The 113985-nt window shown below is 58.6% G+C and carries 111 protein-coding genes, 1 tRNA gene and 1 pseudogene (2 of these 113 cut by a window edge); 58 read left to right on the top strand and 55 right to left on the bottom strand.

Going from position 1 to position 113985, the window contains the following annotated elements:
• Window positions 1-1068: the 3' portion of an MATE family efflux transporter gene (locus tag QA635_RS38680; protein ID WP_283065110.1), read on the top strand. The gene continues 258 nt to the left of window position 1, outside the view; the window shows 1068 of its 1326 coding nt (coding positions 259-1326); the start codon falls outside the window, past its left edge; its stop codon occupies window positions 1066-1068.
• A 269-nt stretch (window positions 1069-1337) separates the two neighbouring features.
• Here QA635_RS38680 and QA635_RS38685 read toward each other — a convergent pair whose 3' ends face one another.
• Window positions 1338-2435 (bottom strand): quinone-dependent dihydroorotate dehydrogenase, encoded by a 1098-nt coding sequence (locus QA635_RS38685; protein WP_283065112.1) that lies wholly within the window; start codon window positions 2433-2435, stop codon window positions 1338-1340.
• Window positions 2432-2776, bottom strand: coding sequence for a DUF952 domain-containing protein (locus tag QA635_RS38690; RefSeq protein ID WP_028334591.1), 345 nt, complete (start codon window positions 2774-2776; stop codon window positions 2432-2434). Before QA635_RS38690 ends, QA635_RS38685 begins: the two co-directional genes overlap by 4 nt.
• 200 nt (window positions 2777-2976) lie before the next feature.
• Here QA635_RS38690 and QA635_RS38695 point away from each other — a divergent pair, with 200 nt between their 5' ends.
• Complete coding sequence (locus QA635_RS38695) at window positions 2977-3630, top strand: S24 family peptidase (RefSeq protein WP_016844853.1); 654 nt, start codon at window positions 2977-2979, stop codon at window positions 3628-3630.
• Between the two features lie 180 nt (window positions 3631-3810).
• Here the strand turns inward: QA635_RS38695 and QA635_RS38700 are convergent, their stop codons facing one another.
• Window positions 3811-4596, bottom strand: coding sequence for a class II aldolase/adducin family protein (locus QA635_RS38700; protein ID WP_283065116.1), 786 nt, complete (start codon window positions 4594-4596; stop codon window positions 3811-3813).
• A 259-nt stretch (window positions 4597-4855) separates the two neighbouring features.
• Between QA635_RS38700 and QA635_RS38705 the strand changes: the two genes are divergently transcribed.
• On the top strand, window positions 4856-5788 hold the full coding sequence (locus QA635_RS38705) for a 2-dehydropantoate 2-reductase (protein ID WP_283065118.1): 933 nt from the start codon (window positions 4856-4858) through the stop codon (window positions 5786-5788).
• Between the two features lie 12 nt (window positions 5789-5800).
• On the opposite strand, the gene QA635_RS38710 is transcribed toward QA635_RS38705, so the two are convergent.
• The 5 genes from QA635_RS38710 to QA635_RS38730 form a co-directional block, all read right to left on the bottom strand.
• Entirely contained in the window at window positions 5801-7441 is a 1641-nt protein-coding gene (locus QA635_RS38710; protein WP_283065120.1) for a lysine--tRNA ligase, read from the bottom strand.
• A gap of 182 nt (window positions 7442-7623) precedes the next feature.
• Window positions 7624-8655: a transporter substrate-binding domain-containing protein gene (locus tag QA635_RS38715; protein WP_283065121.1), complete on the bottom strand. Its 1032-nt coding sequence runs from the start codon at window positions 8653-8655 to the stop codon at window positions 7624-7626.
• A 91-nt stretch (window positions 8656-8746) separates the two neighbouring features.
• Entirely contained in the window at window positions 8747-9337 is a 591-nt protein-coding gene (locus QA635_RS38720) for an SCO family protein (protein ID WP_057016042.1), read from the bottom strand.
• A gap of 18 nt (window positions 9338-9355) precedes the next feature.
• Window positions 9356-9490, bottom strand: coding sequence for a hypothetical protein (locus QA635_RS38725; protein ID WP_276486903.1), 135 nt, complete (start codon window positions 9488-9490; stop codon window positions 9356-9358).
• 211 nt (window positions 9491-9701) lie between these two features.
• The gene (locus tag QA635_RS38730; RefSeq protein WP_057016040.1) at window positions 9702-10169 is read right to left on the bottom strand and encodes a hypothetical protein; all 468 of its coding nucleotides are present in this window, start codon (window positions 10167-10169) and stop codon (window positions 9702-9704) included.
• A 279-nt stretch (window positions 10170-10448) separates the two neighbouring features.
• Here QA635_RS38730 and QA635_RS38735 point away from each other — a divergent pair, with 279 nt between their 5' ends.
• Complete coding sequence (locus QA635_RS38735) at window positions 10449-12107, top strand: FAD-binding dehydrogenase (protein ID WP_283065125.1); 1659 nt, start codon at window positions 10449-10451, stop codon at window positions 12105-12107.
• An 84-nt stretch (window positions 12108-12191) separates the two neighbouring features.
• On the opposite strand, the gene QA635_RS38740 is transcribed toward QA635_RS38735, so the two are convergent.
• Entirely contained in the window at window positions 12192-12551 is a 360-nt protein-coding gene (locus tag QA635_RS38740; protein WP_038384505.1) for a hypothetical protein, read from the bottom strand.
• A gap of 247 nt (window positions 12552-12798) precedes the next feature.
• On the bottom strand, window positions 12799-13146 hold the full coding sequence (locus tag QA635_RS38745) for a winged helix-turn-helix transcriptional regulator (RefSeq protein WP_163153530.1): 348 nt from the start codon (window positions 13144-13146) through the stop codon (window positions 12799-12801).
• A gap of 105 nt (window positions 13147-13251) precedes the next feature.
• Here QA635_RS38745 and QA635_RS38750 point away from each other — a divergent pair, with 105 nt between their 5' ends.
• The 3 genes from QA635_RS38750 to QA635_RS38760 all read left to right on the top strand — a co-directional run bounded on the left by QA635_RS38750 (window position 13252) and on the right by QA635_RS38760 (window position 16235).
• Window positions 13252-14703, top strand: coding sequence for a CDGSH iron-sulfur domain-containing protein (locus tag QA635_RS38750; protein WP_283065129.1), 1452 nt, complete (start codon window positions 13252-13254; stop codon window positions 14701-14703).
• A gap of 79 nt (window positions 14704-14782) precedes the next feature.
• Window positions 14783-15706, top strand: coding sequence for a CE1 family esterase (locus QA635_RS38755; protein WP_283065131.1), 924 nt, complete (start codon window positions 14783-14785; stop codon window positions 15704-15706).
• Between the two features lie 178 nt (window positions 15707-15884).
• Complete coding sequence (locus QA635_RS38760) at window positions 15885-16235, top strand: RidA family protein (protein ID WP_283065133.1); 351 nt, start codon at window positions 15885-15887, stop codon at window positions 16233-16235.
• A gap of 76 nt (window positions 16236-16311) precedes the next feature.
• On the opposite strand, the gene QA635_RS38765 is transcribed toward QA635_RS38760, so the two are convergent.
• The gene (locus tag QA635_RS38765; protein WP_425249102.1) at window positions 16312-17376 is read right to left on the bottom strand and encodes an alpha/beta fold hydrolase; all 1065 of its coding nucleotides are present in this window, start codon (window positions 17374-17376) and stop codon (window positions 16312-16314) included.
• Between QA635_RS38765 and QA635_RS38770 the strand changes: the two genes are divergently transcribed.
• On the top strand, window positions 17363-17752 hold the full coding sequence (locus QA635_RS38770; protein WP_283065135.1) for a hypothetical protein: 390 nt from the start codon (window positions 17363-17365) through the stop codon (window positions 17750-17752). The two genes, QA635_RS38765 and QA635_RS38770, sit on opposite strands and share 14 nt — an antisense overlap.
• Here QA635_RS38770 and QA635_RS38775 read toward each other — a convergent pair.
• Window positions 17749-18813: an aromatic ring-hydroxylating dioxygenase subunit alpha gene (locus QA635_RS38775; RefSeq protein WP_283065137.1), complete on the bottom strand. Its 1065-nt coding sequence runs from the start codon at window positions 18811-18813 to the stop codon at window positions 17749-17751. The two genes, QA635_RS38770 and QA635_RS38775, sit on opposite strands and share 4 nt — an antisense overlap.
• Before the next feature lie 68 nt (window positions 18814-18881).
• On the opposite strand from QA635_RS38775, the gene QA635_RS38780 reads away from it, so the two are divergent.
• From QA635_RS38780 to QA635_RS38810, 7 genes are all read left to right on the top strand, one after another.
• Window positions 18882-19829 carry a LysR family transcriptional regulator gene (locus tag QA635_RS38780; protein WP_283065139.1) on the top strand — a complete coding sequence of 316 codons (948 nt, stop codon included), beginning with the start codon at window positions 18882-18884 and terminating at the stop codon, window positions 19827-19829.
• Between the two features lie 94 nt (window positions 19830-19923).
• A complete protein-coding gene (locus QA635_RS38785) occupies window positions 19924-20613 on the top strand; it encodes an RNA polymerase sigma factor (RefSeq protein ID WP_028339045.1) in 690 nt (229 codons plus the stop codon).
• A 95-nt stretch (window positions 20614-20708) separates the two neighbouring features.
• Window positions 20709-21230: a DUF4142 domain-containing protein gene (locus QA635_RS38790; RefSeq protein ID WP_225160937.1), complete on the top strand. Its 522-nt coding sequence runs from the start codon at window positions 20709-20711 to the stop codon at window positions 21228-21230.
• An 11-nt stretch (window positions 21231-21241) separates the two neighbouring features.
• The gene (locus QA635_RS38795; protein ID WP_283065142.1) at window positions 21242-21562 is read left to right on the top strand and encodes a cupredoxin domain-containing protein; all 321 of its coding nucleotides are present in this window, start codon (window positions 21242-21244) and stop codon (window positions 21560-21562) included.
• Between the two features lie 94 nt (window positions 21563-21656).
• Window positions 21657-22019, top strand: coding sequence for a nuclear transport factor 2 family protein (locus QA635_RS38800; protein ID WP_028339048.1), 363 nt, complete (start codon window positions 21657-21659; stop codon window positions 22017-22019).
• Between the two features lie 163 nt (window positions 22020-22182).
• Window positions 22183-22980: a helix-turn-helix transcriptional regulator gene (locus QA635_RS38805; protein WP_283065145.1), complete on the top strand. Its 798-nt coding sequence runs from the start codon at window positions 22183-22185 to the stop codon at window positions 22978-22980.
• 109 nt (window positions 22981-23089) lie between these two features.
• Window positions 23090-24259 (top strand): cytochrome P450, encoded by a 1170-nt coding sequence (locus QA635_RS38810; protein ID WP_283065147.1) that lies wholly within the window; start codon window positions 23090-23092, stop codon window positions 24257-24259.
• A 16-nt stretch (window positions 24260-24275) separates the two neighbouring features.
• Here QA635_RS38810 and QA635_RS38815 read toward each other — a convergent pair whose 3' ends face one another.
• The 3 genes from QA635_RS38815 to QA635_RS38825 form a co-directional block, all read right to left on the bottom strand.
• Window positions 24276-24587 carry a hypothetical protein gene (locus QA635_RS38815; protein WP_283065148.1) on the bottom strand — a complete coding sequence of 104 codons (312 nt, stop codon included), beginning with the start codon at window positions 24585-24587 and terminating at the stop codon, window positions 24276-24278.
• 294 nt (window positions 24588-24881) lie between these two features.
• Entirely contained in the window at window positions 24882-25811 is a 930-nt protein-coding gene (locus QA635_RS38820; RefSeq protein WP_283065150.1) for a dihydrodipicolinate synthase family protein, read from the bottom strand.
• Between the two features lie 36 nt (window positions 25812-25847).
• On the bottom strand, window positions 25848-27014 hold the full coding sequence (locus QA635_RS38825; RefSeq protein ID WP_283065151.1) for an NADH:flavin oxidoreductase/NADH oxidase: 1167 nt from the start codon (window positions 27012-27014) through the stop codon (window positions 25848-25850).
• 248 nt (window positions 27015-27262) lie between these two features.
• Here QA635_RS38825 and QA635_RS38830 point away from each other — a divergent pair, with 248 nt between their 5' ends.
• The gene (locus tag QA635_RS38830; protein ID WP_283065153.1) at window positions 27263-28282 is read left to right on the top strand and encodes an LLM class flavin-dependent oxidoreductase; all 1020 of its coding nucleotides are present in this window, start codon (window positions 27263-27265) and stop codon (window positions 28280-28282) included.
• Window positions 28283-28633: 351 nt separating this feature from the next.
• Here the strand turns inward: QA635_RS38830 and QA635_RS38835 are convergent, their stop codons facing one another.
• From QA635_RS38835 to QA635_RS38860, 6 genes are all read right to left on the bottom strand, one after another.
• The gene (locus tag QA635_RS38835; protein WP_194295406.1) at window positions 28634-28807 is read right to left on the bottom strand and encodes a hypothetical protein; all 174 of its coding nucleotides are present in this window, start codon (window positions 28805-28807) and stop codon (window positions 28634-28636) included.
• A gap of 41 nt (window positions 28808-28848) precedes the next feature.
• Window positions 28849-29055 carry a DUF3551 domain-containing protein gene (locus tag QA635_RS38840; RefSeq protein WP_283072081.1) on the bottom strand — a complete coding sequence of 69 codons (207 nt, stop codon included), beginning with the start codon at window positions 29053-29055 and terminating at the stop codon, window positions 28849-28851.
• Window positions 29056-29170: 115 nt separating this feature from the next.
• Window positions 29171-29244 (bottom strand) — tRNA-Gly (locus tag QA635_RS38845).
• A gap of 102 nt (window positions 29245-29346) precedes the next feature.
• Window positions 29347-29781, bottom strand: a complete 435-nt coding sequence (locus QA635_RS38850; protein ID WP_283065156.1) for a hypothetical protein — start codon at window positions 29779-29781, stop codon at window positions 29347-29349.
• A gap of 753 nt (window positions 29782-30534) precedes the next feature.
• The gene (locus tag QA635_RS38855) at window positions 30535-31035 is read right to left on the bottom strand and encodes a RidA family protein (RefSeq protein WP_283072082.1); all 501 of its coding nucleotides are present in this window, start codon (window positions 31033-31035) and stop codon (window positions 30535-30537) included.
• Between the two features lie 118 nt (window positions 31036-31153).
• The gene (locus tag QA635_RS38860; RefSeq protein WP_283065158.1) at window positions 31154-31999 is read right to left on the bottom strand and encodes a hypothetical protein; all 846 of its coding nucleotides are present in this window, start codon (window positions 31997-31999) and stop codon (window positions 31154-31156) included.
• A 466-nt stretch (window positions 32000-32465) separates the two neighbouring features.
• Between QA635_RS38860 and QA635_RS38865 the strand changes: the two genes are divergently transcribed.
• A complete protein-coding gene (locus tag QA635_RS38865) occupies window positions 32466-32711 on the top strand; it encodes a hypothetical protein (protein ID WP_283065160.1) in 246 nt (81 codons plus the stop codon).
• A gap of 126 nt (window positions 32712-32837) precedes the next feature.
• Here the strand turns inward: QA635_RS38865 and QA635_RS38870 are convergent, their stop codons facing one another.
• Window positions 32838-33968: a helix-turn-helix transcriptional regulator gene (locus tag QA635_RS38870; RefSeq protein ID WP_283065162.1), complete on the bottom strand. Its 1131-nt coding sequence runs from the start codon at window positions 33966-33968 to the stop codon at window positions 32838-32840.
• Window positions 33961-34248 carry a hypothetical protein gene (locus QA635_RS38875; RefSeq protein WP_283065164.1) on the bottom strand — a complete coding sequence of 96 codons (288 nt, stop codon included), beginning with the start codon at window positions 34246-34248 and terminating at the stop codon, window positions 33961-33963. Before QA635_RS38875 ends, QA635_RS38870 begins: the two co-directional genes overlap by 8 nt.
• A gap of 498 nt (window positions 34249-34746) precedes the next feature.
• Between QA635_RS38875 and QA635_RS38880 the strand changes: the two genes are divergently transcribed.
• From QA635_RS38880 to QA635_RS38890, 3 genes are all read left to right on the top strand, one after another.
• Window positions 34747-35028, top strand: a complete 282-nt coding sequence (locus QA635_RS38880) for a helix-turn-helix domain-containing protein (protein WP_283065166.1) — start codon at window positions 34747-34749, stop codon at window positions 35026-35028.
• Window positions 35029-35776: 748 nt separating this feature from the next.
• Window positions 35777-35974 carry a hypothetical protein gene (locus QA635_RS38885; protein ID WP_283065168.1) on the top strand — a complete coding sequence of 66 codons (198 nt, stop codon included), beginning with the start codon at window positions 35777-35779 and terminating at the stop codon, window positions 35972-35974.
• A gap of 749 nt (window positions 35975-36723) precedes the next feature.
• A complete protein-coding gene (locus tag QA635_RS38890; RefSeq protein ID WP_283065169.1) occupies window positions 36724-38487 on the top strand; it encodes a DNA methyltransferase in 1764 nt (587 codons plus the stop codon).
• A 265-nt stretch (window positions 38488-38752) separates the two neighbouring features.
• Here QA635_RS38890 and QA635_RS38895 read toward each other — a convergent pair whose 3' ends face one another.
• The 4 genes from QA635_RS38895 to QA635_RS38910 all read right to left on the bottom strand — a co-directional run bounded on the left by QA635_RS38895 (window position 38753) and on the right by QA635_RS38910 (window position 40976).
• A complete protein-coding gene (locus tag QA635_RS38895; protein ID WP_283065171.1) occupies window positions 38753-39760 on the bottom strand; it encodes a hypothetical protein in 1008 nt (335 codons plus the stop codon).
• 256 nt (window positions 39761-40016) lie between these two features.
• Window positions 40017-40235, bottom strand: coding sequence for a hypothetical protein (locus QA635_RS38900; protein ID WP_283065173.1), 219 nt, complete (start codon window positions 40233-40235; stop codon window positions 40017-40019).
• A gap of 218 nt (window positions 40236-40453) precedes the next feature.
• Window positions 40454-40804 carry a hypothetical protein gene (locus tag QA635_RS38905; RefSeq protein WP_283065175.1) on the bottom strand — a complete coding sequence of 117 codons (351 nt, stop codon included), beginning with the start codon at window positions 40802-40804 and terminating at the stop codon, window positions 40454-40456.
• Window positions 40785-40976: a hypothetical protein gene (locus QA635_RS38910; RefSeq protein WP_283065177.1), complete on the bottom strand. Its 192-nt coding sequence runs from the start codon at window positions 40974-40976 to the stop codon at window positions 40785-40787. The genes QA635_RS38905 and QA635_RS38910 overlap by 20 nt, the downstream gene beginning before the upstream one ends.
• Before the next feature lie 672 nt (window positions 40977-41648).
• Here QA635_RS38910 and QA635_RS38915 point away from each other — a divergent pair.
• Window positions 41649-41987, top strand: coding sequence for a hypothetical protein (locus QA635_RS38915; protein ID WP_283065178.1), 339 nt, complete (start codon window positions 41649-41651; stop codon window positions 41985-41987).
• Between the two features lie 27 nt (window positions 41988-42014).
• Here QA635_RS38915 and QA635_RS38920 read toward each other — a convergent pair whose 3' ends face one another.
• The 4 genes from QA635_RS38920 to QA635_RS38935 form a co-directional block, all read right to left on the bottom strand.
• Window positions 42015-42554, bottom strand: coding sequence for a hypothetical protein (locus tag QA635_RS38920; protein WP_283065179.1), 540 nt, complete (start codon window positions 42552-42554; stop codon window positions 42015-42017).
• 6 nt (window positions 42555-42560) lie between these two features.
• A complete protein-coding gene (locus QA635_RS38925) occupies window positions 42561-43190 on the bottom strand; it encodes a hypothetical protein (RefSeq protein WP_283065181.1) in 630 nt (209 codons plus the stop codon).
• Between the two features lie 243 nt (window positions 43191-43433).
• The gene (locus QA635_RS38930) at window positions 43434-44624 is read right to left on the bottom strand and encodes a type IV secretory system conjugative DNA transfer family protein (RefSeq protein ID WP_283065183.1); all 1191 of its coding nucleotides are present in this window, start codon (window positions 44622-44624) and stop codon (window positions 43434-43436) included.
• 94 nt (window positions 44625-44718) lie between these two features.
• Complete coding sequence (locus tag QA635_RS38935; RefSeq protein ID WP_283065185.1) at window positions 44719-45315, bottom strand: DNA-methyltransferase; 597 nt, start codon at window positions 45313-45315, stop codon at window positions 44719-44721.
• 461 nt (window positions 45316-45776) lie between these two features.
• On the opposite strand from QA635_RS38935, the gene QA635_RS38940 reads away from it, so the two are divergent.
• Together QA635_RS38940 and QA635_RS38945 are read left to right on the top strand one after the other, a co-directional pair.
• Window positions 45777-46019, top strand: coding sequence for a hypothetical protein (locus tag QA635_RS38940; RefSeq protein WP_283065187.1), 243 nt, complete (start codon window positions 45777-45779; stop codon window positions 46017-46019).
• 155 nt (window positions 46020-46174) lie between these two features.
• Window positions 46175-46492 (top strand): DUF3768 domain-containing protein, encoded by a 318-nt coding sequence (locus tag QA635_RS38945; RefSeq protein WP_283065188.1) that lies wholly within the window; start codon window positions 46175-46177, stop codon window positions 46490-46492.
• Between the two features lie 311 nt (window positions 46493-46803).
• Here the strand turns inward: QA635_RS38945 and QA635_RS38950 are convergent, their stop codons facing one another.
• From QA635_RS38950 to QA635_RS38965, 4 genes are all read right to left on the bottom strand, one after another.
• Entirely contained in the window at window positions 46804-47223 is a 420-nt protein-coding gene (locus tag QA635_RS38950; protein WP_283065189.1) for a ubiquitination-like system serine protease family protein, read from the bottom strand.
• Complete coding sequence (locus QA635_RS38955) at window positions 47201-48400, bottom strand: ThiF family adenylyltransferase (RefSeq protein WP_283065191.1); 1200 nt, start codon at window positions 48398-48400, stop codon at window positions 47201-47203. Before QA635_RS38955 ends, QA635_RS38950 begins: the two co-directional genes overlap by 23 nt.
• Window positions 48375-48629, bottom strand: a complete 255-nt coding sequence (locus tag QA635_RS38960) for a multiubiquitin domain-containing protein (RefSeq protein WP_283065193.1) — start codon at window positions 48627-48629, stop codon at window positions 48375-48377. Before QA635_RS38960 ends, QA635_RS38955 begins: the two co-directional genes overlap by 26 nt.
• Window positions 48630-48766: 137 nt before the next feature.
• Window positions 48767-49867 (bottom strand): helix-turn-helix transcriptional regulator, encoded by a 1101-nt coding sequence (locus QA635_RS38965; protein WP_283065194.1) that lies wholly within the window; start codon window positions 49865-49867, stop codon window positions 48767-48769.
• Between the two features lie 3501 nt (window positions 49868-53368).
• On the opposite strand from QA635_RS38965, the gene QA635_RS38970 reads away from it, so the two are divergent.
• The gene (locus QA635_RS38970; RefSeq protein ID WP_283065196.1) at window positions 53369-53839 is read left to right on the top strand and encodes a hypothetical protein; all 471 of its coding nucleotides are present in this window, start codon (window positions 53369-53371) and stop codon (window positions 53837-53839) included.
• 241 nt (window positions 53840-54080) lie between these two features.
• On the opposite strand, the gene QA635_RS38975 is transcribed toward QA635_RS38970, so the two are convergent.
• On the bottom strand, window positions 54081-54359 hold the full coding sequence (locus tag QA635_RS38975) for a DNA -binding domain-containing protein (RefSeq protein WP_283065197.1): 279 nt from the start codon (window positions 54357-54359) through the stop codon (window positions 54081-54083).
• 1448 nt (window positions 54360-55807) lie between these two features.
• On the opposite strand from QA635_RS38975, the gene QA635_RS38980 reads away from it, so the two are divergent.
• Together QA635_RS38980 and QA635_RS38985 are read left to right on the top strand one after the other, a co-directional pair.
• Complete coding sequence (locus tag QA635_RS38980; protein WP_283065199.1) at window positions 55808-56095, top strand: helix-turn-helix domain-containing protein; 288 nt, start codon at window positions 55808-55810, stop codon at window positions 56093-56095.
• Between the two features lie 17 nt (window positions 56096-56112).
• Window positions 56113-57240 carry a tyrosine-type recombinase/integrase gene (locus tag QA635_RS38985; protein WP_283065201.1) on the top strand — a complete coding sequence of 376 codons (1128 nt, stop codon included), beginning with the start codon at window positions 56113-56115 and terminating at the stop codon, window positions 57238-57240.
• A 356-nt stretch (window positions 57241-57596) separates the two neighbouring features.
• On the opposite strand, the gene QA635_RS41935 is transcribed toward QA635_RS38985, so the two are convergent.
• Complete coding sequence (locus QA635_RS41935) at window positions 57597-57851, bottom strand: helix-turn-helix domain-containing protein (RefSeq protein WP_425249103.1); 255 nt, start codon at window positions 57849-57851, stop codon at window positions 57597-57599.
• Window positions 57852-57868: 17 nt separating this feature from the next.
• Window positions 57869-58162, bottom strand: coding sequence for a helix-turn-helix domain-containing protein (locus QA635_RS38990; protein WP_283065203.1), 294 nt, complete (start codon window positions 58160-58162; stop codon window positions 57869-57871).
• Window positions 58163-58447: 285 nt separating this feature from the next.
• Here QA635_RS38990 and QA635_RS38995 point away from each other — a divergent pair, with 285 nt between their 5' ends.
• Window positions 58448-58867: a Fic family protein gene (locus tag QA635_RS38995; protein WP_283065204.1), complete on the top strand. Its 420-nt coding sequence runs from the start codon at window positions 58448-58450 to the stop codon at window positions 58865-58867.
• Window positions 58868-59373: 506 nt separating this feature from the next.
• On the opposite strand, the gene QA635_RS41940 is transcribed toward QA635_RS38995, so the two are convergent.
• From QA635_RS41940 to QA635_RS39010, 4 genes are all read right to left on the bottom strand, one after another.
• Window positions 59374-59574 carry a helix-turn-helix domain-containing protein gene (locus QA635_RS41940; protein WP_425249104.1) on the bottom strand — a complete coding sequence of 67 codons (201 nt, stop codon included), beginning with the start codon at window positions 59572-59574 and terminating at the stop codon, window positions 59374-59376.
• Window positions 59575-59767: 193 nt separating this feature from the next.
• Window positions 59768-60007: a hypothetical protein gene (locus tag QA635_RS39000; protein ID WP_283065205.1), complete on the bottom strand. Its 240-nt coding sequence runs from the start codon at window positions 60005-60007 to the stop codon at window positions 59768-59770.
• Between the two features lie 32 nt (window positions 60008-60039).
• Entirely contained in the window at window positions 60040-60972 is a 933-nt protein-coding gene (locus tag QA635_RS39005) for a hypothetical protein (protein ID WP_283065206.1), read from the bottom strand.
• Between the two features lie 263 nt (window positions 60973-61235).
• A complete protein-coding gene (locus tag QA635_RS39010) occupies window positions 61236-61367 on the bottom strand; it encodes a hypothetical protein (protein WP_283065207.1) in 132 nt (43 codons plus the stop codon).
• A gap of 222 nt (window positions 61368-61589) precedes the next feature.
• Between QA635_RS39010 and QA635_RS39015 the strand changes: the two genes are divergently transcribed.
• The 4 genes from QA635_RS39015 to QA635_RS39030 all read left to right on the top strand — a co-directional run bounded on the left by QA635_RS39015 (window position 61590) and on the right by QA635_RS39030 (window position 68643).
• On the top strand, window positions 61590-62957 hold the full coding sequence (locus QA635_RS39015) for a hypothetical protein (protein ID WP_283065208.1): 1368 nt from the start codon (window positions 61590-61592) through the stop codon (window positions 62955-62957).
• Between the two features lie 240 nt (window positions 62958-63197).
• Window positions 63198-63590, top strand: a complete 393-nt coding sequence (locus QA635_RS39020; protein WP_283065209.1) for a helix-turn-helix transcriptional regulator — start codon at window positions 63198-63200, stop codon at window positions 63588-63590.
• On the top strand, window positions 63587-64099 hold the full coding sequence (locus QA635_RS39025) for a hypothetical protein (protein WP_283065210.1): 513 nt from the start codon (window positions 63587-63589) through the stop codon (window positions 64097-64099). Before QA635_RS39020 ends, QA635_RS39025 begins: the two co-directional genes overlap by 4 nt.
• Window positions 64100-64674: 575 nt before the next feature.
• Window positions 64675-68643, top strand: coding sequence for an Ig-like domain-containing protein (locus QA635_RS39030; protein ID WP_283065211.1), 3969 nt, complete (start codon window positions 64675-64677; stop codon window positions 68641-68643).
• A gap of 331 nt (window positions 68644-68974) precedes the next feature.
• Here QA635_RS39030 and QA635_RS39035 read toward each other — a convergent pair.
• The 3 genes and pseudogenes from QA635_RS39035 to QA635_RS39045 form a co-directional block, all read right to left on the bottom strand.
• Window positions 68975-69244, bottom strand: a pseudogene (locus tag QA635_RS39035) (IS21 family transposase); the annotation flags it as partial.
• Window positions 69193-69576 (bottom strand): hypothetical protein, encoded by a 384-nt coding sequence (locus tag QA635_RS39040; protein ID WP_283065213.1) that lies wholly within the window; start codon window positions 69574-69576, stop codon window positions 69193-69195. The pseudogene QA635_RS39035 and the gene QA635_RS39040, both read right to left, overlap by 52 nt.
• A 188-nt stretch (window positions 69577-69764) precedes the next feature.
• Complete coding sequence (locus QA635_RS39045; protein ID WP_283065215.1) at window positions 69765-70199, bottom strand: hypothetical protein; 435 nt, start codon at window positions 70197-70199, stop codon at window positions 69765-69767.
• Window positions 70200-71219: 1020 nt separating this feature from the next.
• Between QA635_RS39045 and QA635_RS39050 the strand changes: the two genes are divergently transcribed.
• On the top strand, window positions 71220-71804 hold the full coding sequence (locus tag QA635_RS39050) for a LabA-like NYN domain-containing protein (RefSeq protein WP_283065217.1): 585 nt from the start codon (window positions 71220-71222) through the stop codon (window positions 71802-71804).
• Between the two features lie 3 nt (window positions 71805-71807).
• Window positions 71808-72446, top strand: coding sequence for a hypothetical protein (locus QA635_RS39055; protein WP_283065218.1), 639 nt, complete (start codon window positions 71808-71810; stop codon window positions 72444-72446).
• Between the two features lie 534 nt (window positions 72447-72980).
• Here the strand turns inward: QA635_RS39055 and QA635_RS39060 are convergent.
• A complete protein-coding gene (locus QA635_RS39060) occupies window positions 72981-73265 on the bottom strand; it encodes a DNA -binding domain-containing protein (protein WP_283065220.1) in 285 nt (94 codons plus the stop codon).
• Window positions 73266-73584: 319 nt separating this feature from the next.
• Here QA635_RS39060 and QA635_RS39065 point away from each other — a divergent pair, with 319 nt between their 5' ends.
• The 10 genes from QA635_RS39065 to QA635_RS39110 all read left to right on the top strand — a co-directional run bounded on the left by QA635_RS39065 (window position 73585) and on the right by QA635_RS39110 (window position 86576).
• Window positions 73585-74745 carry a glycosyltransferase gene (locus QA635_RS39065; protein WP_283065222.1) on the top strand — a complete coding sequence of 387 codons (1161 nt, stop codon included), beginning with the start codon at window positions 73585-73587 and terminating at the stop codon, window positions 74743-74745.
• The gene (locus QA635_RS39070) at window positions 74720-75721 is read left to right on the top strand and encodes an SDR family NAD(P)-dependent oxidoreductase (protein ID WP_283065224.1); all 1002 of its coding nucleotides are present in this window, start codon (window positions 74720-74722) and stop codon (window positions 75719-75721) included. Before QA635_RS39065 ends, QA635_RS39070 begins: the two co-directional genes overlap by 26 nt.
• Window positions 75722-75735: 14 nt before the next feature.
• Entirely contained in the window at window positions 75736-76458 is a 723-nt protein-coding gene (locus tag QA635_RS39075; protein ID WP_038381229.1) for a nucleotidyltransferase family protein, read from the top strand.
• On the top strand, window positions 76455-77384 hold the full coding sequence (locus tag QA635_RS39080) for an NAD-dependent epimerase/dehydratase family protein (protein WP_283065227.1): 930 nt from the start codon (window positions 76455-76457) through the stop codon (window positions 77382-77384). The genes QA635_RS39075 and QA635_RS39080 overlap by 4 nt, the downstream gene beginning before the upstream one ends.
• The gene (locus QA635_RS39085; protein ID WP_283065229.1) at window positions 77381-78232 is read left to right on the top strand and encodes a glycosyltransferase family 2 protein; all 852 of its coding nucleotides are present in this window, start codon (window positions 77381-77383) and stop codon (window positions 78230-78232) included. Before QA635_RS39080 ends, QA635_RS39085 begins: the two co-directional genes overlap by 4 nt.
• A gap of 7 nt (window positions 78233-78239) precedes the next feature.
• Window positions 78240-79196 (top strand): ABC transporter permease, encoded by a 957-nt coding sequence (locus QA635_RS39090; RefSeq protein WP_341850450.1) that lies wholly within the window; start codon window positions 78240-78242, stop codon window positions 79194-79196.
• 1 nt (window position 79197) lies between these two features.
• Window positions 79198-79980, top strand: coding sequence for an ABC transporter ATP-binding protein (locus QA635_RS39095; RefSeq protein ID WP_482151234.1), 783 nt, complete (start codon window positions 79198-79200; stop codon window positions 79978-79980).
• Window positions 79981-80116: 136 nt separating this feature from the next.
• Window positions 80117-84052, top strand: a complete 3936-nt coding sequence (locus tag QA635_RS39100; RefSeq protein ID WP_283065233.1) for a glycosyltransferase — start codon at window positions 80117-80119, stop codon at window positions 84050-84052.
• Window positions 84053-84221: 169 nt separating this feature from the next.
• Entirely contained in the window at window positions 84222-85475 is a 1254-nt protein-coding gene (locus tag QA635_RS39105; RefSeq protein ID WP_283065235.1) for an O-antigen ligase family protein, read from the top strand.
• 336 nt (window positions 85476-85811) lie between these two features.
• On the top strand, window positions 85812-86576 hold the full coding sequence (locus tag QA635_RS39110) for an FkbM family methyltransferase (protein ID WP_283065237.1): 765 nt from the start codon (window positions 85812-85814) through the stop codon (window positions 86574-86576).
• Between the two features lie 142 nt (window positions 86577-86718).
• Here the strand turns inward: QA635_RS39110 and QA635_RS39115 are convergent, their stop codons facing one another.
• Window positions 86719-87003, bottom strand: coding sequence for a DNA -binding domain-containing protein (locus tag QA635_RS39115; protein WP_283065239.1), 285 nt, complete (start codon window positions 87001-87003; stop codon window positions 86719-86721).
• 104 nt (window positions 87004-87107) lie between these two features.
• Window positions 87108-87557, bottom strand: a complete 450-nt coding sequence (locus QA635_RS41620; protein WP_341850411.1) for a hypothetical protein — start codon at window positions 87555-87557, stop codon at window positions 87108-87110.
• Window positions 87558-88541: 984 nt separating this feature from the next.
• Here QA635_RS41620 and QA635_RS39125 point away from each other — a divergent pair.
• The 8 genes from QA635_RS39125 to QA635_RS39160 all read left to right on the top strand — a co-directional run bounded on the left by QA635_RS39125 (window position 88542) and on the right by QA635_RS39160 (window position 96310).
• Window positions 88542-88874 carry a hypothetical protein gene (locus tag QA635_RS39125; RefSeq protein WP_283065241.1) on the top strand — a complete coding sequence of 111 codons (333 nt, stop codon included), beginning with the start codon at window positions 88542-88544 and terminating at the stop codon, window positions 88872-88874.
• 245 nt (window positions 88875-89119) lie between these two features.
• Window positions 89120-89620: a hypothetical protein gene (locus QA635_RS39130; protein ID WP_283065243.1), complete on the top strand. Its 501-nt coding sequence runs from the start codon at window positions 89120-89122 to the stop codon at window positions 89618-89620.
• A 309-nt stretch (window positions 89621-89929) separates the two neighbouring features.
• A complete protein-coding gene (locus QA635_RS39135) occupies window positions 89930-90766 on the top strand; it encodes a Crp/Fnr family transcriptional regulator (protein ID WP_283065245.1) in 837 nt (278 codons plus the stop codon).
• A gap of 48 nt (window positions 90767-90814) precedes the next feature.
• The gene (locus QA635_RS39140; protein WP_283065247.1) at window positions 90815-91594 is read left to right on the top strand and encodes a molybdate ABC transporter substrate-binding protein; all 780 of its coding nucleotides are present in this window, start codon (window positions 90815-90817) and stop codon (window positions 91592-91594) included.
• Between the two features lie 252 nt (window positions 91595-91846).
• Complete coding sequence (locus tag QA635_RS39145) at window positions 91847-92236, top strand: type II toxin-antitoxin system PemK/MazF family toxin (protein ID WP_283065249.1); 390 nt, start codon at window positions 91847-91849, stop codon at window positions 92234-92236.
• A 336-nt stretch (window positions 92237-92572) separates the two neighbouring features.
• Window positions 92573-93064: a hypothetical protein gene (locus QA635_RS39150; RefSeq protein ID WP_283065250.1), complete on the top strand. Its 492-nt coding sequence runs from the start codon at window positions 92573-92575 to the stop codon at window positions 93062-93064.
• A gap of 927 nt (window positions 93065-93991) precedes the next feature.
• On the top strand, window positions 93992-94912 hold the full coding sequence (locus QA635_RS39155) for a S1/P1 nuclease (protein ID WP_283065252.1): 921 nt from the start codon (window positions 93992-93994) through the stop codon (window positions 94910-94912).
• A 330-nt stretch (window positions 94913-95242) separates the two neighbouring features.
• Window positions 95243-96310, top strand: a complete 1068-nt coding sequence (locus QA635_RS39160; RefSeq protein ID WP_283065254.1) for a hypothetical protein — start codon at window positions 95243-95245, stop codon at window positions 96308-96310.
• Between the two features lie 295 nt (window positions 96311-96605).
• Here the strand turns inward: QA635_RS39160 and QA635_RS39165 are convergent, their stop codons facing one another.
• A complete protein-coding gene (locus QA635_RS39165) occupies window positions 96606-97346 on the bottom strand; it encodes a tyrosine-type recombinase/integrase (protein ID WP_283065256.1) in 741 nt (246 codons plus the stop codon).
• A gap of 1400 nt (window positions 97347-98746) precedes the next feature.
• On the opposite strand from QA635_RS39165, the gene QA635_RS39170 reads away from it, so the two are divergent.
• Complete coding sequence (locus QA635_RS39170) at window positions 98747-101686, top strand: Ig-like domain-containing protein (protein WP_283065258.1); 2940 nt, start codon at window positions 98747-98749, stop codon at window positions 101684-101686.
• Between the two features lie 171 nt (window positions 101687-101857).
• Entirely contained in the window at window positions 101858-102334 is a 477-nt protein-coding gene (locus QA635_RS39175) for an Lrp/AsnC family transcriptional regulator (RefSeq protein ID WP_283065260.1), read from the top strand.
• Window positions 102335-102396: 62 nt separating this feature from the next.
• Here QA635_RS39175 and QA635_RS39180 read toward each other — a convergent pair whose 3' ends face one another.
• A complete protein-coding gene (locus QA635_RS39180) occupies window positions 102397-103503 on the bottom strand; it encodes a replication-relaxation family protein (protein WP_341850451.1) in 1107 nt (368 codons plus the stop codon).
• Between the two features lie 39 nt (window positions 103504-103542).
• Between QA635_RS39180 and QA635_RS39185 the strand changes: the two genes are divergently transcribed.
• On the top strand, window positions 103543-103731 hold the full coding sequence (locus tag QA635_RS39185) for a hypothetical protein (protein ID WP_283072192.1): 189 nt from the start codon (window positions 103543-103545) through the stop codon (window positions 103729-103731).
• 28 nt (window positions 103732-103759) lie between these two features.
• On the opposite strand, the gene QA635_RS39190 is transcribed toward QA635_RS39185, so the two are convergent.
• The 4 genes from QA635_RS39190 to QA635_RS39205 all read right to left on the bottom strand — a co-directional run bounded on the left by QA635_RS39190 (window position 103760) and on the right by QA635_RS39205 (window position 111055).
• Window positions 103760-105712 carry a type IV secretory system conjugative DNA transfer family protein gene (locus QA635_RS39190; RefSeq protein WP_283065262.1) on the bottom strand — a complete coding sequence of 651 codons (1953 nt, stop codon included), beginning with the start codon at window positions 105710-105712 and terminating at the stop codon, window positions 103760-103762.
• Between the two features lie 157 nt (window positions 105713-105869).
• Window positions 105870-106952, bottom strand: a complete 1083-nt coding sequence (locus QA635_RS39195) for a hypothetical protein (RefSeq protein ID WP_283065264.1) — start codon at window positions 106950-106952, stop codon at window positions 105870-105872.
• 1161 nt (window positions 106953-108113) lie between these two features.
• Complete coding sequence (locus QA635_RS39200; RefSeq protein ID WP_283065266.1) at window positions 108114-109229, bottom strand: site-specific integrase; 1116 nt, start codon at window positions 109227-109229, stop codon at window positions 108114-108116.
• 278 nt (window positions 109230-109507) lie between these two features.
• On the bottom strand, window positions 109508-111055 hold the full coding sequence (locus tag QA635_RS39205; protein WP_283065268.1) for a glycosyltransferase family protein: 1548 nt from the start codon (window positions 111053-111055) through the stop codon (window positions 109508-109510).
• Window positions 111056-111214: 159 nt separating this feature from the next.
• Between QA635_RS39205 and QA635_RS39210 the strand changes: the two genes are divergently transcribed.
• From QA635_RS39210 to QA635_RS39225, 4 genes are all read left to right on the top strand, one after another.
• Window positions 111215-111793 carry a methylated-DNA--[protein]-cysteine S-methyltransferase gene (locus QA635_RS39210; protein ID WP_283072087.1) on the top strand — a complete coding sequence of 193 codons (579 nt, stop codon included), beginning with the start codon at window positions 111215-111217 and terminating at the stop codon, window positions 111791-111793.
• Window positions 111794-111802: 9 nt separating this feature from the next.
• Window positions 111803-112642 carry a helix-turn-helix domain-containing protein gene (locus QA635_RS39215; protein WP_283065270.1) on the top strand — a complete coding sequence of 280 codons (840 nt, stop codon included), beginning with the start codon at window positions 111803-111805 and terminating at the stop codon, window positions 112640-112642.
• A 55-nt stretch (window positions 112643-112697) separates the two neighbouring features.
• Window positions 112698-113057 carry a VOC family protein gene (locus QA635_RS39220; protein WP_283065272.1) on the top strand — a complete coding sequence of 120 codons (360 nt, stop codon included), beginning with the start codon at window positions 112698-112700 and terminating at the stop codon, window positions 113055-113057.
• 129 nt (window positions 113058-113186) lie between these two features.
• Entirely contained in the window at window positions 113187-113603 is a 417-nt protein-coding gene (locus QA635_RS39225) for an SRPBCC family protein (RefSeq protein ID WP_283065274.1), read from the top strand.
• Between the two features lie 179 nt (window positions 113604-113782).
• On the opposite strand, the gene QA635_RS39230 is transcribed toward QA635_RS39225, so the two are convergent.
• Window positions 113783-113985, bottom strand: partial view of an MATE family efflux transporter gene (locus tag QA635_RS39230; RefSeq protein WP_283065276.1) — the end only. 1240 nt of this gene lie beyond the right edge of the window; the window shows 203 of its 1443 coding nt (coding positions 1241-1443); its start codon lies off the right edge, out of view; it ends in the stop codon at window positions 113783-113785.

Genomic DNA, 113985 nt, shown 5'->3' on the forward strand with positions numbered 1-113985 from the left:
GAATATGCCGCGATCCTGGTGCGCGGCTTCATCGTCGCCGGCCTGATCGGCGCGGCGCTGATCGCGCTGCAGGTGCCGCTCGCCGCCGTCACATTCCAGCTGATGGGCGGCAGCGAGGGCGTCACGCGCGCGGCCAAAGCCTATTTCATGATCCGGATCTGGTCTGCGCCGCTGGCGCTCGCCAATTACGTCATCCTCGGCTGGCTGGTCGGCCAGGCCCGCGCCAATCTGGCGCTGGCGCTGCAGATCGTGATCAATTTGATCAACATGGCCGCGACCGTGCTGCTGGTGCAGGTCTACGGCGCCGGCATTGCCGGTGCCGCGATCGCCGCCGTGCTCGCCGAGACCGCCGGTTTCGCCGCCGGCATCGTGGTGGCGTGGCGGATCTCGCAAGGCGGCTTCGCCGTTCCCGCAGCCACGCTGTTCGACCGCGCCAAGCTGATGCGCATGCTGGCGGTCAATCGCGACATCATGGTCCGCACCGCGGCGCTGATCGTCGTGTTCCTGTTCTTCACCGCCAAGGGCGCGCGCGAAGGCGATGTGACGCTGGCGGCGAACTCGGTGCTGAACAATTTCCTGCTGGTCAGCGCCTTCTTCCTCGATGGTCTCGCTAACGCCGCCCAGCAGCTGTGCGGCCGCGCCTTCGGTGCACGCGATGCACGTGGCTTTTCCGATTCGACCCGGCTGGTGCTGCTGTGGGGCATCGGCTTTGCGCTGGTGGTGTCGGTGCTGTTCGCGCTGTTCGGACCGGCGCTGATCAATCTGATGACGACCAGTGACGACGTGCGCCGCTATGCGCGCGAGTTCCTGCCGTTCGTGATCCTGGCACCCCTGCCCGGCGTATTCGCATTCGGCTTTGACGGCATCTATGTCGGCGCGACCTGGGCGCGCGAGATGCGTAATCTGATGCTGGCCTCGCTCGCGATCTTCCTCGCCACCTGGTGGGCGCTCAGCTCGTTCGGCAACACCGGCCTGTGGATCGCGCTGCTCGGCTTCTACGTCGCACGCGGCGGCCTGCAGGGCCTGCGCTATCCGGCGCTGCTCAGGAAGACGTTCAAGACGGCGTAAGTCCGTAGCCCGGATGCAGCGAAGCGAAATCCGGGGTCTGCATCCGCGGGAAGTCCGTCCCGGATTTCGCTTCGCTTCATCCGGGCTACGAAGTTCTCTTCCCCTTCCCCCTGAAAGGGGGAAGGTCGGGATGGGGGTCAGCCGCAGGCGACGCAGCTCATGGAGAGAGCTGATCCCCACCCGCTTTGCTCTGGCGAGCAAAGCGACCTCCCCTTTTCAAGGGGAGGTTAAAGCGCAGCCGGATTTCGCTTCATCCGGGCTACGGGTACCTACCTCACCGGCCAGTCCTCGGCCGTAATCGTCGCAGCATCGGCGCCGACGATTTCCGACAGCGAGTCGCGGCCGGTGCGCAGCAGGGTCGAGGACAGATCGCGCTTGATGTCGTCGACGAGGCCGAGGCCCTTGTAGACCAGCGAGGAATAGAGCTGGATCAGGCTGGCCCCGGCGCGGATCTTGGTCAGTGCGGCGCCGCCGCTGTCGATGCCGCCGACGCCGATCAGCGGAAACGCGCCTTCGACGCGGACATAGGTCTCGGCCACCATCCGCGTCGACAGCCGGAACAGCGGACGGCCCGACAGGCCGCCCTGCTCCTTGGCGCGATTTTCCTCGCGCAAGGTCGAAGGCCGCGCCAGCGTGGTGTTGGCGACGATCATGCCGTCGACGCGCCGCGAGCGGGCGATGTGCACGACGTCGTCGAGCTCGGCCAGACTCAGATCCGGCGCGATCTTGAGCAGGACCGGCGAGTCACCGGCGTTCTTGCGCACGCGCTCGCGGGTGTCGATGACCCGCGCCAGCAGATCGTCGAGCGCCGCCGATTGCTGCAGATTGCGCAGGCCGGGCGTGTTCGGCGAGGAGACGTTGACGGTGAAATAGCTCGCGACCGGCGCAAAGGTCTCGATCAACTTCACGTAGTCGGCGGCGCGGTCGGGCGAATCCTTGTTGGCCCCGACATTGACCCCGACGATGCCGCCGGCGCTGGCGCGCGCGGCGAGCCGCCGCAGCACGACCTCCGCACCGTCATTGTTGAAGCCCATGCGGTTGATCACGGCCTCGTCGCGCTCCAGGCGAAACAGCCGCGGCCGCGGATTGCCGCCTTGCGGCTTCGGCGTCACCGAGCCGATCTCGACAAAGCCGAAGCCGAGCCGCAGCAGCGCGTCGGGCGCCTCCGCGCTCTTGTCGAACCCCGCCGCCATGCCGATCGGGTTTGGAAAGTTGAGTCCGAAGGCGCGCACCGCGAGCTTGGGATCATCCGGCCGCTGCCGGATCGGCGGCAGCAGCTTCAGGCCCTGGATCGCCATGCGATGGGCATCTTCGGGATCGAACCAACGCAGCAGCGGCAGCGAGAAGGCGTCGAAGGCACGGATCACGGCTTGAGCTCCGGAACGTCGTGGCCACCGTCGGAGCGCGCGCGAAGGTCGAGGATCTCGGTGACGGCGCCGAGGTCGAGCTCGCCATAGAGATGCGGGAACAGCTCGTCATTGCGCGATCGCTCCCAGCGCAGGGCATCGCCCAGCGCATCGGCATCGACCGCGACCAGGAACAGGCCGGTTTGCCCGTGGTAGTGCTTGCGCGCGGTCTCGGCCACCTGGGAGGCGGTGGAAAAATGGATGAAGCCGTCGCGTTTGTCGTCGGCACTGCCCCGGTACACGCCCTGCCGTTCGGCCTCGCGCCAGGCCGAAGCGGGGGTGATTTTGTAGATCATCGGCACGGGCCGGCCTTCCCTTTTGTCCTTGAGTCTCTTGGGGTTTTATCCGGATTTGAGGGGAAATGCCCCAGACGCCATCTGGCGAGCGAGGGACCGTATCGGCGGCGGCGGCGCAACTCAAGCGGTGCCGGGGCACATCGGCCGACAGATTTGCGAAAACGCCAAGTTTCAGGCAATAATTCCTACCATCCGGGATACCCTCGATGGCCAAACAGCCCAAAGCCACCCGACCGCTGACCCACGCGCAGGTCTGGGCCGCGCTCGACCGGCTCGCCGAACGCGCCGGCCTGTCGCCGTCCGGCCTTGCCAAGCAGTCCGGCCTCGACCCCACCACCTTCAACAAATCCAAGCGCGTGACCGGCGACGGGCGCGAGCGCTGGCCCTCGACCGAATCGCTCTCCAAGGCGCTGGCCGCGAGCAATGCCAGCATGGAGACCTTCGTGCAGTTGCTCGGCGATGGCGCGCGCGGCGGACAGTCGGTGCCGCTGATCGGCTTCGCGCAGGCCGGCGCCGGCGGCTATTTCGACGACAGCGGCTTTCCCGCCGGCAAGGGCTGGGACGAAGTGGCGCTACCGGCGACATCAGACGAACACGCCTATGCGCTGGAGATCGAGGGCGACTCGATGAAACCGGCCTATCGCGAAGGTGACATCATCGTGGTGTCACCCGCGACCGCGATCCGCCGCGGCGACCGCGTGGTGGTCCGCACGACCGGCGGCGAGGTGATGGTGAAAGAATTGAGACGCCGCACCGCCAAGATGCTGGAACTCGCGTCGCTCAACCCGGAGCACCCCGACCGCATGCTCGATGCCGAGGAAGTCGCGTGGATCGCGCGCGTGGTGTGGGCGAGCCAGTAATCGGCTAAACCAGTAGCCACATAACCGGTGTCGTCCCGGCGAAAGCCGGGACCCATAGCCACCGAAGATCATTGCTACACCACGCTGGGGCCGCAGCGCGCTTCCACAACGCGACCCTGTGGTAATGGGTCCCGGCTTTCGCCGGGACGACGGCGGAGGTTAGAGCGCCATCCAAGCCCATTACGTCGCGTAGTCCGGCTCCTTGCGATCCAGCATCCGCTTCAGCGCATCGAAATGCCGCTGCGCCGGGGACGGGCCGTTGTAGAGATGGTCGTCGCGGAAATCGCGTTTGGTCTTTTCCACCACATGCTGCGGCAATTGCTTGAGCGGCTGCTGGGTCCACATCGCGTAGATCTGCACCTGTGCGGCGCGCTCGATGTAATAGAGCCGGTCATAGGCATCGGCGACCGTCTCGCCGACGGTCGAGATGCCGTGATTGGCCATGAACAGGATGGTCTTGTTGCCGATCACCTTGGCGAGCCGCGCGCCTTCCTCGGGATCGAGCGCGGGGCCGGTGTAGAGATCGTCATAGGCAATCGCTTCCGACAGCCCGACCTCGGTCTGCCCGATCTCCTTGATGCGCGGATCCTCGAGCCGTGTCAGTGCGCTCGCATAGGGCATGTGGGTGTGGAACACGGCCTTGGCCTGCGGCAGCGCCTTGTGGATCGGCGCATGGATGCAAAAGCAGGAGCGCTCGACCTCACCCTCGCCGCGCTTCACCTCGGCATCGTCGATGCCGACCTCCATGAAGGAGGATGCTGTCACTTCCGACCAGTGCATGCCGAACGGGATCTGGTAGTAGCGGTCGGTGCGGCCGGGCACCACCAAGGTGAGATGGTTGAAAATACCTTCCGAAAAGCCGTGGATGTAGGCGAGCCGATGCGCCGCCGCGAGATCGACCCGCGCCTGCCATTCCTCGGCGCTCGAATTGTCCTGCAGCGATGTCGGTGAAACCCTGAACTGCATGCGCATGCTCCCATCTGTGCCGGCCTCTCGGCGGAGGCCGTGCTGATTTTATGGATGCGAGTGTAGCGCAATCCGGCGCCAGGCTCCGGTGAAATTGCCGATGGCCTGCTATCCGAATTTTGCGGGCTTGGCGTCATTATGTGATGATGCGCTGCGAAGACCGCGGATCGGCGGTTTCGTTGGCTGCGGCGGAAAGCCACATGAGCGGCCTGACTTTCCAGCCCAACGCAACACACTCCGCAAAGCCCAGAGTTACGCAATGACAGGACCATCCGACCGCAAGACCATCGCCATCGTCGGCCTCGGCAGCATCGGCGGTATCGTCACCGGCCTGCTGCGGGCGGTCGACAAGCATGACGTGATCGCCTGTGTCCGGCGGCCGCTCGATCGGCTCACGGTCGAGCGGGCGGAAGGCACGGTGGAAGTGCCGCTGCGCGCCCTCACCGATCCGGCAGCGGCTACGCCGGTCGACTGGGTGTTGTTGTCGACCAAGGCGCAGGACACGGAATCGAGCGCGCCCTGGCTGCAAAGGCTGTGCGGGTCGCGGACGCGCGTCGCGGTGCTGCAGAACGGCATCGGCCACGCCGAGCGGCTGGCGCCATTGGTCGGCGCCGCCACGGTCGTTCCGACCATCGTCTATTACAACGGCGAGCGGCTGGCGCCGGATCGCGTCCGTTTCCGCCGCGCCGGCGAGCATGAATTCGCGGTTGCCGATGACACAGACGGACGCGCGTTCGAAGCGCTGCTGGATGGCACGGCGATGCGCGTGCGGCGCTCCGCCGATTTCACCACGCTGGCGTGGCGCAAGCTTCTGCTCAATGCGGTCGCCAATCCGATCACCGCGCTCACCTTGCAGCGGCAGGCGGTGTTCCGCCGCGCGGACGTCAAGGCGCTGTGCCGCGCAATCCTCGAGGAGGCCGCGAATGTCGGCCGCGCCGACGGCGCCCGGCTCGCGCCCGACGAGGCCGAGCTGATGCTGGCGACGTTGTTGACCTATCCGCCAGACGCCGGCACCTCGATGTATTTCGATCGTGTCGCGGGACGCCCGTTCGAAGCCGACGCTCTCACCGGCGCGATCGTCGCGGCCGGCGAACGACACGGCGTGCCGACGCCGCTCAACGGCCTGCTGCTGACGCTGTTGCGCGCCACCAGCGACGGCCTGCGCGACGCGGCGCAGGCCGAGCGGCGATGAGCAGCGCGATCCCTACGACGATCGCGCCAGCGCGCCGTCGATCATGTTGACCGCGTTCTGCACGCCGTAGACCGCGACGAAGGAGCCGAAGCGCGGGCCCTTCTCCTGGCCGAGCAGCACCTGGTAGAGCATGTTGAACCAGTCGAGCGAGACGCCGGGACGGCCGTCCTTGCCCTTCTTGACCATGTCGAGGAACGGCTCGCGGCGGCCGATCTCATAGACCACGTTCTGGATGTCTTCCGCGCTCGCGTTCGCCGGCATGTTGGCGAGCGCATCGCGCAGATCCTGCAGCGCGGCGCGCTCTCCGTCGGTCGGCTCACGGAACTGCTTGGTCGGCGCCACGAAGTCGCGATAGTAGTTGATGGCGTAGCCGACCATCGCATCTAACTTCGGATGGGTCTGCGGCGTCACGCCCGGCCGGTAGCGGCCGATGAAGCCCCACAGCGTTTCGGCATTCTCCGCGTTCGACGACGACACCAGCGTCAGCAGCAGCTGGAAAGTGACCGGCATGTCGGCCTGCGGCGGCTTGCCGGAATGGATGTGCCAGACCGGATTCTGCAGCTGCTGCCGCGCTTCCTGCCGCGTGAAGCCGTCGAGGAATTGCTGGTAGTCGTCGACATTGCGCGGAATGACGTCGAAATAGAGCCGCTTCGCCGCCTTGGGCTCGCGATACATGAACAGCGACAGCGATTCCGGCGAGGCGTAGCGCAGCCACTCGTCGATGGTCAGGCCGTTGCCCTTCGACTTCGAGATCTTCTGGCCCTTCTCGTCGAGGAACAGTTCGTAGTTGAAACCTTCCGGCGGCGTGCCGCCGAGCGCCGAGCAGATCTTGCCCGACAGCTTCACCGAGTCGATCAGGTCCTTGCCGGCCATTTCATAGTCGACACCGAGCGCGTACCAGCGCATCGCCCAGTCGGGCTTCCATTGCAGCTTGCAGCGGCCGCCGGTGACGGGAACGGTGACGGCCTCCTTGGTGTCCGGATCCTTGTACGAGATCGTGCCGGCCTTGGCGTCGTGCGCCGTCACCGGCACGTAGAGCACGAGGCCGGTGCGTGGGCAGATCGGCAGGAACGGCGAGTAGCTCGCCGCGCGCTCCTCGCGCAGCGACGGCAGCATGATCGCCATCACCTTCTCGATCCGCTCCAGCATGCGCAGCAGCGCGGCATCGAAGCGGCCGGAGGTGTAGTACTCGGTCGAGCTCGCGAACTCGTAGTCGAAGCCGAACTGGTCGAGAAAGGCGCGCAGCCGCGCATTGTTGTGCTGGCCGAAGCTCGGATGGGTGCCGAACGGATCGGGCACCTTGGTCAGCGGCTTGCCGAGATGCTGCTCCAGCAGCTCCTTGTTCGGCACGTTGTCCGGCACCTTGCGCAGGCCGTCCATGTCGTCGGAGAAGGCGAGCAGGCGCGTCTTGATCTTGTCCTCGGTGAGCACGCGGAAGGCGTGGCGTACCATCGTGGTGCGCGCGACCTCGCCGAACGTGCCGATATGCGGCAGGCCCGACGGGCCGTAACCGGTCTCGAACAACACCTCGTCCTTGGGATTTTTCTTCAGCCGCGCCACAATCGCCTTCGCCTGCTCGAACGGCCAGGCGTTGGATTGTTCGGCGAGCGCCCGCAGGTCGCTCGGGCTGGCAGAAGGATCAATCACGGACATTCCTCAGGTTCTCTCCAAAAAGGCCGCGAAAACTAACGCTTTCGCGGCAAAATGCAAAACGACGGGAAGTTTGTCGTCATTCCGGGGCGATGCGCAGCATCGAACCCGGAATCTCGAGATTCCCCGGGGGTGCAATTGCACCCCTGAGGTCTGGCCCTACGGACCATCCCGGAATGAAGAACTCAGAACGGGCTGACCGAGAAATAGCGCAGCCACAGATCGGTGAAGCGGCCTTTTTCCCAGATCCGGAACAGCGCCCAGTTCAGCGACTGCCGGAGCAGGTCGTTGCCCTTGCGGACCGCGATGCCGACGCCCTCGCCGAAATAGCGGCTCTCGACAAAGGGGCCGCCGGCAAAGGCGCAGCATTCGGCGGAATCGGTGCCGTTGATCCAGAACGCGAGCGAGATCGCATCGCCGAAGATGAAGTCGACCTCGCCGCGGCGCAGCGCTGCGCGCAGCGTGTCGTTATCCGGATAGGAATGGATCTCGGCGTCGGTGAACATCGCCTTGAGGTAGGCCTCGTGCGAGGTACCGCCGATGACGCCGACCTTCTTGCCCTCGAGATATTCCGGGCGTATTTCCGGCATCGCGTTGTCACGGCGCGACACGAAGCGGGCCGGCGCGCGGTAATAGGGATCGGTGAAATCGACCTTGGCGCGCAGCTGCGGCGTCACGGCCATCGACGCGATGATGGCGTCGCCCCGGTTGGTCGCTAGCGCATCGATCAGGGTCTCGAAGCGGCGCATCTGGATGGTGCAGGTGACCTTGATCTCGTCGCAGAGCGCGCGCGCCAGGTCGACGTTGAAACCGGCCGGATTGCCGTCGGGACCGGTGAAATTGAACGGCGGATAGTCGGTCTCGGTCAGGAAGCGGATCACGGTGAGGCGCGACAGGTCCGGGCGGTCCGGCCGGCGCCGCGGGTCCCAGAAACCCGGCACCGCCTGCGGCGCGGCCTCGGCGGCGGCCTTGGGCGGCAAGGTCGGGGCCGGCGGGGCGGCGGCGGCCGGTGGTGTTGCGGGCGCGGTTTGCGCAGGGGCCGCCTTGGTGGGCGGAGCCGGAGCAGGAGCCGTCTTGGCTGCCGGCGCCTGTGCGGGGGGTGTCTGTGCAATTGCAGGGTGCGCCAAGGTCAGCAGCAAGGCAGCCGCCAGCATGCCCGCGGCCAGGCGATGCTGGCGCGAACGGACGGCAAAGGGCTGGACAGAGAGATTTGGCATAACCGGCAATTTCAGGAAATTGAACGGCTTATAGCCGAATCAGCGCCTGAAGCGAGCGCCGATTGGGTTAATTCTGAACCGGAAATGGCGATCAGAGGTACCGTTTGAGATCGGCCGCCGCCTCTTCCGGCGTCCGTTTCAGATTGAACGGCGCGACGAAATGACCGTCGCGGTCCATCAGATAGATCAGCGCGGTGTGGTCCATCGTGTAGTCGCCATCCTTCAGCGGCACTTTCTTGGCGTAGACACGATAGCTCGACAGCACCTTGGCGATCGCGGCGGGATCGCCGGTCAGGCCCTTGAGGTGCGGATCGAAGCTCGACAGGTAATCCTTCATCGCGGTGGCGGTGTCGCGTTCCGGATCGACCGAGACGAAATAAGCGTTCACGCGATCGGCGTCCTTGCCCATCGCCTTCAGGACCTCCGAGATCTCGAACAGCGAGGTCGGGCAGATGTCCGGGCAATGGGTGAATCCGAAGAAAATCAGGGTCGGCTTGCCCTGGAGGTTCTTGTCGGTAACGGTTTGGCCGGACTGGTCGGTGAGCTGGAACGCCCCGCCGATCGCGGCCGGCGCGGCAACGGTGCGCAAGCCGCCGATCGCCCACAGCATGAGGAACAGGCCGACCGCCAGACTGCCCGCGAAGGCAGCGAAGATCACCAATGGGCGCGTGGTCCGGGGCATGGTGCAAGGGCGTCCTTGTCAGAAGCAGGCGGAGATGCCGGCGGTGATCATTTCGAAAAACACCGCGGTCCCGTAGTGGAACCAGAGTGCGGCGGCGGCAAGCAGGGCCAATCCGCCGATGCCGGCCGCGCCCCACAGGATCGCAGACGCCACCCGGGTCTGTGGAGCCGTTACGAGCTCGGATCGGGTGGAGATCGGCTGAACCATAAGGCTGAGATAAGCCGGGTTCCGGCAGGCAGCAAGCGCAATGGCGGTCGCAGGCCGTCAAATGATGGCGAGCGATTCCGGTGCCGGCGCGTTCATGCCCCGGCGTCTGCCCAGGCCAATGGCCGACGAGGGTCTCAAACAGAGAAGCAGCCGGAGCTCAGTGCGCGGGCTTCGGCGCCGAGGCCTGGGCGTTAAGGTAGCACGGCTTGTACAGCGCCTGCAGTTGCTTGCCGCGCAGGAAGATCATGCGCCGGGTCAGGCCACCACGCCCCGAAATCCATCTGCGTACCGCCGGCGGATACATCAGGTACAGCATATGGGTGGCTTCAGGATTGGGGACCGGGCGGCCGTTATCGCCGTAGTCCCAGGCTGCGTGGAAGCCGAGGCTGGCGTGCGAGGTCACACAAATCCGGTCGTGAGGAACCTTGCCGAGCACGATGGTGCAGGCCGAGGCACACAGCCCGTCGATGATGACCGTCTCGCCCGAAGTCCGCAGGTCCTGATACCTGTCGACATAGACGCCGATCTTGCCGCCGCGATCGTCGGCGATCCTGACTACAGCTTGAGACACCCCCATTCCCGCCAGCAGGAGAACCGCAGCGAGCAACCCCGTCATCAACTTCATTTTGGCCAGCCCCAGTCGAAACCGAATCTGTTTGGTCTGTGATGCAAGACAATCGTGAGCGTGTTGTGCGCGCGGATTTTTGTCCAGACGAGCGAAGCCGGTCAAAACAAATTCAAATTGGGTGTTGCGCGCACGCTGCAGTGGGACTGGGGAAAGGTCCCAAACTGGAACAGCGCGGCGCACGTGCTTGGTGCTCCGCCGCCACAGGCAAGGTCCATTTGGCGTTGACCGCACGCAATGAGGCGGTCTTGAATCTCGGCGGGACGGGGGACCTAAAACATGGCTGACGATGCAGATGTGATCGTGATTGGTGCGGGGCTTGCCGGTCTCGTGGCCGCAACCGAGATCGCCGACGCAGGCAAGCGCGTCATCGTGCTCGACCAGGAAGGGGAACAAAGTATCGGCGGCCAGGCCTTCTGGTCGTTCGGTGGCCTGTTCCTGGTCGATTCGCCGGAGCAGCGCCGGCTCGGCATCAAGGATTCGGTCGAGCTCGCATTGCAGGACTGGATGGGCACCGCCGGTTTCGATCGCGAGGAGGATTACTGGCCGCGCAAATGGGCCGAGGCCTATGTCGCATTCGCGGCCGGCGAGAAGCGCGACTGGCTGCGCGCCATGGGCCATCGCATCTTCCCGGTGGTCGGCTGGGCCGAGCGCGGCGGTTACGACGCGATGGGCCATGGCAATTCGGTGCCGCGCTTCCACGTCACCTGGGGCACCGGCCCCGGCATCGTCGAGCCGTTCGAGCGCCGCGCGCGCGAGGCCGCGAAAAGCGGACGGCTGATATTCAAGTTCCGCCACCGCGTCGATGCGCTCAGCGTCACCAACGGTGCGGTCGACGGCGTCAGCGGCGCGATCCTGGAACCGAGCTCGGTCGAGCGTGGCAAGAGTTCCTCGCGCAACGTCGTCGGCGATTTTTCCTTCCGCGCACCAGCCGTGATCGTCGCGTCCGGCGGCATCGGCGGCAATCATGATCTGGTGCGGCAGAACTGGCCGAAGCGGCTCGGCGAGCCGCCCAAATTCATGATCTCCGGCGTGCCCGAACATGTCGACGGCCGCATGATCGGCATCACCGAGGCGGCGGGCGGCCGGCTGATCAACCGCGACCGCATGTGGCACTATGTCGAGGGCATCCGGAACTGGAACCCGATCTGGCCGCGTCACGGCATCCGGATCCTGCCGGGACCGTCGTCGCTGTGGTTCGACGCGACGGGCAAGCGGCTGCCGGCGCCGCTGTTCCCGGGCTCCGACACGCTCGGGCAACTGCATTACATCATGGGCACCGGCTACGATTATTCGTGGTTCATCCTGACCCAGAGCATCATCAAGAAGGAGTTCGCGCTGTCCGGCTCCGAGCAGAACCCCGACCTCACCGGCAAGAGCTGGCGCATGACGATCAAGCGCGCCACCAACAAGGGCGCGCCGGCGCCGGTGGAGGCGTTCAAGCAGCACGGCGCCGACTTCATCGTGCGCGACAATCTCGCCGATCTCGTCGATGCCATGAACAGGCTCGCGGGCAACGATCTGTTGCAGCTCGACGCCATCAAGGCGCAGATCGAGGCGCGCGACCGCGAGATCACCAACCCCTACGTCAAGGATGCGCAAGTGATGAACCTGCACAATGCGCGGCGCTATATCGGCGACAAATTGATCCGCACCGCGAAGCCGCACCGTATCCTCGATCCCGAGCACGGCCCGCTGATCGCGGTGAAGCTCAACATCCTCACCCGCAAGACGCTCGGCGGGTTCGAGACCGATCTCGATTCGCGCGTATTCGGTACGGATCAACAGATCATCCGCGGGCTCTACGCGGCCGGCGAAGCCGCCGGCTTCGGCGGCGGCGGCGTGCACGGCTATCGCTCGCTGGAGGGCACGTTCCTCGGCGGTTGCCTGTTCTCGGGCCGCAACGCGGGACGTGCGGCGGCGAAGGCGGTGAACTGAGGCGTGCTACTCCGAAATCCAGTCGTCGGCCCGCCGGCGGGAACCGGCGGGCTTTTCAGCAGAAGTTCCCCGAGCCTGTTGCGATCAGGCGGTCTTGGTGAAGAGCGTCAGGATGCCGTTGGTGAGATTCACCGCGACAACTTGTGCCGAGCTGAGGCCCTTCGCCTTCAGCGCGGATACTGCTTCTTCAGACGCGTCGATGGAACCGCGAAGGTTCCGCAGGTCGTCTTCGCTTGCCTTTGCGACGACAGCCTCGACCTTTGACCGGGCGTCGGGCTTGAGTTCCTTGATGTCCACGACCTGGATGCTCCGGATGGCGGTGGGCTGATCAGATTGAGCCTGCGGCATCGCCTTCGGTTGCGTTCCCTGCACCTGCGCCCAAGCAGGTGTTCCGAGCGAGAGCGCCGCAACGATGACGGACGCCGTAGAGATACGGATGCGCATGAGTATTCCTTGTGTTGACTACCCCCAACATCCCGCGACAACGGGCTTTCCTTGCTTAAGGTTCCGCCGGAAATCCGCTCTCTGGACTAGTGCTTATGCGACCGTCGCCGGGGGCGGGTCAAAATATCGAAAACAACCCCATGCAAAGTACCAAGTAGCGGGCGGTGGCCGGCGCTCGACCAAGCAACTTGACACGTCGGGCAACTCAGAGGCATTCTTCTAATATTCCGAAGTTGCACATCTTGCTCTAATCCGCCTCCGCGCTGAGGAAGCGGACGCCGAACGTGTCGGCGTTGGCCTCGCCCCAATCGTAGAGTGCCTGCAGCATCGGCTTCAGCATCTCGCCGCGCTTGGTCAGGCAATAGCGCGAGGAGCCGCCGCCGCGCTCCTGCTTGACGAAACCTGAGTTGCAGAGATCGCGCAGGCGCTCGGTCAACACCTTGTCGCTGAGCTGCGGGATGTCGTGGCGCAATTCGCCATAGCGCATCGGCCGGACCTTGAGCCGGCTCAGGATCACCGTCTTCCATTTGCCGCTGAGCTGATCGATCGAGAACTCGACCGGGCAACCATATTTGCGCTTGGTCTTGCGGATCATTGCAACTCTCCCGCGGCACTTTCCATCTGGTTCGTTGAGAGCCGCCATCGATCCATCTAAGCACGCATTGCACGGGTTGGGCGAGTTCAGGGATCATTGCAAGGCATGACAGACGACAATTCCGCCCAAGGTCCAAGCGACAAGCAACACCCGCGCAAGCGCATCGTCGTCAGACGCAACGGGCCTTACGAACCGGAGCCCGGCATTCCGGTCGTCGATCATCTCGGCGTGCCGATCGCAGCCGAGGCGCAAATGCGGCTCTGCCGCTGCGGACAATCGCAGACCAAGCCGTTCTGCGACGACAGCCACGTCGCGCGCGGCTTCACCGACGCCAGGGATCCGCGGCGCGCGCCGGACAGGCTCGACGTTTATGCGGGGCAGCAGGCGTTCGTGTTCGACAATCGCGGCACCTGCGCCCATTCCGGCTTCTGCACCGACCGGCTCACCTCGGTGTTTCATCTCGGCGAAGAGCCGTTCATTGCGCCGAGCGGCGCACGCTTGGACGATCTCATCAACGCGGTGCGCCGATGCCCGTCGGGCGCGCTCGGCATTGGTATCGGCGCCAAACGTGACGACAACCTGTCCGACGTCAGCCGGCCGCCGCAGATCGAAGTGTCGAAGGACGGGCCCTATCGCGTCACCGGCCATGTCGAGCTGATCGATGAGGATGGTGCATCGATCACGCGGAACGCGGGCGCGTCGCAGGAGCATGTCAGCCTGTGCCGCTGCGGCGCGTCGCTGAACAAGCCGCTTTGCAGCGGCATGCATTGGAACGTCGCGTTTCGCGATCCCGTTCCCGATCCGATGCGCGAGCCGACGCTGTTCGAATGGGCCGGCGGCTATCCGGCGCTGCTCGACATGACGCGCATCTTCTACAGCCGTTACGTGCCGGAAGATCCGCTGCTCGGCCCGCTGTTCGCCGAGATGTCGCCGGACCATCCCGAGCGGGTGGCGGCGTGGCTCAGCGAGGTGTTCGGCGGCCCACGCTTCTACACCGAGCGCTATGGCGGCTATCGGCGGATGGTGTCGCAGCATATCGGCAAGGAGATCCGGCCGGAGCAGCGCGCATTGTGGGCGACCTACATGGTGCAGAGCGCCGACGATGCCGGCTTGCCGAGCGATCCGGAATTCCGCGCCGCCTTCGTCGCCTATATCGAATGGGGCTCGCGGATCGCGGTGGAGAATTCCGGTGCCGGCGCGGCACCGCCGCCGAACATGCCGGTGCCGCGATGGTGGTGGGTCTGCAACGCGACGCCGGCCGCACGGCCGTCCACAACCGCGAGCGATACGCAGGCCGCAAACGACATCAGCGTGGCACTCCCCGGCCCCGGCGAGGCCGTGCAATTCGAACAACACATCCGACCGCTGTTCCGGCCGATGGACCGCAGTTCGATGCTGTTCGCCTTCGATCTCTGGAAGGAGGCGGATGTCGCCAGGCATTGCCGGCAGATACTGGCCCGCCTTGAGGCCGGCACCATGCCGTGCGACGGCGCATGGCCCACCGAACAGATCGCGCTGTTCACGCGCTGGGCAGATACATTGCAAGCGCCAGCCTGATCGTGAAGCCACGCTCCATACAGACAGGTTGAACCCGCCTCGCCGGCGTGCTGCAATCGTCGCAGCAGGGCGGGTTTCGATGCGACAGTGCCCAATCGGCTTGCTGGCTCTGGCTGGCGCACTTGCGTTGAGCGGTGTGCCGGCGGCTGCGGATTCGCTTGTCATCAACGCCACCACACGGACCTTCACGCTGCAAGCTCCGGCCGCCAGGCCCGCGCCGCTCGTGATCGTGCTGCACGGCAAGACCCAAAGCGGCGCCGACATGATTACGCGGACGTCGTGGCCACTGATCGCCAAGCGCGATGGCTTTGCGGTGGCCTTTCCCGATGGGTTGAACCGCGCCTGGGCCGACTCCCGGCCGGACGAGCGGCGCGCCGGCAATCCGCCGCCGGAAGGCACCGACGACGTCGCCTTCATCACCCAGCTGATTGCGAAGCTCGTGGGCGACGGCATCGCCGATCCCAGGCGCATCTATGTCACCGGCATCTCCAATGGCGGCGCAATGGCGATGACGCTGGCCTGCGAGCGCGCCGACCTGTTCGCGGCGGCGGCCAGTGTCGTCATGAACCTGACCGATGAATCCGCCCTCGCCTGCCGGCCACAGCGTCCGGTGCCGATGCTCCTGATGAACGGCACCGTCGATCCGCTGATCCCCTATCAAGGTGGACGCGGCACCAGCACTTTCGCGGTCGACGGATTCTGGTCCGCCGAGCGCACGCTGCAATTCTGGCGACGCATCAATGGCTGCGAGACCAGGGACGCCGCAACCACCGATCTGCCCGATCGCAATCCGTCCGATCGATCGACCGTCACGCGGATCGACTCGGCCTGCCCGCAGGGACGCGACGTCGTGCTTTACCGCGTCAATGGCGGCGGTCATCGCATGCCCGGCCACTTCCCTGACGCGCATTTCACAAAACTGGCGACCACCCTGCTCGGACCGCAGAACGGCGACATCGACGGCGCCGACACGATTTGGGCGTTCTTTGCGCGATTTCCGTGAACAGTGCTGCAAATTGTGCAGTGGCGGCGCTCGCCGCGACAGGCTAGAGGAGGTTTGGTTCTGATCAATCAGAACCAAACCTGTCGATCTCTTGTTCTGACGCGTTTTCCTCACGCGAACCGGTAGTCACGTCGCTTGAAAACGCTATAGACATGCCCGCCATTCAGTGGAGACCCAAATGAGCATTCAGCGTTTCGAAACCGGCCCGCGCATGAGCCAGGCCGTCGTGCACGGCAACACCGTCTATCTCGCCGGCGTCGTCGCCGGCAAGGCAGCGGGCGGCAGCGTCACCGACCAGACCAAGGACATCCTGTCGATCATCGACGGCCACCTCGCCAAGGCCGGCACCGACAAGTCGAAGCTGCTCAGTGCGACGATCTACATCACCGACATGAAAACGTTCCCGGAAATGAACACGGTGTGGGACGGCTGGGTCTCGCAGGGCAACACCCCGGCCCGCGCCACCGTCGAGGCCAAGCTGGCGGCGCCGCAGTACAATGTCGAGATCATGGTCGTCGCGGCGAAATAGACGCGACGCACGTCATCCGAAGGATACCGGATGCCCCGGATTGCAAGCGCAATTCGGGGCATTTTTCATCTTGCACTCACGCGCTGATCCGCGCTCGCTCGCCCGCAGCCTCACCGAGATCGGACTGCAGCCAGCGGGCAATCCGGCGCCATGAACCGGCGAGAGCCTTGCAGCCCATGAACAGTCCGAGGTGACCACACGGCTCGGTATGGCATTGCAGCCACGCGGGCGGCGTGGCCAAGAGCCGCGCTGTCGCAAATGCCTGGTCGGGCGGAACAACGATGTCGTTCTCTGCGGCGAGCAGGAAGACGGGCTGCTTCACGGCCGCGAGATCGATCTTGCAGCCAAGCGCGAGGAAGTCTCCAGCCGCGATCCGGTTCTGGCGAAAGATCCAGTCGGTCACTTCGAGGTAGTAGGCGCCCGGCAGATCGAGCGTCTCATCATTCCAGCGCGTGAAGCGATCGAGCAACGCCCGCGCATCCTCCGAATTGCGGTCGAGCCGCCTCTGCAGCGCGGCTTCCGCGTCACGCATGGTGAACGGGATGCTCCAGGCCTGCAGCATGTGCTTGCCGCTGATGATCCCATCCCCCTGACGGACCAGCGCCTCGAAGCCTTGCGGTGGAAGCGAGGCGACCATCCGGGAAAGCTCCGACGGCACCGAGACGTCGACCGGGCTGCCGGCAAGCACAAGCCGCCGTACCTTGCCCGGAAAGCGCGCCGCATAGAGCAACGACAGCCAGCCGCCCTGACAGAGACCTGCAAGGTCGACCGGCGGCCCGATCGTGTCGACGGCCACGTTGAGATCGGACAGAAAGGTGTCGATCGAGAAATATCGCATCTCCGGTGCCGCCGAGCGCCAATCCGTGAGATAGAGACGCGCAACGCCAGCCTTCTGCAACGCCTCCATCAGGCTGTGGCCGGGGGCAAGATCCGCAATCTGCGCGCGATGCAGCGCATAGGGCGCGCAGACCAAGAGCGGCCGGCCTTCGGCCGCTCTCGAGAAATCCAGCAGGCACATCGACGGCAGCTGAAGCGCGAGCGAATGGGCTGTCGTCCAGGGCAGCGCCGCCGCTTCGCCCGGCGAATCCGTGGGCTCGGGCGGACGCGTGGGGTACCACTGCGAGTAGATGTCCAGCGCCAATCGCGCGGCTTCAAACGGCCATAGCCAGGCGTCCTGCGCCCAGCGGGTGCTCGCACTTCGATCCGATGGATCCGTCTTTTCGGGCAAGCTCATTCACCGATTGATCGCTACCGGGATGGTCTGGCCAACGCGGGTCACCTTCACGCCGACAAATTCAGGCCCGGATCAGTTTACGCCAAACCGGCTGGAGCGGCAGCCACGCCGGGATGTCACGATCTCGCGACCCCGGCGCGGCTTGCTGCCAAGCAGCAAAAGCCGTCGTTTTAGCGGACTAAAGCGCGATGAGATTGCGTTGAATCATCATCGAGCTTTAGCTCCTTGTTTGAGCATGATCTTTTCGGAAAACCGCTTCACACTTTTCCGGATCATGCTCTAGGCGGCGCGTGCCGTGCCTTTCTCCGCCTCGAGCCTGCGCGCGAACAGCCAGCGGAAATAAGTCAGCGGCGCGTCCGCGCCGATCGCCAGCAATTGATAGTCCGGGTCGACGTCGAGCACCTTCTGCTGCGCCTCGATGAAATCCTTGTCCTCGTTGAAGGCCTCCTCGAGGCTGTGCCGCAGCGACAGCGCGATGTTCGGATTGTTGGTGTCGAAATCGTGCAGATAGTTCCAGAAGAAGTGCGTGGACGAGCGCGTCTCCGGCGTCATGAACTGCGCGTTGCGATATGACCGCGTGCCCGGAACCTGGACGCCCTTCTCGACGCCCTGTCCCGCCGGCGCGAACGTGGTGTCGAGCGTGAAGATGCCCGGCACGATCATGCGGCCGATATTGCGACGATCGACCTTGTCGTCGCGATTGGAGATCACCTTCTTGTGGTAGGGCGGTGCATCGGCGCCCATGTGCCAGCGCTCGACGCGGAAGCCGTCATCCAGTTTCTCGATCGCGACCGGCTTGGTCTTGTAGGCGTATTCCTCGGAGCCGCCGAGCGTGTTGGTGTGCACGAAGGCGAGATGCGCGAAGTCGCTGAGGTTATCGACGATCAGGAGCCAATTGGCCTTGTAGTGCATGTAACCGGGCAGGCCGCGCCACTTGGGATCCTCGAGCGGCGGATAGTCGAGGATCAGTTTCGGATCGGCCTTCTCGGGATCGCCGGTCCAGATGAAGATCAAATTGTAGCGCTCGACCACGGGATAGCTGCGCACGCCGAGCTTGGCAGGGATCGCGTCCTGGCCCGGGATCTGGATGCACTTGCCGTCGGCCGCGAACTTCATGCCGTGATACATGCACCTGATGTCGTCGCCCTCGACGCGCCCCATCGAGAGCGGCGCGGCGCGATGGCAGCAACGGTCGTCGAGCGCGACGACCTTTCCGCTGGCGCCGCGATAGATCACGATCGGCCGCTCCAGGATGGTGCGCGCCAATTTCTTGCCGTCGATCAGCTCGTGGTTCAGCGCCGCCACGTACCAGGCGTTGCGCAGGAAAATTCCGTCGTCAGCCATCTCACCCTCCCGATGCAAGATTTGGTTGCGACGAGGTTAGGTGATTGCGGTCACCGGGATAATCCGATTTGGCTGGACACACTGTACCGGTGGATGGACAATCGGCCATGGAGTGGCGCGACTGGGAGCTGTTTTGCGAGGTTGTCGAGCATGGCGGCTTCACCGCGGCCGCGCGCGTGCTCGGCCATCCCAAATCGAGCCTCAGTGCTGCGGTGCAGCGTCTCGAGGCCAATCTCGGACTGCGGCTGATCGAGCGCACCACCCGCCACCTGCGGCTGACCGATTCCGGCGAGACCATCTATCGCAAGGTGCGCCCGCTGTTCGCGGCGCTGCACGACACCCACAGCGAGGCGCTGGCGATGTCGAGCGCGGTCGCCGGCACCCTGCGCATCAAGGCGCCTTATGAATTCGGCGCGCATCATGCGGGGCCGGTCGCCTGCGCGGTGATGGGCCGCTATCCCGAGCTTTCGATCCGGATCGATGTCGAGCACGACATCGTTAGTCCGATCGCCGAGAACTACGACATCGTGTTTGCGATGCTGGAGGCGCCGCTGCCGTCGGCCGGCATCGTGATCCGCCGCGTCTTCACGCTCGAGCGCGGCCTGTTCGCGGCACCGGCACTGCTGGAGAAATTCGGCGAGCCGCGCACGCTGGATGATCTGAGAAAGCTGCCGCTGCTGACCGGCCCCAGCGATCCGCCATGGGCGATCACCGCCCCCGGCGGCGCGGTCGAGCATCTCGCGGTCGATCGCGCACGCCTGACCAGTTCGAATGCCCATGTCCGGCTGCAGGCCGCGCTCGCCGGCCACGGCGTGCTGCGGGTCACCGCCAGCTATACCCGCGCCGTCGTCGCGGCCGGCGAGTTGCGGCGGCTGCTGCCCGATCATGCCTGCGAGCCGCTCAACGTGCATGCGCTGTTGCCGGCGCGGCAATTTGTCCCGGCAAAGGCGCGCTGCTTCCTCGATGCGATGGAGGCGCATGCACGCGGCGATCCGGAGGCCTATATCAGGCCGTAGCGGTCTTTTTGGCCGATCACCATTTTCCCGGGAACCTGTACGGCCGGTTGGCATCCAATGGTATTATTCCGCCAACAGTGAGGGCGATCCCGCCATGCGCCAGGCCCATGTAACGTCCCTGCCGCCGACCAGCTCGGGCGATGCCGAGCTCGTGCAACGCGCGCTCGCCCGCGACGAGGCCGCAATCCGCGCCATCATGCAGGCGAACAATCGCCGGCTGTTCCGGCTGGCGCGCGGCATCCTGCGCAACGACCACGAGGCCGAGGACGTGGTTCAGGACGCCTATGTGCGCGCCTTTACCCATCTCGACCAGTTCCGCGGCGACTCCAGTCTTTCGACCTGGCTGTCGCGGATCGCAATGAACGAGGCGCTCGGCCGCCTGCGCCGCAGGCACAGCAGCGTCGAATGGTCCGATCTGCCGAAAGGTGCTCCTGAAGCCCAGATCATCCAGTTCCCCCTGTCGTCAACGGACGATCCGGAAAAATCCATGGCCCAGCGCGAAATCCAGCACGTCGTCGAGCACGCGATCGACGAGTTGCCCGAGGCGTTCCGCCTCGTCTTCATCACCCGCGTGATCGAGGGCATGAATGTCGAGGAGACCGCTGAAATTCTCGGCCTCAAGCCGGAAACCGTGAAGACCCGCCTGCACCGCGCCCGGACCATGCTGCGCGACAATGTCGAGCGGAAGATCGGCCCCGTCGTCATGGAGGCCTTCCCCTTCGCGGGCAAGCGCTGCGAGCGATTGACCGAGGCGGTTCTGAAACGGCTGCGCGCCACGGCCTGAATTTTTCGGGAACCTCTGCTCGTCCGCACCATCCAACTCCTGTGCAAGCAACGACGCGCCGCGCGCTACGCCCGGCTCAACAGGAGTGTCAAACCATGTTCGTTCGATTGGGTATCGCGGTCGCCGCGCTCAGCCTTCTCAACTGCGCTGCGCTGGCGCAGGGCGCAAAGCCGACCGATCCACAGATCGCACACATCGCCTATACGGCCGGTGTGATCGACATCAATGCCGCCAAGCAGGCGGAAGAGAAGGCTTCCAACAAGGAGGTCAAGGCGTTCGCCAAGGACATGGCGCGCGACCATGAGGCGGTGAACAAGCAGGCGCTCGACCTCGTCAAGAAATTGAAGGTGACGCCCGAGGACAACGACACCAGCAAGACGCTGTCGAAGCAGGCGGCCGACAAGCTTGCCGAACTCGGCAAGCTGAAGGGCGCCGCCTATGACAAGGCCTATATCGACAACGAGGTCGCCTACCACAAGGCCGTCAACACCGCGCTGGAGACGCAGCTGATCCCCTCGGCCAGCAACCCCGAGCTGAAGGGCCTGCTGCAGACCGGCCTGAAGATCTTCCAGGGCCACCAGCAGCATGCCGAACACGTCGCGGCCGGCCTGAAGTAAGGAGGCGCGCGATGTTGCCAGTACGCAGTCTCGCAACGCTGGCTTTGCTCGCGCTCGGCGCGATCGCCGTCCCGGCGCATGCGGCCACCATCCAGATCGTGATGGAAAATATGGTGATCTCGCCGGCCGAGGCGTCGGCCAAGGTCGGCGACACCATCGAATGGGTCAACAAGGACGTGCTGGCGCACACCGCCACCGCGAAGAACGGCGACTTCGACGTGACGATCGCGCCGAAGAAGACAATCAAGTCGGTCCTGACCAAGGCCGGCACGGTCGACTATTACTGCCGCTACCATCCCAACATGAAGGCGGTGCTGACCATCGCACCATAGCCCGCGCGATGACCTCAGAGGTAATCGATCGGCGCACGCAAACCTTCGATAGTCCGGACCGCCGCACAGTCCGGCACTATCGAAGGAGAGCACCATGACCGACCATGCCACCATCGCCCGCCGTTATATCGATCTCTGGAACGAGCGGACGCCGAGCCGGCGCCGCGAGATGCTGAGCGAGAACTGGACCGCCGATGCGCGCTATATCGATCCGCTGATGAGCGGCGACGGCCATGAGGGCGTCGACGCGCTGATCGCGGGCGTGCAGCAGAAGTTTCCGGACTTCCGCTTCAAGCTGATCGGGGAGCCGAACGGCTTCGGCGACCATGTCCGGTTCTCCTGGGGCCTTGGCCCTGACGGCGTCGACAGCCCGATCAAGGGCACCGACTTCGCCATGCTGAAGGACGGCCGGATCAGGAGCATCACCGGCTTCCTCGACCAGGTGCCGGGCGCCTGAGGCGCCGCTTCCACGCCGGCGAGGTCGCTGCCAGAGCGTTTTCGAGCGAAGTGGATCCCGGTTCGCGTCAAGAAAACGCGTCAAAACAAAGAATCCAGAGCCCCGTTCCGATTCCATCGGAACGGAAAAGGCTCTAGTCTTTCCGAAACACAGGGAGGACGCCATGAAGGCAGATTACGCCTTCAAGACTTCTGTCGTCAGCGACATCACGCCGGCGCTGCTGGCGATCGGCCGCGACAGCTTTCCGCAAGCCCTGATCGGCGCGCTGCGCCGCGTCGCCGGTGTCGGTCATTGCATGGTATTCTCGTTCACCGGCCCGCGAACCGCCGCGTGCCTGCTCGATGTCGGCAACATCCCGACCGGGCGCGACCTCGGGATCGCCTATTCCGAACATTTCCATCAGGCCGACCCGAATCGGGACGCGGTGTTCGAGGGGCGGACGCAGGCCGCGCCGATCGTGCTGCCGAACTTTGCCCGCCGGATGTACAGCGACGGTTACCGCAAGATCTTCTTCGACGACTCCGACATTGTCGACAAGTTCGCCTCCGCGATCTGGACCGGCGACACCTGCTTCTATGTCAACTTCTACCAGATCACCGCGCAAGGCCGCTTCAGCCGCGAGCAGATCGCGCGCCTGGCCGCGGTCGCGCCGGCGTTGACGGCGGCTGTGGCGCGGCATTTCCAGCGCGACCCGGCAGCGGATATTGATCCGATCGAGCGGTTGAAGACCCTGTTTGCAACCGCCGAGCCGCTCGCCAGGCTGACCGGGCGTGAGCAGGAGGTCTGCCTGCGCATCCTCTCCGGTCTCAGCTCGGAAGCGATCGCGGCCGAGCTCGGCATCGGGCTGCACTCCGCCCTCACCTATCGCAAACGTGCCTACGACAAGCTCGGCATCTCCTCGCAGAACGAGCTGTTCGCGATCGCGCTGCGCCTGATGGCCTCGGCGCGCCAGCTGAACTGAGCGCGCTCCACGCGGCGGCCTCCAGCTGTCCCCAGCGGTGGGGACAGACGGGCCGCGCCGCCCGGCCTATGCTCGGCTCGAAAACCTGAGGCCAAACCGAGATCACGTCGTGAGCACCGCGCCCCATTTCGACATCGACGTCCCCGCCTTCTGGCAGGATCCCTACCCGGCGCTGGCGCGCATGCGCAAGGAGGCGCCGATCGCCTTCGTGCCGCAACTCGGCAGCACGCTGCTGTGCAGCCGCGACGACATCTTCATCTCCGAGAAGCAGATCGACGTGTTCTCGTCGCACCAGCCCGAAGGGCTGATGAACAAACTGATGGGCCACAACATGATGCGCAAGGACGGCGATGCGCACATGAACGAGCGCAAGGCGATCTTTCCGGCGATCTCGCCCAAAACCGTCAGATCGCACTGGACGGCGCAGTTCGCAGCACACGCGACGCGCATCCTCGACGAACTGAAGCCGGACGGCGTGGTCGATTTCGTGCAGGCGTTCGCGCTGCCGTTCTCGGCCGAATGCCTGAAGTCGATCACCGGCCTCACCAATATGCGCTTCCAGGATATGAACGCGTGGTCGCAGGGCATGATCGACGGCATCGCCAATTATGTCGGCGATCCCGCGATCGAGGCGCGCTGCCATGCGGCGACCTCGGGCATCGATGCCGCGATCGACGACATGGTCCCCAGGCTGCGCAAGACGCCCGACCTCAGCCTGCTCGGCGTGATGCTGCAGACCGACATGCCGATGGAGAGCGTGCGCGCCAATATCAAGCTTGCGATCTCGGGCGGCCAGAACGAGCCGCGCGATGCGATCGCCGGCACGGTATGGGCGCTGCTGACTCATCCCGACCAGCTTGCGCTGGCGACGAGCGGCACGATCCCGTGGCTGCAGGTGTTCGAGGAATATGCGCGCTGGATCTCGCCGATCGGGATGTCGCCGCGGCGGATCGCAAAGCCCTGGACGATCAGGGACGTCGCCTTCGAGACCAATGAGCGCGTGTTCCTGATGTTCGGCTCGGCGAACCGCGACGAGAAACACTTCGACAAGCCCGACGCGTTCGACGTGCGCCGCGACGCCAGCAAGAGCATCGCGTTCGGTGCCGGTCCGCATTTCTGCGCCGGCGCCTGGGCCTCGCGCGCCATGGTCGCCGACGTCGCGCTGCCCGCGATCTTCAACCGGCTGAAGAATCTGCGCCTGATCGCGCACCAGCCGGCGCGGATCGGCGGCTGGGCGTTCCGCGGCCTCCTGGATCTACCGGTGACGTGGGACGCGTAGCGTGCTTTGCGCAGGTTCAGTGCACGGGACCCGGCACGACGAGGCGCAGCAATCGCGCGTCGCGTGATGGGGGGACCGTCGTGATCCAGGCCTCGCCCGCATCGACGAGGCAGGACAAACCGTCAGGCCGCGACAAGAGGATCGTCCAGGTACCCGCCGGCGAAACGAAGACCTCCACGAGGTGGCCGCGATCGGACAATCCGAGGTGCACCTCAACCTCGCCGAAATGGTCTTTGAGGAAGGTCACGAAATCGGACCGGGAGGCGCAAGTCTGCGCTGCGCCAGCCACCGTCGATATCAATGCGGCAGCCAAGGTGAGTGCCGCCAAGCGGATACATCGCAACATGGCCCCCTCCTTGTCCGGGCAGCCATGCACGACCATCGGCGAACCAAGCTTACTGCAGCGAACTCAAGCAGGGTCGATGATCGCGTACTCCACCCAAGGTGATGATCAGGCACGAGGATTTCAAGAGCGGCAGCGGGCACCATGCTTCGACAAGGTTTCGCCCGAGCCCTTCAGCCAAGCCCACCACACCGGCTCCGCTCGCCAGATCAACGTCCATGCGCGCCGGCGATCGAGAGAGCGTCCTAAAGGCCCGGACGCGCCTGATCAGGCGCCCTCTCATCGCCCCCAGCGCAGCACGACCGGATCGAGTGTCCGCGCGATCTCGATCAGCCCCGCGCGCGTCGCCGGATGCAGCGGCTGCAGCGGATGGCGCACTGCATCGGACTTGATGACGCCGCCTTCGCGCATCAGCACCTTGCAGGCCTGCAGCCCGCATTGGCGGTTCTCGTAGTTGATCAGCGGCAGCCAGCGCGCATAGGCTCGCACCGCCTCGTCGCGGCGGCCGGCGAAGAACGGATCCATGATCTGGCGGATGCCGTCGGGATAGCCGCCGCCGGTCATCGCGCCGGTGGCGCCGGCATCGAGATCGGCCATCAGCGTGATCGCCTCCTCGCCGTCCCACGGCCCTTCGATCTCGGCGCCGCCCTTTTCGATCAGGCCACGCAGCTTGTTCGCCGCCATCGGCACCTCGATCTTGAAGTACCTGACATTGGCGAGCTCCTTTGCCATCCGTGCCAGGAAATCCACCGAGAGCGGCGTGCCCGCGACCGGCGCATCCTGGATCATGATCGGGATGTTGATGGCATCCGACACCACCCGATAAAACTCATAGATGCCTGGCTCGCCGACGCGGAAGGTGGCGCCGTGATAGGGCGGCATGATCATCACCATCGCAGCACCGGCGGCTTCCGCCTCGCGGCTGCGCGCGGCGCAGACCGCCGAGGAGAAATGCGTGGTGGTGACGATGACGGGAATGCGGCCGGCGACATGCTCGAGCACCGTATGCATCACGGTCTCGCGCTCGGCGTCGGTCAGCACGAACTGCTCGGAGAAATTGGCGAGGATGCAGATGCCGTGGGAGCCGGCGTCAATCATGAAGTCGACGCAGCGCCGTTGTCCGTCGAGGTCGAGATTGCCGTTGGCGTCGAAGATGGTCGGCGCCACGGGGAAGACGCCGCGATAGGGGCGCTTTGCGACTGCTGTCATGATAACGACCTCCCAGGTGGTTGTCGGATTTTCTTGTCAGCTCTGGCGGAACGGCAGCGGCGGGCCATCGAGCCGGCGCAGGCCGGGCTCGCGCCGCTCCAGCCACCAACCATACTGCTTCGGCCAGGACGCGAATACCTCGCCACCTCCACCGCCGAGCGCAAGCTCGGCATGCAGCGGCCAGTTCGGATCGAACAGCGCCTCGCGGCCGATCGCGACCAGATCGGCCTGGCCTTTGGCGAGGACGTCTTCGGCCTGCTGCGGATGCAGGATGAGGCCGACCGCGATGGTCGCAATGTCGGCGGCGCGGCGGATCTCATCGGCATAGGGCACCTGAAAGCCGTAGCCGCGCGGAATCCGCGCCGCGGTCGCCGAGCCGAGCAGGCCGCCCGACGAGCAATCGATCAGATCGGCACCGCGCGCCCTGGCTTCGCGGGCGAACGCGACCTGGTCCTCGAGCGTCAGGCCGCCGTCGATACCGTCGACCGAGGAGATCCGCACCGACAGCGGCCGCTCCGCCGGCCAGGCCGCGCGCACGGTCTCGATGATCTCGAGCGGATAGCGCATCCGCCCGGCGCGATCACCGCCATAGGCATCGGTGCGGCGGTTCGACAATGGCGAGAGGAATTCGTGCAGCAGATAGCCATGTGCGCAATGCACCTCGACGAATTCGAAGCCGGCCTCCACCGCGCGCAAGGTGGCGCGCCGCCATTGCTCGCGCAGCGCGGCGAGTTCGGCCACCTCGAGCGCGTGCGGCATCAACCAGCCGTCTTCCATCGGGATCGCGCTCGGCGCCACCGTCCGCCACGGCAGATCGCCGCGAGCGCGGTCGGCCTCGTCGAGAGCGGCATTGCCGTACCATGGACGCTGCATGCTGGCCTTGCGGCCGGCATGCGCGAGCTGGATCGAGGGCACGGCGCCATTGTCCTTGAGGAAGGCGGCAATCCGCTCGAGCGGCGCGATCTGCTCGTCGTTCCAGATGCCGACGTCGCCATGGGTGATGCGGCCCTCCGCGGTCACCGCTGCGGCCTCGACCATCACGAGCCCGGCGCCGCCCTGGGCGAACTTGCCGAGATGCACGAGATGCCAGTCATTGGCGAGGCCGTCGGTTGCCGAATACTGGCACATCGGCGAGATCAGAATGCGGTTTCGGGAGGTCACGCCGCGAAGCGTGATCGGCTGAAACAGAAGCGGCTGCGACATCGGGACCTGCGGGAAGGTGTTGGCGGGAGAAATGGTGGCGCAAAGCTAGGCGGCGCGCCCCGGGATCGCAAGTCATGCCGCGGCGCAGGCGGCAAGACCTGCACGCATGCAGCACTTGCGCAACGGCCCGATCTGCAAAACCCGCAACATCTGCCGCAGAAAAATCTCCCGGCTGGTAAACACTTTCAGTCATCCTTGGGTCACATCTGCGGATCGCAATTCGTCGCGGACATCCCTACATTGCCGGCATGAAGAAAATCGGATTCCTTTCGTTCGGGCACTGGACGCCCTCGCCGCAGTCGCAGGCGCGCTCGGCCGCGGATGTGCTGCTGCAATCCATCGACCTTGCGGTCGCGGCCGAAGAGCTCGGCGCGGACGGCGCGTATTTTCGCGTCCATCACTTCGCTCGCCAGCTGGCCTCGCCGTTCCCGCTGCTGGCGGCCGTCGGCGCCAGGACCAGCCGGATCGAAATCGGCACCGCCGTGATCGACATGCGCTACGAAAATCCGCTCTACATGATCGAGGACGCCGGCGCGGCCGACCTGATCGCGAGGGGACGCCTGCAACTCGGCATCAGCCGCGGCTCACCCGAGCAGGTGATCGATGGCTGGCGCTATTTCGGCTATCAGCCGGGCGAGGGCGAAACCGACGCCGACATGGGCCGGCGTCACGCCGAGATCTTCCTCGACATGCTGCGCGGCCGGGGCTTTGCGCAGCCCAATCCACGGCCAATGTTTCCCAATCCTCCCGGCCTGCTTCGGCTCGAACCGCTCTCGGAAGGCCTGCGCGAGCGCATCTGGTGGGGCGCCGGCTCGAACGCCACCGCGGTATGGGCGGCAAAGCTCGGGATGAACCTGCAGAGCTCGACGCTGAAGAACGACGAGACCGGAGAGGCTTTCCACATACAGCAGGCGGCCCAGATCCGGGCCTATCGTGCCGCCTGGAAGGAGGCCGGGCACACGCGCGAGCCGCGGGTCTCGGTGAGCCGCAGCATCTTCGCGCTGGTCGACGATCGCGACCGCGCCTATTTCGGCAGCGGGCAGGACGAAGACCAGATCGGCTTCATCGACGAGAGGACGCGCGCGATCTTCGGCCGCGGCTACGCCGCCGAGCCGGACAGGCTGATCGAGCAGCTCAAGACGGATGAGGCGATCGCAGAGGCCGATACCTTGCTTCTGACCGTCCCCAACCAGCTCGGCGTCGATTACAACGCGCATGTGATCGAGACGATCTTGACCCAGATCGCGCCCGCTTTGGGCTGGCGCTGAATCTATCGCACAACGTCAGCGATACTCGCCCGGCGCGCAGCCTCGCCACATCGAGCAGGACCGGGATAAGGACCCGCGCCGGCCGTCTAGGGGGCTGTTGAGAGGGAACGGCCTGGCGCGGGCTTGAACCGACCGTTCTCGCCGGAGGTCGGTCGGCTCTATTCGACCAATGCCGGAACCCGCGACATCGTTCCGGCGGAACTTCGTTCTCAATCGCGGAGAACTACGGAAACATAACTGCGCGTTGTGAGAAGAACAGGTCGAGTACGGTGCGTTAGGCGCGCACGTTGCGTGAACAGATCGCCGTAATATCCCGGGATAATAGCGAAGGCCGTCTGCGGATCCCCTGGGTCAGGAATCCCTGTCGCGATTGCGCCGGGTGAGGTCGAGCCGATCGACGCGCTCATCGATCCGCCGGTTCAGTTCCTCGTCTTCTCGCGTATTGCTGCCGCGACGGGCGCGAACCACCAATGCACAACATCCGAGCAGAACGATCGCGAAGAACGCGTAGTACCACCATGCCATGCACTGATCTCAAATGAACGCTCGCGATACGGGCGGAAAGGTCATCGTTCAGGCCGATGCGGACGCGCCGACCTTGGCGCAAAATAAGGGTTCACCAGACAGGTCGCCGGCATGCCCACAGCGCTGGCCTGGCACTGATCTATCGACGTGAAGATGCAGTCCATGCGCTCGCCGACCAACTCACCGTAAACATGCATGCAGACGGGATAGCGCGGATCATACATTTGCGCGGATGCCGGCCTCGTCATCCAAAGCACGCCCAGCGCAAGCAGCAGCGCTCCAAGCAACCTCACGTCACGTCTCCTGCTGTCGCCAAATACATTGCCATGCCGACAAACTGTCCCGCGACATTTGCCTGAAGGCTGGAGCGGGCGAAGGGAATCGAACCCTCGTATGCAGCTTGGGAAGCTGCCGTTCTACCATTGAACTACGCCCGCAATCCCTTGAGATTGTTTGTTTTTTCCGACCCGCCCAAATCGGCATGGCACGCTTTTGGCACGGCAACTAGTCCTTGCGCCGGACAGTTAGAGCAAACCGCATCACGTTTTGCAATCAGCTTCCGGGGCTGTGCACGACGGGCCTGGGATGGGCGCCTTTTCGGCCACCGGTCTGTTCTTGTGAAAGAGCACGATATTGTCGAAGCCACGGATAGCTACATAGATCGCGGCGGCGCATTGAAACATCAAGTTCATGAGATCGGTGGGCTTGTTCATCGTGAACAGTGCATATGCAAAGAAGCCGAGAGCGAATCCAACTTCGGCAAAGCCGTATGCCCGGCGACGGAAGTGACGCAGAGCGTACAGGATACCAGCAAAAAGCAAAAAGGTGGTCGCGATCGTCTGCAGATCAGCGTAGTGCCAGTCTCGTGCAAGCAAAAGAAAGACAACGATCGAGATAAACGAGGCGAGTATGCCGCTTGCCAACACTGCATCGAGCGCGAGCCCTGCTACGGATTGCACCCATTTTGCGCGCATGTGTATGCCCTTTGCACACGGTGGTGTTGTGTCAGAGCTTCAAGATCAAGTCGGGCCTTGAGACCGGAGACATATACGGATGATGCATCTATGAACCTAACCTGCTCCGATCTTAAAACTCGGAACCAAGGGCTTCAGTTCAAACGGACTGACTCTAAGTTCCCATTTTGTTCTTATGAAGATCGTCACCTGTTTTGAACCAAGAATGCCGCCCCTCGAATTCATCCGCTCGGAGATCGAGCACATGCGGCGCTGATGGGCCGCCAGCGAAGGAAATCCTCCAGTTCCAGCGAGGAGGTATAGCAACCGCCTCGGCCGAGAGGCCCATGCCTTCCAACGGCGGCTCTGCGAAGAGCTGAGATCTGACTAATTAGCAAATGTCTTATCTCGTGCTACGCGCTCGCTAGTTGTCTTGGTGTTGAGCGGCGGTACTCTTCTTGCAGTCCGCCGCCGAGCTCGCAGCATTTTCGGCCCGAAGTGCGCGCGGCTGATTACCCCTCATCGCCTCTCCACGCTTGCCTAGAGACACCCCCTCATGCCGTGTCGGCATCTCCGTTCGGTGGGATCAAGCGCAGAATTGCCAGCAAGTCGAATGACTTCGCCACTTTGCGGTCGGCACCATTCCCGGCCTGACTTTTCGTCCGGCGGAGCCGTTCGACAGGCAGAGCCGAGGTTTAAGAACCACCACTGGAGGGCTTCTCGATGCTGGCGTCTCCGAGAGCGATTGTGCTCCAGCCATAATCCCTTGGCCCATCATTCTGCTACTTCAATGATCATCTCAACCTCGACGGCGTTGTTCAACGGAAGGCCCGCCATCCCGACGGCGGATCGAGCGTGTTTGCCGGCGTGCTCGCCGAACACCTGCACCATCAGATCGGAAAATCCGTTGATAACCTTCGGCTGATCGCCAAAATCTTCAGCCGAGTTGACCATGCCAAAGACTTTTACCACGCGCTTCACGCGATCAAGGCTGCCAAGCGCAACGCGCACCTTCGCCAACATGATCAACCCAACCTGGCGCGCCGTGTCATAGCCTTCTTCTACGGTGAGGTCCTTGCCCACCTTACCCTTGTACTTCCAATCACGAGCCGGAGTGTTTCCCGACAGGAACAGCAGATTTCCGACCCGAACCGCATCGACGTAGTTGGCCACCGGAGGTGGCACGGGCGGCAGCGTGATGTTCAAATCCTTTAGCCGCGCCTCGGCGGAAGACGGATTCTGCGCGAGAGCGCCAGCCGGAACAGCGATCAACATCACCAATCCGAGTGCGCATACTCCTATCCATGAAGCTCGTCTTGTCGCGACGAATGCGTCAGGCATGTGTCGTCTCCTTGATTAAAACTTCACAGCGTTCGAACACATTGAACGTGGGTCACTGTGTGCCGCCGCTCGGGAGGAAGACTTGACGCGTGTACCAGGGGATGGACGTAATGCTCACCAGCTTCTCTGAACCGTCGAAGAGTTGAGCAATGTTCGAACCCCTGATCTTGAACGTAACGCGCTGGACTCGATCGATTCCCGTCTCAGTGCTTCGTACGACGTCGAGCGCCTCTTCGATGCGGTAGATGCGATACAAGTCTGGCGTCTTTGCTGAGTAGACCCGGGTTTCCCGTTTGGTCCTTGCTGAAGGCGCGTGAGCGAATTGCAATTGAACCGAAACGCCAGTGTTGTCATCAACCCGGAAATCCCAGGATTCATCTGCGCCTGATTTACCCTCTGGATCAGTGCGTGCGGTCCGCACAATGGTCGTCTTGGCAAGCTCGAACACGCCATAGGCGCCCGGAACATAGTTGGCGCTGGACGTGAATCCAGCAAAAACCATCGGCACCGTCGCGTCCGTTCCGGTCTTTCTTGCTGGAAAAACCAGTGCGGCGATCCGCGGGCCGTTCTCAGGCTTCCCGTCCGGACCTTGCGTGGTGAGGGCGTCGATAAGAACCAAATTCAGATTGGCCCCTTTGGACGGGCCGGTACCGGAGGCGCTCAATTCCCAGCCCGCGGGTACAAATTTCTGGAGAGCCGTCTCAGACACCTTGAACGACAAGACGGAGCGGACCTCACCATAGGTGCCGACCAACTTCTCCTGCGCCAGCGCGGGGGACGTTGCGGCCGCGATGAGTGACAATGCGGCGACGACTGCCGACAACAATTTCGCTTTTGCCATACCAAACCTTCCTAAATGCGAGAGTTGATACTTCATATGCATTTCACTGACCGGCATAAACCGCTCCTGCGGTCCTTGCGCCGGCTTCTCCTCGGCAGACGACGCTGGGACAGGCCGCGAAGCACCGCCTCACTCCGAAATGAGTAGGTATTCGGTTCAATAGGTCATCTCCCAAATGGGATAAGACCGACGCATTCCGGTCGGCATATGATCCCGAGGGTCAGGTTATTGCTACGTCGTCTCTAGTGGCGCGCCAGAGGTTGGTCACCTCGGTGCGCGGATTGCGTGCGCTTTTCGTATCTCAAATGAGAGATGACAGTGACGGCGCATCCGTAGCCTGATGAGATATTGGAACGGGCCACCGCCGCAAAGCAGGAAGTGATCAGAATCCGTGGCGCCGTCATTCTTCCAGAGGGTCATATCGCATGGGAAGTCGTGGCTGGATGCCAAGCTCCAGATGACGCTATTTGTCCAGGTCGCCTTAAGCCAATTTCAAGTTCAATAAGTTTGGAAACGAAAATAAATGATTGCCATATTCGGGATCGTGAGTGTCGTCGCGGGCTCCGCGCTCGCGTACGCTACACGTTGGCATCAACCTAAAGCGCGGATCTTAGATGCCTGTGCCGGCGCGTTGTTGATTCTCGGTCTCGGCTCGCTCGGAGCAGGCTTACCAAATGTCATTAGCAAAGGAGGCGGCGGCCAGTACATCGGCCAGAATATCGGCTTTGTTAGTGGAAGCGGGTGTGCGCGCTTTCATCAGCGCGACTAGGGCAAGAGGGGAGCGGTAAGAGCTCTTTGGTCCTGTGCTTAACGGTGAACTCGGCGGCTAATGAATTTGCGGCAGAGGCGCCCCGATGCGATCACGGGGCGCCGTCGAGACGATGGACAAAGCTATTCATCCGACGACCATTCGAGCGAGAAGAGCGGCCAATTCGCTCTGGCGCGACACTCCGACCTTGGAGAAGACGCGCTTGAGCACGACGCGGGCAGTTCCTTCGGCAATACCAAGTCTTTGGGCCGCTTCGAGCGGCGAACATCCAGACCCTACAAGAGCCGCCACACGCGCTTCACCCAAGGTCAAGCCGAGAAGGTCGCGAACTATCGCAGGATCTGCTGAGGCGTTCGCCAAGGAATCGATCACCAATACGATGACGCGAGCTGGAGCTAAGAAATGAGCTGCCACATCCTGTAACCCGCAGGCCGGAACCGGGAGTACATAGAGCACGAGAGGCCGGTCAACCGCGTCCCGGCGGACCAGTATCGGCTTCGGGGAATTCCTGTTCGGATGGTCCGACAGCGTCTGCTCAATTGCGGCCTCTAGATTGCGCTGCTCTCCCGGTTGGTTAGCCGAGAGGCGGCGATTGGCAGTTGCTAAGCCGTCACCGAGGCAGCTGACCGCCGCAGGATTGGAAAAGACAATCCGTTTGCAGGCGTCGAGGACGAAAACGCCAATGCCGATGCGGGCGAGCGCGTCACCCAGCGCTAGTTTGGACATTTCGGCACCGAAAAGCCGTACGCTGAGGCGCAGCGCATGTTCGGCGTGGCGCGCCAAACGCGTAAGTACCTCAAGTTCATCATCCGAGAATGGCGCTTCTGCCTTGGAACGCTGGACACCGATCCAAACATCGATGAGCGGGTCCGGCGAGACTCCGGCGCCAGCGCACCAGCCAAGGCCATGCGGGACCAGAAACTGGGTGTAGATCGGATGTTCTTCGATCTCCTGGGGCGTCGCAAGATGGCGGTCCGTGACCGCGTCCGTGCGCCTCACATACCCCTGCTCCACAGCTCGGATGGCACGAATGTCGTGGCGCCACCACTCCGCCTGGTGGTAGACCTCCTGGGCTGTAACAAGCCCGGGTGAAACGATTGTTCCAAAGCTGCCATCGTCCCGGCGCCACATCAGAACGGTACCGGCCGCGCGGAAGACATCGGCGATGGCCTGCAGCGCGAGCGGCCAATTGGATGGATGCGGCGCAGCGTTGTAAATGGCCTCAACCGCCGCAACGAAACGGACACAGTCATTCATAAGCGGCATCTTTTCTGCTACCGCGAAAGGCGCTTCCGAGCAGCGTGCCCGCGAGTTCAGCCAGCCTGGAAACGCCGGTCTTGCTGGAGATGGACTTCAATTGCCGCCGGACAGTGTCGACTGACGAGCCAGCCCAGGCGTTCTGGGAGTTCTGCGTGCATAGCAGATCGCCAATGGAGCCGAACTGGCTCGCAACCCGATCAAGAACGCCGCCCCAAAGCTCCGATGCTGCTGCAGCTTCGTAGACCTGATCAATCAGGTCTTCTGTAACCTGCAGCATGTATGCCCGCGCCCCCTATCCCAAACGGATAGGACACCAGAGGCGTAACAGGCGCAAGAAAACGGAGAAGCTTCAGTCGAGCGGAGCGCAGGAGTGCTCAAATTGCATCACAACAGTACACTTCGTACCCGGGCGCTAGGTTTGCACGCCTGCGTTCGTACGTTCGTATAGTGCATGTTTTCGCCCGCGCCTTGACCGACTCGGATAGCGACGTCTTCATCTGCCCAAGGAGATCATTTTAAACGAGCATGGCCTCGACGATGACGAGTTGCGAGCGGGGAGCAAATATTCGCGGTTGGAGGGAGTTGCCGCACCATGATCGCAACCGTGTCGGCAGAACGAGTGTAGCGCCTGCTGATTCTAACCGCGTACGACCAGCTTGCGCGGCTGCCCAGTCTCTGCCTGACCCGCCACTCTTGTACGGTGAATCAGTTTGAACCCAATTGTGGGGTTATAGCCAGTGGTTTGACGGGCCGAGAGAGTGACATGCTTTGACGTATGAAAACTCGTGCGCTTGTGGCTTGGAATGTGCGTCGGATTCGGGTGAAGCACGGTATCTCGCAAGAGAAACTGGCTTCAGAGGCCAGGATTGACCGCTCCTACATGGGCAGTCTTGAGCGGCAATCGAAAAACCCGACAATTGATCTTCTCGAGCGCATCGCCGAAGCGCTCGATGTTCCTTTGTCCGAGTTATTTGCCCGGTCGCCCAAAGGCGCGAGGCCTCACAAGACCTTGCCTAAAGGTCGCAAGCCAGCGCGGCGACGTCGTGGGAAGCAATAGCGGTCGGCACCATTTCCAGCCTAACTTTCTGGGTTCTAACGAACCCCAGAAATCCTTTCGTCAGCCGGAGCCGTAAAGGCCGGATGGCGGGTGTGAGCCTGCAGACTTTTGCAAGAGATTTACCTCCGATCGCCATCCGCTTGCACAGAGTAGGCTATTAAGCCGATGCAGAGCGCGGCCCGGAGTCTGGTATCCAAGTTGCGCGGTGTGTCACCACCGCGGCGGCCCGCTTGTTTTCCGAGCTTGAAAAGCGCAATACTAGGATATGAAACAAGCAATACGAAAGCCGCGCGGAGGGAAAAGGCCGGGCTCCGGACGCAAACCCACTGGCACCGATCGAGCACGCACCATCAGACTTTCGACGAATTTATCGATAGCGTGGATGGGCCGCTGAAGGGATGTTAGGCCCGGCCGCTCCGACGCTATCCGCCGACTCGTCGAACGCGGGTTGACCGTCCCGACCAAGGCCTTGCCGAGCTCGACGACCGGCAGGGTCCTGATGGCCCGAGGCAGCGCGCACGCGAGTTAGCAGGAGCTGCAATTGACAAGGTTACCGACCCTGCAGCCAACCGAGATGATCAAGCCGGTCCCAAGCGGAAGCTTATCAGAGGGCCTCGGGAATTTCAGAAGGTGCGTCGCGACCGAAACGGAAAATGACCGCAGCCTTAAAGTTCTTCGCTCCTCAAACAGACAGGATCGAAAGCGAGTTCCGCGTGTTAACGATCGAGCCCCAAAATGGAGGTCAACAATGATCAGTGACCGAGAACGGCGGGCCACCACGGCAGCAGAACGCGAAGCCCGCAAGGTATTCAGGCAGGCCGAAGCGAAGGAGGCCTTGACCGATTACGCCAAAGCGCAAAAAGCGCTCCACGATAATCGAGAGCGCCTGAAGGCAGAACGGCTGGCGCGGGAGACTGACGCAGCCAACCGCACAAAAGCAGGTTAGGCGTCCATCTCAATACGAGGGACTTCTGGGTGGAGGGTGAAATGGCCCTGCACTTCCGGCGCACGACAGCCGATCTCGAGATCTGGAGCGCGAGCGCTCAAAGCTATTCGTTCGTGATCAGCAACGAGAGCCGTAGCGGTCCAGGTCTCCACGGGCCACCCGGCTTTGTTGCCTCATGGGGTCCCCTAGATTTGCACAGGCCCGCCATGAGGGTGGGCGGATCGCCGTTCAAGACGTTCGCTGAGGCGGAGAAGGCCTGCGAAGCTTTCCTGAAACATCTGATTGAGCAAGGGTGACGCTCGTCTGGTGTTCCTCACCAAACTCGGATTTCGGCCGGAACCTAGCTTCCTGCCCGTCTAGGTCCGGTACGCTACGCCCTTTCTTATTGGGGCATTTTCAATGAACAAGCCGTGGCCTGCCGCAATCGGAACCATGGAGCAACGCGGGATATGTATCTCGACTATTCCGATTAGATCCAGAAGCGGTTCGAACGCATTCCTTGCCACGCACACACGCGGTAATGCGCAAGCCGAGCTTGCCAAGCATCACCGATCGTTTCCATGGCGGTACTGGCCGAAATAGGCCACTCGCCAGATCAAAGCCGGCCACTCGCACCAAGGCGGGCTTAGGCCATGAGTGATCGTTGTTCACTCCAAGGTAACTATGCCGACAGCAATCCGGCCGCCGTAAGGGAACCGTTTGAGGTTGTATCCGAACATCCGCTCCCGTGTGAGGACGGGGGTTCTGACGTGACTAAATCAGGTCTAAGAAATCGGCTTTATTTTGGAGACAACCTAGACTGGTTGCAGCGGATCGAATCCAACACCGTTGATCTGGTGTATCTGGACCCGCCATTCAATTCTAATGCTACCTACAACATATTATTCCGCTCCCCGGTTGCAGAGGACGCGTCGTCCCAAATAGCAGCGTTCGATGATACGTGGACTTGGGAAAATGGCGCTGAGCGGGCCCTAGATCACGTTCGGACGCTGAGCCTCGATACGTTCGTACTTTTAGATGCCCTTCGCCGCACCTTTTTGAAGGAAGGCGACGTAATGGCTTATCTCGCCATGATGGCCCCGAGGCTGCTTGAAATGCGCCGGGTCATGAAGCCCACTGCCACGCTCTACCTGCACTGCGACCCCAGCAACAGCCACTACCTAAAAATGCTTCTGGATTGCGTGTTTGAGGGACAAGGCTATGTCAATGAGATCAGTTGGAAGCGGACGACAGCCAAATCAGATTATGCGCAGGGAGCGACACATTATCCCCGCGTGCGCGACGTGCTGTTGGTTTATAGGAAGGATACGACCGCAGCGGCGACCTTCACTCAGCAATTTGCTGCATATGACGAGGCCTATATCGCGAAGAAATATGGCCTGAAAGACCCTGACGGCAGAGCGTACCAGCTCGACAACATCACCGGCCCGGGCGGCGCAGCAAAGGGCAATCCCTCATACGAGGTAATGGGGGTGACGCGGTACTGGCGCTACTCGTACAAGAAAATGAACGATCTGATGTCGAAAGGGCTCATTGTTCAGCCCAGACCCGGCGCAGTTCCTCGGTTCAAACGATACCTGGATACGATGCCGGGCGTGACGGTGAGCGACGATTGGGGCGATATCAGCGCCATAAATTCGCAAGCTAAAGAGCGCCTTCATTACCCGACGCAAAAGCCGCTGCAACTTCTCGAAAGAATAATAGCGACATCAAGTAAAGAGGGTGATCTGATCCTCGATCCATTTTGCGGATGCGGCACAGCAATTCATGCAGCCGAGAAGATGGGCCGCAGGTGGATCGGGATTGATGTTACGTATCTCGCTATTCAAGTCATACAGGACCGTTTCAAGACTTGGCTTCCGCACGCGGTATATGAAGTTGACGGAATACCTCGGGACGAACTCTCAGGTAGAAAATTGGCCGCCCTCGATCCATATCAATTTCAGCTTTGGGCCGTAGGCAGAGTTGGTGGACAGCCGCGTGGAAAGGGCGCTGATCGCGGTATCGATGGAGAAATCATCTTTATGCGTGGTGCCAAGGACTACGGCAGAGCAATTGTCTCGGTTAAAGCTGGGAAGAATGTCAATCCAGATATGGTCAGGGCACTGAAGGGCACAGTTGAGCGCGAAGGCGCGCATATGGGAGTCTTTGTTTGTCTCGATCAGCCGTCGAAGGAGATACGGACCGAGGCCGCGACCGGTCGCAATATAGAGTTGCCGGGCGGCATCCGGCCTCGCATTCAAATCGTGACGCTCGACGACCTTCTTGCTGGCCCGAATTTGGGAATCATAACCAATCTGAATATAGTGCAAGTCGCAGTTGCCGCGAAAGCGAAAGATCGCAAAAAGCCTAAGCGCGCGCCTACACCTGCGGAGGTTAGGGAGTCGCCTCCTTTCAAGTATCCCATTCGGGGTGGGAAATCGAAAGTCCAAGAATCCCTCCCGATGGACGAGCCTCTTTTAGTGGCCCCGCAACCGCGATCTAAATCCAAGCGGCGCCGCAAATCAGCTTAGCTGCCAGTATTAAGCGCGCCGAGGGCGCACCTCAATTCTTCGTGCAAGGATAACCGGGTCGAGATCGCCCAGGCCGTGATGGAAGGGCGGAGAATGCACTACTTTTATAATGCCCCTCGCGAGAACAGGGGCTCTGACGACGGTTCATCGATGCCCGAACCGCGGAGCAGTGAATGCCGGAACGTCGCGGCTCCGAGATGTATACCATACTGAAAAGGTGGTGTGCGGCGAACCACGATGGGAGCATGCCTCGCCTTGGCGATCCTTAAAGTTTCGGCTGCGACAGGCGGACCTTCTGCCCCTGAAGCGTGAACCGAATGAGGGATATGTCCGCGCGGGTGAGAGCACGCGACACATCATTGGGGATCGCTTCGCCATCCGGCAAGACAAGGAAGCGCTTGCAATCGCCATTCTGGGAATCGCCGTGGACCACGACTTGCCCGATTGCTGTGTAGAGTGCCTGTCGTTCGCAGCTCGACTTCACCTCATAGATTTCGCGCAAGACGCCCCCGGCCTGCACCCCGAGATCAACATAACCATCCTTGAAGAGTTTTTCGTTCCTTCGAAGCGTGCTCTCTCGCCAGTCGTGCACCGCACGGACGATATCCCCATGTCGAGACATGTATTCAATCTCCTCTAGGCGGCGCCTCCGCTTCTTACCCGAAAATTCGTCGAAGTACTTTCCGAAACGCCGCTGTGCGGCGAGTGCCTGCGCCGTCGTAGTTTCTCCACTCGCGGCGGCTTCCTTGAAGTCGATCGCCAGTTGTACGAAGCGCGTAACGTCTGCGGCTGTGCTACTTGCATCCACCGGCGCGACGACCACTGCCAGACGGACATCGTCTCCACCGGCCACCGGAACGAGCTTTGAATGCGACCACGCGAGAAACGGAATGCGGCCGACACCCTTTTGGCCGCCACCGACCCCGCCGTCGTGCATGAGGTAGACGGCACCCGTCTCGGCATCTTTTGCGAAGAAACCCGACACGCGCTTGTCGTTCGACCATGGCACGTTGAGTTCGACGGCAGCTTCAAGATTGCCGCTCTCCCGATATCCTCCAAACGGGTACCAACGGCGGGGGATCGAAACCTCCTTCGGGCCGAGCGGAAGCGACCCATACCAGTATCGGCTGTTGTGGTGCACGGTGATGCGCCGACTATCCGGACGCCAGACCACGACGCGCTTTTCCTGCTCCCGCCATGCCTTTTGTAGCCGCGCCTCCATCTTTTCTTGCGCAAAGATTTTTTCTATCGTCGTATCGACCAGGCTCAACATGCACCCTCTCCTACATCCCGCGATATCGGATGACCTTCTTAATTTTCTTGCACCGGGAACATAGGTCCATGCGTCGGTCAAATCCGGCGGCTTTAGCAAGCTCATTGGTCTTGTGATTTGCATGTTGGCGGACGGACAGCTTGAGGTCCTCTGTAATGCAGTCATCGCAGATTGCTGCCGGCGCACGGCGCCTGACGAGGTTACTAACGTCCTCCAAAACGGTCATAGCAACTCCGCTCTGCCACGCGGCATATGCCTAAGGGTCGATCAGGCCGCGCAGGACGGCTTCCGCGCGCATTGATACGGCCATGTAATACTGCGCGGCTTTGATGGATTTATACCGCCCCGGATCATTCTGTGCGATGTTGGGATCAGATAGCAGGCGCTGGAGCCGCACCCGGCGCCATGCCTGTATACGACGCAGGCCCGGCAGAATAGGCGGCCGTACCTCCAGACGTTCAAGCCTGATCGCCATACGCTCCGCTCCTCTGGAGTTGCGAGGCTAGCTCAACTTGCCGTCCCTGTGGAAGAGCGAATCGTGATCCTACGGACTCGCGCCTGTCACGGGCGTCTCTCGGTCTCCGACCGCATCTGGGTAGTATCGAAAGAAATCAACGGAGCATCCGCGTCGCCTAACGACAGCATCGAAGTTCGCCCAATAAGAGTTGCCGTCGTACCCCCGAAATTTGAAAATCAACCGGCCGCCAATATAACCTTTACCGTCGCCATAGATGCACCGAAAATCGGTTCGACCGTGTGAGGTTCCGCTTCGAGCACACCAAGTTTGGTGCTGGCAAAATATCTTCGAGCGTCATCTAGGAGCCCCATCCATACGCAATGCCTTTGCAGGCCTATTACTCCGCTCTCGGCGGTGTAGTCGGGCAAGCTGACGCGATCGGCTCGCCTCGCCCCGTCAGTGGTACGAGTGACGGTAATGCTGCCTTCTGACAAACCCGCCTCGATCGCCTCTTGCGAATTCACCACTTCGAACAGGCACGCGCTCGGCGCAATAAACAACGCAAAATCAAAATTCCGAACTGACACGGAGCGGCTGTTGTCGATTTCTCTCAGCTTTCAATTCTAGAATGCGCGGGAGCGCAGCGCGCGCGGCGTCGGCATTTTCTGGCTTACTGCATCCACCGTCCGAAGCGGCTTTCGCTCCGTGAATCATGAGCAGCATCGTCGCAACGATCAAGATCAAGTTCTTTTTCATCATATCCTCCCGCCCGAGTTGCAGATGCTAACCAACTGGCGGCGCGAGTGGAAGGGCGAGGACTAAGAGTGTTCTCTTTCGATTGGCGCGGTGGTCCGTGCGAAGGCAAAATCAAATCTGCTCACCGCCTGTCGGATTGGCGTCAAAGCTAGATGCCCGTCGAAGACTCCCTGGACACTGGCTTAGAAACACCCCCTCATGCCGTGTCGGCACCTCTGTCCGGGGAGAACTCGGAATTGCGAGCAAGGCCAACGACTTCGTCACTTGGTGGTCGGCACCATTCCCAACCTGACCTTCTTGGGTTCTAGCGTTCTAGCGAACCCAAGAAACCTTTCGGCCGGCGATGCCGTCCGACAGGCACGCACGCATCAATTCGAAATGAAACGAGAGGACCAACAGTTCTTTTGACCTAGAGGTGCGCTGCAAATATTGCGCCGGCTCTCTTCAGTCCACGTCTTTCGAAGGAACCGTTTCCAAGTGGATTCATTGTTCAGGCGAGGGAAACCGCAAGCACTTCACGATCGGAGCAATTTCTACCTGGAGAGGTTTCCCGGCTGGTACTGTGGTCCAGTGACACGCTGTTGACGGCATTGCGTCGCAACATGCTATAATTGGAGAAGAGAATGCACACTTGTGGCCGCTCGGCGCTCGAGCGCCGCCGGCAAGGAGCGCCGCATGTCGCTACCCATCTTCACGGATACCCGGAATGATGAGCATCATTGGAAGCAGCTTGGGAAAATGCTCGCGGTCTCGGTTGGGATTGTTGTGACTGCCGTCGCGGGCGGAGTGCTTGGCCACCTCGCCGGGTCGCCCAAAGCGTTTTTTCTGATTGTCGCCACGATGGCGATTTGGTTCGTAGCCGGATGGTTTATAGGCGGGTCGCGCGCGGTACTTGCTGGTCTTTCCGCACTGAGCGCCGCGCTTGCCGCATCTGACGGCACCTATCCGCTCGCATTGCTTTTCTGCTCTCTGGCCTTCGTCGTCTCGTTCGTGCAGATCCCCTCGGCCAAATGAATTCAAAGAGCCTCCGTAGAGGCTCTTTCACTTTTTTACATCGATAGTCAACGCCCGATTCCCTAGCGATGGCGGCTCGCAAGAAATCTGCGAGTCGTACTGGCGGCAGATGGATTCGAAGAAGTCCGCAACGCAAAGTCCTTCATACTCGCCCTTGATAGATATCTTTTTTGCGGCTTCACTTATCTTGAAGCGTACTGCCGTGCTAGCTCGATAGTAAGCTGCGACCTCTTCCAAAGTCTCAGGAGCAGTCCGCAAATCCATATATACGGCAAACGTTTTCTCGAAATCCTCGTACTTGAGGTATGCAATCAATCCGACAGCGATCGACGGCAAGAGGAATACGAAAAACACGATAAGCGCTGAGATTAGTGTATGCCCTCTAAGGCGCGCATCTCCATATCCTACCTCGGCTGGTTCCTGATCTTGGCGTAGGCGATACCACCGGGAAAACACGAACCAAGCCACTGCTGCAAGCACCAGGCCGATACCAACAAACGCAATAATGGCGCCGACCAGAAAACCCACGCCCCATTCGAGCGCGAAGCACCAGAGAAATGATGGCATCGAAAGCTACTCCGCCGGGATATATATTGTTGCGATCGTGCCCGCCGCATGCTCGACGTTGACAGTACCTCTGCCGATCTGGAGTTTTGCGTCGGCGACTTCCGTAGAGAATGGAGGGCTCTTTCCCAAAAAAACGTCCGTAACTTGAGCAGAGTATTTTTCCAAGAAACCTCGTATGGCGGCGTCGAGCAACTTGGTTTGTTCAATTTCTTTGTCGTCTTGCGGACCGCGCAAGTATGCACCTCGCATCAACACTAGGAGCGCCTTGGACAGAAAACTGGGCGTGAACCCAACGGCCCTGTTGCCCGCCACATATTGCTCGAATGCCTTAAGGACATCGAGGACATCTTGTTGGTACTCAACTGGATCGCGACCAACGACCGAGGCCACCAGCTTCGGGTCGGCGCCAAATCCGGCGAATGCGATCTCGCACGTTGTCAGTCCCGGTCGCATCTTTGCAGCACAAAATGCCTTGGTGCCAAACGCTTCCCACGGCGGCTTCGCGAACTTGCATTTACACAGTGCCACCTGCGCCGCTGCCGGTGCCGGCGTAAGGATCGCGGGAGTTGATCCAATTGCGGATAACAAAAGAGCGGAACAGGCCAAAGTCACTCCATGCTTAAATCGAATAGTCATTAATGCCCCCAGCGCCTCTGGTCGCGTGCTCTGCTGATCTCGTTAAATCGGACCAGGCCTGCTCCCGCACACCCGGAATTCAATTAATGAATTGTGTACCATTTGAAGGGCAAAGCCAACAGCCCACAACCTACAGTCTTGCGACGATGATTCGTCTCCGCCGAAAATCCAGCAGATCTGGCGGGCCCGAGTGTCCATTCCGGACGTTAAACCTCCGGGTCTCGGCGCTCACGGTCACTGATCTTATTTATCGAGGTGCAAGCGAGGCGGATCTGCCAGCGTGATGGCGCTAAAGGGCTTCGACGGCACTCCGTCGATTATCAGCTTGATGTAAATGCGATAATTGGGAAGCTGCGCCAGATCGACCTCATCAAATCGCTCCCGAAACTCCCGCGCCAAATACGTCGCGTCCTCCGAGCCGACTCGGAAGGAAATTATCGTACCAGCATTTCCTAAGACCGCATGGCGAACATCGGGCTCAAGCTGGTGAAGGTATTGATGGGCGACAGTGAAGCCGACCCGATATTTGCGGAGCTCCGAAAACATGTTCGCAACGGCGAGCGTCGTAAAATTCTGGAACTCATCGACGTAGACGAAAAAGTCGCGCCGCTCAGGCTCGGGCAATTCGGCTCGGCTGAAGGCGGCAAGTCCGAGCGTTGTGACAAGCAGTCCGCCAAGAAGCGACGACGAGTCCTCTCCGATGCGCCCCTTAGCCAAATTCACCAGCAACACCCTACCCTCGTCCATGATCCGTCGGACGTGGAGATCATGCGCGGGAGCGGTCAGAAGTCGATTAAGCACAGGATCAGACAGAAAGGCGCCCACCTTGTTCTGGATCGGCGCCGTGCCGTCAGCCCGATAGCCGAACGAAAACCGCTCGAATTCCTTCAGGAAGAAATTACGGACAGTCTCATTCTTCAAGTGTCGCGCAAGGTCCGTACGGAACTTTCGATCCGACAAGACTCGCAGCACGTCGTGCATCGTCGCGCGTGGTTGCTCCAGGAGCGCCATCAGCACGTTGCGCAGGATGTGCTCCATGCGCACGCCCCAAGCATCCGGCCACATCTTTTTGAAGACTTCGATGAACCCAGAAGCCGCGACCGCGATTCGATCTTCACGAACATGGCGCAGGGGATTGTACCCATACGGCTGCGAGCGATCGGCTGCGTTCAAGTAGATTACGTCTGCCTTGCGACCGCCTGGCAATTGGGCCGCGACGCGCTCCACCAAATCTCCATGAGGGTCGATGAGCGCAAGCCCCTGCCCGCGCTCAATGTCTTGGAGCGCCATCGTCTCAATGAGGGTCGATTTTCCGGTACCTGTCTTGCCGATGATGTAGACGTGTGAAAAGCGGTCTTCATCCTTAATGCCAAAAAATCGCTCGTCGCCGTGAAAATCGGTACGTGCGATTTTGATAACTTGATGTGCCGACATAAGATCGCCACATAGTCTCGCGTTTTTGCCTAGTGTGTGAGGGGCGCGAACGTGCCCAGTGCGCCACATATAGCGGAGATAAAGCGATTGGAGGCTAGCTCTGACACGCCTGTCCGATCCGTGTTTGTGCGGTCCGGAAGTGCTCAGCATCACGCTCTATGGCTATATACCGCCTTCCGAGCTCTTTTGCCGCCAAAGCAGTCGTTCCCGATCCAACAAATGGATCGAGAACGACGTGACCAGGCAGTGTGACGTGGGAGATCAACGCCTTTATCAAATCGATCGGCTTTTTGTGGGGATGCTCGTTGGTGGATACTCGCTTCGAAGCGAGAACGTTGGGTAGAGCATCAGAATTATATGTTGGTGATCCTTTCTCGAGCGCCAAGATCATTTCGTGACGCTTTCGGAACCCCCGCCCCATCCCGATATGGCACTTATCCCATACAAGGTACTCTCTGATGGTGTAGTCGGTGTATCGACGAACGAACGTGTCCACGAACGCCAGGTGTTTTGCATCGAGAAAGACAAAGCAGCACCTGTTTCTGCGAAGAAGCCTATAACAATCCGCAATAGCGATAAGGCCGAGAAGTGGATGCTCGTTTCCTATGATTGTCCGTTGCGACCGGCCATATGCTGCGTCATCACCGTACGGCGGATCGGTGCACACTAGGTCCACGCTGCTCGACGGCATGGACTCTAATTCCTGGATGCAGTCACCGTGTATCAATCTGTCCATCAAGCGGCCCTCGATTGGAGAGCAGCTTACTTAGATCATTCGGCGCGCCGCGTAAGCGGTCAGTATTTGACGCGACGAGCGATCCTGCTATGCGATGCAGAGGCATGTTGGTTGGATCACAAATTGTCACAACTACACACGTCTCAAATATTGTGCCCAGTCGGCACGATCTCTCCTCTCCACGCGCTTCGCGTTGGCGGTGAAAATCACATCAGGATTTTGGTCTTTCGACGTTCCGCCCCGCGATCCGGGACCTGCCACGCATGTCCGGGTCTCGGTGGCGAGGCGGAGGCATCGCGACGAGCGTCCATACGGTCGATTGGGCATTTACTCTAAATCCCGCTCAGTGATGGACGCTCGCTCCGCCTCGCAATCGAGCATCCGAATGGTCGGATGCCCGTAGCGAGGAGGACACGATGTCCAACATTGCTCTTTCCCAAAAGTCCGTAAAGCTGATGAAACTCTGCGACCAGAGAGGCTTCGATAGCCTGGACGATCTTCTACTCGTCGCGCTCCTGAATAGCATGTGTCCCGCCATCTGTATAACGGAGGGATGCGACCACACCGCGGAGATGGAGCCCGATCAAGATCAAGGCTTCTGCGAGGCGTGCGGCGGCAACACCGTCGTATCGATACTCGTGCTTGCCGGCCTGATCTAGGAGGTCGGCTATGCAAGTCAGAAACTTCAATCACTGCGCAGAGTGCGACCGCGAGTGGACTGATGTGTGGTCCGCACAGTGTGACGACGACTGTCCGCACTGCGGCGCCCGTCATGTGTCGCCCTACAAGAGCGAGGACGCGGAGGAGGGCGACGATGAATAAAATCGCCGTTCTCAACGATGCCTTCCGTAGCACCTTTCGCGGCGGCAAGGTGATGGTGTCGTCTGGCGTTGATGAACTGCCGGACTGTGTGAAGGCCGAGGCACTCCTTCGAGTGGCGAGCTTCTCGGACTTTACCGCGGACAACGATCCGCATGACGAGCATGACTTTGGCAGCTTTGACCTCGTAGGTCGGAAGTTCTTCTGGAAAATCGACTGCTACGACCAGGAGATGCAGTACGGCTCAGAAGATCCGAGCGATCCAAAGCGGACGACGCGTGTGCTCACGCTCATGCTTGCCTCGGAGTACTGATAGAACAAGAACTGGCCGCCCCCGCATTTAGACGCAGCACGGGTTATGCGCCCAATCAGGGCGGACTTGCCTCGGACGCCGATCGTCCAGCCCTCGCTTCACGGCGAGGGTTTCTCTTTTCCGTCGAGGCTCGTTAGGCGAGCCGGAGCATTGACGAAAAACAGGTGAGCGAATTCCGTTTGAGAACGTTTTCCAAGGACCGCGTTTACACCTTCGGAAGTCGGCGGTATCCCAGAGTTCCGATCAACATCAGGCTAGCGGATTCTAGTCCGTTGGGGGCTGCGCTCCGACAAAATAACCAGTTTCGCACGCTATTTCCTGACAATGCTCTTCAGCCAAATTAAGACACGCTGAAAAATTGTCGGCCGTAGCGGTACATCCGGCTTACCATCGAAGAACTGCCGCTGTGCGAGGCGATCTCGCTGCCTACCAGTCTCGATTTCCTCCCGCGTCCATTTTGGTGCCCACTCTATTCGGTCATTGCGAATCCAATAGTGCGACTGGCAAGGAAAGCTCCAGTTTCCGATGGATGGGTAAAGCGTTGATTTGCCCTGCCTCGCGCCGAGCTGCCAGCCGCTGGGATTGAGAGGAGTCACAACCTTATTGCGGCATCCGCATGCACACAGGTGCGACGCGGTGTGATATTTCCTCGACACGTACAAAACGCCATCCGCCAAATGCGATGGAATTAGCTCGACAAACTCGGTCCTAATTGTCGCTATGCGATTCATGGATGTCCTCGCTTAGCAAGCGGTTAGTACCGACCGTGTAGCTGCTGTATCGCTCCCGTGTGAAATCAAAATAGAAGCCGCGAAGTTTTTTCCAGCGGATAATCGCGAGCGCCGCATTGAGCGAGTTTAGGTCCGCAATTTGGATGTTTTTATCGTACTCGTTGCCTTCCTCAGTGTCGGCAAATGACAGTCGACCTTTTGCGACGCTCCGATTGTCAGGCTCACTCGTCGTGATGCGCAGGATACCCCCCAGGGTCTCATTTGTGGCGTAGATACCCATGCCAACATCTATGAAAAGAACCTCGAACTCTTCCAGTTTCTCGACAATGAATTTCTTTCCAGGACCGGAATCGATGCACAAGAATACGCAGGTCATACCCCGGAGCAACTCGATGTTGTCCGGCCCGATGTTTTCGCCGTGTTCTTTAATGCCGAGGTGTAGTTTGGAGTATCGCTCTTTGAAGTAGTCCACTTTCAGCGGCTGTTTTTTCAGATCCTCTTTTGAAGCTGCGCCAGGCGCTCGAAACGCATTGTGCGGCGAGAATTTATCTCCATCGAAGAGATGAATTTCCTTAGCCGGCGTCTTTGCGAGCAGGTCGAGGACGTATGAGCCCGTTCCTCCGATGCCGACGATCGCGATCTTCTCGACGGCAATCTTCTTGGTGATCATATTTATCTCAGCTTTCGCTGACGCCGCGTCAGCGTAAGCAAAAGGGGAGTCTTCCTCGTGCGGCTTGACCACCTGGTACGTACGCGCGGTAACGTTCGGGTCGATCGCCCTTGCATGTGGAAGCAAGAGCCCGACGTAGGAAACGACCTTTTCGTGAAGGTTCTCGTAGTGCCCGCGCGTAGGCTTATTCGAGAACTGATACTGCAAAATGACCCGCTCACTTATTCTTAGATTGTTCGTGCTCGAGATCGCCGAGCTTGACAGTGGATGCCCTTCGCTTGTGCACGGCATTTCTCCGCCAAACTTTGCAGTGTGGTCAGATGGTCGCTGCGTTTTGCCATCCACTTCATCGACAAACATGCCCAGGATGCCACGCACGATCTTGCGCTTGTTGTTGACATAGGGAACGTCTCTGACAATCAGCCACCCCGAATCGATATCTACGTTATATCCCTCATCTCTGAGCTGGCGAAGGTCGTCGTTAAGATCGATTAGTTTGTGTGACATCGAAGACTGTATGATTTTTCACTTCAACTTCTTGCCCCGGCAGCAGCGAACCGTGATCGGGCTTTTGCGCAGCCTTGTCGTACGTCACTGAGAAAACGATGTTGGGATCGGTCGGGTGCCCCGGGAAGGCGATCTGGGTCAATTCGTCAAAGGTCAGCGTGCCTTTTGCCACCGGGTGTTCGGTGCCATTTACGACGATCTTGACCTCTTTTTCCTTATCATTTGCCATAAGCGACTCACGTAAAAATTGTTGATACACAGCAACTATACACCAGATTGAACTCCTCATCTATTAAAACTGATCGGAAATGTTGGAGAGAGCGACGCGGAGTTGCAGATAACCTCGAGCGGCTAATCTCCAAAACGTCACTCATGTGCGGCATCCTTCGTGCCGCCGCGCAAGGCGCTACCGACCAACATGCCAACGAGTTCGGCTTGTCTGGACACGCCGGTCTTAGCGAAGACAGACTTCAATTGCTGCCTAATTGTGCCGACGGTTACGCCTGCTTTGATCGCCAACGCCTGGACGGAGGCCCCTGCCGCGATGCCTCGCGCAACCCTTGCCTCCGCCGGCGTGAGATCAAACAGTCCTTGAATGACCTGGGCCGAGACGATCGCCGGACTGCTCACCTCGGTCACGAAGAGTACGCAGGACGCCAGCGTGAAAACGTCGTGAGCCGCGCCGCGTACCGGAACGACGTGAATAATCGATGCTGGCGTCTCCTCCGCTGCGATGATCGGAATGGAGCGCGGCGAAGCCTGGTAGTCGAGCTGCGACAATGATTCGCGCAGCATCGCATCTGCACGGCGGTCAACGAGAGCAACCCGACACGGCCGATCCTGCACGACCTGCGGGATAAGAAGATCGAAAAGCGTGTTGGTCGCCAATATCCGGTTCGAATGGGATAGAACGGCACAAGGTAGGCCTATCAATCCCAGGATTTCAGCGGCGGCCTTAACTCTCTCAAGGCCCAGCCTGCCGGATAACAGGGACGCGCGTGCGAGGTGTGGACGCAGGGGACCGAGGGCGCTGATCGCCTCCGAGCTGACTGCTCCATCCGAGAATTTCTTTTCCCAGCTAAATATGGCGAGGTCCCCGCCCGGCGCCTGAACTACCGTGCCGGCGCACCATCCCGCTCCCTTGCGTCGCAGGTAGGAATAAGCCGGGTCCTGATCCATCTCATCCGCGGTAAAGAGCTCGTGGTCGCCAACGAAACCTGGATAATTTCTTGCGATCGCGCGTTGAGGCCGTGGATTCAGCGCCGCATATCCATCTTCAATGAAATCGTCGTAAATCCGACGCAGGACAGGCGATGCCGTGTATCCCGAAAACTGCCGATTCGTTGCAAACAGAATGCCACCAATCGAGTTAATCTGTCGTCCGACCTGATCAAATACATCCAGCCATTTGTCAGGGACAACGGCAGCCTCGTAAATGTCATCGATGAGTCGCTCAGAGATCAGCATTTGTGCCGCGCGCGAAGGCGTTAGATGAGCCAGAGGAGCACACTAAATATACGGGGCGAAGTCGAGAGGCACCCGCAGATTTTTGCGATACTTTCACTTTGCTGTTTCTTACTCGAATGTGCTGTCTTGGCGTCAGATCCGAGCGCTCCGTACAAAGAGTTCGGGCACGTCGCTCTGGAACCGCGTTTGCGTGAGTAGTAACTGTCGCTTGTACTGAGGGGTTCGGGCGGTGATCACTGCGATCGGTCGATTGCTCGAAGGAAGCGCACGAGGACCAGAAGAGATTGAGTCCCTGAACACGGCGTACCGACGCGCCATGCACTCGCTTTCCCTGGTTGATCGTAGCGACCCTATCGCCGAACTCGTCGCAAGAACGATCATCGAGATCAGCGTGACGCGCCGTTCGCGATCCGGCGGAGATTGCCAAGCGCACCGTCGACCGGCTTAGCGCCGGCAGACCACCATCGGTCTAATGCCAGCACAGCGTACCCACTCTACGTAAAGGCAAAGGCAAGCAAGCTCGAACAGAGAAGAACGAGACCAGCCGCGGTCAGCGCCAGGAAGGTGTCTGAGATAAGGTCGCGATTGCGCATGGAAACACCTCGATTGCGCCCTTGAACGGAGCAGCTGTTCGAGCTCGGACGACTGCCCAACGTCTCGTCGTCACATTATCGGAACGATCACTAGGCCCGCTCACGCGTTGATGGGCCGCTGGGCTAGTCTAGGCTGGGTTATTTGACAGATTGGCGTCCATTATCGCACCGAAAACTTCGTACAGATCGGACCGATGTGTGTGCAATTCTGCGCTACGCGCCCAAGTCAATTTCATGATGGCTCGCTTCGCGCGGCGTGACCAGCTCGCGTACCCCACTCCGGTCGCAGGCGAGATTAGACTTGTATTCGCGTTCGCATCGTGCGTTTGCTTGCAATGACCGGCAGAATTTGTGCGTCCTGCTATACATGACGCGGGAAAGCGGTGCCGTACCCGCTTGCAATTCTTACGAGAGCTTCGCAGATTGTGCGCTTTAACTGTGAGGATGAAATGTCCAGCAAGTCCGTCGTGATCGCCGTCGGCTTGGGTGCGCTCGTCGCAGCAACGCCAAGTACCGCCGATGCCCAGCAGCGTGCGCCTATCATCTATCGTGGCGGGACGATCGTCCGGTACGCGCCAGCAGCTGTTCCGCGGCCTCTCTCGCGCTCCGTTATCGCGCCCCAGGGGCCGCCTTCAGCAGGCAACTGGAATCCCTAGGCGACACAGAGCTACTACCGGCAACAAAACCGGCAGTATGTGCAAGCGTACCGGCAGGTTCGGCAGAACCCATACGTAACCAGTGCCAATCTTGCTTGGAACGGTGTGAGATTCGCGGGCGGAGCACTTGTTGCTGTTGGCACGGATGGTGCCGGTCTTCCAGTGTTAGCTCGCACCGGCTACGCTTGCACTCAGGCCGGGTTTGCCGCATGGCGTTACGGTCGAGCCCTCGGCCGCTAGTTGCTAGCGCAGATTGGTGTATGATCCCCGTAAGCACGTTCAGTGCCAGAAAACGCAAATATGGGGACATCAATAGGTAAACTCATTGCCCGTATACTTGATACCTTTTTCTTCTTCATCTCGTGGTGAACAACACCACAGCGGCAACATAGCTTTTTAGACTGCAGGCGCTTGTACAAACTGCGCCCCGTTGCCTCCAGCGGGCTTTGTGAGCGTCGCTTCCCTTAGTCGCGTTGACGAACGCGCGTGCACCTGAGCCCGCTGAAAAGCCGATACTCTGTCCGATGGACTGGCTGCTGGTCCCTTTACTAATGACATTTGGCAAACTTGCTCCGAAGGAGCCGAGACCGAGAATCAACAACAGGCCTGCGCAGATCTCTAAGATCCGCGCTCTAGGTTGAAGACAGTTTGCTACATACGCGAGCGCGGAGCCCGCGACGACACTCACGATACTGAGTACGGCAATCATCTATTTCGTTCCAAATTACTACTCAAAACAGGCTTAGGCGAGCCGAACAAATCGTGTCATTTGGATTTTGGCATCTGTAAAAATCTGTCGATCGCGAATTCCGATCGAGCACGCTTCAATGGGCGGCTTTGGCAATGATTGAATCTTAAAGACATGCGCCGGGATTGCACGCAGAATTGCACTCTCCCGGATTCTTCGGGCACTCGATCACGCCTATGCATTTATCCCCGTCGCGCTCGACAACGAAACGTCTTGCCGGCCCCGTCTTGCCGGCGGCCGTCTTTGCGTACGCGCAGCAAACGATTTCGTTATCCACTCGGGCGATGCATTCCGACCGCTCGGAATTCTCTTTGCCCTTCGCGCACGCTCCTTTCTTCTTGCTTATCGCCTGGCATTCGGCGTGCTCGTTTTTGACTCCGGATGCTTGAGAATGTGAGAGTACGGCCGCTACGACCATGACAACGGTGAGAAAGCTTCGCATGCGGATTTGCCTCACGCGTTCGATTGCAGCAGCTAGTCATGAGCTACGGATGATCTCTCATTCCGCGTTGGTGCGCGTCATCTCCCATTTGAGATATGAAAAGCGTGTCACGGGACCGAGGACTAGAATTCGGATTGTTTGACAGTTCGTTTGCATGACCGGCGCGGACACTCCGTACGAAACGGACAGACATCAGACATTGCGAGCAACATAACGGTTGCGCAAATGAGGCCTTGACCGAACACCCGCTGCGCCCCACGCTCGAAACCAGTCATTGACCCGATCTACGTCATGGGGGGTACGCCATGACCGAGCACAATCAACCAACCCTAGGGCGGCGTGATCGTCTCTGCGAAGCCGCTCGCAAAGAACTTACTGAATGGGAGCGGCGAGAGAACGAATTCCAAAAAGCGGATCGCAAAGAACGGGCGACAGAACTTCAGCTTCCTCTCGATAAGATCATAGTCCTCTAGCGGCTCGCCACAGTGATTATGGGTAGCATCTCCTCGGCGCGCGCCATTCGCAAGTATCGACGAAACGGGTCGCCGGCACGAAGCGATGCAACATTATGCGCATCCCTTAGCTCCGAGCAGACTTGAACACTGTAATTGCGATAGACGTGTCGTACAAAGGTGATTGCGCACTGGCGATCCGAGAAGCGCTGCGCGTGCACCTCAATTCAATCGTGTACAACTTTCACTCGGAAATCACCCGGATGTTGTAGGCTCTCGGCCATGGCAAACAGCATGATCGTCCCGCAAAGAGTCCGCTGGGGTCCCGTCGACGGTCGCCCGGCAGGCGTCCGCGTCTTAGATGAGAACGAGGCGGAGGTTGACTTCATAGCGTGGCCTGCCTTGGAGCGCGAACTTAACCAGCGACTGATGCCGCAACTATTCTCCTACACGCCAGCCTTTAGATTTGACACGCGCGATCACCACGGCAAAACGGATTGGCTCGTGCAGCTTGTCAACGATCAGGGACAGCGGTTTTGCGATGTTTGGTTTGGCGTCAATCCTGACGACGGTTGGGCCTTTGATGGATTAGTGCACTTCGGAGACCCCGATGCCGATTCGCACGTTTGGCAAAGCTACCAGCGCTACTCGGATGGCACCTATCGGCGGCTGCCTTCCTTTGCGTCCAGCCTCGATCAGTTCAAGCAAGCAGCTGAAAGGTAATGACAATAGGCCCCATGCTATACTTCCCGATATGGCAAAAAAGGAATCCGATTTCGACAAGCTTGCCCGGCTTATCAAAGAAGAGGGAGAGGATATTCGAGCAGAGATTCGCAACGAGATCAGTGGACTAAACAAGAAAGTGGACGGACTGGAGAAGAATGTCGACGCCGGCTTCGCCCGCGTTGATCGCGAGCTCAGTGACATTCATTCCGAATTGAGAACGCTTCGTCATGACCTCGACGATCTTCGAAGAGAGGTCGAGAACATTTCCGGCTACCGCAAGGAGATCGACCACGCGCTCGAGCGTATCGCAGTGATCGAAAAACATCTCGGAATTGGCAAGAAGGTGGTTGCCTAGGTCCCGCCCCTCACCAAAGGCGCTCGTATTTCCGGTTCACTCGGTGCACGCATAAATATTCCTCCAGAGTAGTCGATGGCGTTCGGTTTTGGTGAATTCCTGGGAATTATCGGCAGCGACGGCGTCCCTATTTTAGAGGCCCCTTTCGGGGACACTTCCGAAGAGATAAACAGTTGGATCGCACATACGAGGCCGGACCGCGCTCACGAAGCCCGGGCTTACGACCAGCGCAAACGAAGCGCTAACCCAACGCACCGCCGCGGAGCAGCTGTCGATATCCATAATCTGCCATCCACTTTGCCCGGGCAAGATGGCTATCAAAAGCGCGACGCGCCCGGTCCCATTCGCGGGCAGGGTCAACGTGAAGAACGACGCGCGCAACCTCCTGCCAATCTGCACCCTCAGCATCGGCGTCAAGCAGCCGCCAGTATGTAGCCAAATGCTCCTCGTCATAGACGGTCAGGTTCGCACCCGATGGCGCAATGTCATCGACGGTCAGATCGAGTAGCGGTTCCCGCACTGAAAAGTCTCCCATGCAGCTTTAGCGCCAACGATGTCGATCGTTGTGATGGTGAGAGTATCCGTCAAGCGTTTTCAATCAAGCGGAACAGCATGGTCTTCTGTACGAAACGCACCAATTTGAAGCCGAGAGAGCACAGTCGGGTGAGAAGCGAGATAGTTCGTTCGTCGCGTACTGTGCTGTTGAGAGCGAAGCCCTCAATGTTGCCATTGTATCAGCGCGCGGAGGGCACACCTCAGTTCGTGCAGGACTAATCGGGTCGAGATCGCGTAGGCCATGCTGGAAGAGCCGAGAACGCACTATTTTTCAAAATGTCCCCGTTGCGGGAACAGCGACTCTGACGATGCTATTCATAAATGCCCGAACTGCGGAACAGTTTTTTGCGAAGAATGCGGAAAGTCGCGGCTCAGAGACGTGTGCCCGCACTGTGACGATGTCTTCGCGCCAGAAGTCGGGCAAATAAGATAGGGCGCGATTCTGCAAGTGACTCCTTTCTTCCGCTGATCGAGACGAAACGCGAATGCGCCATCGGTGGCCACGACGATGGCGACCAGCCTAGGCTTGTTTCTCTACATTGAAGGCCGCAGACCCTCAGCGTCCGGAAGCTATTCCGCTGAGCGTGCCCCGCGCCGTTGGTCAGCTTAACCTCAACATCAAGGGCGCAGCAAGCGGCCCTGCTGTGCAGAGAGCACGACAGGGCCGCCGCCGCCAAGGCAGCAGCGCCGAGGGCAACGGCACTGCGAAGTCCAATTAGCCTGCAAGAAGTAAACATACACGGAATCGGCGGTTCTATGGATGATCTGATAACGCGAGCGTATCGTTGGAGATGCATGACAAGCCATGCCATCATCATCGAGTGCGCCAGGCGGCAGGCTTCGTTCAACTTGAATGCTTGCCCTCGCCTTCAGCTATCAGCATTCGCTCGATGCGACTTGCTCGCTCTTTCGTCAGATTGACCGCTACGCTGGTCCCAATCATTGCTGGCCCCTTACGTTGCCGATCGTAAACCATCCAGCCCGTAGACCCCTGGCGTACCAAGAATCTCGATGGGGGAGGCGCCTTGTCGTGCTCTCCCATATCCGATGCGGCTTTGTGTCGACGCTCCATTGTCGTCTCTCCCAGCTCTTTGTGCGCACCGAACTGATATTGTTCAGAGAAGACTTGGTCCCGTTGAGCCAGATGGATCTACGTACGATCTGTACCGTACTCGCTTGCTGCAGGATCTCATAGTAATCATACAAGTCGCGTTCGCGCTGTTACACAGGATGCGCTGATCGTCTTCGGTTTGCAGGTCGCGCCGCCCTTCTTGTGCCCACTCGGCACATTTACTCGTCAAAGTTCTAACGTCCTCATCGACTCCCGGCTCCATCTTTTTCAACGCATCTTGCAGCGAAGTTGGCACGACTTCGGGTCTGGGTCGCCCCCGAATTGCCGTGCAACATGCCTGCATGTTCAAACATCGCATCAATGATGGTAGAGTTGAAATACCGGTCGGAGACGATAATTCGCCGACGCCGTATGGTTCTTTGAAAATTGCCGACTGTTTCAGAGCCGATGCTGAGTTATTGACCACCGCTGAAGTGGCCGACCTACTGAGAACTTCCACTTCTAGCGTGCGACGCCTGCAACTGCGGCGACGCATTTCCTTCCTCAAAGTGGGCGGCAGCATTCGTTTTGCCAAGCACGACGTCATTTCGTATTTGGCGAGGCAGCGGATCGAAACAATCGATAAATAACGGATATGACAGTACGAATGATGAAAAGCTCGTGGTGGGTCGATTTCACGGTCAACTCCACACGATATAGAAAACGTAGTCCTGAGAACACAAAGGCCGGAGCGCAGGCGTACGAAGCTACCTTGCGACAAAAGCTAGCACGTGGCGATTCGATAGATATCGGAGCGCTACGATCGAAGGACCAGACTTTTGCCGAGTTCGCGGTGAAATGGTTCGAGGACTATGTAAGACCGAACAACAAGTATTCTGAGCAACTGTCGAAGAAGTACATTCTATCTTCGTCTCTGCTGCCATTCTTTGGTCGCAAGCCGCTTGGACAAATCAATGGGCATGACATAGAACGCTATAAAGCTCAGCAGGTCCAGCAAGGGTACACAAACAAGACAATCACGAATCGCCTGACGGTGCTCAACAAGTGCTTGCTCACCGCATATGAGTGGCTGGAGCTTGAGGAAGCGCCACCGAAGATCAAATGGCCAAAAAGGGCGCTGCCCGAAATTGATTATCTTTCGCCGGAAGAGTGTGAGCTGCTGCTTTCCCAGGCGAATGGCCTAGTGCGTGAACTGGTTCTGACGGCGCTGCGGACAGGTATGCGGCAAGGAGAGCTCAGAGGCCTTCAGTGGTCATCTCTCGATTGGCTCACTCGCACCGTTGCGGTCAGACATTCATACGATGATCGTGGGAAGACGCTTGTTGCCCCAAAGAATAACCGCACGCGGCATATACCGCTCGACATTGATGTGTACACGATGCTGTACCGACGTAAAAAGGACACCGGGTACGTGTTCCGAGGCTCGGAGGGTCGCCCGTTCACTAACTACCGAATGCACTACGCGATCCGCAAACTCTGTAGGAAGGCTGGGTTTAGAGCCATCGGCTGGCACACGCTTCGCCACACCTTCGCCTCTCACCTCGCGATGCGCGGCGTGCCCCTACCGGCAATCAAGGAATTAATGGGACACTCCACGATAACAACAACCATGAGATACGCCCATGTGGCGCCGTCCACGCTGCGGGCCGCGATCGAGATGTTGAACCCAAAGACGATGATGGCGACGGATTCTGGGCAACCCGTGGGCAACCGGTGGCAAGAGATCCAAAGGAGCGTTGCGCGTCAAGAAAACTCTGCGGCAGAATACGCTTGATTCTAGCGACGAAATCGTAGCGTCGCGCGGGAAACGCAGATTGTTTGTCTTGTGACCCTACGGGGAATCGAACCTGTTTTCGTGAATTTTCCGATTTCGCCGAATGAGCGCGATAATTCTTAATTATTGGCTTAAATGAATGACATATGAACTCGTAGCCAGATGATCAATTCCTCGCACGAGTCATACGAAAATCGTCGTTTCCAGTAGTTCTTGGGCAACCCGTGGGCAACCGGTTTTCGAACCAGACGCATGCGGAATTATCAACAAAGAACCATACGGCAGAACTGCTGGGAGACAGACGATCACACAAAGCCGCCGAGAAGGCGGCTTTGTGATTCATAGGCACTTCAGTATTAGAGTATTGCGGCTACTTTTTTCCGCTTCAGGTACTCTACGATCTCACGCTTCTCGAAACGCACGGCGCCACCGACTTTAATGAATGGTAGGTGACGAGTGCTCTGTAGGTCGCGGACCTTTGATTCCGATAGCTGTAGAAGCTTCGCTACTTCCTTTACCGTGAGAAGTTCTATTTCTTCCTTGTCGTTTGTCTCCATGCCTACGATTCTACTCCGTAATCGAAGCATGGGAGACGCGAGAAATTGCCTCATTTGCACTTTTTACGCTTTCAGAAGAGCGCCGCAACCCTCTGCTTCATCAAGTAGTCAACAATATCGCGCTTACTAAATCGGATGAGGCCGCCTATTTTGTAGAAAGGGATTTTGCGACCTTGCTGCAAGCGCCGCAATGAGGAATCAGAAATTTTCAGAAACGCTGCTGATTCTTTGAGATCGAGTAGTTCTATCTCGACTTCTCCATTTTTCGCCATATGAGGCGATTCTAGCTCGTAATAGAAAATTGCAAGTCGAGTGCGAGGCTGATGATACCTGTTGGCAACCGAATCTTCTTTGATCGCAGTCATTGTCAGCAAGGAGCAGTGCAGGGAAAGTGACGATCTGTGCGGTTCTCGCAACCGTTAGATAATTCATACCCTGTACACGCGTCCATACGCATAACTGGCTTATGACATTTAAATCGGCTATACTCCGACGTATGTGGGCAGCAATATTGAATTACTTCAACGGCGGCAGCGAAGTCCGTCATGTCATTTCTACTGTCAACGAGAGCGTCATTTCGGACGCCTATCAAAGCATCCAGGGTGAAATAGATTCGCTCCGCCAATACGACAGAGGCGAAAAACAAATTGATGCACCCGATCTCCAAACTGCTGTGCGACGCGTACAGCGAGCTGCATAAGCAGGGACAGGTCAGTTTCCCACTGCACGATAAACATCGTGCATCCATTGATACTGTCGTCAAAACGGTCCACGCCAATTATTTCGGACTGGAACGATATCCAATGCCACAAGATAAAGCGGTGGCGTATCTTTGCTACATCATCAAGAACCATCCAGTGACAGATGGGAATAAGCGTCTCGCTCTACTTTGGTTTCGCGTTTACTGCGATGTGAATAACCTGGAGCCGCAAACATCAGTGATAAGTCTCGACGAGCTTGCCGTTGCGATCGAAAAAGAGAAGTTGTTGTCAATGTCGGACATCTTAAGACTAGTGCAAAAAGTTCTTTTTCCCGTCGACTCTGATCAGGATCTTCGTCGCGCTGCTTAGTGCGATCACTACAGTCTGATACGGAGACAATATCCCTTGGGAGCAGTGTCTCAAAACGAGTGGCACATTTTTGGGCAACCGGTGGGCAACCACGGGGGCGTGTTTGTGCGCGAGCGGCACGCCGCGAGAAAAACCGGGTCAAAAAATTCTTTGTTTAAGCGCCGAAAACGTTGTTGCAAAATCGAAACGTTTTCGGTTCTTGTGACCCTACGGGGAATCGAACCCGCAATCACAAGTTCTCCGATCTCGCCAAACGAGCCCGGTAATTCTCGATTATTGGCTTAAATGAATAACATATGAGCTCGTAGCCAGATGATCAATTCCTCGCACGAGTCATACGAAAATCGTCGTTTCCAGTAGTTCTTGGGCAACCCGTGGGCAACCGGTTTTCGAACCAGACGCATGCGGAATTATCAACAAAGAACCATACGGCAGAACTGCTGGGAGACAGACGATCACACAAAGCCGCCGAGAAGGCGGCTTTGTGATTCATAGGCACTTCAGTATTAGAGTATTGCGGCTACTTTTTTCCGCTTCAGGTACTCTATGATCTCACGCTTCTCGAAGCGCACGGCGCCCCCGACTTTGATGAATGGTAGGCGGCGAGTGCACTGTAGATCGCGAACCTTCGATTCAGACAATCGCAGAAGCTTCGCTACTTCTTTTACCGTGAGGAGCTCTATTTCCCCTTTGTCGTTTGTCTCCATATGTACGATTCTACTCGGCAATAGAATGTCGGGAGACGTGAGAAATTGCCGTGTTTGCACATTTTGTCCGTTACCGAGCGAAAGGCGTTGCCCATCGCTGCGTGATTTCCAAGAATTTGCAGAATGACCTCAAAGCGCGAGGCGCACGCCCACTGCGCCGCCGACACCGGCGGCGCGGTTGATGTGTCCGCCTCTACCGCCGACTTTGAAGGTCCGCGATCGCTGCCGCCTTCTCTGAAGGCGTCATATGCGGATCACGGCGGATCATTTCGATCTTTCCTTCAATGAAGGCGCGCGCTTGGGCGAGGTCTTCCTCTGTCTGAGGCGTCTTTCGGGCAAAGGCATCGCGCATATCAACAATCGGCGCATCGGATGTTTTCTGGGTCTCTTCAATCGCCGGCGGCGTCGGCGGAGGACCAGGATCAACCGGCATACTACCTTCTCCTTCCGCCGCACCGCGGCGGGTCAACTGTTGACGATAAAGGCGTAGTTGGGGTCGAGGAACACTAAATGGAAGCCCAGGTTATCAATTCGCAGGTTCGAGTTCGACGCGGCCAGCAGCGCCCAGCTACCCCAGTGGCCGTTGTTGTCTGCGCTGATCAGCTGCGCGCCGAGCGCTCCCATCGGCTGGGTGTTTAGATAGGCTGCCTGAAAGGTCTCCACAATTGGAGCCCAGGAACCTATAAAGCCCGTCTTCTGTTGGGCATCGGTGGCATCATAGTCGTATTGATAGACTAAATCCCAGCCACCGCGAGCGTGGTTGTAGAGCAATGCCTGGTTCCGATACTTATTAGTTCCGATCGACCAAGTACTGTTCCACACCGGCAGCACCGGGTACGGATGGCCGTGCGCGGATTCTGTCGTGAGATAATTCGCCAGGGATGTGAAGGGAATGTCTGTTTGCCAGTGGTCGTTCCGAGCCCAATCGAAGACCCGGAAGTGAGGCGTGCCCTGAGCGTTATAAGCAACAAACGCCTCCACACCGAGCCCAGACCGGTTGGTGGCCGTGAGGTACAGCCAGGTGTTCACATTGCCGCCTGGCGGCGATGGACACGCGAAATCGCAAGCGAACGACGTACCGCGACCCCAACCCGTCTTGAAGGGTGTGGTGTAGAAGATGCCATACCCCACTCCGCCAGGCGGGGGCGGCTTCTTCAGTTCGTCAGCCTGAGGACCCAGGCGCTCAACTAAACTCGCGACCGCCTGGTCGCGCGCAGCGAAGTCGACATGGGGATGCGTGAGAGCGATCCGCAGTTTGCTTTGCATGAAAGCATTTCGAAAATTTTGATCCACCGGCGTCTTGGCCGTTATCTCAGCGAATTTCGCCTGATGATCCTCTATTGCCTTGTGCGGACGGCTCGACGGTGGAACCGGACTGCTTATTCCGTTCTTCGACATGGTAAGGCCTCCCTGTCTACGTTCACACCTTTCCTGGCGTGAGTACGCATTCTAGTTCAGGGAACCCATGGCCTCTTATGAAGCAGCTCACAATCGAACGTTGAACAGTCGCTCCTTAGAAATCCTGAGCTTTAAGAGAATTCGGCCCGAGGTTTGATCATCGAGCTAGCCGAGGGTCCCGGCGCATCCGTCATATTCGGACTTCTAGCTGTTGTTTTGGGGTTCCGATTTACACAATCAATGAAGCGCGCTCTCTGATCGCTTCACCACAGAGTTTGCTGTTTGAGCGGCTCGCGCTCGTCGGCCTCGTCTCTTGATGTCTCTCCATGCACCCTGGCGTTGGCGTCATCGATCGACTTCTTCAGATCCAGCAGCATGTTCTTGACCCAGTCCATCGACGTTTCGAGCGCAGTAAACCTGCCATTCGAGTACCACGCCACGGCGATGAGAGCGCTCAAGAGTCCGACAAAATACTCCCAACCAATATGTACTGTTATGTCTTCCATACACGTCCAGCGTAGATGCTGGGGATGTTCCGACCAAGGCTCGTGAATGTACCAGCGCAGATACAACTCCGGGCCTCGCCGAGTTCGATCTAGCCGGCGATCATTCGACGCATGAACAATGATGATGCCATCCGCAGAGGGACCACCGAGCAGCGCCCTGTCAGACCAGCGGTCTCCGATGTGCTCGAAGACGGCACCATCGTGGAATTGATATACAGGCCAGAACATCGCACCACGTTGCTTGCGACGTCGTTGGCGGGACGCTGGACCCTAGCGAGGCGCGTAGACGTGCCAGGCGGGCACCAACTAGCTCCGTTCTCGCCCGACAACAATCTGATCAAAAACGACGTCGTCCTACTCCCATCCGAGCCGCGCTCCTATGGAGACGAGCAAGAGCTCGTCTCCGAAGTCATCGACTTCATCCATCGCTATGCCGACCTCAGTCCTACATTTGAGCAGGTCGCAGGTCATTATGTGCTCCTGAGTTGGGTATACGACGCATTCAACGATCTGCCGTACCTTCGCCTTCGGGGTGATTTCGGAACAGGGAAGACGCGGTCGCTCCTCACGATCGGCTCGCTCTGCTACAAACCGTTCTTCGCAAGCGGCGCTTCGACGGTCTCGCCGATCTTCCACACGCTCGACGCGTTCCGCGGAACGCTCATCTTCGACGAGGCTGATTTCCGTTTTAGCGACGAGCGCTCGGAGATCATCAAAATCCTCAATAACGGCAACGTGCGCGGCATGCCGGTGTTGCGCACCGTCATGAATCGTCAACGCGAGTTCAACCCGCAGGCATTCCATGTCTTCGGACCAAAGATAGTCGCGACGCGGGGACGCTACGAGGACAGAGCCCTGGAGAGCCGCTTCATCACCGAAGAAACCGGCGCTCGGCCGCTTCGCAATGATATCCCCATCAATCTCCCCCCGACCTTCAAAGACGAAGCGCGCGAGCTACGCAACAAGCTGCTCTTATATCGTTTTCGCAGGCGGCACGAGATCAAGCTCGACCCGTCCCTGGCTGACCCGACGCTGGAGCCGCGCATCAATCAAATCATGCTGCCGCTACTCAGCGTCGTCAGCGATCGAATGCTTCAGGGCGAGCTTCGGAATGCGGCGAAGCGCGCTCAAGACCTACTCGTTGCCGAGCGCGGCCTCCTTATGGAAGCTCAGGTCCTAGAAGTCCTCGTGGAGCAGATGTTGTCTTCCAATAGACGTGTCGTGCCGGTCGCTGACATCACCATGGGCATGATCCAGCGCTACGGCGCCGAGTATGACCGGCCACTCAATAACCGATGGATCGGAAGCATCCTGCGCAAGAAGCTGAACCTTCTGACTTATAAATCTCACGGGGTGTACGTCGTGCCCATGGTCGAGAGGCAGAAGGCCGAAATGTTATGCCGACGGTATGGAGTGAATCCCGTTACCAGCCCGTCAATCGCGGACAAGGGGGAGGTGGGGACTTCGGGGACATCCTAACCGCACCTCAAGAGGGAGATCTCTTGAGCGAAGCAAGTGAACTGAATACTAGGATACTTCGCGTTACCTGTCGCTCTTCCACATCCCCATGTCCCCATCTCCACCCGATCTTCACGCCGGATAGGCCATCCTTTCTGAAGCCACGATAGATAGAATGAGGGGCGCAGTTTTGCACTAAGTGCCGAGTCGGCACTTTTTCGTGTCTCAGATGAGACGAGCTTTCGAGGGATCATAGCATGCGTGCCTGTCATTTTGCTGGCCGGCCTTGCACCATCTATGCATCACCGACACCAATCATACCTTCGTCCGCATCGTCGTCGCTGGGGGCTCACCCAGCAGGAACTCGCCTTTTTGATTGGTATAAAGAGCCGCACCGCCATCTCTCGAATTGAAGGGCTGAAACGAAAGCCGAGCCTAAAAGCGGCACTCATATGCACGATGATCTTCGATATGCCTGCATTAGAGTTGTTCCCCGGGCTCCTATCGGAGCTGCGGCAGATCATTCTCGCGCGAGCCAACGAACTCTATGACGAACTTCAAGGCAATTCCTCAAACGCAGCCCGCCTGAAGCTCGATTTTCTTGAACAGCTCGTGGAGCGGGTGAACGCGAAACATTCAGAATCAACTGTATGAGGATGCTCCGCCGCTACGCCCTCGTCCTCTCTGTTTATCTAAACACGCGCGGCTTTGCTTTCATCGTCTTCGAAGGTCACCTGTCGCCCTTCGATTGGGGGATACGTGAGACACGCGGCCCTCAAAAGAACCGCACATGTCTCACTCGCATTACAGCAGTTTTCGATCAATATGCGCCCGACACTCTCGTCGTCCAGGACACGTCCGAACAAGGAACCGAGCGAGTGCGACGTATCCGCAAGCTGAATGCCTCGATCATTAAACTCGCGAGTGATCGCGGCATTCCCGTGTTTGCGTATTCGCGCGACCAGGTCCGACGCGCGTTCGAGCCCTACGGATGCCCCAACAAGAATAGTCTAGCTGAGTTAATCGCAAAGCACATTCCGGCCTTTCACCAGTATGTCCCGCCGCCCCGCAAACCATGGATGAGTGAGGATCGCCGAATAGGCCTGTTCGACGCTGCCGCGCTGGCGCTCTTGTTCTTTCAGTCGGCAGCGGTGCATCCATGACACTACCGGCCATTTCGAAAGCTACACTGAGGCCATTCAGGCAGCCCCTTCCAAGGCATAAGCCAAGGTCGGCGACGTTGTTTCGTCTCGCAGCACTCTTACGGTGCACGCGCATACATTTGTTCGTTTCGTACAAAGCAATGCCACGGACCAACGATCTTGGAAAGAGACAAGCAAGTTGGATAGCCAACACGGAGTACCTCTCGGACGTGCGCTTATGCCTTGCCTCTCGACACGAATGAGCGTCAATTTGAGAGAGGCGGAATTGAACGCCTGATAGCTGCCCACGAAACGGCGACGCACACCGAACGCGCCGTTCAGTTAGCTGACAGCGTCGATGCCATCGGCAGGCACCGCAGAAGCGACGTCGGAAGTGCGTCCCTGCGGCTGGAATCAAGCTGGGAACTAGCTGGCAATCGCCGTCCGACAGCGGCAAAGATCACGCACGTGCCAACGATTGTCGTCGCGCGTAGCGACTGATTTGAGAGCGGCAGAGCCGTAGAACTGAGTACCTCGACATGTGAACCTGGAAGGAATGCCTGGGAAGCACGCATCAACAGCAGGGAGCGAACGCCATGACGACAAGCCCGTATTGGGGGACATTCGCGTTTCCCTGGTCTCAGCCTGTTCCCGGACCGCATATTTATCCTCCAAATCTAGCTGTGAACACGGCCACCGGCACGCTAGAGTTCTTCTACGGATTCACTCCCAACGGCTCGGATACTCTGTTCCGCTACGCCGTTCAGCTAGATTCGTTTTTCTTGCCACTGCCACCCTTGTCATCTTCGACCGATGGGTACGCATTCGTGGATGCGTCAAGGCTCTTCCAATATCCGCTTCATCAAAATCTGATCCTCGCCAACACCGGACCGAACAGCGTTGAGGGCATCGCCATCCTCCAGACACAAGATCAAAGCGGCAGCAGCTATATCGATGAAAGCTTCATCACGGGCGGGGATGGGACTCTCTCGGCCGGTCCGAACACTCAAGTCGCGGGGCCACTGACCGGCATCATCGAAAATACGATCTTCGAGCCGTTTCGAACGACTGCTGGCTTACTTAGCTCGTACGGCGTCGCCTGGGATCAGTACAATCCGTCAACCGGCGCATATTCGATTAGCTTCGAAATGTTCAATCACAACAGCGGCGATCCGAATTTTGACAGGCCCACCGATTATACGCCTACCGGCATCGTAACGTTAAACGAAGGGACGTTTACAAGCGAATCATCATTGCCTCTGTGGACCTTTGCCGCGGCCGGCGGCGCATATGTCCTCGCGAGCTCATTTTCCTTTTCAGGTCACGATTCCATTCTTGTTAATGGGTACAACCTCAACGGCTTCTTAAAAACTAACGGCTTCACGTTCCGAATCGATCCCGATTTGAACGCTTTCCCAAGCGACACAAACCACATCACCCTGGAGCGGGATGCGGCGAGCGGGGCACTGATTTCAGGATCATTACGTCTTGTCCAACAATCGTCGCCCGGCAACTTCTACGCTATCGCGTGGAACGAGAGCATCACCGACGGAAACGGTAACGTCGTCGGAAATCAGGTTGAGTTTGTCATATTTCAGCCGCTTGTCGGTGTTGTCGCACGTCACACATTCCAAACATCCGGTACCGCGCCGGAAAAGGTGAGACTACAGCTGGAGAGTAACAGTGTCTTTGTGCTTGCGTATGGCGACGACACAGCGACGAACATCGTGCGGTTCGACACGAGTGGGAACGTGTTCGGAACTGCCACTGACTCGACAGATCACTTGTTCGACAGCATCGCGGTGCTTGGCGACGGGCGTGTGGCTGTTCTCTACGACAACGCACTCGATCCATCGAGTACTTCGCAGATAGTGTCACACGTGTTTGATTTCCGTACCGGAGTGAACATCAACGACTTTTCGGTTGTAGACGGAAACAACAAATACGTTGCGGGTACGCAGTTCAGTGACTTCTTTATCGGCGAGTCGAATGTTCTCAACGAGTTCTATGATATCGATGGCATTCCCTTCTCGCCCAACTTCGATAGCTTCACGGGAGGTGCCAATGGCTTTAACGTTGCTATTTTTCCTTCGGCAAGGTCCAATTACGTAATTTCGGAGCTTGCGGGCGATTTAATCATCAACAGTAAGACCAATAGTGGCCATTTTTTGCAGGCGGCGAATGTTCAGGAACTCGCATTCAATCCGATTGTCGAACCGGCCCCACAGGCGGGCGTAATCGATGTCACCGGCGGTGGAGTCTATCTCCGTGCACCTCTGAGCAATGGTCTATCAGCAATAATTGCGGGCTCGACTCTGGAGCTCGCCTCTCCACTGACCAGCACCGGCGAGGTAACGTTTTCTGATTTCGGCACGTCCACTTTGCGTCTCGACTATCCTGGAAGTTTCCAAGGGACGATCTCGGGATTATTGCCAGGCGATATTATCGGTCTCGCAGGACTCGATCCGAGCACAACGACCGCACTGTTCGACGGATCGACACTCCTGGTCCACACGATGCGTGCCACATTTCAATACCATGTCACCGGTGCTACTGCCGGCGGCACGTTCAGGGTGCAGACTGACGGGATTGGCGGGACTAATCTCGTTTTCGAGTCATCAGCCAATCATCCACCCGTCGCGTCAAATATTTTCGCAGACGCCAACGAGGACACGAACATACTTCCAGTGACGCTGGCCGCACTTTTCACAGACGCTGACCTCAGCGACACGTTTACTTTCTCGACTGACACGACTGGCACAATTGGAAAAGTCACTAACAACAGTGATGGAAGTTTCGCGTATGACCCGAATGGAAAGTTCGAGTCTCTAGGTGTCGGGGAAACCGCGACCGATACATTCACATACACGGTGGCTGACAATCACGGTGCCAGCTCGACTGCTACTGCGACGGTAACGATCCACGGTGAAAATGACGCGCCCGCCCCTCTTCCAGACTTTGGTCACGTGCAGAAGGGCAAGACGCTAAGTATCTCAGCGGCGAGCGGTGTTTTGGCGAACGATCGCGATGTAGACGCGCACGACGCTTTGCAAGTACTCAAAGTAAACGGTGCCGAGGCGTACGTCGGTCACACCATTCCAGGAAGGTATGGGACTCTCAAGCTCAATTCCGACGGCAGCTACCTTTACTCTCCCGGAAGCAAAGTAGGCACAGACACCTTTGTATACACCGTGAGCGACGGGCATGGAGGAACAGTCGATTCGACCTTGAATATTGCTGTTGAAGCGGCTTCGGTATCAAACAAGGGCTTAGTATTTTCGATTGCTTATTTAGACGCAGACAAAAACGAAGGCACTAATGAGACGACCGCTTTCACGTTCACGGTGACCCTGAGCGGCCCAATCACGGATACAACTAAGGTGGACTGGTCTGTTGCTGCTGGGCTCACTCCTTCTGTCGATCTGTCCGATTTTGGCCTTGCTGCACATAAATTTCCTAGCGGTACGGTAATTTTTAATCCGGGCGACAGCTCCACAAAAACGATCAGCGTACCTGTCTTTGGCGACTCGCTTCCGGAAAACGGTGGTCGGTCAGAAGACTTCGCCGTCACGCTGTCCCACCCGACTGCGGGCGCAACGATCGATCCCTTCGCCTCTAGCGCGCAAGGACACATTCATGATGACGACCTGATCCCATTCCTCGGAAAGCTCGCGGGCGCCGCATACCATCTTGCCGGAATCGAAAAAGCAGGCGTCTTTGATCCACCAGGCGGCATGCTGGCTGATTCACTCTACAGTGATGTCTCTGCACTACCGGGGTTTCACTTGCTCACGTCTGGCGATCAAGACTTGTCCTCACTTAAGCCCGCTCCGACTGGAAATCCAAACTTCCCGACCAAGGGGATCGACCACGGAATCTACGTCCACGAGAATGCTGCTGCCCTTGTAGGAACTTCTGACGATTCCCTGTACCTTGCTTTCCGCGGAACTAACGATGTGCCCACCACAGGCATTGGTCAGCTTTCCGACTTTTTTGCCTCGATGTCTGCAGCTGGAACCCCCGATGCGAATGACTGGTGGTCGATGGATGAGTATTATTTTCTGTACGATGACCTGTTTACTGCGCTCAGGAACTACATCAAAGACCCGACCAGCCACATCGACCATGTGTACGTCACAGGGTTCAGTCTCGGCAGCGCAATGGCCCAACAATTCATGAGCCAATACGCCGGAGATGCACGCTTCGAAGCTGTCACGTTCGCTGATCCTGGGTTCTTGCTACCCTCTACTGACTCCCGTTCGTTCGGCCCAGACGGGAGAATTATAAATGTTCATATTAGCGGTGACGCTGTAGGTGATGTCGCCATCAATTCTCTTGAGAAAGCGCTTCTGGCGGATTTCACGCACAACGCTTTTGGAGTCCCATATAAAACTTTAGAGGCGGGGGATGATCTAATCGTTTCGGGCTTATCAAATGGATCAGAAAGGGTTGCGCTTCACGACCTAGCCACGTACGAGTCAGTCGCTAACTCGATTGGTGACCATTACCAAATTGGGGCCAACAATTTTGATCTGATTCGGAGCGCTATCGACTTTCATGTCTGACCGGCGCACTTCGTCTTAACAGGTCCACTATCATTTTTGAGAGTGCTCCGACCGTAGCTCCGAAGAGGAAATAACAGGCGTTATAGACCGACATCGGTTCAAGAGCGGGTGTACCCAATAGCATAATCTGATCTAAAAATACTTGTACATTAAGCAACTTGTTTAAGATCAGTAGAGCAATGGTTGAGTGCGACACAATGGCGAACAATGTCAAAAAATGCATGAATACCAAGAACAACAACGTCAAAGCGCCTCCGACCACCGCCCATTGCAAATACCCCGAAGTCATAGATTAAGAATTGTACCATGAACAACAGCTGGTTACACGTCTGCAACGCGGGGAGGCCAGCCGTGCCGGATACTTCCGGCTCAGCCTGACAATGCCCGACATCGCGCGCTGTCCGGGGCGCCCCTCGGTGTCGAACATTTGCTGGCTCAGCGCCCTGGTCTGCGGCCCGATGCGCTCGGCGCTCGCCAGCAACACCGCGGTTTGCCGCGACGGATGGAACGGCCGTTCGCTGGTCGGCAGGACGACAGAACCGGGGTGCGTCATCCGGGAATGAACACGCAGCAGCGCATGGGTGTGGCGATCACGGATCTCGCAGCCCAGCCTTTATCGACCGGCTGCGGTGTGTTGCCCTTGATCCTTGTTTGGAATGCAAAGCGCTTGAGAAAGCGCGGCGGGTTGGCGACCTCGCGCCTATTTGTAAAGTAAAGATCCCTTCGCTTGATCATCGCCGCCTGCCAACTACGCAGCTCGTCAAACAATCTGGAGAGCAGAAAGTGGCAGAAAAGGCAACGAGCGACCAGAGAGAGTATGAGAAAGATGACGTCAAGGCGCTTAAAGCACATTCGAGAGAGCGGACGCCGGTCGTGAAGTCTCCAAATTGATGAAGCGTTCCGCAGCGGTAGGTCGGTCGTCGGCGCGCTCACCTCGCAATCGTTACGGAAAAGCCCCCGCAGGTCTGGCGCCGGCGACATAGAGTCACTATTCGTGAAGAAGGATGGCGTCCGGTCGAACGGACACCCGTGAATACGTGGCCTGCGGAACGACAGCAACCGAACGATCGCCCTTCTTTGGCATCGCCGTGTCGTCGATGACCAGCGGGCTGGTTTAAATGTTACTGCATCAGAACTCTATAAGCGACAATCAGAGCCACCATGCCGGCGAAAATCAGCATTGCCGAAAGGGATCTTCGGAGTATCGGCCACGTCGATTGGCGCGCAGTCGATAGACGGGGCCGGGACTTAGGCCCGCTTTGGAGCCGCACGACTTTGCCCTCTGTGGTTGGTTTGCGAGCCTTTGGTTCTGGGGCCGCGCCCACACCTCCCATCTCGCTGTAGTAAGCGCTGTAGACTTCACGAACGGCCAGGGCCGTGGACTCGGCCTCGCTCATCGTCTCGAGGCGGGCTCGATAGTTAACCAGAAAACTCTGTGCGTTTGTCGGAAGGTCATCGAAACCACCGAGCTTGGCGATCATGAGCCAAGTGGCAAAATCCGCCTCAGCTTTCGTGCGAGCTTTCTTGGCGACACTGCTGTTGGAGCCGGAGGACATGATGGTCCTATTCGTTCGCCCGCTCAAACTCGCTGGCGTTCATGTCGATCGTTGGACAGTACGCTCTGGTTCCCGGTTGACGTCAAGGTATCCGCTCCGCGGTCTGGCGTGGCGCGCTAGGATTTGCCTTTGCCGTCGAAGCCGCCTAGCGAACGCTGGACCCGATTAAAGGAGCACCGGCATCGGCGCCGCGCTCTACGTGGGGGCGATAGGCTCCCGCGTGTTCTTCGTTAGCTGTGGCTTGGGGCCGCGCTACTTCGTTCGCGCTGGGGCGCATTCCTTGAAGTGATCCGAGAGCGCAGCAGCCGCCAAGTGCTCCCAGTACTCAGCCTCGGCGAGCAGCTTCCAACTTCTGTCAGGATGATGCGCAGCACTCTGTCGACATAGCGACGCCATCGCTCGCAAGCGACTTACGGCTTCCATTGTCCATCCTCCCGTCGTTTTCTCCACTCTATTTTTTGTTTTTGCGTCGGAGTCATCATGATTATGGCTCTGAACTAATTGTTCTGCGGCAGCGAATGACGGGCTCCAAATTGCTTTCAGTTCGGGTTCACATAGGCCCTAAAATGAACGCGAAGCTCGCCAGCCGAAAATCAAATAGAACATTCACTCTTGGCCCTCGGCTCGCGTGCCTTCGTCCTGAAAGAGGAAGGGCATCGATATTCGCGATGTAGGTCCGGCCGGCCGCCAAGAGCGCCCGCTTGGCGTAGCTGGGGCCGCGACATCCTGAAATGCCTGAGGCAATCAAGCTTCAAGCTGATTAGGTTGGCGCGCGCATCGTCATGGAAGCCGCCAACCGCGCGGATGATCCCGACCACACCGACATTAGGAACGTTAATGGGGCGACGCAGAGACAACACACTCTGGCGAGAAACGAGACCGGCCCGTTCGTCCGCTTCGTACTGTGTTCGTTAGAGCGCAGCCGACAGAACCAAGGTATGCATGCCCGAATCACGGCAGACAGCATTGGCTGCCGCTCTGAAGCATCGGAGACCACAGATGAAGAGCGCGAATTGAGCCATGTCACCGTGCGGCAAGATCGCGCTCTTTATCGATGGTCCCAACCTCCAGGCAACCGCGAAGGCGCTCGGCTTCGACATCGACTACAACCGCCTGCCCGACTTGTTTCAGAGCGGCGGCACGCTGTTGCGGGCGTTCTATTACACGCCGATTGTCGAGGATCAGGAATATTCAGCAGTTCGGCCGCTCCTCGATTGGCTTGACTACAACCGCTACGCGGTTGTGACTAAGCTGACCAAAGAATTCGCAGACGCCTGCGGTCGTCGCAAGGCGAAGGGCAGTATGGACATCAAGCTCGCAGTCGATGCCATGGAGCTCGCTGAGCACGTCGACCAGATCATCCTGTTCTCCGGCGACGGCAACTTCCGTTGCTTGGTCGAAGCCGTGCAGCGTCGTGGCGTCCGCGTGACCGTCGTTTCCAGCTTTGCAATCCAGCCGGCCATGATCGCCGACGAACTTCGGCGCCAGGCGGACGAATTTATTGACCTAGCGCAGTTGAAGCTGAAGGTGGAGCGCGATCCGTCCGAACGGCTCGGCCCCTCATCAGGTGCTATCAGGTACCGCGATTCAGCCATCGCGGAATAACGCATGGCGGCAACTTCGTGCAACCTGACGGCGGCGCAGACAGTGCGCCGGTTAGTGCTCAACTCGTATCTCGTCCGTCTTTTGCTGATATGGGTGATCAGTGCGACACCGGCGGAGAGCAGGGCCGATGACGGTCGATCGTCGCCCGTTGTTCCAGATGTCAGGGTCGAATGCTCGTTGAAGCGGAAGGCTGGCGAACTGTTCGAGACTGAAGCATTCGTCGCGCGGGAGCACTTTAAGGAAGACATTACGCCAACGGCCCGAGTCAGGATCTCGTGGCTTGGCGCGACCTTCATGCGCCGGTACGCAGTCAAAGTCGAAACCGAAGGCGATCCATCTCTGCAAACCTACATCTTAAGGAACCCCTCAAATGCGGTCGCCATCAGCGAAGAACCGGGCGCTCGCGATGAGACCCAGCTCGCGAATGTGTGGTGCCTCTTGAGGCTGCAGGCCAATGGAGAAAGTGGGACGCTGCAGACCAATTCCATTCCGAACATATTCTTTGTCCGTGACGGCATGGGCGACCTTGGTGTGGTTGACATCCTATGGGGTGGAGCGGGTTGGGAAATTGGAGCAAGTCCGATTGGAAACCAACGGACATGGCCACTCGGCACTCGTGTCTTCTCTCACGGCGCGGATTAACGAATGTATCGAATTGACTGGGCTTGGTGCCGGTGTGGCGGGCCGAGCCTATGTCGAGCGTTCGACTTGTTCCCTAGACGTATTGTCGTGGTTTAACGGGGCGCACTGGGTAAATTTGCGATCCTCCGATGAAGCTAAATCAGCGTATGGAGAGGTTTAGCCGCATCGTTACCGTGCCGGTTCTAGCCTATTGCTGGATGCCGCGCTGGACCAGCGCTCAGATCGCCGTAATTCGCTCCCGAGCCGCATCAGGCTGGACTGCAGCCAGATCATTTCCTGCTTCTCGCGCCTGCTGCGCCGAAACATTGTCTCCGCATACGTGCGCATGCGGAAGCGATAGAGGAGTCGGGAGAAATGACTGGTCATATCTCGCTCCATGCTGGTTTCACTATGAAATCCGCTTAATTGCATCATTATCTCCCACAGAACCGAACATTTTAATGCAATCTGGTCCAGCTGGCGTCTAAATCCAGCGCTAGAGCGCCTTTCTTTCGTGGATTTCATCACACGCGGGCGCTCGTGTGACAGTTCTGCTCAGTTTGATGCCGGCCAGCCATGCTTGAGCAGCAGTTTGTATCCGCAATTGCTCATCCACCTCGCCCGTGCGAGATGCGATTCGTACGCTTGCCTGGCGCGGATCGGCTCGCGCTCATGATCGATGTCGAGGACGATTGCCGTGACTTCGCGCCAGTCGGCACCTTCAGCATCGGCATCCAGCATGCGCAGATATGTAATCGCATGTTCTTTGTCGTATGGCGTCAGGATATCATCCACCGGCGCAGAATCGGCGACATGGGGCTCAAGCGGCATCTCGCGCATAGGCTCTCCGTGGATTTACTCGCTGCTTTTCACACGCCATTTGGGCCGATTGGTGATTTCCTCTGCGGTGGCCAACGGTACGAACCGCGCGGTTGTGATGTAATTTGAGCACTCCTGCGGGGTGCACGCGCGCATTGGATCGTTTCGTACAAAGTTTTACCCCCAGGTAGCGAACGCATTCTGTCACTAGTCTACTGGTTGAGTACACTTTAGATTGTTTACTTTCGTCATTGTTACTTTTTGTTGCAGTGACAAATCGGTTTGGTTGGTGGGGTTTGGTATGGTGGATGTTGGGCGAGCCGGGGCTCGGCCTCGGATCTTGTACATCGTACCGGAAGACGAGACGTTCACGACCCACTTCCTTGAGCCGGCCCGCGCGGCGCGAGCGGCGGGATTTGATGTCATGGTCGCTACTTTTGTGCGGCACCAGCGGGATGCGATCGAACGAGAAGACTTCCGTCTGCTGGAGATGCCGACGGAGCGCGCCTCTTTGTCGCTTGTTTCTCTACTTCGTTCGATCCTGCGTCTTCGCACAATTCTGGCTGAGGAACGGCCGGACCTCGTCCATGCGCTTTCCATAAGATCTATCGTGCTGTTAGGCTTATCGGGCCCGGTTGGACGGAAGTATCCTCTCCTCGCCTCGTTCACAGGCCTTGGGCAGCTGTGGGGACGCGCTGGATGGGCTGCCGAAATGGCCCGAGGTTTCGTTCGCCTGCAAGCCTGCTGGCTCTCGCGAGGGCGAACCGCACTCGTCTCATTTGAGAATGAAGATGATCGCCGCGAGTTTCCGCATCCGGCGGATTCCGTGATTTTCGGTGGATGGGGTATCGAGATTGGCTCCCGTCGCTCGACTAAAAGATCGAGTGACGGACCCGTCCGAGTCGCGTTTCTGGGACGGATGCTCAGGTCGAAGGGTCTCGCGACCGCAGTAGAGGCCGTATCGCTCGCTCGGGCGCGGGAGCCGCGAATCGAGTTGGAGCTCTGGGGGACGCCAGACCCAGGAAATCCGACCAGCTATACAGTCGACGAGCTCAACCAACTCACCACGATCGACGGCGTCGCCTGGATGGGGAAGGCTCCCGACATCGCGACAGTCTGGGAGCGCACCGACATTGCGATCCTTTTGTCCGAGAGTGAAGGAATGCCGAGAGCGCTCATGGAGGCCGCTGGCTACGGCATACCGATGGTCGCAACGAATGTCCCTGGCTGCCGCTCAGTCGTTCGGGACGGGGTTGATGGTTTTCTCGTGCCGCTCAACGACCCCGTGGCTGCCGCCGAGGCTATTGTGCGTCTCGCGCGCGACCCGGCCTCTCGGAACCATATGGGCCGAATGGCTCGCCAGCAGTTTGATGAACGATTCTCAAGAGACGCCGTCGTTCCGAAGATCCTCGAAATCTATTCACGCCTCATCACAAATCGTGAGAACGCAACTCTAGTTCAACTGCCGTGCGATCATGGATCTCAACCAATTCTATCATAAACGAAAAGTCCTCGTTACGGGCGCCGCCGGCTTCATAGGAAGCCACCTCACAGAAGCCCTCGCGCGAGCCGGCGCTGATGTGACGGCTATGATCCGGTACAGTTCTTCTCCAGCTTGGGGAAGTCTTGAGCATCTGTCGCCGGATCTGAAGAATTCAATCAACGTGGTCGCTGGAAACATCGAAGACCCTGAGTTCGTCACTCAGACGGTACGCGTCCAGGATATTGTCTTTCATCTGGCCGCTTTGATCGCGATTCCGTATTCATACGTCGCGCCACGAAGCTACGTGCGAACAAATATCGAAGGCACTCTGAACGTCGTGGAAGCTGCGCGGCAGCTCGGCGTTTCGCGCGTCGTGCACACCTCGACTTCCGAGGTTTACGGGACCGCAACCACCGAGACGATTGACGAAGCTCATCCGCTCCAGGGGCAATCACCCTATTCCGCGTCCAAGATTGGCGCCGACAAGATCGCGGAAAGCTACTCCCGCTCCTTCTCGACGCCTGTCGTGACCGTCCGCCCCTTCAACACGTTCGGCCCACGGCAATCGGCCCGCGCTTTCATTCCGACGATCATCTCCCAAGCCCTGACGCGCGACGTCATTGAGCTCGGCGCTCTTGATACATTGCGCGACATGACCTTCGTGGGGGATACGGTGTCCGGATTTCTCGCGGCAGGCGCGACGCCCGGGATCGAGGGCGAAACAATCAACCTCGGTACCGGCCAGACGTTTCCCGTTAGCCACTTTGCCGAGCGAATACTATCACTGATGAACGTGAGAAAGCGAATTGTGCAAGATCCGAAGCGCATTCGCCCCGCAATGAGCGAAGTCCTTCGGCTTGTCTCAAACAATGACAAAGCCCGGCGGCTTTTGCAGTGGACGCCAGGCACCTCGATTGACGAGGGGCTGAAGCTCACGATCAATTTTGTCGAAGCCAATATCGGCTCATATCGCGCCAACCTTTACAACATTTAGCGAACACTCGTCATATGACCAAAGCCCTGATTATGGCGGGCGGCAAAGGTACACGCCTGAAGCCGTTCACCGCATCTTTTCCGAAGCCGCTTGTGCCGCTCGGAGATTTGCCCGTACTCGAGCTATTGCTCCGTCAATTGAAAGCCGCCGGCGTTCAAGAGGTAGTACTTTCTGTCAATCACTTGCATCACCTGATCCGCGCATTTTGCGAGGATGGCTCCAAGTTCGGGTTGAAGATCGACTATGTACTGGAAGACGAGCCGTTGGGGACTGCAGGATCGTTAGCCTATGCGCTCGACAAGCTCAGCGACGATTTTATCGTCGCCAACGGAGACCTGCTCACGAACTTCAACATAGCTAAAATGGTGCAGGAGCATCGCACGCAGCCAACCGCCGCGTCGATTGCCGTTTTCAAACGAAGCACGAAGATCGAATTCGGCTTGGTCGAGGTTGACAACAACATGCGGCTTACGGGCTATCGTGAAAAGCCCACCTACTCTCATTTGGTCAGCATGGGTCTCTATGTCCTCAACCGCGGTTCGGTTGCTCCTCATCTGGTGCCCGGCAAGTACCTCGACATGCCGCACCTTATGCAAATTTTGATCGAAGCCGGTAAATCCGTCCTCTGCCGATCGCAGGATTGCCTATGGCTCGATATTGGAAGGCCGGAGGACTACGCCACGGCGCAGCAGCTGTTTGAAGAGAAGCGGGAACTGTTTTTGCAGAGTGAGCGATGACAGTCGCACTGGTCACCGGAGCGAACGGCTTCCTTGGCCACTATGTCAGGCGCGAGCTGACACGGCGGGGCGTGAAGGCCGTTGGCTTGTGCAGATCGCCAGGCTCCGCCGACGACCGATCGATTCTACTTCCGAGGCCGCCCACGCGGCATGACTTGAGCGGCGTTTTGGATAGCGTGCGCCCTTCAATGATTTTTCATCTGGCTGGTCAGACGCATTCAGACCTGCCGGAGGATATCTATCAATCTAACGTCATTCTGGCGGCCCATATTCTTGAGGCCGCACTGAGCGTCGATCAGCCGCCCACGGTTGTTTTGGCGGGAAGCGCTGCAGAATACGGCCGCCCCATACATAGGGATGGCATCGTTCGGGAAGCCGATCCCTGCACCCCTCTGAGCCTCTACGGCATTTCAAAGCTGACACAAACCCATCACGGTCTTGCCGCGCATGCTCGTGGGTTACCGGTCATCATGGCTAGGCTTTTCAATCCGATCGGCGCCGGAGCGCCCCGTTCAACGGCATTGGGAAGCTTCGTGAGCCAACTCGCGGCGACGCTCCGCTCTGAGCGGACGTTGAGAACCGGCCCGCTAAATGCCGTGCGTGATTTTATTGACGCCGCTGATGCAGCCCGCGCTCTTATTGATCTGGCTGAAACTCCCCGCGCTGTTGGGCAGATCGTCAACGTTTGCACGGGGGTCGGCACCACCGTTCAGCATCTCGTCGACCGCCTCATGGAGATCGTCGACGCCCCGATCACTCACGAAATTGAGGGAGAGCGACGCGGCACAAGCGACCTCGACATCATTATCGGCGATGCCAGTCGTCTGAGCCAACTCGGCATCGCGGTTCCGCTTCCGGACGTCGATGCGATCTTGCGCCAGATGCTCGCTGCTGCACAGGCTGAAAACGGACGGGTGTCGCTTTGAATACGGCCCCTCTTACCGTCGTCATCCCTACTTACCGCGACGGCGATGCGCTGCGGCGCGCCTTGCGCTCCGTGGCGTGTCAGACGCTTCAACCACGCGAAGTAATCGTAGTGGACGACGCGAGCGGCGACGAGTCCACTGACAGGATTTGCAGTGAGTATGTCGCTCAACCGATCAAGTTGATCAAGCTTCCCCGAAACCGTGGTCCTGGTGCCGCTCGCAATACCGGCATCCTGGCAAGCTCGGAGCCTTTTCTGGCATTTCTCGACGCAGACGACGAGTGGCATCCAGAAAAGCTAAGGATTCAAATGGAGCTGATGCTGGCTCCGGGAGCACCGCTGCTGAGCTCCCATCGCAAGGGTTTCGCCGGCACCGCATGGTCGTCCCTCAATGGGCCGATCAACGCACGATGCATTACGCGGGGCGCCATCCTGGTCGCCAATGTCGCGCCTATTTCAACAGTCGTTATGCGACGAGATGCTGTCAGGCACCATTTCCCTCAGACCTATGCGTGTGAAGATTATTGGTTCGTGGCCGCACATGTTCTCTCCGGCATCCGATCCGTGAGAATGGACGAAACGCTCGCGCGAGCGGATAAGCCGGCGTTCGGAACAACGGGGCTAAGCGGCCGGTTACATGCCATGCAGCTGGGCGAAATGCGCACGCATCTCTCTTTGTGGAGAACGGGCCTGATCAGCGCGTGGGAGTACGCTCCGCTCGTCGCTTGGACGCTCGCGAAGTACCTACGGCGACTCTCGATCGTCCAACTCCGCAACGTTGCAGTCTATTTCACCGATCGGGAGAGCAACCGAATGGACGCCACCCCGAACCGCGGTCTGGAGAGATAAATTGCCCGTGAAACGTAATCGGCTCGATCGCATGCCCGTCTTCGGCACGAGCTCAATGCCGCTGGATCAGCCATCAGCAAGAAGACCCGACAAGGACGCGCTCGGTATGACAGATAGGGGAATTGGCAAGAGCGGTCCGCAGACGGCACCAAGCAGCTTAGCTGTAAATGAACGGAAGTCGCGCGCCTCGCTTGCTATCGCCGATATGGCGTCCGCCGCTCGCCAGCGGAGGCTCTGGCTCCGGCTTGGCTGGAACGACATCATGCAGAGATACCGCCGTTCGGTTCTCGGCCCGCTTTGGCTCACGGTCAGTATGGCCATCATGATCGTTTCTCTCGGGCTTCTCTACGCGCAGATCTTTCAAAGCCGAATCGACGATTTTCTCCCATATCTGTGCGTCGGCTTCCTTGTTTGGGGCTATTTCTCCAGCTTCCTGACCGAAGCCGGCTTGTTGTTCGTTGGCTCCGAGACCTACATCAAGCAGATTAAGTTGCCCTACGCGTTGTACGTATTTCGGGCGACCTGGAGCAAGGTCATCATCTTCGCCCATAACTTCGTCATCTACCTGGGCGTGATGGCTTATTTCCACAACTGGCCGGGCGCAAATGCGTTGCTGGCCGTACCAGGGTTCCTACTCCTCACGGTCAACGGCGCTTTGCTAACCCTCTTCATCGGGATGGCTTCAGCACGCTTTCGCGACATCCCACAGGTGATCGGCTCCGTCGTCCAAATCCTGTTCTTCATCACGCCGATCATGTGGAAGTCCGATCAGCTTAAAGATCGCACGCTCATCGTGGACTGGAACCCGTTCTATCATCTGATCCAGATCGTGAGAGAACCTTTGTTAGGCGACATTCCGACAGCCGCCACTTACGTGGTGGTCATCACGATGACCCTGATCAATCTCGTCGTCGTCGGGCTGTTTTTTGGCCGATTCCGCGAACGCATCTCCTATTGGGTCTAGAATGTCCTCTTTGACGAACGCAACTATCGAACGATTGGCACTGGACAACGTCAGCGTCTCTTTTCCGATTTACAGTGGGGGATCGCGATCTCTGAAGAAGGGCCTTCTGTATCGAGGATCGCGAGGACGGATCGCGAGCGATGCGAATGACCGCCTGGTGGTAGAGGCCTTGCGGAATGTATCGCTAAGGTTCTCTGTCGGCGACCGCGTGGCACTCGTGGGCGCCAACGGAGCCGGCAAGACGACGTTGCTACGCGTTATGGCAGGAATCCATGAGCCAGCCTCGGGCGCGGTCCGCGTTTCGGGGCGAATATCGCCGATGTTCGACATTGGACTTGGGATAGATCCTGAGTTGAGCGGGCTCGACAATATCAAGCTTCGTGGACTTCTGTTGGGCCTCGATCCTGAAGAGATCGACCAACTGATTCCGGGGATCGGACAGTTCACTGAACTCGGCGACTATCTCGAATTGCCGGCACGCACTTACTCGTCCGGCATGCTGACGCGGCTCACATTTGCCGTAGCCACGTGCTTCGCCCCCGAGATCCTCCTAATGGACGAATGGATTCTCGCCGGTGACGCCGGCTTCCTCGCCAAAGCCGAACAACGCCTGAAATCATTCGTGGAGAATGCCAGCGTTCTCGTCCTGGCCTCCCACAACGAGCAGATCTGCAGGACGTGGTGCGAGAAGGCCGTATGGCTGGACGGTGGGCGCGTTAGAGCCGCCGGCCAAATCGACGAGATCTTGTCGGCCTATCGCAGCGCCACACTCGATCCGCGCTAGCAACGGTCGGCGCTCACGAGATCAAGATCGTAAGACAGGGCATAGTTCGGTCAAAGGCTACGGTGATTGCATGAACCTCCACGTCCCTTCAGCAGGTTTCAGATGCAATGCTTGTCAGGGACGAACGTTCACCCTGATGGCAACACGCACCGACGATGTCGCGGTTCTTCGATGCGACGAATGCGGGCTCGGCGTCATAGAAGCGATACCGGAGGACCTTGGATCGTTCTACGACGATGCATACTACGGCTCGCAGAAGGTCGATGGTGCCGTGGGCTATAATGACTACCAATTGATGGCCGAGCATGGACTGTCGTGGGCGGCTGAACTGGTTTGCCGCCTTAAGGACGGTGGAAAAATTCTCGATATTGGCTGTGCCGACGGCAATCTTCTGAAGCGGCTCCCGAGCACTTTTGACCTCTATGGCATCGAGGTCAATGAGGGCATGATCGCGCATGCGAGGGAAGTCAATATTAAGATATTGGGCCGGGACCTGCTAGATCCCGCCATTCCGGAAACGCATGCGCATCAATTCGATTGCGTAACCGCCATCGCTGTATTCGAGCACCTACGTGACTTCCGTCGCGGAGTTCAGGCTGCGCTAAGCTTGCTCAAGTCGGACGGCTTTTTGTTGTTCGAAGTGCCCTACATCTCGGACACTCATCAAAACCGAGTTTGGTTCGAGAGCTCCTTGGAACATGTCTTCTATCCATCGGGGGACGCGCTACGTCTGCTGATAGAAGAGCTCGGATTTCACCTAGTCGGAGGCGAGATCTACATCCGCGACTTCGCCTCGAACTTTGTCGGGATCGTTTTCCACGACGGTTCGCGCACCAACGACATCAAGGAGCTATTTGCCCGCATAACGGGAACTGAGGGTCGCATAGCGGAGCGCACGCTGCGCGCCGCACGCCAAAAGCTGATGCTGATCCACGCAGCGCAGAGTACACCCGATCTGCTCGTGGGTCTGCCTGATCTATCGCAGTCGGCTCTTGACGTACCTCTGTTGACTCGAATTGAGCAGCTCTGGACCAGTGATCTCCGGAGATTGACCGCCGCGCGTACCGAATGCGCTGCGATCACCGCCAAGTACTCGGCGTTAGCGAACGAGAGCAAAGCTACGTCTGAGGCAATGGAAGCGCAGATAAGCGAACTTTCCGATCACCTCAAGGAGGAAGCCGCAAACTATGCGGTGCTGCTGCGGACGAGCGCTGCCAACTCGGATCTATTGCAAGAACGGATAGAACGGCTCTCCAACCAACTCAACCAGGAGGCTGAAAACTATGCCGTGCTGTCGCGTGAGAGCAACGCCCACTCCGAAGCGTTGCAAGCGCAAATAAAGGAGCTCTCCGAGCGGCTGAGGCGGGAGACCGCAAACTATGCGGCGCTGGCCCGCGAGAGCAAGGCTCACTCTGACGCGCTGGAGGCGCAAATTGAACAGGTCTCCGGTCAGCTCAAACAGGAGACCGAGAGTTATGCAAAACTGGCGCTCCAAAGCGATAAGAAGTCCAGAGAACTAGAGGCGCGCATAACATTTCTAACCGGCGAGCTCGATCAGGCAGCGGCCGCATATTCCGAACTGGAGCAGGATACAAAGCTGAAACTACAGGAACTGGCCATCCATATCAATGCGCTCTCCCATAAACTCGCGCGCGCTACGGATAGCAATATCGCCATTACAGCCGATCGAGCACGCCTCTCCACTCACGTCTCACTCTTGGAGGCCCACTATGCCGACCGCGAACGAGCTGCTCAAGCTGAAACGATTTCAAGAGAGCTAGAAGTGGCAAATCTGAAGGAGAGCGTTAGAGCCCTGACCGATCAGGTATCGGCCTTGGGGTTCGAGATTGACCTCATTCTCCGCAGCACGATCTGGAGATCAACGTCGATATTGCGGCGGGCGGGGCATAGAGTTCCTCAGCTGGCTCGGATGACACGCCAAGCGCTCAAGCTGGTAAAATGGACCTTAAACTTTGAGCTTCGACAAAGATTGCGCGAAACGATCGCCAATCGGCGAAGGCTACGCGAAGAGGAGTTGGCCGCAGCTCAAATCCAGCTGCCAAGGCTGGTCTTCGACCAGCGAACGGGTTTTTGTGAGCCTGTCGAGCCGACAGTGGACGAAGCCGCAGCATGGCCGAGCGACCGACCGCTCGTCTCGGTCGTTATCGTATCATTCAACTACGGTCATTTCGTTGCCGAAGCAGTCGATTCGGTGCTGGCGCAAACCTTTGACAATCTGGAAGTGATTGTTGTCGAGGGCGGCTCAACCGAACCGCTTTCCCGAGAGCAGACATTGGCCTTGACGCGACCCAAGACAACAGTCGTTGTCCAGACGGAGCCTCATCAAGTAGGTGCGAATCGAAACTTCGGCATCAGCAAGGCCCGCGGAAAATACATTTGCTGCCTCGATGCCGATGATCTGCTCAAGCCGACATATATCGAAAAAGCGGTATTCCTGCTGGAGACCTATGGATACGACATTGTCTCGAGCGCCATGCAGCAGTTCGGAAGCTCTGATGAGAAGGTCGGCATCCTTGGCGAGCCTGTGCTGGCTGACATGCTCGAAGGGAACCATGTTCTGACCTGCGCGGTTTTTCGCCGAAGCCTCTGGGAGAGGGCCGGCGGCTATCGCGACACCGACCGCACCGTCACCGGACATGTCTATGAGGACTGGCTGTTTTGGACGCAGCTCGCAGCGCAGGGCGCGCGTATCCATAACATGGCAAACGATCACCTCTTCCTGTATCGGCGCCACGGCCCTAGCCTGAGCACCCAGAGCGACCTGCACGGCATGCCAATTCATCGCAAGTTGATCCGGCAGGCGCTGGGAGACCTCGTCACGCCCGCCGCGCTTCGCGCTTCGCGTCTTGCTGCAGCGGCAGATAGACGTCCGGAGAATGCCGCTACCAACTTTCTGGGACGCGCTTCGAAGGGCAGAGTAGCCCCAGCGATCCTGCTCGCGCTCCCGTTTACGCTGATAGGAGGAGCGGAGCGTTTGCTCAGCGGCATTGTCGCCCATCTCACCAAACAAGGATGGCGCGTAACGGTCATAACCTCAATCGAGGCTGGACGCGAACACGGGGATTCCACGAGTTGGTTCGAACAAGCGACCGCCGAAATATTCCATTTGCCCCGGTTCCTTGCCGCGGATCGATGGCCGGATTTCGTAAACTACCTGATCGCCACCCGCGAGATCGACGTTATCTGGATCGCAGGCAGCGCCTTCATGTACAGTCTGCTACCCTCGATCCGCGCCGCATTCCCGAAGGTCAGAGTGGCAGACTTGTTGTTCAATACTGTCGGTCACACCAAGAACAACAGGAAATACGCTCATCTTATCGACGTCAATTTCGTGGAGAACAAGGAGGTCCTGCAGTTTCTCCTCGATGCGGGAGAGTCGCAAGACCGCGTCCGACAGATCTCCAGCGGGATTGATCTGCACGATTATCTGCCGCGTCCTCGCGACGGCTCCGTCATCGAGTATTTGAATGCAACGCCGGACGAACTCATTGTCGGCTTTTCGGGCCGTTGGTCTGAGGAGAAAGACCCTCTGGCCTTCATTGAAATTGCCCGTAAGTCATCACATTTGCCGATTTTGTTCGTGATGACCGGAGCCGGAGCGCTTCGGACAGAAATCGAGAGCGCAGTCGCGTCGGCAGGCCTTGGCAATCGTTTTCATCTTATCGGCGAAGTTGACGATGTCCGCCCCTGGGTCTCATCGTATGACGTGCTTGTCCTGCCTTCACGGCTCGACGGCAGACCGGTTGTCGTCCTGGAGGCGCTCGCACTGGGCGTTCCGGTCATTGCGTCTTCCGTAGGGGGCTTACCTGAACTCGTCCGTGACGGCGTGAATGGATTTCTTTGTCAGCCGCGCATGATAGATGAGTTTGTAGACAGGCTCACGAAGCTTGCTCTCGATCGGGAAGTTCTTCAACGAATGAAGGAGGCCGCTCGGCGCAGCGCCGAGCGGAATCTCGACGCGCGCAAGATGCTTGCCGCCTATGAGCAGGGACTAACGGCGCTGATCCGATCGGCAAATCCGCGCGTGCAGAGCGCTTCACTCGCCGACTAGGTGGATTTTGAAGCGCTCAACTCAGGAGCGTCGAGCCAACAACTGCCCCCGACTTCGTTTCCGGTCCAGCCCGCCGCAGTATTCGAACATGATCGAGCTCACAACCACCAGATCATCGATCCCAAAATCATTCGCAATCGGCCCTTGGTTTGGACCACGAGCGCGGTTTTTGTACACCGATGTCTTCGCGGCTTTGTCCGCGGTGATGTTGCCGTGGTCGACGACCGGCCTCACGGTCTTCCTGTTGCTGTGGTTGATCTCTTTGATCCCGCTGACCTCGTCGGCCGATTTCCGTCCATTCCTCCATCTCGTCACCCGGCCGTTTTGCTTGCTGCCGCTCACGATGGTCCTAATCGCGGTAGTCGGGACTCTTTGGGCCGATGTTTCCTGGCATGCAACGTTTATAGGCATCAAGCCTCTCGCCAAGTTGCTCGTACTCCCATTTTTGATCTACCATTTTCAGCGGTCGCCGCGCGGTAGCTGGATCTTCATCTCGTTCGTTCTATCTTGTGCGCTGCTGATGGGGCTGTCGTGGATTGTTCTGTTTAAGCCCGAACTGAAGCTGACGACCACTCTGAGCGCGGGAGTTCCTGTCAAGAACTATATCGATCAAAGTCAGGAGTTCGTACTGTGCATGGTCGCGCTCGCGCCCTGGACTATTTCGTTCTGTCGGCAGGGCAACTACTGGGCTGCTGCGGCATGCACCGCACTGATGCTCGCCTTCTTCGCGAACATGGCGTTCGTCGTATCGGCGCGCGCAGCCATCGTCTATCTTCCGGTGCTGCTCATCGTCTTCGCATCAAGGTATCTCAACCGCCGCCAATCGACGCTGCTTTTTAGTGCCTGTGTTGTGGTTGCCGTCGCGGTCTGGTTCACGTCCGGCTATTTGCGCGCTCGCGTCGCGGATCTCTGGATCGAATATCAGTCCTCGAAGCAGAATATTGTCCGCTCGACTGGGCAGCGGCTCGAATATTGGGAAAAGTCGCTGAAATTCTTCGCTGAAGCCCCCATATTCGGCAATGGGACTGGCTCCGCACAGGCATTGTTTGAGCGCGATGCCCTCGGTAAGACCGGGTTGGCCGCCCAAGTGACCAAGAACCCGCACAACCAGACCCTCAACGTTGCGGTTCAATGGGGCATCATCGGGATTGTTGCACTCTATGCGATGTGGATCTCCCATCTCCTGCTATTTCGCGGAGACGGATTCGCGAGCTGGCTCGGACTACTTGTCGTAATCCAGAATATGACCAGCTCCCTTTTCAATTCTCATCTATTCGATTTTCATGAGGGATGGATGTATGTCTTGGGTGTTGGCATTGCGGCTGGCGTGAGCTTGCATGAGAAACGGGCCGCAAGCGTCTCGACCTCGCTTGGTCAAGGTCAGCTAAAGCCTTCCGACTCCACGCGTTGCTCCACAAGCTGACGCGTTGGACTACTCTGCGTCGCCGTCGCAATTGCAACCTATCCGGCCGTTTTGGGGAACGTACCCCACACCATAAAAGAACTCGCGGCTGAACTTGGCCACGCGCTTCGCAAGCGCGTGATGGACCCATTGTGAGGCCGCGTCTGGTTTTTGCAGGTCCCGCCGCGTACCACATAAGCTCGTCCCGCTCACCGGTAGCTCGGAGTACGATTCTCGTTTTGGTTGCGCACCAGTAGATTGTAATGATACATAGAGGTCTCTTAGCAGGCGATTTTTCAGCATTCGCCCGCAAACGCTGACGCCTGTCGAAACACTTGGAACGAGAGGGGCTTTTTCTTGACGTCTGTTAGTTGTCAGCAGCAACCTCAGCGCGATTTAATTTTCGACTTGGGATTACATCGAGGGCTTGATTCGGAATTTTACCTCTCGAAAGGATTTCGCGTCATCGGTCTGGAGGCGGTACCGTCGATCTGCAACGGTGCACGTGAGCGACTTTCTCGCTTTGAAGAAAGATTTACCGCCGTCAACAAGGCCCTGTCGGGTCGCGCGGGTGAGCTAGCCTCATTCTATAGCGTCCCCGAGAAAGACGATTGGGGTAGCCTTACCAAACTTGCCGCTGAAAAGGGGGAATACCAGTCGGTCGAGATCATTGTCCCCACTACTGATCTACATGAACTGCTCGACCAATACGGCACCCCCTACTACATTAAGTGTGATCTGGAAGGAGCGGACGTAATCTTCCGCGATCAGCTAGCAAAGGATCATCGGCGCCCGGTATTTGTGTCGCTAGAGGTGAACAGCGAAGTGGATATCGATATCCTGGCCGAAGCCGGATACGATCGCGGTCAGATCGTCAACCAGTGGATGCATCCTTTTACGCAGGCTCCAAACCCTCCTTCCGAAGGAAGCTACCACGAAGCTCGCTTTACTGGAGAGACAAGCGGTCTGTTCGGACTCGAACTCCCGCGTCAAAGATGGTCACCCCTGGAAGCCGTGAAGGACATGTATCTTCGATGGAGAGCGCTTAAGGCGATGGATGAAAATCTCGCACCCGGCTGGGTTGACGTACATGTCTGCACCGCTGAAGTGCTTGGCGCGTAGTTGGCGGTCATAACGATCGCGCGCGTACTCGCTCGTTTGATGCTCGATATCGGGCGGGGCCGGAACTACCTCTTCCCGTTATCTCCGTTCTGCACGAGCACGTCTGATGCAGGGAGGCACAGACGCTCGTTTGGTAGTTTTCCTAGTGTGACACAGGCCAGCCATGCTTGAGCAGCAGTTTGTATCCGCAATTGCTCATCCATTTCGCGCGCGCAAGATGCGATTCGTATGCCTGCCTGGCGCGGATCGGCTCGCGCTCGGGATCGATGTGAAGCACAACTTCCGTCACTTCGCGCCAGTCCGCGCCTTCGGCGTGGGCGTCCAACATGCGCATATAGGTGATCGCATGTTTCTGGTCATATGGCGTCAGGATATCATCCGCCGGCGCCGTATCAGCGACATCGGGATTGAGCGGCGGCTTTTCCATGACCATCTCCCCAGGACGTAGATCCGTCGACGATAGCGTTTGGCTTGTTCGAGCGTTGGGGAAGCGAGTGCCATGTCAAGGATTGCTGATTGTTGCGGCATCTTCTATCCTTGGGCTGGTACAACCTCATTGTCTCGCACGAAAACGAAACGGGAAGTCACAGGGAATTCTGCATCAGCCGCACCGTCCTGACCAATGAGGAGTAGTCCGGCTCCACCATTAGCAACGTTCAGAATGACCGGCACGCCGCTCCAAGTCTTGATTGGCTCCATTCCAACGATAAGAAATTCACCCACGGGCTGATCGAAATACTGTAACCTCAATTGCGGAGCGACCTCTGCTGCCGCAAGTCCGAAGCCCAGCTGCCGCGCGCGATCATAAATTGCTGCCAAACTCACGGCATCCGTATCAAACCCGAGTTCTTGCACCGACACTGCAAAGAGGTTGACCGTCTTCTTTGTTGTGCTGACGGCGAAGGCCGGTCGAGCGAGAATCTCGCCGGCCAGGCCGCCGATGTTGCAACCGATTGCATCAAACGCATCGCGCAGGGCCAATGAGCTTGCAAACGTCCCTACTGCAATTACACACCGCAATATCGGCGGCAGATCTGATCAAGTCGTGACCCATGCGGGCTGGTGGCGTAGCTTTCTTGAGCTTCAACTGGTTCCGCAAACCATCTTGCGCCGTGCATTGGGCCCTAGTTTGGCTCACCAATGAGACATTGAGCGTCGTGCAGAGCAACGCAATGACGAGATGGTGACTGCGGCGCCAGCCGGCTAAAAACCGAAATCGTGCGCGGAAACCCCGCTTCCTTACTAAGGATGCTGACCACATAAATCTCGTTTGCGTATGCCTCGGCAACGCTTCCAGCAACATAAAAAACTTCAGCATTGTAAGCGGCTGTACGGGCGGTTTAGTCCGCTCACTCCATCGCGTCGATCCAGCCTTTTGGATCGCTCGCGCTGCCGCCATCAATATTAGCGAGAATGCGAAGCCATGAAAGCAATAGGTCGGTCCGTTAGGGACAGAACGCGCTTCGAATTCCATGGCAGCAATCTTGGCGGTACGAAACGATCCGATCTGCAGCCAAGACGACACACTTAGATGAGAACCGCGGGCGGTTCGTTCTTTGCGTACAATACTTCTCGGAGCATTCGTGTCGGACTCCTTGAGGGTGGGCGGCAGCACGGTCAAGCTGACATTACGTTGTAATCAATTGTCGCGACAATCTCGACTGCAATCCGTTTCTGCGAACTATAGGCCAATTGTAGGAGGGCCAATGAGATCACAATTCATGATCGCTACTTTGAGCTTTTTGGTAAGTAGTACTGTTGCGCATAGCCAAGTGACCATCAATTCGCAGACGCTGTCGTCAGACACTGCGATCGGCGCGGTCGACCAGGATGTGCAATTCGCGCCCAATGCTCGGGTCTATACCAACGGCTATCAGCTCAAGATCACAGCGAAGACGCTGAAGGGTAACTCCGCGAGCATCCTTGCCTTCAACGGTCCAGCAGTGAATGGATCGCGTGGGCAGGATGGGATTTCTGCTGGATCAAACGGCGGGCACGGCGTTGATGGCGCATCCGGAAGACATGGGGGCGCCATTATCCTTCGTGCCGACAAGTATGACGGTGATCCCGGGTCGCTACAGGTATTCAATGTGGGTATGGCGGGTGGAAATGGAGGCGATGGAGGCACTGGCGCGCGCGGCAGTTCCGGAGCCAATGGGCGAGGGCCGGACGTTTCAGACTGTTGGTTCGGAAATTGCCGACGTGGAGGCGATAACGGTGGTCCAGGCGGTCCAGGTGGTGACGCGGGAGACGGCGGCGACGCCGGCTACGGAGGCAACGGTGGGACCGTCATTGTGATCGTCTCAAACGGGAGCGAGCGGATCAATATTGACACCCGTGGTGGAGCCGCAGGCGTGAGAGGCAATCCGGGCTCACCTGGCTTAGGGGGACAAGGCGGAGAAGGCGGCAACGGTCATCTTTGCTGTGGAGGAGGCAATGCAGGACCTGGCGGTCCCGGCGGTCGCCCTGGAAAGTCTGGCCGCGAAGGTACACCCGGTGTTACCGGCCAAGTGGTTCGATTGAACGTCGGCGGATAAGCGTTCGTGTACTTCAAGCAACTGTGGATCGCGGGGATGGTACTGGCCGTCCTCACGTTTGCCTTTCTAATTTCGCCTCCGATCTTCGCTCAATCCGGCAGGCATTTTGGCATGGACCACGGGAGTTCGATCCCATTCCTAAAATGGAAGGCAGAAGACGGAAAACAAGGCAGCACTTTCGATTTGCGAGGCTCTCGTTTCCGTCTTCTGATCGGTGATGAAACATGCAGTCGCTGTGAAGATCTTCTAAAGAAGTTCGAGATTGGAGAAGAAGATCGAAGTCAGCTGATCGTGCTATTTGTCGACTCCAATGGCACGGCCTCGAACTACAGTTTGACTGTATCGGAGCAGTTCCGGCTGAGGCATTCGTCTCAGCAATTTCGGACGCTCCTGCCAAGGAATAAAGAGGAACTGGGATTTGGGGGCGATATTTGCAAGCCGCCGCTTCCGTACATTGCACTTGTTAACGAGACTGGCGAAATCGAATCAGCTGCGACTTTGCAGTGAGACTCTTTTGGTATCTCACCGTGACGACCGCCCCTTAGGATCTTTTGTACGAAACGATCCAATCTGCAGCTGAGACGACACACTTAGATGAGAACCGCGAGTGGTTCGTTCTTTACGTACAATGTTTCTCGGAGCATTCGTGTCGGAATCCTTGAGGGTGAGCGGCAGCACTCGCATGGCCGTGAGGCGCCCCTCTACCACCGCGTAGAGGCAACGACGCTGACGCTCCATGCGAGCGCTGCTACACCTATCCGTTTCTCGTCGGGCTTGGTGGGCCGGGCACAAAAAGCCCGCTCCAAGGGAGGGACAATGACCGATCACGCGGCCACCGTGCTCGAAGCGCTTGACTGCTCCAGAGACGCAGCTCGCAAGCGAGCGTCCGGAACACAGCCGATGCCTCACCAGCCTCTTACGTCGCGTCCTGAGAAGCGGACCTTCGTCAAAAATGCGATTCTCGCACGTCTTTCTGTGGAAGACCTCGCGGCAATAGGGAAACGTCTCGAGCCGATCGTCCTGAACGAGCGCATGGTTCTTCAAGAGCCGAAAAGACATGTCGAGCACGTCTATTTCATAGAGTCGGGCCTGGTCTCGCTACGGGTGGTCGCGGGTGGGACCATGCTCGAAACGGCAGTCATAGGATATCGAGGGGTTGTAGGCGCTTCATTTTTGTGGGGCGGACATCTGTCGACGCATCAGTCTGTGGTGCTGTTTCCGGGAAATGCGTACAGAATCCATGTCGACGAATTGCGCCGGCTAGTGAAGGATCGTCCGGAGATCCGTGAGAATCTTTTCGAGTATGTCCAAGCGCTGACGTTTCAGTGCGTTCAGACAGGATTGTGCGGGGTTCGGCACGCCCGCGAACAGAGGCTGGCCAGCTGGCTTTGTTTGGCTTGCGATGCTGTTGACGCTCGTGTTCTGCCAGTTACCCATGACTATCTTTCCTCCGTCTTAGGATTGCGCCGCGCCGGGGTCACGGAGACGCTCATTAGATTCGAAGAGCAAGGGCTCATTCGTAAAATGCGCGGCGTTCTACAGATCGATGAACGCGAGCACCTCGAGCAAAAGGCATGCTGTTGTTACAAGCTTGTCTCAAGCGCTTATGCCTTGTCTCAGTCCAAAATTTCGACAAAAGAGCGCGTGAGCTAGCAAGTTCGCCAAGGGCATTTAGGTTTGAAATCGAGGGAGACTCCCAAAATGGATGTCGTATCGAGGATAGCCATTCTTGCCGCCGGCTTGCTGTTGTTCTTGCCCAGCGCGAATGCAGCAGAGTTGAAGACGTTTGCCACTACAGCGGTGGAATCGACGCTGAATGATCTTATGCCGAAGCTAGAAGCTGCATCCGGAAGCAAGCTCGTCATTTCCTGGGCCACGGCAGCGATGCTTTCCAAGCGTGTGCAGGAAGGTGAACAGGTTGATGTCCTGATCCTCACAAAACCTGCTCTCGACGGACTTGCCAAGGAGGGCAAAGCCATCGTCGAGCACGATGCGGTGTTTGCCAGCACCGGCATTGCCGTTGCGGTTAGAAGTGGAGCTACGAAACCCGACATTTCGACGCCGGAGGCATTCAAGCGAACACTGCTGGAAGCCAAATCCGTGGCCTTCAGCGATCCGGCAACCGGCGGTGCGAGCGGCGTCTACATCGCGAAGCTCATGGAGCGAATGGGCATTGCCGAAGAGATCAAGAGGAAGACGAAATATCCGCCGGCCGGGGGGCTTGCCGCGAACCTGGTGGTCAGCGGTGAGGCAGACCTCGCCATCCAATTGGAGCCCGAAATAGTCTCGGTTGCAGGCGTTGAGAAGGTGGGCAATCTTCCAGCGGAGCTAAACAGCGTTACGATTTTGGCAGCCGCCTTGGGCCAGCATTCCAACAATGAAGAGGCAGGACGCAGGGTCCTCAAGTACCTGCACTCTTCCGAAGCGGCGGCCGCCTTCACGGCTCATGGTATTACGCCGCGCGCAGACACCAGCTACTAGATATCCTCTGCGTTTTTGGGGTGATGCGGCAAGGTACCTGTTGACGTGCTGACATCTGGAGATGCTTCAGTCTGAAAGATCCCCAATACCGCCAGGACGCCACCGCCTGGCTTTCCGAACTTCCCACACACGAGCCGTTTATACGCGAGAGAGTGTCCATCATCTCGAATAGTTTCTCGGTGTCCGAGTTGGCGGTGGAATGCAAGATCGTCGGGAGACTGCCTTAGGTGCGGTATAATCACTCCACACTTTATGAAGCGATTTTTCGAATGGCTTGGATTGAAGGAGCGACTGCACAAAGCGAAGCATGCACCGCCTCTAGTTTCGGAAAGAGATATTTGGTGGGCAAGTATGGGAGAAAACGTCGGATCAGAGATCAACGGTAAGAGCGACTTATTCTCCCGCCCCGTGATCGTTCTGAAAAAGCTCGCGCACGGCTTCTACTTCGTCATTCCGACTACGACGCAGCTACGTGAAGGCACTTGGTACGTTGCCTTCCAGCAGCACGGTAAGGACGTGGCAGCCTGCCTGCATCAAGCGCGGGCAATCGACTTTCGCCGACTGTCATCTCGGTTGGGAAGAGTTGACAGTGACGACTTTGAGCGCGTGAAGGACGGTTTCCGCAAGCTCTACAAGCTTTAAACAAAATTCCCCGTCATTGCTGACGGGGCCGCGGCGAATGCCGAATGTGCCTCTATTCTAGCAAACACGAGCTGCATGCGCAATGAAGCGACATTCTCGTCCTCGTGATCTGTGCCCCTCAATGTTCTCAAGCACGATTTTTTCTCGGTTCGCCGCAAAACCACCAGTAGTTACCTAGTTGCGTTGGAAAAATGCACCTGCCCCGAAAGCAGTGGGAATATTGGACCGATTCCAGTTAGACGTTCCGCCGGCGCATCGGTCGTGCGATCATTCATCGGCAGCGGCCAATCCGATCGCTGCGTCTTTGGTCAATCAGTCATTGCAATGGAGAGCATTATGAAGAAGGCAGTTAGGTACGTTTTAGCGTCGATGGCGTTTGCTTTCGTGGGTCCTGCACTCTCCTCCGAACTGCTTAAGGAGGGTAGCTACGATTACACCGCCTGCTGGTCTGGTACCACCAATGCCATCTCGTTTTCGAAGACGCATACTGCATCGAGCTTTGAAATGACAGGTTCTATCCGGAGCACCGCCCCGGGCGGAATGTTCGATAAGGAGTCGTTCCGGTGTGTCGGCATGAACGCGTCGCTCGGCGGGAAGGATACGAGGAGCTCCGTCTGCGAGGCTACCGATGCAGACGGCAACAAGCGGCTTTCATATTTCTCGCTCGGAAGCGACGGAAAGCTGATCCGGGAGTTCGTCGTCGGGACCGGAAAGTATGAAGGAATGATCACGAGCGGCACGGTCGAACCCCTCGGGCCATTTCCGGTCATCAAGGCGGGATCGTTTCAGGACTGCAATCATCAGACCGGTACCTACAAACTGAAGTAGAGGTATCTCGAACCAGCCGTCGCCGACCGGCGCTCGGCGGCGGCTTTCTTGCCTTTTGCGCGGGGCGATATAGCGCGTTGGTCCGGTCCGCATCCAGAAACTGGAAATCGACAAAGAGATTTTTGCCAAGGATGACGATCATGGTCGTCCGGACGATGAGGATCGCGATCCCAATGACCGAATTAAAGAGGCCGCCAACTGAGGCGGGCCTCCGCTTTCTACTTGTCGGGTTTCCCGGGCGGCGGTTTAGCTCGCTTTGATCCAACCGTCAGTCGCAGCAACCTGGCTCTTGCGCGCTTCGCTGGTGCGTCGAGCTTATCGTCGACCTGCCGACGTTTTGATCCACGCACGCGATGCTTACCAATGAGACATTGACCGCGATGCAAAGCACAACGACGAGATGCTGACCGCGGCGCCATCCGGCTAACAGCCAAAATCGTGCGCGGGCACCCACTTCCTTACCAAGGCACATAATTCTCTTCGAGTAAGCCGCGGCAACGCTTCGGCAGTTAAAAGACATTTCAGTATTGTGAGAGGCTGTGCGGGCGCTTCAATCCGTTTGCTCCATCATATCGATCTAGACTGCTGATCGCGCGCCGCCAGGCGTCAGTATTGGCGCGAATCAGGAGCTATGAAAGCAATAGTCGGTCCGTTACGGACGGAGCGCCCCTCAAATTCGTTGCAAACAAATTCGATGTTGAGGCGCGGGCATACCAGCCGCCTCATGCTAGAAAAATCTACGGTTGTATTTTCTTCATGCTGAACGAGTATAGCACCTCATACAACCTTTGGCTGGACGGCGCCATCTCAAGGCGCGAGTTCTAAAGACTCGTAGTCGGTCACGAGGCCGAGCCGGGAGTGCATGCCTAACATCCAGCTACCGATTGTCAGTGATTTTGCAAACCCATCACTTTTTTGGAGAGTGCGATGAAAGCTAAAGCGGTAATAATGTCTTTTGCGATATGTTTGCTTTTTTCCAGTGACGCCTCCGCCTGGAATCTCAGAGGCCATATGGAGATCGCGGCGATCGCTTGGGATCAGCTGACGCCCACAACCAAGGCCAGAGTCAGCCAGCTCTTGAGGCTGAACCCGGATTATGATCACTGGGTTGAGGGCTTCTCGAGCCGCGAGAAAAGCAAGGCTGCTTTTACCCGGGCCGCCGGATGGGCCGACGATATCAAGAAAAAGAACGATTACACGGATGACGGCGAGAAGCCGTCAGGTCCCGATTCGGCACGCAATATAGGATACCGCGACACACTGATGCATCGCTACTGGCACTACAAGGATATCCCATTCTCGCCGGACAACACTCAGACGCATGACGGGCCCGAGCCTAACGCCGAGACTCAGATTATTGCCTTCCGTGACGCGCTCGCCTCGGAAGCCTCCGATGACGTGAGATCGTATGACCTCGTCTGGCTGCTTCACTTGGTCGGTGACGTGCACCAACCCCTACACGCGACCTCGCGTTTCACCCATGATTTGCCGGATGGCGATCGTGGTGGCAACGAGGTGAAATTATGTGAGAGGCCGTGCAGGAACGAACTGCATGCCTTCTGGGACGATCTTTTTGGAACAGGGACGAGCACGCGCGCAGCGATCAATGCAGCCCGAAAGATCGATGATGCGCCCGCTGGCAGCGCCGCCAACGAGGACGTCCATGCCTGGATCGTTGAGAGCTTCGAGCTGGCCAAGAGCGACGTTTACAAGCCGCCGATCGGTGTCGGCGGTGGGCCGTTCACCATTAGCGACGCGTACAAGCGGAAGGCGAAGGTGGTTGCGAACGCGCGGGCGGCCATCGCGGGAGCGCGGCTTGCGACGCTCCTAAACAACGCGCTGCATTAGAAAGGCGCCGCGTATCAACCGGTAGCTACGGCCGTGGCAGCGAAACGGTCCTTCCTTCAGACCATTGGCGTAGGCAGCTTTCCATGAGTTGCCTACGCTGCCGGATCTCCCATCGAGAGCCCTTTAACATTTGCCTCTTTGCCCGGCATGGACGAAGGGATGTTGCACTTTTGCTTCTCCGAACCGACGAGGACTTGGTATCACACGACATTCCTAGGCCGTTAGGCCCTACGTAAATGGGGACACCGCGCGCGCTGGTGAAGGGCGCGCGTGAAGCAGTCCGGCCAGTAGAACGATCCGTTCGCTAGATTCCCAACATTGGAGCCGTCCATGAGTAGGTTTGATTTTTTGCCTACAGAAGTATCGCCTTTGATTATGTCTCTCCTTCTGACCGGATTTCTCATCTACCCGCTGTGCAGTTTTCTCGTGCACGGCTGGAAACGAAAGAAGGAGGAGGTCGACAGTAGCCTCGTCGCTAACGCGAAGCGGACCTATCTGGAAGTTTTCTGGAATAGATCTCTCGAGACAAAGACCTCTGAGGAGGTAGATCAAGAGTTCTCTGCGTTTTATGCGCGGCGGTACGGCCGCGAACGCTTCGTGGTACCAATCCTTATACTTTGCGCGGTCTCCTTTCCCGAGAACCTCTGTCTCGCGAAAGGCTTAATACGGCTGCTAACCCCCAATAACGGGTTAGATGCTGTTACAGCCGCGATCGCCGGCGCTTACACTTATGTCGCTTGGGACTTCGTTGGCCGAGCACAACGTCGAAATCTCGTTCCCGCAGACATACTTCGCGGAGCCCTCAGAATAACAATTGCCGTACCAGTGGGATTGGCCTTCGTTGCTTCAATGAGGGAGGGAGTTGCTCCTTTTATCGCTTTTGCGGTCGGCGCTTTCCCGTTGAATACGCTACAAACCGTCTTTCGACGTGTGGCGGACGACAAACTCAAACTTGGAATCGTAGCGGATGTCATGGACGATCAGATTCCAGCACTAAACGGCGTCGATCGGTGGATTGCCGACCGAATCGAAGATGCTGACATGACAACGATTCCTCAGCTTGCGTGGTGTGACCCAATCGACCTTTCGATGCGATCAAGCTTACCCTTGCCATACGTCATCGACATTGTTGGCCAAGCACTCGCTTGGGTCTATTTTGCAGATAAGCTCAAACAACTCAGATCATTTGGGCTGCGCGGCGCGTTCGAAATGAAGGTATTGATGGACGGTCTCGCAGGCAAGGACCAGAATACCAAGGCGAAGGCTGACGCTGTATTGCCTGCGGCGGCTGCGGCCGCAAATATTCCCCGAGATGGTTTTGTATATGCGCTCTTTCAGATCGCCGAAGATCCTGCGACACTGTTTCTGTATGCAGCTTCAAAATGCTCAACGGATTGAGCTAGGTTCGGACTCGCTACGCCCGTCTCACTCTACGCTCCTGAGCAGCCGAGCAGATTCAGATAATTCGCCAGGCGTCTGCCTCAACAACCTCGGCAGGAGGGTGAATCGCTCTGCTCCGTGCCATGGAACTCGCCGAACACAGGCGAACCACGTTGGCTTGTTACCGCGGGCTAACGGGTTCGTTAGAACGGAAGGGGTGCTTCACAGCACCCCTTTGCCCCTTACGCTCATTGAACACAAAAACGCAGCGCGCCGCGCATGCCGTGTGCGAGCACCCGCAAAAATCGCGCAGTCAGTTTGTTGGATGATCATGGCGACCATCCCACATCCGTTCGGCAAACCGCCGCTCCTCGTCGCCCAATACGTCGCCGTAGATGCTGGTCGTGCGCAGCGAGGCGTGGCCGAGCCAGCGCTGCACAAGGTGCGGCGGCACAGCGGCCTCGAACGCAGCCACTCCGAACGTGTGCCGCAGCCCCTTCGGAGATGCAGCCGGCGTTGTAATCGACGCACGTTGCATCACCTCCTTTACGACTCGCCACGCCGTTGTACGGCTCCACGGCCATAGCCGTTCTCGGCAGAGTCTCGGCTCCGCTAGCCGCCTTCCCAGGTCGAATTGCGCGTCTAGTTCACGCATCACCTCGGGCGGCAACGGTATCTGACGCACGACGTGTTTGCGGCGCCGCTTGAGCGTCAACAACGCAACGCTGCAGAGATCGGCATCAACCGTCTCCGGCGTGAGTGCGAGGATCTCCGAAACACGCCCGCCGCTCCAGAGCAAGACTGTACAGAAGAGCCGCTTTAATGGTTCGATATCCTTGATCGCCTGCAGGAATCGTTCGCGTTCGGCGCTCGTGAGATATTTGCGGGTACCGGTTGCGCTGAAGAGGCTGAGCTCGGCGGTGGGGTGGCGCATGTTTGTCGCGCTTCTGTTTGATCCCTGCAACAAAATGGCCAATTTTGTTTCAAGCGATTTTCGCTGTGTTTGACGCGTATTACCGCGCCTTGGGTTAGCGAAGCTAAAGGTATCGCGCATACAAGATGCCTACAAACCAAAGCATATCACATGCCTGAAACAAAATTGGCCATACGGTAGCATCGCGCAGCTATCGAGAAGCAGCGGCGCGGCCGAGGTATCAGCGCCCAACAATTTTCATCTAATTCGTACACACGCGCCGGGGTTGCCCGTCGGGACTGTCGGCAGGCACCGCAGTGACGGCGGCACGATTTGGAGGGCGGGTATGAACCGCGTTTTTTTCACTATTCTGACTACGGGGCTGGTGGCGGGACTTGGCTGCGCCCATGCCGCGCCTACCGAACCTGGCTCCCTTGCAAGTGCAGGTATTCGCTGCAATGCGCCAACGGCTTGGCGAACCGGACCAAATGGACGGGTAGAAGTATGTCTGGATCGCAGCTACAGCACGTGTGTTCGCGACGCACGCGACAGATTGGGCTGGGGGCCGGCAGGCGTCGAACGCTGCAATGGCGCCAAGGCTCAAGGTCGGATCAAGTGAAATACACAGCACCTTCCACCGCCCGCATCACCGTTGCGGGCGGCCAATAACCACCGAGACCGTATTGTCTCGCAGGAAAAGAACTGAAGCTATTGCTTTCCATGAGGGAGCCGTTTGGCGTTCTGTAGTCCAGCATTTCCAAGGATGATCCACAAAGTTACTGCGCATAGGGAGTACTCCTCTGGATCGATGTAGCTGCTCTTGTCTCCCGATCAAAGTGGGCGTCCCATTAAGCTGGGACGCACTGAGCGCCTGACAGCCGTGTTGCAATGATTGCTCGCATCAGTTCGTTTTGCGCAGTTAGCGACTATGGCGACGTGCTCCCGAGAGCGGCACGAGTTATAATTTTTCGTATGTTGAAGGCAACGTTCACGGTAATAGCGGGCGCATTGATGATTAGTACCATCGTGCTCACCGGGTATCATTATTTCGGAGTTCGAGTAGAGGATCGATCGATCGAATTGCCTCTCCTAAGAACGAGCTCTAGCCTCTCACTTCAATCTGTCATCGATCATCCCGCACCAGGGGTCGAAGTGGCGAGCGCGCCTGAAGAACAAGCGTGTTCGCAGCTACAGGCCAAGTTTCTGCAGGTGTACCTAGGGTCATACAATCAATATGATCCGTCGACAATTGTGAGCCATTGGAGCAGAAAGCTGCATTCCTGCTTTATTGAGATAGAGAAACGAATTTGCGTTATTGATGCGGGATGCTGGAAAGGATCAGCTATCTACCGCGCGATCAAGGATAAGACCGCTCGCGGAGTTACCTTTGACGAGCTTGTTGAATGTTCAAGGGACGCCCGAGTGACGTGCTTGAACCCCAAGCCCAACAACAAGACTGAAACATACATGTCCAACAATGAATTCAACGAGCTCGAGGCCGAATACATGGTACGGTAGCGGATTTTGAGGAGTGTCCGAGGATGACAATCAGTGTTCAGATTACGCTCAACAACGAGAACCCTGCTGTTGTTAACTCGTTGCAATTTCTGCCCGCCTTACAGGTGGCATTTGCCAACTGGTCAAATGCCTTGGCCGGTGACGCACGCATTCAGGTGACGCTCAATATTGAACCCAACAGCTTCTTTGACGGTACTGGCGCACTCGCGTCATGCGTGCCCGTATTCGTGCCAATCGGCACCGCCGTTGACGGAAAGACGCTCTTCGAAACTGACTGCGCCTATCAGTCAATTGCCGGCGCCGCCGATCCAAATGGATCAGCGACCGACATGATCATCAACATCAACGGAGACTATACATTCTGGCTCGATCCAGCCAGTGCACCGCCGCAGGGCGCCTACGATTTACTAACGGTCCTTACTCATGAAATCGGACACGGCATTGGATTTAGCGGGGCCTTCGCTCAATCGAGCCGGTTCGATCCTGCAACAGGCAAGACGCTCAATCCTGCAACAGACGAGACGCCGTTCGACGAGCATATGGTTCCCGACCTCAAACTATTCGATGGACCGAATGCAGACAAGGCTAATGGAGAATCGCCGGTCCTCCTCTCCGATCAAAACAACGATTCCATATATCATATTGCCAGCAGTGACTCGATTGACCTCATGAACGTCGAGACGCCAAGTGGCAGTAGACGGACGATAAGTGATCTCGATATTGCGATCCTCACCGACCTTGGTATGGCCCCCAAAAGGGAAGGTCCTGCCGCCGGGGCGCCCGGCACGCTCGAAAGGACCTGGGATGGTGATTTCCAGCCAATGAGCGTTGACGGACGCTTCACGGCCTTCACGAGCGACGCGACAAATTTGGTTCCGAACGATACGAATGGCGTTCAGGATATCTTTGTATATGACCGGCTTACCAACACAACAGAGCGCGTCTCTGTCTCGAACGACGGAACCCAAGGAGATTGGCATAGCTTCGACCCAACCATCACCGGAGATGGCCGGTATGTCGCGTTCATAACCGGGGCCTCAAACTTGGTCCCTGGGAGCCCGCCGGGTTGGAACAATTTCGTCTACGATCGGAGCACCCATCAGGTCGAACTCATCTCAAGCCCGACTGATGGGACCGCAACTGGTCAAGCTCTGACCATCAGTCCAGATGGGCGCTATGTGGCCTTCGAAACTGACGCAATCACGAATGACGGCTCCAATCATGGGGTCGAGATATTTATCTACAATCGTGCCGCCGAATCCCTGAGCTTGGTCGCGGCAGACAAAGCGAATGGGATTGATGGCAATAATCTACAATTCAGCGTCGACGGGCGCTACCTGGTGTTTCAGAGCAAGAACAATATCTTCGTCTACGATCAGATCAACCAGAGCTTGCAGAACGTTACGTCGGATGGCGCCGGCTACATACCGTCAATAAGTGCTGATGGACGATACATAGCGTTCATTCATGCGACAGTTGATCAGACCACCGGTGAGATAACGGACGGCGCGAACATCTTCGTCTATGATCAGACAACTCGTACAACTGAGCTGATCTCCTTTGCTGATGGTGGGCACGCCGACAACCATGCCTTCTATCCATCGATAAGCGGGGACGGACGCTACGTTGTATACAGCGTGAGAAACGAGTTGGTTCCCAGCATCGTTCCTACCGTGAGTGACGGGATTTACGTATACGATCGCCTTGCGCACACGACTGTTCAGCTGGGAGAAGGCCTCTTCGCACAGATTAGCGCCGACGGAAAGCAGGTCGTTGTTGATCACGCCGACGGCAGTATTTCCCTTACAGCTGTCCCGACCCTCGGCGTGAGCTTCGATAGCGTGGTGTTGGAGCGCGATACGGGCGCGTTAAACTCCGACTTAGCGACCCAAGACGGTCACGTGATGTTGACGGGTACGATGTCCGGAGTCATCGATGGGGAAACAGTGCAGGTGTTCGACGGAAATACCCTGCTCGATCCAGTTACAATCTTCGAAGGAAGCTGGTGGCTGGACGTGAGTTTAGTTGACGGAATACACAACTTCTCCGTCACGCTGACCGACATCAACGGCGATACCGTCAGCACAGCTGGGCCCGACGAGCTTGTTATCGATAATACGGCAGCCGCCGTGACCATCCGGTTGGCGAACGATACCGGCATTTCTTCCACCGATAGAATTACCAAAGATGCCGCTCTCATCGGATCGGGAGATCCGAACGCAGTCGTGCACTTCATCATTGACGGCGTTCAGGTCGCTGACACGACAAACGCTGATGCTTCCGGCGCGTGGAGCTTCGCGCCTGCCGGCCTGGCTGACGGCCAGCACACAATATTGGCGGAAGAGACGGACCTGGCGGGGAATGTTGGGGCGTATCCATTGATATTTACGGTCGATACTCGTGCACCTGTCGACGTGCTGACGAACTACGTAGCGAATAAGAATGGAACGTTTACGTTATCGGGGACATCCGAAGCAAACATGCCGATTACGGTCATTGATGGAACGACCGTCTTAGGCGCGACGACGTCCGGCAGCAATGGGCAATGGACCTTCACTACAGGTGTTCTGTCCGGCGCTGTCGTTCATAGTATCTCGACAACAGCGACCGATGCGGCAGGGAATGTCGGGACGAGCGGAGCAGTGGTTTATGGCACCGCGGCGAACAACATTCTGACCGGCACCCCATTCAGCGACTTCTTCACAGGTAGCGCCGGTGCCGACACGTTCGACTTCGCCGGCGTTCACTTCGGCCAAGACGTCGTCAGGGATTTCACCGCAACCGGTAAGAGCCACGACTTGCTGGAGTTCGATCACGCAGCGTTTGCTAGTCCGAAGGATGCCCTGAACCACGCCGTGCAAGTAGGGAAGGATGTCATCATCACCTACGACGTCAGCGATACCGTGACTTTGCTCGGCACGCACCTCAATCAGCTGACGACGAGCGACTTTCATATTGTTTAGAGGTGTAGACGTGACCAGCTCAGGCCTCGCGGTCAGAGATACACGCACATCCGACTAGGCCGAATGGGCTACCTTGTTGAAAGCATCGCTGGACTTACGTAATCTAGGGATGATTTCCTGCGCCTTAGAGGCATTTTGCAGCGAAATTCGTCACCAGGCTGGGGTCCGATTATGCGGTACGATCGGATAGACGCCCGTATCCTCGAGATCGTGCAAAAGAACAATCGTCTAACTTCCGAGGCGATCGGCGAGCGGGCGGGGCTTTCGGCCACCGCGTGTCAGCGGCGCCTGAAGAGGCTCCGTTCCGAAGGCCTCATCGAGGCCGATATCTCGATCGTTTCGCCGAAGGCCGTAGGGAGACCTATTCAACTGCTGGTGCTTGTAAGCCTGGAGCGAGAACGTTCGGATATTATCGACAGGTTCAAGAAGGCCATCAAATCGTCAGTTGAAGTCGTCAACGGCTTCTACGTCACCGGCGACGCCGACTTTGTCCTCTACGTTACGGCCCGCACCATGGAAGACTATGAGGACTTCACCCGGCGATTCTTGTATGTGAACCCTGACATCAAGTGCTTCAAAACGATGGTCGTGTTAGATCGCGTAAAGGCGGGGTTTGCTGTCCCGGTTGAGATGCCGTCCGAGGATTGACCGAACGTTGATGCGCACGGGCGGCGCGCGCGGGATCTAGCGGACTTTCTACCTGAGCGCGACTACATCAATCCAACATTCTGCTCTAACCCATCGTGCCACACGTGCGCGAAGGGGCCACTGATGCGCAGCTGGTCTCGCAAAGCGAAGAAGAATAGGGCCGCGCCCGGCCTCTCCCCAACATGAAGCCGTTGCAGCGTTCCAAGCATCGACCGCAACCGTTGTTCATCCGTTGTTACCACGAGAACGCGGAATGTCTTCCAACCGAATTGCTGCGTATGCCGCCCCTCGGCATGAACGGTGAGATACGCCCGCATCTTTCGCTCTAGGCTCGATTGCGCAATATCGGTGCGGCTGATCGGCATCGTGCCGCGGTCGATCTCTACCATAAAGCAGCGGCGCGAACCGTCCGGAAACATCAAGCCGAATACGAGGTCGGGAATCACGGCGACGTCCAGCGAACTCCCATTGTGCGAGACGTTGGTCCTAAGCGCGAACGGATTGCGCATCTTGCGCGCGTATTCCCGTGAGTTCGCAATGATCTCTTCTGGACAAATGAGCTGTACGTCACTCCGACCACGCGTGGACTGTTCGAGCGCAACATGAAAGTCGACGATTTCGAGCTGGTGCTCGAGAAATGGTCGGCCCGCTTCCCGACTCTTTCGGCTCAACTCATGATTTGCGAACTCCACACCGCACTCGCTAAGCAACTGGGCGCCGAGGTCGCCGAGTGCGTAAACCATAGGTGCTGATCCCGATGTGGGATAGTAATCGAGTTGCGCTCGAGGCCTGTCGACATATCCAGCGTGATAGAGACGACATAGTCGATCATTGGTGCGATCGAGTGAGCGGCCAATAAGCGCCGAAATGTGAGTGGATCGCAAGAAGCGATGGCGAGCGAGTTGCCGCAGGATAAGCACGTCGCCCTCCGCAATTCGAAACGGAAGAGGTTCTAGCGAGCGGCGAAAGCGAGGCCGACGCTTCGCAACGAAGGTCAACGTGTCATCCATCGAATGGAATGTATCAGAGACGACATCGCACGCGGACGATCGGCTCGCGCTCACAACAAAAAGTGAAGAGCCGCTACTGTCGCTCACACATCCGCATAGCGGCACATACCAGAAAGCGGCCGAGCCGCCTCGCGACGAATGGAGCAGACAGAGCGACATTGCAGGGACTATCTCTTCCTCGGAAAGGAGGTGGTTCACATGGATTTGGAGAGCAAGATCGCGCGCGTTAAGGAACTCATCGCCAAGCGCGAGGAATTGGACGCCCAACTCGGCGAGCTTCTTGGCGGCGCAGGTCGCGAACGGCGTATTGCAAAATGCTCGATATGCAACGAGCCTGGACACCGCGCGAGCACGTGTCCTTCAAAAGCAGCCAACGCACCAAACTAAAGGTAAGCCCGCTTCGGCGGGCTTCTTCTTATGAACGCCAGTCATCTCCGCCTAGGTCGGGCGTTGGCGCGGGATCAACGTCAACCGGATTTTCTGAGGCAGTCCGCGGCACACGGATATCCGCCCGAGCAGCCTCCGGAGGAAGTGGGCTAACCGCATAGCGCTCTCGAATGCTCTTCCGGACCTCTTTGTGCTCGTGGGCCGTCATGCGTGGCGCCTTATTTAGATCCGTGGCCGGGATGCCAACCGACAGCGCGGTATTTGTCACTCCGCGGATATACGCGGCGAAATGGTACTGAGGCTGATTGAGGATGAATTCGGGGGTCGTTCGCATGTCACGCGCAAGCGAATGAGCCGCTGCGTCGCTTATTTTAGTCGCAAACTTTATCGCAGTCGCACCATAAAGCGCATCGAGTACTTGTGGCTGCATCTGCTGCAGTCGCTGATGCGCAAGGACCAAGCCCACGTTGAGCTTGCGTGCCTGGTCAAGGATGGCGGGAATCTTGGGGTCGCGCTTGATAAAGTCCTGACATTCGTCGATATAGACGAAGCATGGAAGTCGTTGCTCCTTTGGAAGAAGCTGCCGCTTATGCGCTGCGAGCAGGATCATTGAGATAAAAAAGCGACCCACGATCTCGACGCCGTCTTCTTGAAGCAGGCTTTGCGGGACGTTGATGAGAATAACCTTCCCAGCGCCCATTTCAGTGAAAAAGTCGAATTTGGATCTCGGTGCCGCGAACATTCGCGAGAGCGTCCGGATGCGCTTGACCGCGAATAGCCGGTCGACGACCTGCTCCTTCGTACGGTCGAACTCTTTGCTGTTGAACTTCAACTCGAAAAAGCGCCTCGCGTCCGGATCAAGCTTTGATAGATGCTCCCTGAACGTCGCAAGGCCTTTCGGCTGCATGAGATCAATGAGCGTATCCATGGTAGCCGACGGGATGGTGAGCAAAAGCTCGATCGTGAAATGAAACAAGGTATTCTGCCGGCTGGTCATCTCCGCCGAAAGTAAGGCGCTGAAGATGTAATCGTAGAGCGCGAGCACAGCGTTTCGGAATCCTTCGTGCTCCGCCGGCGAGTAAGCCTGCGTCGTCGCGATGCCGACATCGAAGAGGTTGAGAGCAACCGGCCACTCGACGTCTTCGGCGTCGATCACGACGAGCTTCCCACTAAGGCGCTCCCCAGGCGCGAACACCTTTAGACCCTCTATGGCCTTGATCAGATCGCGATTGCTTTCCATCACGACGATCGAGGCTTGATCCGCGGCTACAAGCTCAAGGTCGCGCGAGATCAAGTATTGAAGGAGGGTCGACTTACCGGCGCCGGGCGGCGCCACGATCCATTGGTGCTCGAAGCGAGACTTTTCAGGAAGCGAGAAGGGTACGGGACACAGGAAAAGATCGACGAAGGGAGTCCCTTTTAGATACGCCTCGACCAACTCGATGGGCGGAAGATCGGAATCACTCGCGTAGATCATCGGCCGCCGGGGCTTCTCATCATCAGGAGAATTCCCTGAGGCTTCGCACAAATTGGCATACAGACGCTCGTGCAGCGTTACAAAGAGACCAGCCTCGATATTTTCCTTTCTGCAGATGGTGCCAATAAATCGGTCCACGAGATCGCCCGGCTCGCGTAATAGGCAGACGAGTGGAACCGTGAGCGGCGCAGCATCCAAAGTCTCGGATAAGGCGGGCAGGTTAGAAATAAAGCCCCAACACGCATCGCGTAGCGCCGTAATGAGCAGATCGCCTACACGTTCGTCGTTCGTGAGGAAGTGCTCTTTTGCGCGCAGAAAGCGACGCAGGCCTACGTGCTCCTTTATGGAGAGATTCGCGCTGTTGAGGTCGATTTCGAGGAACGAGAAGATGGTCGTTTCAAGAGCGAGGACCTCCTGTTGGCATCGGTCCAAAGCTTTCAGAAGTTCGGCTGACGACGGGAGGTCAATCAGCTCCCCAACCTGCTGCGCAATATATGTATTCATACGAGCAATCGAGTCCTCGTGACCCCACATCGATCCGAAATGCGCCGCGCGCACCTGTTCGTAGAGGGTAGCGGTCTCCGATAGATCCCGTGCCCGCTCGTCGGTAAGTCGACGTAGGAAGGGACTGAACACTGATGGTGGTGTGTACGGCGGAAGCTTAGAGCTCAAGAACCTCCTCCCGACCATCGAACGTCTGTGCTGTATCCAGGTAGGCTCTCAAGCTCTTGCAGGCATTGAGAATGGCAGCCTCAGCGCCGAGCAGCTCGTCGAGGTCCTTACATTCAATATGCTGCCCGTTCATCAGACCGTCGACGGTGATGCGAAGGGAGAGAGCCATCATGGCCGCGCTCGCTATGCCGCGAGCGTTTTTCCACCAACCTCGCCCAGCGCTGCTGCTGACAGAGGCCTCATCAAAATGACCATACGCGGCCTCCTGATGCTGCTTGCGAGCCTGGCTGTCATACACAACGAGTTTTCCCAGACCATACTTGCTGACCAATCCCTTCTCCTCAGCCGACAGATCGGCCCGAGCATCGAGCGCAAAATAGACTTTGCTGCTGACCACGCCACCTGAGCGCTGCGATCGACGGAGCCTTAGTTGCATAGCGCCCCCTCCAGCTAACGGTAATGTTTTGCATATCGCTTCAGCTTGTGTGAAGACGTTCGATTTAGGCTCAATTGTTTCTTTCGCATCCTTCCATCCGCTGAAATTCAGATTGCTTTGAAGGACTTCCTTGAACGGCTGCCCAGATGGCCCCTCCGTCAGTGATAACGTCACTGCGGGGGCAGGCTCCATGTAATCCACCGATGCGTTTGAGGTCGCATCTGCCTGGACGACCTTTAGACGCCGCCAAAGTCGCTGCAGCGCATCAAGAGCAATCAACGTCAGATAAAAAATAATGTATTCGGTCATTGCTACCAGGAAGTCTCGATTCAACGGTTCCTCAAGCAGTGCTTCCCTAGAATTCCTAAGCGAACTAGCGTCCGAAGGAGCAGCATTTCCTTCCGGAGCAGAAGATCCTGACTTACGTTCATCGATTAACTTACCCGTCAAAATCGATTGGTCTCTAAGGCGATCTATCTCCAGCTCACGTTCGACCCGTAGGAAGGCTCGACGCGCCGTCAATCTACTGACGTCATCCGTTGAAAGATTTCGTGACATAAGCGCTACATCGCAACCTCTGATCCTGGCGGAGACATCGACGCCATTGTCGCTAAAGCACAGCACCCATTGTTGCACGAACTGATCGTACCCTCTGCCGGGTTGCTGCTGGGCCGCGGGGGGTCGTCCTGAACGTTGGCTCGTTTGAGCGAATGCGTCCGTAGCCCAAGTCGCGGTCAGGGCAAAACCAAGCGCTCCCAACAGAATTCGCATGCGAGCCCCGTTCGGTAGCTTCGACATACTTTCCGCAGTACTCGGCGCGATGGGAGCTAGGTGATTACCTATCTCCCTGGGAATACCCTGCATTACCACACCTTTTGCGTGCACTCCAGGCGCGCTCCACTGATTGTCTAGGTGACCGGGGATGCGCTGTCTGATTGATCGCGGAGATAGCCGCCCTTGCGACAGCCATTTCGTAAAGCGTCACAATTCACAGTTCGCAGGCGCAAAAACCGCTCAGCTCAAAGAGGGCTGTCGCAATTCGCTCGTCAATAGAGACCCGAGCATCAATTCGGCGAAAGCTTCGTAGCGTTCAGATTGACCACTTCGATTATAGGCGTCCTCCTTAATGAAAGAGATTGATGAGGCTCGGGACGCAAGTCCGAGAAGATCAATCTCGTACGAGGTGGAACGATGAAGTGCGCTCGCGCGCCGTTGTGCGTTAGCACAACGGAAGTCGCACGGAGCGCCTCGCCGTATCGCTCGCACATAATTGAGCATTGCTGCGCATGGCGACCGCTCACCCCGCCTTACCTTAAAGGCGGGGCGTATGGCGGGGCATAAGGCGCAGACTAGCTTCCAAAAAGGAAGGGCTTTGGCTTTGGAGGTTCAGCCTCGCTCCTACTTGTTTGGAGCGCAAATTCGTATTCCAGGGAACGGCCGGGTTGGACCCCGGCCGCCCTCCCTAGTCGGGATCGGGCTCGTCCTCGTCTTCGATGGTGAGCCCATGATCGCGAAGATGGTCGACTACATCCTGGTACAGCCACACTGGATGTGAATTGCGGTGTGAGCCTAGTTTCCTGCATTGAGGAAATTTCGGCGGCTTCGCATTCATCTTCCTGAACGTGTCAGTACGAGAATACGGCCATCCCATCTTTTTCAGATCATTCCAGCTCACTAGCAATCGCTTTACCGTAGACATCTGCACACTCCGTTTTGGGAGCGTCCAGACGCTGCCTAGGGTTTGGGGACCACTAGCTAGCGAGACAAATATAGCAAAAGCCTCCGCACCAGAGTTGTTCAGCGGAGTAATCTTTTGAGGTAAGCCTCCAGCTTTTGCAGCGCAGCGCGCTTCTCAGGTAGGTAATCGTGCCTGTCGTAAATCTCATCGAGATCGGTTCTGCCCCCACCGGTTACGTGGTTAAGCATGATCTCGGCAATCTCACGCGAGATCCCTAGGCGGGCAAGGGTAGAGCGGAAAGTGCGGCGCAAGTCTCGTACTTGCCATCCCGTCACGCCCGATTGCTTGTCGAGCTCCTTTTTCAGCTTCCCCCACGAGCCATCGTTGAAGTGCGTGCCTTTGATGTGACCGGGGAAGTAGTAATCAGTATCTTTGTCTCGCCAATTGTCGCCCATCTTTTCTTGCCGATCGAGGATCGCGCGCGCCATCGGGAGGATCGGGATGGCGTGGGCGCGGCCGTTCTTCGTGAACTCACCCGGGATGGTGATCACGCGCCCTTCTCTCCAAGCGCGTTGCAGCCGCCCTACTTCGCCGTTCCGACATCCCCACAAAATGATGAGGCGGATCATGTCACCGAAGAAACCCTCGCATGCCTGCCAAATTTTTTTGAGTTCGTCGTCGTTTAGGATACGGCTGCGCTTTTTGTCCTTACCTGGAGCCGGGTAACCCTCGAGCGGACTGCGCTTGATGTAGCGGTGTGGAGGTTTCGTGCACCACCGGAGCATCGTCCGGAGCGCGCGGAATGCGTGGAGCTGCTCGCTCGGCACGTCGGCGAGCTTCCCGAGTGCACGCTCAATCGTCGCATCATCGAGATCATCGAGTGTGCATTTGAAATCTAAGCGGTTGAGGAGACGAAGCGTCTCAGATTTCGTGCGCTCGGCTTTACCCTTGTAGTTCTCCTCAATGAAGACGAGCTTCGCTTGCTCGAACTCGATGCTGATTTCTTTTTCCCCGACGGGAGTACCGAGAGCGACAAAGGCGCGGCGGCGCGCCTCTGCGAGCTTCAGATCGGGATAGTGACCCAGCCGGATTTTGGTGCGGTTGGGTTCTTTGAGGACGATCCAAGTCTTTCGGCGCTTGCCGACACGCAAGCCGAAAGCCGGTGTCTTCCGGTCCATGTAGAGGCCGGGCTTCAGCGACTGAACGGTGAGATCTGTGAGTCCAAGAATTGGCACGATTTGGCACGCCTTTCACGTGGATTGAGGCGGATAACCATGCCGAATTATACGTGGGTCGAGTCGCAGAAACCACTATAAAACAAGGGGTTTTCGGACACTATGTGGAACGGTGGAGAGGCTTCACAAAAGATTGGGAAGCTGCCGTTCTACCATTGAACTACGCCCGCGATCTCAATGCTTGAGGTCGCACCTCACGGGTGCGACCGGCCGGACCATAGCCCGGGCGGCGGCAGCGGATCAAGCGCGCATTGAAGCCGATCGCCGCACCGCCCCCGCTAATGGCCCATCCTCACGAGCACGTCATTGATGACAAAAGCCGCGGCGGCGGATGCGTCGCAAGTGCCGCTTCGTGCATAGATGCAGGCATCGGCGATGCCGACGCGGGCACAGCTTTGCCTTGAAAAATCCGCCGGCAGATCGCTGGCCGCCGCGGGCCGCGCAAGGATGCGGTTGAAGGCCGGCCTGGTCGCCTGCAACAGCGGCGGCAGGATCAGCTCGGCGAGCGGATCGGCGGGCTCGAGCGCATAAAGCGGCGCGGTCCCCACCAATCGTTCCCGCCCCGGCAACAGCTGGAAACGAACATTGTAAAGTGCGAGACCGCACATCTGCGGATCGCTGCGCAGTTCGGCGGCAAGCCGCGCCGCGCCGACACCGCGTGTCCAGTAGTCGCGCATCCCCTCGCTGGCGCCGGCGAGCGTCACCGAGAGCAAGGCCCAGCCGCCGGTGACGATCGGCAATGCCCAACGGCGCCACCCGGGTTTTGCGCGCAGCCATTGCACCCAATCGGCCGATCCCAGCGCCGCGACGATGATGAACAGCGCCACCGAGAGGAAGACGAAGCGGTATTCCTTGTGCGCGATCAGGCTGTGGAAGACGAGGTTGACCAGCGCCACGGCCAGCAACAGCGGCGCATGCCGCGAGCCGCGCCAGATCGCGGCGAGCGGCAATACGATCGCCGCCGACCACACGATCAGGAAGTTGACGAGATAGGCCGAAGGCGGCGTCACGCCGAACTCGGTCGCGCGATCGTGCAGCAGGTTTTCCTTGATGTTGCCGATCAGCCAGGCGAACGGCACGGCGCCATGCGCAAGGTCGATCATGGCGGTGAGCACCAGCGCGGCGAGACCGCCCGTGATCAGCGGAATCAGGTTTCGCCAACGCATCCAGCAGGCGCCGAGCGCAAGCACGGCGATGGCCGGCGCGTACTGAAAGCGGCAGACAAAGGCGAAAGCGAGCAACGCGCCGCCGATCGCCAGATGCCGCTGCGACGGACGACCGGTCACCAGCAGCGCCGCCGGTACGATCAGCGCCGTCGCCAGCGGCTCGCCCAAGGTGTGCGGCGCGAGCAGGATCAACTCGAACCAGACCGCGGCGGCGAACGCCGCGACGATGGCATGGGTTCGCGAGATCCGTGCACCGAAGAACCATGCGCTGACCACGATCGACAGTGACGCAGATGCGGCGACCAGGCGCGGCACCAGGAAAGCGCCCTCGCCCCCCGGCGCAATCAAGCCGCCCACCGCGACCGGCCCGGCCAGCAATGTCGGCAGGAACCAGCCGCGAATGCCTTCGCGCCACTCCCACGTCAAAATGCCGTCATGGCCGAGCATCCGCCACGCCGGCTCGAGATACTGAAAGATCTCGTCCGGATACATCACGTTGGGCCAGAGCGCGGCCGCAAGGCGCAGGACCAATGCCAGCAACAGCAATGCGAACAGCGGATGAAGACGCCCGGTCGATGTCCCGGCCACGGCTGTGCTGCCGCGCGCCCCATCCGCGCCGGTGCTGGTCATCGTTCCGCCGATCGTACCGTGGAGCAGCATGCTGACGACCAGATAGCGGGCAAAGCCTTTAAGATGCGTGACTGATAAATTGGCGGGGTCACACAGAAGGGGCCGAGACATGGTTAGCTAAACGTCAAGATTCCGGATGCGCGCGCCGACGACAATGTTAGGATCGCGCGCATGGGGGCTGGTGGCGTCATGGCGGGGCGTGGGTATACCATTTTCGACACGGCGATCGGCCGATGCGGCATCGCGTGGGGCGAGTTCGGCGTGGCCGGCGTGCAGCTTCCCGAGCTGCGTGAGATCGAGACCCGCAAGCGGCTATTCAAGCTTTATCCTGACGCGCGCGAGATGCGGCCTCCCGAGGAGGTCGCTGTCGCGATCGAGGGCATCGCTGCGACCTTGCGCGGCGGCATTGGGGACCTTGCCGGCGTTGCGCTCGACATGAGCGGCATCCCGGCCTTCAACGCGCGCGTCTACCAGTTTGTCCGCACCATTCCCCGCGGCGAAACCCGGACCTATGACGAGGTGGCGAGTGCCTTGCGCGCGTCCGGCGCGGTCTATTCGGTGGCACAGGCGCTCGGCCGCAATCCCTTCATGGTCATGGTGCCCTGCCACCGCGTGCTCGAGGCAGGCAATTATGCCGACCGGATCTCGCCGAACGGCGGCAGCATCTCGAAGCGGCGGCTGCTCTCGATCGAGGGCGCCCAGCCGACCACCAGCAAGACCCTTTTTGATGTGCTGCTGCCCGTTGCACGGCTCCGGCCGCAAGCTTAAATCCCGGATATGGTCCGAACCACGCTGCTGCAGCGCGATCGCATCACGGTGAACGAGTTTCGCTGCACGGCGGAACCCGGCGACAAGCCGTTCGCCGAGCAGTTCGCCTGCCATTCCGTGTCCTATGTGCGCAGCGGCAGCTTCGGCTGCCATTGCCGCGGCCGCTTCCATGAGCTGGTGGCGGGCTCGATCTTGGTCGGCCATCCCGGCGATGAATACACCTGCACGCACGACCACGTGGTCGGCGACGAATGCCTGTCGTTCTTCCTCGACCCGGTGCTGGTCGAGACCATCGGCGACCGCGCGGCGGTCTGGCAGGTCGGGTCGGTGCCGCCGCTGCCGGAACTGATGGTGATCGGCGAGCTCGCGCAAACGGCGGCAGCTGGCAACAGCGACGTCGGTCTCGACGAGATCGGCCACCTCCTCACCAGCCGCCTTGTCGAGCTGGTGTCCGACCGCAAGGCAAAGCCGCTCACCGCAGGCTTGCGCGATCGCCGCCGCGCCGTCGAGGCCGCGCTGTGGATCGACGCCAATTCACAGCATCAGATCGACCTCGACGATGCCGCCGAGCAGGCCGGCTTGAGCACCTTCCATTTCCTGCGGCTGTTTTCCGCCGTGCTCGGCGTGACCCCGCATCAATATCTCGTGCGCTCGCGGCTGCGCCATGCAGCGCGGCGACTCGCGGATGACGACAGCCCGGTCACCGACATCGCCTATGACGTCGGCTTCGGCGATCTGTCCAATTTCGTGCGCAGCTTCCACCGCGCCGCCGGCGCTTCGCCGCTGAAGTTCCGCCAGGCCTCGCGCGGCGACCGCAAGATTTTCCAAGAACGTCTCGCGCTGCAATAGCTAGGCTGCTCCCGTCCGCGCGTCTTTCGATGCGCTTAGCGACTGGAGATTCCTTATGTACGACCATATCGGTTTGCGCGTTGCCGACCTCGACGCCAGCGTGCGCTTCTACACCGCAGTGCTGGCGCCACTCGGCTTCGTGCTCTGCTCGCGCGACGACAGCGGCGCCGGCTTCGGCCCGAAGGGCGAGCCCGCGCTCTGGCTGCATTTGCACAAGGGCAAGGCCCAAGGCGGCGCGCACATCGCGTTCCGTGCCCCGAGCCATGACGCGATCAAGACATTCCATACCGAGGGCCTGAAAGCCGGCGGCAAGGACAACGGCGCGGCGGGCCATCGCGAGGACTACAGCCCGACCTATTACGCGGCGTTCCTGCTCGACCCCGACGGCAACAATGTCGAGGCGGTGTCGACCTAGCACACCACAGCTCCGCCGTCATTGCGAGCGGAGCGAAGCAATCCATCTTTCCGCCTGCTGCGGTGTGGATTGCTTCGTCGCTTCGCTCCTCGCAATGACGACACATCTGAAACCAACGAGGATTGAACGATGGCTTCCATTCACAAAAATATCCCGATCGACGCGCCGGCAGATCATGTCTGGGACGCATTGCGCGATTTCGGCGCGCTGCATACGCGGCTGGTGCCGGGCTTCGTGACCGACACCCAACTGGACGGCGACGTCCGCACCGTCACTTTCGCCAACGGCACCGTGGCGCGTGAGACGCTGGTCGATTGCGACGACAACCGAAAGCGGCTGGTCTATGCGATCACCAGCGAACGGCTGAAACAGCATTCCGCCTCGGTGCAGGTGTTCGCCGAGGGCGCCACGCGCTGCCGCGTGGTGTGGATCGCCGACGTGCTGCCGCACGAGGTCGCGCCCTACATGGACGCGCAAATGGACCTCGGCGCGGCAGCGATGCAGGCGGCGATGGCCAAATCGGCCAGGGAGAAGAGCGCGGCGTGATCCGCTAGGTCATGCGACTGGCCGCGCATTTCGAACTATGACCGTCACCTGAGGAGGTCGCGAAGCGACCGTCTCGAAGGGCGACAGCCCCGCTGTTTCTACGAGCGCACGCCGAAACACCTGGGCCGTCGCCCTTCGAGACGCCGCTTCGCGGCTCCTCAGGATGACGGGTTTAATATCTACGACAGCGCCGGCTGCGGCTCGGCGACCGGCGCGGATTTACCCCACCGCGTCAGGATCACGCTGAGGCAGGACAACACGCCGAGCACGCCCATCGAGGCGGCGGCGAGTGCGAAGAAGTTCTGCGCGCTCGCCGCGTGCGTCGACAGCCACCAGCCGCCGGCGCCGATGAAGATCAGCCGCGCGGTCTGCGCCAGCACCG

The organism is Bradyrhizobium brasilense, from assembly GCF_029714345.1.
Lineage (GTDB): Bacteria > Pseudomonadota > Alphaproteobacteria > Rhizobiales > Xanthobacteraceae > Bradyrhizobium > Bradyrhizobium australafricanum.

Excerpts from the sequence above, each read along its gene's own strand:
- QA635_RS38695 (WP_016844853.1), top strand. The coding sequence starts at position 2,977 with ATGGCCAAACAGCCCAAAGCCACCCGACCGCTGACCCACGCGCAGGTC.
- QA635_RS38700 (WP_283065116.1), bottom strand. The coding sequence starts at position 4,596 with ATGCAGTTCAGGGTTTCACCGACATCGCTGCAGGACAATTCGAGCGCC.
- QA635_RS38705 (WP_283065118.1), top strand. The coding sequence starts at position 4,856 with ATGACAGGACCATCCGACCGCAAGACCATCGCCATCGTCGGCCTCGGC.
- QA635_RS38710 (WP_283065120.1), bottom strand. The coding sequence starts at position 7,441 with ATGTCCGTGATTGATCCTTCTGCCAGCCCGAGCGACCTGCGGGCGCTC.
- QA635_RS38715 (WP_283065121.1), bottom strand. The coding sequence starts at position 8,655 with ATGCCAAATCTCTCTGTCCAGCCCTTTGCCGTCCGTTCGCGCCAGCAT.
- QA635_RS38720 (WP_057016042.1), bottom strand. The coding sequence starts at position 9,337 with ATGCCCCGGACCACGCGCCCATTGGTGATCTTCGCTGCCTTCGCGGGC.
- QA635_RS38730 (WP_057016040.1), bottom strand. The coding sequence starts at position 10,169 with ATGAAGTTGATGACGGGGTTGCTCGCTGCGGTTCTCCTGCTGGCGGGA.
- QA635_RS38735 (WP_283065125.1), top strand. The coding sequence starts at position 10,449 with ATGGCTGACGATGCAGATGTGATCGTGATTGGTGCGGGGCTTGCCGGT.
- QA635_RS38740 (WP_038384505.1), bottom strand. The coding sequence starts at position 12,551 with ATGCGCATCCGTATCTCTACGGCGTCCGTCATCGTTGCGGCGCTCTCG.
- QA635_RS38745 (WP_163153530.1), bottom strand. The coding sequence starts at position 13,146 with ATGATCCGCAAGACCAAGCGCAAATATGGTTGCCCGGTCGAGTTCTCG.
- QA635_RS38750 (WP_283065129.1), top strand. The coding sequence starts at position 13,252 with ATGACAGACGACAATTCCGCCCAAGGTCCAAGCGACAAGCAACACCCG.
- QA635_RS38755 (WP_283065131.1), top strand. The coding sequence starts at position 14,783 with ATGCGACAGTGCCCAATCGGCTTGCTGGCTCTGGCTGGCGCACTTGCG.
- QA635_RS38760 (WP_283065133.1), top strand. The coding sequence starts at position 15,885 with ATGAGCATTCAGCGTTTCGAAACCGGCCCGCGCATGAGCCAGGCCGTC.
- QA635_RS38770 (WP_283065135.1), top strand. The coding sequence starts at position 17,363 with ATGTCCAGCGCCAATCGCGCGGCTTCAAACGGCCATAGCCAGGCGTCC.
- QA635_RS38775 (WP_283065137.1), bottom strand. The coding sequence starts at position 18,813 with ATGGCTGACGACGGAATTTTCCTGCGCAACGCCTGGTACGTGGCGGCG.
- QA635_RS38785 (WP_028339045.1), top strand. The coding sequence starts at position 19,924 with ATGCGCCAGGCCCATGTAACGTCCCTGCCGCCGACCAGCTCGGGCGAT.
- QA635_RS38790 (WP_225160937.1), top strand. The coding sequence starts at position 20,709 with ATGTTCGTTCGATTGGGTATCGCGGTCGCCGCGCTCAGCCTTCTCAAC.
- QA635_RS38795 (WP_283065142.1), top strand. The coding sequence starts at position 21,242 with ATGTTGCCAGTACGCAGTCTCGCAACGCTGGCTTTGCTCGCGCTCGGC.
- QA635_RS38800 (WP_028339048.1), top strand. The coding sequence starts at position 21,657 with ATGACCGACCATGCCACCATCGCCCGCCGTTATATCGATCTCTGGAAC.
- QA635_RS38805 (WP_283065145.1), top strand. The coding sequence starts at position 22,183 with ATGAAGGCAGATTACGCCTTCAAGACTTCTGTCGTCAGCGACATCACG.
- QA635_RS38820 (WP_283065150.1), bottom strand. The coding sequence starts at position 25,811 with ATGACAGCAGTCGCAAAGCGCCCCTATCGCGGCGTCTTCCCCGTGGCG.
- QA635_RS38825 (WP_283065151.1), bottom strand. The coding sequence starts at position 27,014 with ATGTCGCAGCCGCTTCTGTTTCAGCCGATCACGCTTCGCGGCGTGACC.
- QA635_RS38830 (WP_283065153.1), top strand. The coding sequence starts at position 27,263 with ATGAAGAAAATCGGATTCCTTTCGTTCGGGCACTGGACGCCCTCGCCG.
- QA635_RS38835 (WP_194295406.1), bottom strand. The coding sequence starts at position 28,807 with ATGGCATGGTGGTACTACGCGTTCTTCGCGATCGTTCTGCTCGGATGT.
- QA635_RS38840 (WP_283072081.1), bottom strand. The coding sequence starts at position 29,055 with ATGACGAGGCCGGCATCCGCGCAAATGTATGATCCGCGCTATCCCGTC.
- QA635_RS38850 (WP_283065156.1), bottom strand. The coding sequence starts at position 29,781 with ATGCGCGCAAAATGGGTGCAATCCGTAGCAGGGCTCGCGCTCGATGCA.
- QA635_RS38855 (WP_283072082.1), bottom strand. The coding sequence starts at position 31,035 with ATGTTGATCGCTGTTCCGGCTGGCGCTCTCGCGCAGAATCCGTCTTCC.
- QA635_RS38860 (WP_283065158.1), bottom strand. The coding sequence starts at position 31,999 with ATGCCGGTCAGTGAAATGCATATGAAGTATCAACTCTCGCATTTAGGA.
- QA635_RS38865 (WP_283065160.1), top strand. The coding sequence starts at position 32,466 with ATGATTGCCATATTCGGGATCGTGAGTGTCGTCGCGGGCTCCGCGCTC.
- QA635_RS38870 (WP_283065162.1), bottom strand. The coding sequence starts at position 33,968 with ATGAATGACTGTGTCCGTTTCGTTGCGGCGGTTGAGGCCATTTACAAC.
- QA635_RS38875 (WP_283065164.1), bottom strand. The coding sequence starts at position 34,248 with ATGCTGCAGGTTACAGAAGACCTGATTGATCAGGTCTACGAAGCTGCA.
- QA635_RS38880 (WP_283065166.1), top strand. The coding sequence starts at position 34,747 with ATGAAAACTCGTGCGCTTGTGGCTTGGAATGTGCGTCGGATTCGGGTG.
- QA635_RS38885 (WP_283065168.1), top strand. The coding sequence starts at position 35,777 with ATGATCAGTGACCGAGAACGGCGGGCCACCACGGCAGCAGAACGCGAA.
- QA635_RS38895 (WP_283065171.1), bottom strand. The coding sequence starts at position 39,760 with ATGTTGAGCCTGGTCGATACGACGATAGAAAAAATCTTTGCGCAAGAA.
- QA635_RS38900 (WP_283065173.1), bottom strand. The coding sequence starts at position 40,235 with ATGGCGATCAGGCTTGAACGTCTGGAGGTACGGCCGCCTATTCTGCCG.
- QA635_RS38910 (WP_283065177.1), bottom strand. The coding sequence starts at position 40,976 with ATGATGAAAAAGAACTTGATCTTGATCGTTGCGACGATGCTGCTCATG.
- QA635_RS38915 (WP_283065178.1), top strand. The coding sequence starts at position 41,649 with ATGTCGCTACCCATCTTCACGGATACCCGGAATGATGAGCATCATTGG.
- QA635_RS38920 (WP_283065179.1), bottom strand. The coding sequence starts at position 42,554 with ATGCCATCATTTCTCTGGTGCTTCGCGCTCGAATGGGGCGTGGGTTTT.
- QA635_RS38925 (WP_283065181.1), bottom strand. The coding sequence starts at position 43,190 with ATGACTATTCGATTTAAGCATGGAGTGACTTTGGCCTGTTCCGCTCTT.
- QA635_RS38930 (WP_283065183.1), bottom strand. The coding sequence starts at position 44,624 with ATGTCGGCACATCAAGTTATCAAAATCGCACGTACCGATTTTCACGGC.
- QA635_RS38935 (WP_283065185.1), bottom strand. The coding sequence starts at position 45,315 with ATGCCGTCGAGCAGCGTGGACCTAGTGTGCACCGATCCGCCGTACGGT.
- QA635_RS38940 (WP_283065187.1), top strand. The coding sequence starts at position 45,777 with ATGTCCAACATTGCTCTTTCCCAAAAGTCCGTAAAGCTGATGAAACTC.
- QA635_RS38945 (WP_283065188.1), top strand. The coding sequence starts at position 46,175 with ATGAATAAAATCGCCGTTCTCAACGATGCCTTCCGTAGCACCTTTCGC.
- QA635_RS38950 (WP_283065189.1), bottom strand. The coding sequence starts at position 47,223 with ATGAATCGCATAGCGACAATTAGGACCGAGTTTGTCGAGCTAATTCCA.
- QA635_RS38955 (WP_283065191.1), bottom strand. The coding sequence starts at position 48,400 with ATGTCACACAAACTAATCGATCTTAACGACGACCTTCGCCAGCTCAGA.
- QA635_RS38960 (WP_283065193.1), bottom strand. The coding sequence starts at position 48,629 with ATGGCAAATGATAAGGAAAAAGAGGTCAAGATCGTCGTAAATGGCACC.
- QA635_RS38965 (WP_283065194.1), bottom strand. The coding sequence starts at position 49,867 with ATGCTGATCTCTGAGCGACTCATCGATGACATTTACGAGGCTGCCGTT.
- QA635_RS38970 (WP_283065196.1), top strand. The coding sequence starts at position 53,369 with ATGCCGATTCGCACGTTTGGCAAAGCTACCAGCGCTACTCGGATGGCA.
- QA635_RS38980 (WP_283065199.1), top strand. The coding sequence starts at position 55,808 with ATGTTCAAACATCGCATCAATGATGGTAGAGTTGAAATACCGGTCGGA.
- QA635_RS38985 (WP_283065201.1), top strand. The coding sequence starts at position 56,113 with ATGATGAAAAGCTCGTGGTGGGTCGATTTCACGGTCAACTCCACACGA.
- QA635_RS41935 (WP_425249103.1), bottom strand. The coding sequence starts at position 57,851 with ATGAGGCAATTTCTCGCGTCTCCCATGCTTCGATTACGGAGTAGAATC.
- QA635_RS38990 (WP_283065203.1), bottom strand. The coding sequence starts at position 58,162 with ATGACTGCGATCAAAGAAGATTCGGTTGCCAACAGGTATCATCAGCCT.
- QA635_RS38995 (WP_283065204.1), top strand. The coding sequence starts at position 58,448 with ATGCACCCGATCTCCAAACTGCTGTGCGACGCGTACAGCGAGCTGCAT.
- QA635_RS41940 (WP_425249104.1), bottom strand. The coding sequence starts at position 59,574 with ATGGAGACAAACGACAAAGGGGAAATAGAGCTCCTCACGGTAAAAGAA.
- QA635_RS39000 (WP_283065205.1), bottom strand. The coding sequence starts at position 60,007 with ATGCCGGTTGATCCTGGTCCTCCGCCGACGCCGCCGGCGATTGAAGAG.
- QA635_RS39005 (WP_283065206.1), bottom strand. The coding sequence starts at position 60,972 with ATGTCGAAGAACGGAATAAGCAGTCCGGTTCCACCGTCGAGCCGTCCG.
- QA635_RS39010 (WP_283065207.1), bottom strand. The coding sequence starts at position 61,367 with ATGGACTGGGTCAAGAACATGCTGCTGGATCTGAAGAAGTCGATCGAT.
- QA635_RS39015 (WP_283065208.1), top strand. The coding sequence starts at position 61,590 with ATGAACAATGATGATGCCATCCGCAGAGGGACCACCGAGCAGCGCCCT.
- QA635_RS39025 (WP_283065210.1), top strand. The coding sequence starts at position 63,587 with ATGAGGATGCTCCGCCGCTACGCCCTCGTCCTCTCTGTTTATCTAAAC.
- QA635_RS39030 (WP_283065211.1), top strand. The coding sequence starts at position 64,675 with ATGACGACAAGCCCGTATTGGGGGACATTCGCGTTTCCCTGGTCTCAG.
- QA635_RS39045 (WP_283065215.1), bottom strand. The coding sequence starts at position 70,199 with ATGTCCTCCGGCTCCAACAGCAGTGTCGCCAAGAAAGCTCGCACGAAA.
- QA635_RS39050 (WP_283065217.1), top strand. The coding sequence starts at position 71,220 with ATGTCACCGTGCGGCAAGATCGCGCTCTTTATCGATGGTCCCAACCTC.
- QA635_RS39055 (WP_283065218.1), top strand. The coding sequence starts at position 71,808 with ATGGCGGCAACTTCGTGCAACCTGACGGCGGCGCAGACAGTGCGCCGG.
- QA635_RS39060 (WP_283065220.1), bottom strand. The coding sequence starts at position 73,265 with ATGCGCGAGATGCCGCTTGAGCCCCATGTCGCCGATTCTGCGCCGGTG.
- QA635_RS39070 (WP_283065224.1), top strand. The coding sequence starts at position 74,720 with ATGGATCTCAACCAATTCTATCATAAACGAAAAGTCCTCGTTACGGGC.
- QA635_RS39075 (WP_038381229.1), top strand. The coding sequence starts at position 75,736 with ATGACCAAAGCCCTGATTATGGCGGGCGGCAAAGGTACACGCCTGAAG.
- QA635_RS39080 (WP_283065227.1), top strand. The coding sequence starts at position 76,455 with ATGACAGTCGCACTGGTCACCGGAGCGAACGGCTTCCTTGGCCACTAT.
- QA635_RS39095 (WP_482151234.1), top strand. The coding sequence starts at position 79,198 with ATGTCCTCTTTGACGAACGCAACTATCGAACGATTGGCACTGGACAAC.
- QA635_RS39100 (WP_283065233.1), top strand. The coding sequence starts at position 80,117 with ATGGCAACACGCACCGACGATGTCGCGGTTCTTCGATGCGACGAATGC.
- QA635_RS39115 (WP_283065239.1), bottom strand. The coding sequence starts at position 87,003 with ATGGAAAAGCCGCCGCTCAATCCCGATGTCGCTGATACGGCGCCGGCG.
- QA635_RS39125 (WP_283065241.1), top strand. The coding sequence starts at position 88,542 with ATGGGATTTCTGCTGGATCAAACGGCGGGCACGGCGTTGATGGCGCAT.
- QA635_RS39135 (WP_283065245.1), top strand. The coding sequence starts at position 89,930 with ATGACCGATCACGCGGCCACCGTGCTCGAAGCGCTTGACTGCTCCAGA.
- QA635_RS39140 (WP_283065247.1), top strand. The coding sequence starts at position 90,815 with ATGGATGTCGTATCGAGGATAGCCATTCTTGCCGCCGGCTTGCTGTTG.
- QA635_RS39145 (WP_283065249.1), top strand. The coding sequence starts at position 91,847 with ATGAAGCGATTTTTCGAATGGCTTGGATTGAAGGAGCGACTGCACAAA.
- QA635_RS39150 (WP_283065250.1), top strand. The coding sequence starts at position 92,573 with ATGAAGAAGGCAGTTAGGTACGTTTTAGCGTCGATGGCGTTTGCTTTC.
- QA635_RS39155 (WP_283065252.1), top strand. The coding sequence starts at position 93,992 with ATGAAAGCTAAAGCGGTAATAATGTCTTTTGCGATATGTTTGCTTTTT.
- QA635_RS39160 (WP_283065254.1), top strand. The coding sequence starts at position 95,243 with ATGAGTAGGTTTGATTTTTTGCCTACAGAAGTATCGCCTTTGATTATG.
- QA635_RS39165 (WP_283065256.1), bottom strand. The coding sequence starts at position 97,346 with ATGCGCGATACCTTTAGCTTCGCTAACCCAAGGCGCGGTAATACGCGT.
- QA635_RS39170 (WP_283065258.1), top strand. The coding sequence starts at position 98,747 with ATGACAATCAGTGTTCAGATTACGCTCAACAACGAGAACCCTGCTGTT.
- QA635_RS39175 (WP_283065260.1), top strand. The coding sequence starts at position 101,858 with ATGCGGTACGATCGGATAGACGCCCGTATCCTCGAGATCGTGCAAAAG.
- QA635_RS39180 (WP_341850451.1), bottom strand. The coding sequence starts at position 103,503 with ATGTCGCTCTGTCTGCTCCATTCGTCGCGAGGCGGCTCGGCCGCTTTC.
- QA635_RS39185 (WP_283072192.1), top strand. The coding sequence starts at position 103,543 with ATGGATTTGGAGAGCAAGATCGCGCGCGTTAAGGAACTCATCGCCAAG.
- QA635_RS39190 (WP_283065262.1), bottom strand. The coding sequence starts at position 105,712 with ATGAATACATATATTGCGCAGCAGGTTGGGGAGCTGATTGACCTCCCG.
- QA635_RS39205 (WP_283065268.1), bottom strand. The coding sequence starts at position 111,055 with ATGCTGCTCCACGGTACGATCGGCGGAACGATGACCAGCACCGGCGCG.
- QA635_RS39210 (WP_283072087.1), top strand. The coding sequence starts at position 111,215 with ATGGCGGGGCGTGGGTATACCATTTTCGACACGGCGATCGGCCGATGC.
- QA635_RS39215 (WP_283065270.1), top strand. The coding sequence starts at position 111,803 with ATGGTCCGAACCACGCTGCTGCAGCGCGATCGCATCACGGTGAACGAG.
- QA635_RS39220 (WP_283065272.1), top strand. The coding sequence starts at position 112,698 with ATGTACGACCATATCGGTTTGCGCGTTGCCGACCTCGACGCCAGCGTG.
- QA635_RS39225 (WP_283065274.1), top strand. The coding sequence starts at position 113,187 with ATGGCTTCCATTCACAAAAATATCCCGATCGACGCGCCGGCAGATCAT.